The 107,192-nt window shown below is 64.7% G+C and carries 97 protein-coding genes and 1 pseudogene; 34 read left to right on the forward strand and 64 right to left on the reverse strand.

From position 1 onward, the window contains the following. The 7 genes from VNK82_10555 to VNK82_10585 form a co-directional block, all read right to left on the reverse strand. On the reverse strand, positions 1-1,814 hold a 1,814-nt coding region (locus VNK82_10555), incomplete at its 3' end, for a DUF6531 domain-containing protein (GenBank protein HXE91392.1). 370 nt (positions 1,815-2,184) lie between these two features. Next, positions 2,185-3,828: an NAD+ synthase gene (locus VNK82_10560; GenBank protein ID HXE91393.1), complete on the reverse strand. Its 1,644-nt coding sequence runs from the start codon at positions 3,826-3,828 to the stop codon at positions 2,185-2,187. A gap of 64 nt (positions 3,829-3,892) precedes the next feature. Next, positions 3,893-4,918, reverse strand: coding sequence for a hypothetical protein (locus VNK82_10565; GenBank protein HXE91394.1), 1,026 nt, complete (start codon positions 4,916-4,918; stop codon positions 3,893-3,895). Between the two features lie 51 nt (positions 4,919-4,969). Further along, the gene (locus VNK82_10570) at positions 4,970-5,929 is read right to left on the reverse strand and encodes a CPBP family intramembrane glutamic endopeptidase (GenBank protein ID HXE91395.1); all 960 of its coding nucleotides are present in this window, start codon (positions 5,927-5,929) and stop codon (positions 4,970-4,972) included. A 5-nt stretch (positions 5,930-5,934) separates the two neighbouring features. Beyond that, positions 5,935-6,948 (reverse strand): hypothetical protein, encoded by a 1,014-nt coding sequence (locus tag VNK82_10575; protein HXE91396.1) that lies wholly within the window; start codon positions 6,946-6,948, stop codon positions 5,935-5,937. A gap of 148 nt (positions 6,949-7,096) precedes the next feature. Then, positions 7,097-7,657, reverse strand: a complete 561-nt coding sequence (locus tag VNK82_10580; GenBank protein HXE91397.1) for an NADH-quinone oxidoreductase subunit B family protein — start codon at positions 7,655-7,657, stop codon at positions 7,097-7,099. A 455-nt stretch (positions 7,658-8,112) separates the two neighbouring features. Next, complete coding sequence (locus tag VNK82_10585) at positions 8,113-9,144, reverse strand: zinc-binding dehydrogenase (GenBank protein ID HXE91398.1); 1,032 nt, start codon at positions 9,142-9,144, stop codon at positions 8,113-8,115. Positions 9,145-9,373: 229 nt separating this feature from the next. Between VNK82_10585 and VNK82_10590 the strand changes: the two genes are divergently transcribed. The 3 genes from VNK82_10590 (at position 9,374) to VNK82_10600 (ending at position 11,684) form a co-directional block, all read left to right on the forward strand. Further along, positions 9,374-10,240: an XdhC/CoxI family protein gene (locus VNK82_10590; protein HXE91399.1), complete on the forward strand. Its 867-nt coding sequence runs from the start codon at positions 9,374-9,376 to the stop codon at positions 10,238-10,240. A gap of 97 nt (positions 10,241-10,337) precedes the next feature. After that, complete coding sequence (locus VNK82_10595; GenBank protein HXE91400.1) at positions 10,338-10,940, forward strand: nucleotidyltransferase family protein; 603 nt, start codon at positions 10,338-10,340, stop codon at positions 10,938-10,940. Between the two features lie 45 nt (positions 10,941-10,985). Further along, the gene (locus VNK82_10600; protein HXE91401.1) at positions 10,986-11,684 is read left to right on the forward strand and encodes an HAD-IB family phosphatase; all 699 of its coding nucleotides are present in this window, start codon (positions 10,986-10,988) and stop codon (positions 11,682-11,684) included. Here the strand turns inward: VNK82_10600 and VNK82_10605 are convergent. Then, on the reverse strand, positions 11,678-12,037 hold the full coding sequence (locus VNK82_10605; protein ID HXE91402.1) for an iron-sulfur cluster assembly scaffold protein: 360 nt from the start codon (positions 12,035-12,037) through the stop codon (positions 11,678-11,680). The two genes, VNK82_10600 and VNK82_10605, sit on opposite strands and share 7 nt — an antisense overlap. A gap of 148 nt (positions 12,038-12,185) precedes the next feature. Between VNK82_10605 and VNK82_10610 the strand changes: the two genes are divergently transcribed. The 4 genes from VNK82_10610 to VNK82_10625 all read left to right on the forward strand — a co-directional run bounded on the left by VNK82_10610 (position 12,186) and on the right by VNK82_10625 (position 15,153). Continuing rightward, on the forward strand, positions 12,186-13,352 hold the full coding sequence (locus VNK82_10610; protein ID HXE91403.1) for a radical SAM protein: 1,167 nt from the start codon (positions 12,186-12,188) through the stop codon (positions 13,350-13,352). Positions 13,353-13,382: 30 nt separating this feature from the next. Then, positions 13,383-14,198: an ABC transporter substrate-binding protein gene (locus tag VNK82_10615; protein ID HXE91404.1), complete on the forward strand. Its 816-nt coding sequence runs from the start codon at positions 13,383-13,385 to the stop codon at positions 14,196-14,198. Positions 14,199-14,272: 74 nt separating this feature from the next. Next, a complete protein-coding gene (locus VNK82_10620) occupies positions 14,273-14,752 on the forward strand; it encodes a GAF domain-containing protein (GenBank protein ID HXE91405.1) in 480 nt (159 codons plus the stop codon). After that, a complete protein-coding gene (locus tag VNK82_10625; GenBank protein HXE91406.1) occupies positions 14,749-15,153 on the forward strand; it encodes a (deoxy)nucleoside triphosphate pyrophosphohydrolase in 405 nt (134 codons plus the stop codon). Before VNK82_10620 ends, VNK82_10625 begins: the two co-directional genes overlap by 4 nt. 14 nt (positions 15,154-15,167) lie before the next feature. On the opposite strand, the gene VNK82_10630 is transcribed toward VNK82_10625, so the two are convergent. Together VNK82_10630 and VNK82_10635 are read right to left on the reverse strand one after the other, a co-directional pair. Further along, positions 15,168-16,406 carry an Nramp family divalent metal transporter gene (locus VNK82_10630; protein ID HXE91407.1) on the reverse strand — a complete coding sequence of 413 codons (1,239 nt, stop codon included), beginning with the start codon at positions 16,404-16,406 and terminating at the stop codon, positions 15,168-15,170. Positions 16,407-16,478: 72 nt separating this feature from the next. After that, a complete protein-coding gene (locus tag VNK82_10635) occupies positions 16,479-17,720 on the reverse strand; it encodes a CBS domain-containing protein (protein ID HXE91408.1) in 1,242 nt (413 codons plus the stop codon). Positions 17,721-17,983: 263 nt separating this feature from the next. Here VNK82_10635 and VNK82_10640 point away from each other — a divergent pair, with 263 nt between their 5' ends. The 3 genes from VNK82_10640 (at position 17,984) to VNK82_10650 (ending at position 19,425) form a co-directional block, all read left to right on the forward strand. After that, positions 17,984-18,397, forward strand: a complete 414-nt coding sequence (locus VNK82_10640) for an ATP-binding protein (protein ID HXE91409.1) — start codon at positions 17,984-17,986, stop codon at positions 18,395-18,397. 2 nt (positions 18,398-18,399) lie between these two features. Next, positions 18,400-18,741: an STAS domain-containing protein gene (locus tag VNK82_10645; GenBank protein HXE91410.1), complete on the forward strand. Its 342-nt coding sequence runs from the start codon at positions 18,400-18,402 to the stop codon at positions 18,739-18,741. Positions 18,742-18,891: 150 nt separating this feature from the next. Next, a complete protein-coding gene (locus VNK82_10650; GenBank protein ID HXE91411.1) occupies positions 18,892-19,425 on the forward strand; it encodes an OB-fold nucleic acid binding domain-containing protein in 534 nt (177 codons plus the stop codon). Positions 19,426-19,431: 6 nt separating this feature from the next. Here VNK82_10650 and VNK82_10655 read toward each other — a convergent pair whose 3' ends face one another. From VNK82_10655 to VNK82_10670, 4 genes are all read right to left on the reverse strand, one after another. Then, positions 19,432-20,592 (reverse strand): glycosyltransferase family 2 protein, encoded by a 1,161-nt coding sequence (locus VNK82_10655; protein HXE91412.1) that lies wholly within the window; start codon positions 20,590-20,592, stop codon positions 19,432-19,434. Next, on the reverse strand, positions 20,592-21,935 hold the full coding sequence (locus tag VNK82_10660) for an MFS transporter (GenBank protein HXE91413.1): 1,344 nt from the start codon (positions 21,933-21,935) through the stop codon (positions 20,592-20,594). Before VNK82_10660 ends, VNK82_10655 begins: the two co-directional genes overlap by 1 nt. 35 nt (positions 21,936-21,970) lie before the next feature. Beyond that, positions 21,971-22,372, reverse strand: coding sequence for a preQ(1) synthase (gene queF, locus VNK82_10665; protein HXE91414.1), 402 nt, complete (start codon positions 22,370-22,372; stop codon positions 21,971-21,973). A gap of 114 nt (positions 22,373-22,486) precedes the next feature. Further along, positions 22,487-23,488: a beta-propeller fold lactonase family protein gene (locus VNK82_10670; GenBank protein HXE91415.1), complete on the reverse strand. Its 1,002-nt coding sequence runs from the start codon at positions 23,486-23,488 to the stop codon at positions 22,487-22,489. A gap of 203 nt (positions 23,489-23,691) precedes the next feature. Between VNK82_10670 and VNK82_10675 the strand changes: the two genes are divergently transcribed. Beyond that, entirely contained in the window at positions 23,692-24,912 is a 1,221-nt protein-coding gene (locus tag VNK82_10675) for an efflux RND transporter periplasmic adaptor subunit (GenBank protein ID HXE91416.1), read from the forward strand. An 85-nt stretch (positions 24,913-24,997) separates the two neighbouring features. After that, positions 24,998-26,278 (forward strand): TolC family protein, encoded by a 1,281-nt coding sequence (locus VNK82_10680; protein HXE91417.1) that lies wholly within the window; start codon positions 24,998-25,000, stop codon positions 26,276-26,278. Positions 26,279-26,423: 145 nt separating this feature from the next. Here VNK82_10680 and hpnE read toward each other — a convergent pair whose 3' ends face one another. From hpnE to VNK82_10740, 12 genes are all read right to left on the reverse strand, one after another. Beyond that, positions 26,424-27,818, reverse strand: a complete 1,395-nt coding sequence (gene hpnE, locus VNK82_10685; GenBank protein HXE91418.1) for a hydroxysqualene dehydroxylase HpnE — start codon at positions 27,816-27,818, stop codon at positions 26,424-26,426. Beyond that, a complete protein-coding gene (locus VNK82_10690) occupies positions 27,815-28,714 on the reverse strand; it encodes a phytoene/squalene synthase family protein (protein ID HXE91419.1) in 900 nt (299 codons plus the stop codon). The genes hpnE and VNK82_10690 overlap by 4 nt, the downstream gene beginning before the upstream one ends. After that, positions 28,711-29,667 carry a squalene synthase HpnC gene (gene hpnC, locus VNK82_10695; GenBank protein HXE91420.1) on the reverse strand — a complete coding sequence of 319 codons (957 nt, stop codon included), beginning with the start codon at positions 29,665-29,667 and terminating at the stop codon, positions 28,711-28,713. Before hpnC ends, VNK82_10690 begins: the two co-directional genes overlap by 4 nt. Before the next feature lie 33 nt (positions 29,668-29,700). Next, on the reverse strand, positions 29,701-30,738 hold the full coding sequence (locus VNK82_10700; GenBank protein ID HXE91421.1) for a zinc-binding dehydrogenase: 1,038 nt from the start codon (positions 30,736-30,738) through the stop codon (positions 29,701-29,703). 8 nt (positions 30,739-30,746) lie between these two features. Next, positions 30,747-31,871 carry a zinc-dependent dehydrogenase gene (locus VNK82_10705; protein ID HXE91422.1) on the reverse strand — a complete coding sequence of 375 codons (1,125 nt, stop codon included), beginning with the start codon at positions 31,869-31,871 and terminating at the stop codon, positions 30,747-30,749. A 30-nt stretch (positions 31,872-31,901) separates the two neighbouring features. After that, on the reverse strand, positions 31,902-32,627 hold the full coding sequence (locus tag VNK82_10710; GenBank protein ID HXE91423.1) for a hypothetical protein: 726 nt from the start codon (positions 32,625-32,627) through the stop codon (positions 31,902-31,904). Then, on the reverse strand, positions 32,620-33,612 hold the full coding sequence (hpnA, locus tag VNK82_10715) for a hopanoid-associated sugar epimerase (protein HXE91424.1): 993 nt from the start codon (positions 33,610-33,612) through the stop codon (positions 32,620-32,622). The genes VNK82_10710 and hpnA overlap by 8 nt, the downstream gene beginning before the upstream one ends. A gap of 37 nt (positions 33,613-33,649) precedes the next feature. Beyond that, the gene (gene hpnH / locus VNK82_10720) at positions 33,650-34,654 is read right to left on the reverse strand and encodes an adenosyl-hopene transferase HpnH (protein ID HXE91425.1); all 1,005 of its coding nucleotides are present in this window, start codon (positions 34,652-34,654) and stop codon (positions 33,650-33,652) included. Positions 34,655-34,707: 53 nt separating this feature from the next. After that, positions 34,708-36,687 (reverse strand): squalene--hopene cyclase, encoded by a 1,980-nt coding sequence (gene shc / locus VNK82_10725; GenBank protein ID HXE91426.1) that lies wholly within the window; start codon positions 36,685-36,687, stop codon positions 34,708-34,710. Continuing rightward, the gene (gene ispH / locus VNK82_10730; protein ID HXE91427.1) at positions 36,684-37,664 is read right to left on the reverse strand and encodes a 4-hydroxy-3-methylbut-2-enyl diphosphate reductase; all 981 of its coding nucleotides are present in this window, start codon (positions 37,662-37,664) and stop codon (positions 36,684-36,686) included. The genes shc and ispH overlap by 4 nt, the downstream gene beginning before the upstream one ends. Positions 37,665-37,803: 139 nt before the next feature. Continuing rightward, positions 37,804-39,510 (reverse strand): DNA repair protein RecN, encoded by a 1,707-nt coding sequence (gene recN, locus VNK82_10735; protein ID HXE91428.1) that lies wholly within the window; start codon positions 39,508-39,510, stop codon positions 37,804-37,806. 62 nt (positions 39,511-39,572) lie between these two features. Beyond that, on the reverse strand, positions 39,573-40,082 hold the full coding sequence (locus VNK82_10740; protein HXE91429.1) for a heme-binding domain-containing protein: 510 nt from the start codon (positions 40,080-40,082) through the stop codon (positions 39,573-39,575). 178 nt (positions 40,083-40,260) lie between these two features. Here VNK82_10740 and tolQ point away from each other — a divergent pair, with 178 nt between their 5' ends. The 6 genes from tolQ (at position 40,261) to VNK82_10770 (ending at position 45,244) form a co-directional block, all read left to right on the forward strand. Further along, on the forward strand, positions 40,261-40,980 hold the full coding sequence (gene tolQ, locus VNK82_10745; GenBank protein HXE91430.1) for a protein TolQ: 720 nt from the start codon (positions 40,261-40,263) through the stop codon (positions 40,978-40,980). A gap of 3 nt (positions 40,981-40,983) precedes the next feature. Continuing rightward, a complete protein-coding gene (locus tag VNK82_10750) occupies positions 40,984-41,409 on the forward strand; it encodes a biopolymer transporter ExbD (GenBank protein ID HXE91431.1) in 426 nt (141 codons plus the stop codon). Between the two features lie 3 nt (positions 41,410-41,412). Continuing rightward, positions 41,413-42,174, forward strand: coding sequence for a TonB family protein (locus VNK82_10755; GenBank protein HXE91432.1), 762 nt, complete (start codon positions 41,413-41,415; stop codon positions 42,172-42,174). 52 nt (positions 42,175-42,226) lie between these two features. Then, entirely contained in the window at positions 42,227-43,555 is a 1,329-nt protein-coding gene (tolB, locus tag VNK82_10760) for a Tol-Pal system beta propeller repeat protein TolB (GenBank protein HXE91433.1), read from the forward strand. A 46-nt stretch (positions 43,556-43,601) separates the two neighbouring features. After that, on the forward strand, positions 43,602-44,330 hold the full coding sequence (gene pal, locus VNK82_10765) for a peptidoglycan-associated lipoprotein Pal (GenBank protein HXE91434.1): 729 nt from the start codon (positions 43,602-43,604) through the stop codon (positions 44,328-44,330). Positions 44,331-44,428: 98 nt separating this feature from the next. After that, positions 44,429-45,244: a tetratricopeptide repeat protein gene (locus VNK82_10770; protein ID HXE91435.1), complete on the forward strand. Its 816-nt coding sequence runs from the start codon at positions 44,429-44,431 to the stop codon at positions 45,242-45,244. A 22-nt stretch (positions 45,245-45,266) separates the two neighbouring features. Here VNK82_10770 and VNK82_10775 read toward each other — a convergent pair whose 3' ends face one another. From VNK82_10775 to VNK82_10785, 3 genes are all read right to left on the reverse strand, one after another. Continuing rightward, on the reverse strand, positions 45,267-46,382 hold the full coding sequence (locus VNK82_10775) for a hypothetical protein (protein HXE91436.1): 1,116 nt from the start codon (positions 46,380-46,382) through the stop codon (positions 45,267-45,269). A 131-nt stretch (positions 46,383-46,513) separates the two neighbouring features. Then, complete coding sequence (locus VNK82_10780; protein HXE91437.1) at positions 46,514-47,518, reverse strand: hypothetical protein; 1,005 nt, start codon at positions 47,516-47,518, stop codon at positions 46,514-46,516. A gap of 115 nt (positions 47,519-47,633) precedes the next feature. Further along, positions 47,634-47,957 carry a 2Fe-2S iron-sulfur cluster-binding protein gene (locus VNK82_10785; protein HXE91438.1) on the reverse strand — a complete coding sequence of 108 codons (324 nt, stop codon included), beginning with the start codon at positions 47,955-47,957 and terminating at the stop codon, positions 47,634-47,636. A gap of 266 nt (positions 47,958-48,223) precedes the next feature. Between VNK82_10785 and VNK82_10790 the strand changes: the two genes are divergently transcribed. Then, positions 48,224-48,478, forward strand: a complete 255-nt coding sequence (locus tag VNK82_10790; GenBank protein HXE91439.1) for a hypothetical protein — start codon at positions 48,224-48,226, stop codon at positions 48,476-48,478. Between the two features lie 13 nt (positions 48,479-48,491). Here the strand turns inward: VNK82_10790 and VNK82_10795 are convergent, their stop codons facing one another. The 5 genes from VNK82_10795 to VNK82_10815 form a co-directional block, all read right to left on the reverse strand. Beyond that, positions 48,492-49,535: a 2-oxoacid:ferredoxin oxidoreductase subunit beta gene (locus VNK82_10795; GenBank protein ID HXE91440.1), complete on the reverse strand. Its 1,044-nt coding sequence runs from the start codon at positions 49,533-49,535 to the stop codon at positions 48,492-48,494. Between the two features lie 2 nt (positions 49,536-49,537). Further along, a complete protein-coding gene (locus VNK82_10800) occupies positions 49,538-51,361 on the reverse strand; it encodes a 2-oxoacid:acceptor oxidoreductase subunit alpha (protein HXE91441.1) in 1,824 nt (607 codons plus the stop codon). 111 nt (positions 51,362-51,472) lie between these two features. Beyond that, complete coding sequence (locus VNK82_10805) at positions 51,473-52,426, reverse strand: acetyl-CoA carboxylase carboxyltransferase subunit alpha (protein HXE91442.1); 954 nt, start codon at positions 52,424-52,426, stop codon at positions 51,473-51,475. A 41-nt stretch (positions 52,427-52,467) separates the two neighbouring features. Further along, a complete protein-coding gene (gene dnaE / locus VNK82_10810) occupies positions 52,468-55,938 on the reverse strand; it encodes a DNA polymerase III subunit alpha (protein ID HXE91443.1) in 3,471 nt (1,156 codons plus the stop codon). 74 nt (positions 55,939-56,012) lie between these two features. Then, the gene (locus VNK82_10815; GenBank protein HXE91444.1) at positions 56,013-57,530 is read right to left on the reverse strand and encodes a hypothetical protein; all 1,518 of its coding nucleotides are present in this window, start codon (positions 57,528-57,530) and stop codon (positions 56,013-56,015) included. A gap of 260 nt (positions 57,531-57,790) precedes the next feature. On the opposite strand from VNK82_10815, the gene VNK82_10820 reads away from it, so the two are divergent. Further along, positions 57,791-58,276, forward strand: coding sequence for a hypothetical protein (locus tag VNK82_10820; GenBank protein HXE91445.1), 486 nt, complete (start codon positions 57,791-57,793; stop codon positions 58,274-58,276). Between the two features lie 118 nt (positions 58,277-58,394). Further along, positions 58,395-59,414 (forward strand): UDP-3-O-(3-hydroxymyristoyl)glucosamine N-acyltransferase, encoded by a 1,020-nt coding sequence (gene lpxD / locus VNK82_10825; protein ID HXE91446.1) that lies wholly within the window; start codon positions 58,395-58,397, stop codon positions 59,412-59,414. Between the two features lie 11 nt (positions 59,415-59,425). On the opposite strand, the gene VNK82_10830 is transcribed toward lpxD, so the two are convergent. From VNK82_10830 to VNK82_10875, 10 genes are all read right to left on the reverse strand, one after another. After that, a complete protein-coding gene (locus tag VNK82_10830) occupies positions 59,426-60,130 on the reverse strand; it encodes a lysophospholipid acyltransferase family protein (protein ID HXE91447.1) in 705 nt (234 codons plus the stop codon). A gap of 7 nt (positions 60,131-60,137) precedes the next feature. Then, positions 60,138-61,931 carry a PDZ domain-containing protein gene (locus VNK82_10835; protein ID HXE91448.1) on the reverse strand — a complete coding sequence of 598 codons (1,794 nt, stop codon included), beginning with the start codon at positions 61,929-61,931 and terminating at the stop codon, positions 60,138-60,140. Continuing rightward, positions 61,931-63,358 carry a UDP-N-acetylmuramate:L-alanyl-gamma-D-glutamyl-meso-diaminopimelate ligase gene (mpl, locus tag VNK82_10840; GenBank protein HXE91449.1) on the reverse strand — a complete coding sequence of 476 codons (1,428 nt, stop codon included), beginning with the start codon at positions 63,356-63,358 and terminating at the stop codon, positions 61,931-61,933. The genes VNK82_10835 and mpl overlap by 1 nt, the downstream gene beginning before the upstream one ends. Next, a complete protein-coding gene (locus VNK82_10845; protein ID HXE91450.1) occupies positions 63,355-64,332 on the reverse strand; it encodes an LD-carboxypeptidase in 978 nt (325 codons plus the stop codon). The genes mpl and VNK82_10845 overlap by 4 nt, the downstream gene beginning before the upstream one ends. Before the next feature lie 23 nt (positions 64,333-64,355). Then, positions 64,356-65,156, reverse strand: a complete 801-nt coding sequence (gene dapF, locus VNK82_10850; protein ID HXE91451.1) for a diaminopimelate epimerase — start codon at positions 65,154-65,156, stop codon at positions 64,356-64,358. Positions 65,157-65,186: 30 nt separating this feature from the next. Next, positions 65,187-66,791, reverse strand: a complete 1,605-nt coding sequence (locus VNK82_10855) for a hypothetical protein (protein HXE91452.1) — start codon at positions 66,789-66,791, stop codon at positions 65,187-65,189. A 64-nt stretch (positions 66,792-66,855) separates the two neighbouring features. Then, complete coding sequence (locus tag VNK82_10860; GenBank protein HXE91453.1) at positions 66,856-67,779, reverse strand: PfkB family carbohydrate kinase; 924 nt, start codon at positions 67,777-67,779, stop codon at positions 66,856-66,858. 2 nt (positions 67,780-67,781) lie between these two features. Next, positions 67,782-68,657, reverse strand: a complete 876-nt coding sequence (mtnP, locus tag VNK82_10865; GenBank protein ID HXE91454.1) for an S-methyl-5'-thioadenosine phosphorylase — start codon at positions 68,655-68,657, stop codon at positions 67,782-67,784. 58 nt (positions 68,658-68,715) lie between these two features. Continuing rightward, the gene (locus tag VNK82_10870; GenBank protein ID HXE91455.1) at positions 68,716-70,299 is read right to left on the reverse strand and encodes a hypothetical protein; all 1,584 of its coding nucleotides are present in this window, start codon (positions 70,297-70,299) and stop codon (positions 68,716-68,718) included. A gap of 259 nt (positions 70,300-70,558) precedes the next feature. Then, positions 70,559-71,971, reverse strand: coding sequence for an ImmA/IrrE family metallo-endopeptidase (locus tag VNK82_10875; GenBank protein HXE91456.1), 1,413 nt, complete (start codon positions 71,969-71,971; stop codon positions 70,559-70,561). 144 nt (positions 71,972-72,115) lie between these two features. On the opposite strand from VNK82_10875, the gene VNK82_10880 reads away from it, so the two are divergent. Then, positions 72,116-72,601 (forward strand): tetratricopeptide repeat protein, encoded by a 486-nt coding sequence (locus VNK82_10880; protein ID HXE91457.1) that lies wholly within the window; start codon positions 72,116-72,118, stop codon positions 72,599-72,601. Here the strand turns inward: VNK82_10880 and VNK82_10885 are convergent. Both VNK82_10885 and VNK82_10890 read right to left on the reverse strand, forming a co-directional pair. Beyond that, positions 72,598-73,719, reverse strand: coding sequence for a hypothetical protein (locus tag VNK82_10885; protein HXE91458.1), 1,122 nt, complete (start codon positions 73,717-73,719; stop codon positions 72,598-72,600). The genes VNK82_10880 and VNK82_10885 overlap by 4 nt on opposite strands. A 40-nt stretch (positions 73,720-73,759) precedes the next feature. Beyond that, complete coding sequence (locus tag VNK82_10890; GenBank protein HXE91459.1) at positions 73,760-74,851, reverse strand: 3-isopropylmalate dehydrogenase; 1,092 nt, start codon at positions 74,849-74,851, stop codon at positions 73,760-73,762. Positions 74,852-75,175: 324 nt separating this feature from the next. On the opposite strand from VNK82_10890, the gene VNK82_10895 reads away from it, so the two are divergent. The 5 genes from VNK82_10895 to VNK82_10915 all read left to right on the forward strand — a co-directional run bounded on the left by VNK82_10895 (position 75,176) and on the right by VNK82_10915 (position 79,976). After that, complete coding sequence (locus VNK82_10895; protein ID HXE91460.1) at positions 75,176-76,234, forward strand: glycine cleavage T C-terminal barrel domain-containing protein; 1,059 nt, start codon at positions 75,176-75,178, stop codon at positions 76,232-76,234. A 91-nt stretch (positions 76,235-76,325) separates the two neighbouring features. Beyond that, entirely contained in the window at positions 76,326-76,901 is a 576-nt protein-coding gene (locus VNK82_10900) for a DUF1844 domain-containing protein (GenBank protein ID HXE91461.1), read from the forward strand. Further along, positions 76,898-77,671, forward strand: coding sequence for an MBL fold metallo-hydrolase (locus VNK82_10905; protein ID HXE91462.1), 774 nt, complete (start codon positions 76,898-76,900; stop codon positions 77,669-77,671). Before VNK82_10900 ends, VNK82_10905 begins: the two co-directional genes overlap by 4 nt. A 62-nt stretch (positions 77,672-77,733) precedes the next feature. Further along, on the forward strand, positions 77,734-78,690 hold the full coding sequence (locus VNK82_10910; protein ID HXE91463.1) for a bifunctional riboflavin kinase/FAD synthetase: 957 nt from the start codon (positions 77,734-77,736) through the stop codon (positions 78,688-78,690). 35 nt (positions 78,691-78,725) lie between these two features. Further along, on the forward strand, positions 78,726-79,976 hold the full coding sequence (locus VNK82_10915; protein ID HXE91464.1) for an MFS transporter: 1,251 nt from the start codon (positions 78,726-78,728) through the stop codon (positions 79,974-79,976). 3 nt (positions 79,977-79,979) lie between these two features. Here the strand turns inward: VNK82_10915 and VNK82_10920 are convergent, their stop codons facing one another. From VNK82_10920 to VNK82_10945, 6 genes and pseudogenes are all read right to left on the reverse strand, one after another. Continuing rightward, positions 79,980-80,933, reverse strand: coding sequence for a DMT family transporter (locus VNK82_10920; protein ID HXE91465.1), 954 nt, complete (start codon positions 80,931-80,933; stop codon positions 79,980-79,982). A gap of 1 nt (position 80,934) precedes the next feature. Beyond that, positions 80,935-82,506 carry a hypothetical protein gene (locus VNK82_10925; protein HXE91466.1) on the reverse strand — a complete coding sequence of 524 codons (1,572 nt, stop codon included), beginning with the start codon at positions 82,504-82,506 and terminating at the stop codon, positions 80,935-80,937. Then, positions 82,503-83,357, reverse strand: a complete 855-nt coding sequence (locus tag VNK82_10930) for a PDZ domain-containing protein (protein HXE91467.1) — start codon at positions 83,355-83,357, stop codon at positions 82,503-82,505. The genes VNK82_10925 and VNK82_10930 overlap by 4 nt, the downstream gene beginning before the upstream one ends. A 66-nt stretch (positions 83,358-83,423) precedes the next feature. After that, positions 83,424-83,603 (reverse strand): annotated as a pseudogene (locus VNK82_10935) (glutaredoxin domain-containing protein). Between the two features lie 89 nt (positions 83,604-83,692). Beyond that, a complete protein-coding gene (locus VNK82_10940) occupies positions 83,693-84,097 on the reverse strand; it encodes an OsmC family protein (GenBank protein HXE91468.1) in 405 nt (134 codons plus the stop codon). Between the two features lie 50 nt (positions 84,098-84,147). Then, entirely contained in the window at positions 84,148-85,599 is a 1,452-nt protein-coding gene (locus VNK82_10945) for a cation diffusion facilitator family transporter (GenBank protein HXE91469.1), read from the reverse strand. 97 nt (positions 85,600-85,696) lie between these two features. Between VNK82_10945 and VNK82_10950 the strand changes: the two genes are divergently transcribed. Next, complete coding sequence (locus VNK82_10950; GenBank protein ID HXE91470.1) at positions 85,697-86,797, forward strand: NAD-dependent epimerase/dehydratase family protein; 1,101 nt, start codon at positions 85,697-85,699, stop codon at positions 86,795-86,797. Positions 86,798-86,799: 2 nt separating this feature from the next. Here the strand turns inward: VNK82_10950 and VNK82_10955 are convergent, their stop codons facing one another. Together VNK82_10955 and aroB are read right to left on the reverse strand one after the other, a co-directional pair. Beyond that, positions 86,800-87,555 carry a ubiquinone/menaquinone biosynthesis methyltransferase gene (locus tag VNK82_10955; protein HXE91471.1) on the reverse strand — a complete coding sequence of 252 codons (756 nt, stop codon included), beginning with the start codon at positions 87,553-87,555 and terminating at the stop codon, positions 86,800-86,802. Further along, positions 87,552-88,649 carry a 3-dehydroquinate synthase gene (aroB, locus tag VNK82_10960; protein HXE91472.1) on the reverse strand — a complete coding sequence of 366 codons (1,098 nt, stop codon included), beginning with the start codon at positions 88,647-88,649 and terminating at the stop codon, positions 87,552-87,554. Before aroB ends, VNK82_10955 begins: the two co-directional genes overlap by 4 nt. Before the next feature lie 69 nt (positions 88,650-88,718). Here aroB and nadB point away from each other — a divergent pair, with 69 nt between their 5' ends. Beyond that, positions 88,719-90,329, forward strand: a complete 1,611-nt coding sequence (gene nadB, locus VNK82_10965; GenBank protein HXE91473.1) for an L-aspartate oxidase — start codon at positions 88,719-88,721, stop codon at positions 90,327-90,329. An 8-nt stretch (positions 90,330-90,337) separates the two neighbouring features. Here the strand turns inward: nadB and VNK82_10970 are convergent, their stop codons facing one another. The 7 genes from VNK82_10970 to VNK82_11000 form a co-directional block, all read right to left on the reverse strand. Continuing rightward, the gene (locus tag VNK82_10970; GenBank protein ID HXE91474.1) at positions 90,338-91,300 is read right to left on the reverse strand and encodes a TerC family protein; all 963 of its coding nucleotides are present in this window, start codon (positions 91,298-91,300) and stop codon (positions 90,338-90,340) included. Between the two features lie 47 nt (positions 91,301-91,347). Continuing rightward, a complete protein-coding gene (locus VNK82_10975) occupies positions 91,348-93,147 on the reverse strand; it encodes a sodium:solute symporter family protein (GenBank protein ID HXE91475.1) in 1,800 nt (599 codons plus the stop codon). A 232-nt stretch (positions 93,148-93,379) separates the two neighbouring features. Continuing rightward, positions 93,380-94,846, reverse strand: coding sequence for a M20/M25/M40 family metallo-hydrolase (locus tag VNK82_10980; GenBank protein ID HXE91476.1), 1,467 nt, complete (start codon positions 94,844-94,846; stop codon positions 93,380-93,382). Positions 94,847-94,983: 137 nt separating this feature from the next. Further along, positions 94,984-95,592: a hypothetical protein gene (locus tag VNK82_10985; GenBank protein ID HXE91477.1), complete on the reverse strand. Its 609-nt coding sequence runs from the start codon at positions 95,590-95,592 to the stop codon at positions 94,984-94,986. A gap of 318 nt (positions 95,593-95,910) precedes the next feature. After that, positions 95,911-96,903: a M28 family peptidase gene (locus tag VNK82_10990; protein ID HXE91478.1), complete on the reverse strand. Its 993-nt coding sequence runs from the start codon at positions 96,901-96,903 to the stop codon at positions 95,911-95,913. Further along, positions 96,900-97,703 carry a twin-arginine translocase subunit TatC gene (tatC, locus tag VNK82_10995; protein ID HXE91479.1) on the reverse strand — a complete coding sequence of 268 codons (804 nt, stop codon included), beginning with the start codon at positions 97,701-97,703 and terminating at the stop codon, positions 96,900-96,902. The genes VNK82_10990 and tatC overlap by 4 nt, the downstream gene beginning before the upstream one ends. Continuing rightward, positions 97,696-98,034: a twin-arginine translocase TatA/TatE family subunit gene (locus VNK82_11000; protein ID HXE91480.1), complete on the reverse strand. Its 339-nt coding sequence runs from the start codon at positions 98,032-98,034 to the stop codon at positions 97,696-97,698. The genes tatC and VNK82_11000 overlap by 8 nt, the downstream gene beginning before the upstream one ends. Before the next feature lie 122 nt (positions 98,035-98,156). Here VNK82_11000 and VNK82_11005 point away from each other — a divergent pair, with 122 nt between their 5' ends. Together VNK82_11005 and VNK82_11010 are read left to right on the forward strand one after the other, a co-directional pair. Beyond that, entirely contained in the window at positions 98,157-99,152 is a 996-nt protein-coding gene (locus VNK82_11005; GenBank protein HXE91481.1) for an RHS repeat-associated core domain-containing protein, read from the forward strand. Between the two features lie 191 nt (positions 99,153-99,343). Then, positions 99,344-100,936, forward strand: a complete 1,593-nt coding sequence (locus VNK82_11010) for a S41 family peptidase (protein HXE91482.1) — start codon at positions 99,344-99,346, stop codon at positions 100,934-100,936. Between the two features lie 68 nt (positions 100,937-101,004). Here the strand turns inward: VNK82_11010 and VNK82_11015 are convergent, their stop codons facing one another. Then, on the reverse strand, positions 101,005-101,715 hold the full coding sequence (locus tag VNK82_11015) for a hypothetical protein (protein HXE91483.1): 711 nt from the start codon (positions 101,713-101,715) through the stop codon (positions 101,005-101,007). A gap of 168 nt (positions 101,716-101,883) precedes the next feature. Between VNK82_11015 and VNK82_11020 the strand changes: the two genes are divergently transcribed. Beyond that, a complete protein-coding gene (locus VNK82_11020; protein ID HXE91484.1) occupies positions 101,884-102,726 on the forward strand; it encodes a purine-nucleoside phosphorylase in 843 nt (280 codons plus the stop codon). Positions 102,727-102,768: 42 nt separating this feature from the next. Here VNK82_11020 and VNK82_11025 read toward each other — a convergent pair whose 3' ends face one another. Further along, positions 102,769-103,731: a radical SAM protein gene (locus VNK82_11025; GenBank protein HXE91485.1), complete on the reverse strand. Its 963-nt coding sequence runs from the start codon at positions 103,729-103,731 to the stop codon at positions 102,769-102,771. Between the two features lie 89 nt (positions 103,732-103,820). Here VNK82_11025 and VNK82_11030 point away from each other — a divergent pair, with 89 nt between their 5' ends. Continuing rightward, positions 103,821-104,534: an MOSC domain-containing protein gene (locus VNK82_11030; protein HXE91486.1), complete on the forward strand. Its 714-nt coding sequence runs from the start codon at positions 103,821-103,823 to the stop codon at positions 104,532-104,534. Between the two features lie 273 nt (positions 104,535-104,807). Beyond that, entirely contained in the window at positions 104,808-106,037 is a 1,230-nt protein-coding gene (locus VNK82_11035; GenBank protein HXE91487.1) for a hypothetical protein, read from the forward strand. An 89-nt stretch (positions 106,038-106,126) separates the two neighbouring features. Here VNK82_11035 and VNK82_11040 read toward each other — a convergent pair. Then, on the reverse strand, positions 106,127-107,192 hold a 1,066-nt coding region (locus VNK82_11040; GenBank protein ID HXE91488.1), incomplete at its 5' end, for a tetratricopeptide repeat protein.

The following is a 107,192-nucleotide window of genomic DNA, read 5'->3' on the forward strand; positions in this document are numbered from 1 at the left end:
CCGTAGCTGTACGTCAGACGCTGGCCCTCCGGCGTCACCACCACCGTCAGCCGGTTCAGCGCGTCGTACTCGAACCGGGCCACAGACGTGGCCGACCGGGCTTCGGTGAGATTGCCGTTCTTGTCGTATTGGAAGGTGTATTCGCCGCCGCTCGACAGGGTTTGCTTCACAATCTGGTAAGACCCGTCGAGCAAGAGCTTCTGCCCCGTCTGCGAGCCGTCCGCATTGAAGACCTTGATTTCGGTGAGGTTGCCCGCCGGGTCGTACCAATAGTCCACGCGCCCGCCGTTGCTGTACTCCTGCCTCCGCCTTAGCCCCAGGCTGTCGAACTCCATCCCCACGGTTGTCCCGTTCCCAAAGTTGATCTCCAGCGGCCGGCCCGTCGGGCTGTACCGGAACGTCGTCCGGTACCCCGGCTCATCCTCCGCTGCCGATACCAGCCCGTCTGCGGTGTATTCCAGCGCCAGGTAGCTTTCGCCTTGGTGAAACTCTGTCATCTCACCCGTCGTCGAGTACTGATACCCCCGCTGCCCTTCGCCATCCGAGGCGCTCGCCAGGTTCCCTCGTGCGTCGTACTCAAACGCAGCTTGAGAGCCGTCGCTCAGTGTGATGCGGCTCAAGTTGCCCATGGCGTCGTACTGATATTGGGCGGTTGTCTCTCCTCCGAGCAAGTTCCGTCGGAAGATCAGCCGATGCTCGCCGTCGTACTCAAGCTGATGCTGCAACTGGCCATTCTGGCGAATCTCCGTGACGTTGTGAGCGGCATCTAGGCCGATGGCCGTCTCTTCACCCAAGGCGTTAACGATTCTGGTCGTGATTCCCTCTGCATTCTGAAAGTAGCGGCTGGTCAGGCTCTTCCGGTCGACCACCGTCGTCGCCCGCGCGGCATCGTCGTAGGTATAGCTAATCCGGCCCGAAGGCAGGTCCACGGCCTGTACCCGTCGGTCGGACATATACCACACCTTGAAATTCTCCCGGCCCAGCGGATCAACTGCGCGATGCAGCAAGTCCTGGCCGGTGTATTGGTAGGTCCAGAGGTTGCCGCCCAAATCCGTCGCCTGCGTCAGCAATCCTTTGTCGTCATAGCCGTACAAAACCCGGCGATTCGCATCATCCCGAACCTCCACCACCCGCCCGGCAGCGTTGCGTACCAACTCCGCAAAATGCCCGGGATTCTCTATCCGTGACAGCAAACCACCGGCGTAGATCAGTCGCACCTCGTTTCCATTACGATCTGCTACCTTTGTCAGTCGGTACACATTTCCTATCAGCGAATACTCGCGGACCTGCCCGGTGCGCATCCGGCTCACCAGCGTTCCAGTCTCGCTCCTGGTCAGCCGAACATGGTCAGAGGGCAAGTCCGGTGAGAGCACGAATTCGTTGCCAGATTCGGCAAACCGGACTTCCACGCCCGTCTCGCTGAACAAAGTCGCGATTCCGTTTCTCATCTCGATGGTTTCCGCCGCTGACAAATGCCAGCCCGGCCCGAACTCTACGCTGCCCCGCCCGGCCGAGTCATGGACCCGTGCTATTACGAGTGGCATCCGGCCCACGGTCACGAGGTCGCGCCTGACAAACGTCAGGTTCCCGCGTCCTACGTTCACGAAGTTCACCTGCGCGCCATAGAAGATCGACTGCTCGTTGGGGAAGTAGATGTTCGCCCTCCGCCGCTGGCCGAACTCCGCCAGAAAGTGCAGGTACGGCTTCAGTTCCTCCAGGTTGCCGCCATACCCCTGCGCCGACACGGTTTCGGGAGGCGATGAAACCAGGACGTAGGAAACGAAAACTAGAATCAGCAGGGCCCCGATAGCCACTCGTGGCATGGCTCACCCTTTCGACGGCCGAAGATTGCGCGCCACCCTACTCCAATTTCTGACCCTTGCTACACCCACCCCGGTTTTTGTTCCGCTATCGGAACACAGCCCTTGCGCCGAACGAATTAGCACTTGACAGGTCGTTTTCTATGTGATTTAATGACCAAGTGTGAATATCACTATGAGAATCGAGGAGGAGAACCGGAACTGCTAACCCCTTTGTTTCAGAGACTTTGCCTCTAAGTCCTTTAGATCCCGGGACCCGCCGGGATCTCGGCCCGTAACCCGATGATTCCATTGGAGGCCTATAGGGGGGGAGGGGTAACCCAGCACGGATTAACTCCGACGTCAATCCCCCTTGTCGGACAGCTTACCGCTGCTCCGATTTCTGGGCGATGGGGAAGCGGCGGCCGAAGCCGAAGGCCTTGGGCGAGATCTTCAATCCGGGCGCGGCCTGCTGGCGCTTGTACTCGGCGCGGTCCACCATGGCCAGGACTTTGGCGATCAGCGCCGGGTCGAAACCGCGCTCGCGGGCGATCTGCTCGGCGCTGTGGTTGTCCTCGACGTAGTCTTCGAGGATGGCGTCCAGCACTTCGTAGGGCGGCAGGCTGTCGGTGTCTTTCTGGTCGGGGCGCAGCTCGGCCGAGGGTGGCTTGTCGATAGTGGCCTGCGGGATGAGCGGGCGGCGCGAGTTCACATAGCGGGCCAGACGGTAGACCTGGGTCTTGGGGACGTCGGAGAGCACGGCCAGGCCGCCCACCATGTCGCCGTAGAGGGTGCAGTAGCCCACGCCCAGCTCGCTCTTGTTGCCGGTGGAGAGCACGATGGAGCCGAACTTGTTCGAGAGCGCCATCAGCAGCGTGCCGCGGACGCGTGCCTGGATGTTTTCTTCCGTGATGTCTTCGGGGCGGCCGGCGAAGACGTCTTTCAGGCAGGCGCGGAAGGATTCGAAGATCGGCGTGATGGGCAGAACTTCGAAGCGGATGCCGAGATTCTTCGCCAACGCGCGCGCGTCTTCAATCGAGCCCTGGGAAGAATACGGCCCGGGCATGCCCACGCCCAGCACGTTTCGTGCGCCGACGGCCTCGACGGCGATGCAGGCGGTGAGCGCCGAGTCGATGCCGCCGCTCAGCCCGACCAGCGCGCTCTGGAAGCCGCACTTGCGCATGTAGTCGCGCGTGCCCAGGATGAGCGCAGACCAGGCGGCCGCGTCATCGCCCTCGATCTGGGCGCGCCTGTCGCCGGTCATGGTTTCGGTGTCGAACACGACAAGGTCTTCTTCGAATGATGCGGCCTGAGCAACCACCTGGCCGTCGCGGTCAAGCACGAAGCTGGAGCCGTCGAAGATGAGGCTGTCGTTGCCGCCCACCTGGTTCACCATCACCACCGGCGCCCGGTGCTGGGTAGCGATGGCCTGGAGCATGCGCCGGCGCAGCTCGCGCTTCCCCTCCCAGAAAGGAGAGGCGCTGATGTTGAGGATGAAGTTGCCGCCGGCGCGCATCAGCTCTTCGACCGGGTCGACGTTGTACAGGCGGCGGCGCCAGAAGTGCTTGTCGTTCCAGGCGTCCTCGCAGATGGTGAGCGCCATGCGGCGGCCGCAAAAGTCGAACAGGTCCTGGCGGCGGGCGGGCGCGAAGTTGCGCCATTCGTCGAAGACGTCGTAGGTGGGCAGCAGCATCTTGGACTGCTGGAAACGCACCGCGCCGTTCTCCAGCAGCAGGGCCGAGTTCATGACGGGTTTGCCGGTCTCGGCTTCGGCGGGCGTGACCGCGCCGCAAATCACGGCGATGCCGCGCGTTTCGGCGGCGATGCGCTCCACTGTCTCCTGGTTGCGGGCGACGAAAGCCGGCCGCTCGACCAGGTCACGCGGCGGATAGCCGCAGACGGAAAGTTCCGGGAAGAGGATCAGGCCGGCGCCGGCGGCTTGCGCGCGGCGTGAAAACTCGATGATCCTGGCGGCGTTACCCGCGAAGTCGCCGACCGTAGGGTTGATCTGGCCGAGGGCGATCTTCACCCATTCAGTGTACCCCGCGGCTGGGGCGCAACCAAGTTGCGAGGCAGTTTGCCGGAAGCCGGAGTTATTGCGGATTGGGGCCGGGCCCGGGCAGGCGGCCGGCGGGATCGTTCGGGCCGGGCTCGGGAAGGATGACGGGGCCCCCGCCGGTGTTGTCGGGCTGGTCGATGGGCGCCTCACCCGCGCGGCGCAGCGTGGGCTGCTTCTGCGGCTGGGCCGCGGGCTTGGGTTGGGCCTCGGGGTTCTGCGCGGCCACTTCCGTCGCTCCCTCCGGCCTCACGTCGACTTCTTTCTCCGTGCGGACGATCTTCTCGCCGGTCATCTTCATGGTCTTGACCTGCACCACTTCATCGCCCACGAAGCGGATGAACTCCACATCCTGCGGCGGCTGGCCGTAAATCCACTCTTCGTACTCGATGTCGGCTTCCTTCTCGCGGATCTTGCGCGGCGGCCGCCCCTTGGAGAAAGTGACCATTTCGCGGTTCATGCCCACCAGAACCTCGTGCTTGAGGATGGCCTCCTTGGCCTTGGGCGGAAGGGTATCTACATAAGCCTGCAACGGGCTGTGGGAGGAAAAGTCAAAAACCGGCTTCAGCAGTTCCTTGACCTGGTCCACGGTAAGGCTGGGCACGTAGCCCTTGAACTGCAGCACCACCATGGAACCGGGAGAGAAATCGGGCGGCGCCTGGGCGACCGGCGCCGAACCGGCTGCGCCCTGGAGCTGGATGCGCTGGTACCACTTCTTCTTCTTGACCGGACCGCCGTTGATCTCAAAGACGATGTTGTCGTCGCGGATCTCCATCTTGGTGATGCGGGCGCGGTCGCCGGGCTTGGCGGCGACGCCGTGCTTCATCAGCGCCTGGCCCAGTTCCCTCTCCGAGGGAGCCAGCGTCCCGTCGGGGCGGAGCACCAGTCCCTTCTGGCCCATGGGGAACGGCTTGCGCACGTAGACGAGTTCGGAACTGAGGCCGCGCAGCAAGTCGAAGCGCTGCTCTTTGGTCAGCCGTCCGGGCTTCTGATCGGCAGCGGCCGGGGCCACGAGGAGAGGAGCCAGCAGGCAGGCAACGAGGATATGGCGCGAGGAGGCCATGACGCCGCTTCCTCCCTAATGATTCGCCTGAGCAGGAAGTTTTTCAAGTGCCTACGGGCCTGGGGTGGGAGTGGCTGGCGCCAGCGACCCGGTTTGCAGGGACGAAACGGACGGTCTGGGAGGCGTCAGCCGCACAAGCACGAGCAGTCCCAGGGCAATGACCAGAGCGCCGGTGGCGCTGGCCTCGATGCCGTAGCCGCCGCCGGTGAGCCAGAGTGGTCCTTCGGCCGTGCCACGCACGACGACGGCGAACTGGGTGACGCCGCTCACCGGCAGTCCGAATACCAGGCCCAGAGCGGCATTCCAGCCGAAGTGGATGCCCCACGGCATCCACAAACCGCCGGTGCGCAGATAGGCGAGCGCCAATACGGCCCCGATGAAGATGGTATTCCATGTTCCCCAGCCCAGCAGCTTCGCATGGGGATTGCCGGCGTGGACCAGACCGAACAGCGCCGAAAAAAACACAATCGCCCCAACCGCGCCGATGGCTTCCACCAGACGCTGGAAGGGATAGCCGCGGAAGGCCACTTCTTCCAACATGGCCGCGGTGAGGAGCACCCACAGATCGACAATCACAAACCAAACCACGGCTGGTCCAGCAATGACCTCGAACCTGAGGTGGCCCAGTGCGGCGATGGCGCCGACGGCCAGCGCAATCATGCCGGCTCCGAGCGCAGTTCCAATCAGGCTCTCGCGCAGCCAAGGACGGTCCACACCCAGACCCATGGCAGCCAAAGGACTGCCCTCCACCTGATCGAGCAGGCGCAGCATGGCGCAGAAGGCCGCGAGCGAAAGGGCCAGAGCCAGCGGACGGTATACGGCCTCCGCCGCCCCGATCGAGGTCCAGCCCGCCGCGCGCGCGACGACGCTGGCGGCGATGCCGGCCAGGATGTTGGCCAGAACGAAAACGATGGCCGCGAGGACGAAGCGCCAACTGGGACGCAGGCGGCCATCGGGCGCACGGAAGAGTCCGCCGGGAGGAAAGCCGCCGTGAGCGGGAAGAATCTGCATTCTGCCTATCCTTTCGTGCGCACCTGGAGCCCGCGACGGGCGACCCGCGCCGGCAGCATGACTGCGCCGTGGTCGGCGAGAGCGGCGGCCACGCCGCGACGCGCGCCAGGCTCCATGAGGAACAGGACGCAGCCGCCGCCGCCGGCGCCGCACACCTTGGCGGCCCGAGCGCCATGGCGGCGAGCGACAGCAATCAGGCGCTCGATCAAGGGTGTGGTGATGGCGGGGGCATTGGTCTTGCGCAGCTTCCATTCCGCGGCCAACAGGCGCGCCACCGAGTCCCAGTCGCGCGCGGTCAGGGCGTCACGCATGGCGCGGGCGATGGCTGCAATCTCCTCGAAGTTGCGGAACACGCGCCGGTCGCCATCGAGGTGGGCCTTGAAGACCTCCCAGTTATTGACGCCGGACTGGCGCGGCGCGCCGGTGTAGGCCAGCAGGAAACGGGCGTCCAGCTCGGCGGCGGCCACGGGCAGCGCGTGGCGATGGACGCCGTCGGCGTCCAGATGGATGGCGTTCACGCCGCCATAGAGCGCCGGGTAGTAATCCTGGCAGCCGGTAGGGACGCCGATGAGCTGCGCTTCGACGTTTTGCGCGAGAACGCGCAGGGCTTCGCGCCCGAGGCTGCGTCCCGTGAATCGCGCCAGAGCTGCGGCAGTGGCAATCATCAGCGCGGAGGAACCGGAGATACCGGCGCCCGCGGGCGAAGCGGAGTCCGTTTCCAACCGGAATCCGCCGCGAGGACGGAAAAAGCGCACCAGATGTGCGGCCAGCGGATGCTGGGACGTGCGGGCGCGCAGGAGCGCGTCGAGCGAGGCGAAGCGCTGTTCCCTGCCCGTGTCGAGCGACCGCAGGTGGATTGTCTTCCCGGGCAACGCGGCGATCGTGCACCGAGTGAGCGTAGTAAGCGCAAAATTCACCGTCACCGCGCCGGCATGGAACAGGTAGAGCGGCCAGATGTCCATGGTGCCGCCGGCGAGATCGGCGCGGCAGGGCGCAGTGGCGGTGATGGCGCGGGGCACGGCTCAGAGTTGTACCACAGGGAGGGAATTCGGAAATTTGGTAAACGGCAAATTTGGTGATGTGGTCATTGGCAATGCCACTGCACGCGAAGGCCCGCCTCGGGCAAGAGATTACCCAACTACCAAATTACGAAATTACCAAATGCCGTCAGGCCAGGTTCAGCGCCCGCTTGAACGAGCCGCGCTCGTTCTGAATCTTCTGCTGCAGGAGGGTGATGGCGTAGATGAGTTGCTCCGGGCGCGGCGGGCAGCCGGGGACGTACACGTCCACGGGAATGACCTGGTTCACGCCCTGAACCAGGGCGTAGTTGTTGAACACGCCACCCGAGGTGGCGCAAGCGCCCATGGAGATGACCCACTTAGGCTCGGGCATCTGCTCCCAAAGCTGGCGGATGACCGGGGCCATCTTCTGCGAGACGCGGCCGGCGATGATCATCAGGTCGGCCTGCCGGGGCGAAGGGCGGAAGACCTCGGCGCCGAAACGGGCGATGTCGAAACGCGAAGCGCCCATGGACATCATCTCGATGGCGCAGCAGGCCAGGCCGAAGGTCATGGGCCACAGCGAATTCTTGCGCACCCAGTTCACGGCATTGTCGAGCTGGGTGAGGATGACGCCTTCGGGCTGGTCGGAACCCAGAGAAAGCTCAGGCAAGGGAGAGGGCGCGGTGGCTCCTCCGATGGGATGCCGGGCTCGATCGCGGTCGTCCATGTGTTCATTCTAGCGAGCACCCGTGGTCGCTGGCTAGGCGCAAGCTGGCAAAATGTCGACGGAGCAAGCATAGTCCAACTTGCCGGTGGGAGAGCCAGGCTTTTAGACATCCTCCACCGGGGTCTTGGCAGGAAACGGAGGAAAAACCAAGGTTCCGCGGGCCCGCTCGGTCCGCGTCGCTCCCTCGCGGGCCCTCGGGATGACAATTCATCTGGGACCCCTTGCGGCGCGGCTGAAGCCGCGCCCTTTCAAGACAGGATGTCAACAGAGCCGAATAACCTCTTGAAGCCTGGCTAGGGGCCCGTGTGCGCGGGTTAAAGCCCAGCTCTCCCACCGAGAAACCTTCGAACGCTGTCGACTGTAGCCGCGTTGTTACGCCGGGCCTATGCCCGAGGCTAGCGACCCTTGTACCCGGGCTAGAGCCCGGACCACCGAAAAGCCTGCGAATAACCTCCCTAGGGATTCAGCACGATTTTCCCGAAGTGCTCGCTCTTCTCCATGCGTTCGTGGGCGGCACGGACCTCGCGCAGCGGGAAGCTTTTGTCGACCACGGGCTTCAGTCGTCCTTTGAAGACGTGGCCGAGCACGGCGTGCAGCTCGCCCATGGTACCCATGTAGGAGCCCAGGAACTGCAACTGGCGCGAGTACATGAAGCGCAGGTCGAACTGGGCTTCGGGGCCGGTGGTGGCGCCGCAGGTGACGATGCGCCCGCCGGGCTTAAGCGACTTCATGCTCTCCAGCCAAGTGGCCTTGCCCACGTGCTCGAAGACCAAGTCCACGCCCGCCTTGGCGGTGATCTTCTTCACCTCTTCGGAGATGGTCTGCTGGTAGTGGTCAATGGTGTAGTCGGCGCCCAGGTCGCGGGCGCGTTCAAGCTTGGCCTCGCTGCCCGCAGTGGCGATGACGCGCGCGCGGAACAGCTTGCAGATCTGGATGGCCGCAGTGCCGATGCCGGAGCTTGCGCCCAGCACCAGCACCATCTCGCCCGGCTGGATGCGGGCCAGACCGACCAGCATGTGCCACGCCGTGAGGAACACCAGCGGAAGGCTCGCGAGTTCATCCCAGGTGAGCGTGACTGCCTCGGAGGGCACCGGGATAACGTTCACGGGGTTGACGGCCACCAGTTCGCAGTTGCCGCCATCGACACGGTTGCCCAGCACGGTGAACTGCGCACACAGGTTCTGGCGGCCACCTGCGCAGTAGGCGCACTGCCCGCAGTAGACCATGGGCGCGAGCACCACCCGCTGGCCCGCTTTGAGGCTGGAAACGTATTCGCCGACCTCGACAATCTCACCCGAGACGTCCGAGCCGTTGATGTGCGGCAGGTTCACGCCCGGCAGTCCTTTCCGCACCCAAAGGTCGAGGTGGTTCATCGCGCAGGCCTTCACCCGCACCAGCACCTGGTCCTTGCGCAGGACGGGATCGGGCACGTCCTCGTACTTCAGGACTTCCGGACCTCCGAACTGGTGGAAGCGGACGGCTTTCATGAGGGGCTCCTTCGTGTAAGCGCAACAGAAAAAATCTACCACGGAGACACGGAGGCACGGAGAAATGGGGGCTAGCAATTGGCAGTTGGCACTTGGCAATTAGGCACTGCGGTTCAGTTGCGACGTCCAAGGGCTAAATGCTAAGTGCCAATTGCTGAGTGCTGCCCGTCGCTTTGACTTGCCCGCTCCCTGCGCCCATAATCAAGCGGTAAACAGCAGGTCAGCAATCATGGACCTCTACGAAGAGATCGTGCGGCTGAGGCGCGAAGGGCGCAAAGGGGCACTGGCGACCATCGTGAACGTGCGCGGCTCCATTCCTTCGTTCCGCACCGCCAAGATGCTGGTGCGCGATGACGGGTCGATCGTGGGCACGATCGGCGGCGGCTGCGTGGAGGGCGAGGTGTGGCAGGCGGCGCGCGAGGTGATGGAGAGCGAGAAGCCGCGCACGCTGACTTTCAACCTGAACGCCGACCCCAAGTATGACTCCGGCCTGGTGTGCGGCGGGACGCTGGAAGTGTTCGTGGAGCCGGTGCTGCCACCGGCCACGCTCTACCTGTTCGGCGCCGGGCATGTGGGGCAGCACCTGGCGAAAGTGGCGCGCATCGCCGGTTTCGAAGTCGTGGTGACCGACGACCGCGAGGCCTACGCCAATCGGGAGCGCTTCCCCGAAGCCGACCAGATCCACGCCGAGGACTTCGAACAGGTGATGGCGCGTCTGGAGCCCAACGAATCTTCGTACATCGTCATCGTCACCCGCGGGCATCGGGACGACATGCGGGTGCTGCGCTGGGCGGTGGAGACGCGGGCGCGGTACGTGGGCATGATCGGCTCACGGCGCAAGATGATTGCTATCTGCCGCGAACTGGAACGGCAGGGCGTGGCCCGCGAGAAGCTGGAACGCGTGTACTCGCCTGTGGGCCTGGACATCGGGGCCATCGCGCCGGAAGAGATTGCGGTCGCGATTGTGGCCGAGCTGATCGCCGTCCGCCGCAAGGCAGAGATTCCGCTGCCCCACCTCCGCTGGTCAAAGCAGAAGAAATCTGCCGACGAAGCCACTCCGGCCGTCGAGCAGGATGTGGCGGAAGAAAGCTCCTAGCTTCTAGCTTTTCGTCCGGCGACTCGCAACTCGGTACTCGGTACTCTCAACTTACTCTTCCCTACACGATTCCCGGCACCTCTGTTAATGTTCTGGCATGGCGATAGCGCCCAGCTTCTGCGGCGTGGTACTGGCGGCGGGGGAGTCGCGCGATGGCCGCGACAAGGCTCTGCTGACCTACGGAGGCCGCACTTTCCTGGCGGGGGCGATCGAGGCGCTGCGCCCGCACACCGATATGGTCCTGGTGGTGGTGGGTCGCAATGCCGAGTTGCTCAGTCCCGTCGTCTATGCCGCCGGGGCCTTCCTGGTGGAAAACCCGGAGCCGGAGCGCGGGCAGTTCGGCTCGCTGCAGGCCGGGCTGCGCGAAGTCCTGAACCGCGGGCGGGACGCCGCCATCGTGATGCTAGTGGACCGCCCCCCGGTGGCGGAGGCGACCATCGCCCAACTGCGGCAGGCTTTCCTGCACGCCGCCGGCCGGGGACGCTGGGCCGTGGTGCCCGAGCACAACGGCAAGCACGGGCATCCGCTGGTCGTCGGGAGGGAGATGATCGAGGCGTTCCTGCAGGCCCCGGTCAACTCGACCGCGCGCGAGGTGGAGCATTCGTTGCTTGACCGCATCGAGTACGTAGCCGTGTCGGACCCAATGGTGACTTTCGATGTGGACAGCCCGGAAGATGACGCGCGACGGGCAGCTTCCTGACAGCTTCAACGCAGAGACCACCGAGATCGCAGAGAAAGACATCGATTGCAAGAAAACCGTTGCCTAGCCGCTCGCGACTTTATCGCATCCGTCCTAGCGCTGAATCCGGCAAACGCCGCGTTCGACTGCGATGGCACCTTGTGGTTGGGCGACGCCGGCGCGGACTTTTTCTACTGGGAACTCGACCGCGGCCTGCTTCCGCCCGAGGTCGCGGCCCGGGCGCGCAAGCGTTATTCCATCTACGAGGAAGGCCGCGTGGATGAGGCCGTGATGTGTGGCGAGATGGTCACGCTGCACAGGGGACTGGAGGAACGCATGGTGGCGCAGGCGGCGGAGGAGTTCTTCGCTGAGGTCGTCGAGCCACGAATTTTCTCCGAGATGCGGGAGCTGTTGGCAGGGCTGCGCGACACGGGTCGCGAAGTGTGGGCCGTGTCTTCCACTGCGGAGTGGGTAGTGCGAGCAGGCGCACGCCGCTTGGGCATTGCCGCCGATCGCGTGCTCGCGGCCAGTGCTGTGGTCGAAAACGGCCGGGTGACGGACCGGCTGATCCGCGTCCCCACCGGCGCAGCCAAGGCGCAGGCGTTACGCGAGGCCGGTGTAACCGCGCTCGATGCTGCCTTCGGCAACACTCTGCACGATCTGGCGATGTTGGAGATGGCGCGGCACGCGTTCGCAATCAATCCGCGACCGGAGCTGGAGAAGGTAGCTCGCGAGCGCGGTTGGACCATCTACCGGACTCACTGACGCAGGCTACTGAGGGCGGCGCGCAGAGCGTCCACCACCAGATGGCTGGCATGCAGGGATTCGTTCGGCAGCCCGCCGATGCCCTCCACGATCTGCTCGCGGCGCAGGGCGCGGGCTTCGGCCAGCGACTTGCCGCGCAGCCATTCCGTCAGGAGCGAACCGCACGCGATAGAGGGTACGCAGCCACGGGTGCGGTAGCGGACGTCCATGATGCGGCCGTCTACTACCTTGAGCGTCAGCAGCATGAGGTCGCCGCAGGCGGGGTTCTCGACTTCGGCGCGCGCATCGGCGTCGGCGATCTCGCCCACGTTGCGCGGGTGCTCGAAGTGGTCGAGAAGTTGCGGCGAATACATGACGTGATTCTAGCAATTGGCACTTGGCAGTTGGCATTTGGCCGTCAATCGGGAAACGACGTTCACTCGCAAATAGGGGAACTGACCAGGCCCTTGGCCGGCTAGGTGCCAAGTGCTAACTGCTCAGTGCCGCTTCTATAATGCGCAGGTGGGCGTGCGCTATTTGGAGTTCGCCAAAGGTGTGTTCCGGCCCCGGCGGCTGGAGTCCGTCTTCCTGTTCGTCACCTCCACCTGCAACTCGCTCTGCCGCACGTGCTTCTACTGGGACGAACTCAACCAGGGGCGCGACCTCACCTTCGAGCAGATCGAGCGCCTGAGCCGGACGGCTCCTCCCTTTCACAAGCTGTGGCTCTCGGGCGGCGAGCCCTTCCTGCGCAAGGAACTGGCGGAGATCATCGAGCTGTTCTATGGGAACAACGGCGTGAGGCACGTCAACCTGCCGACCAACGGCCTGCTGCCGGCGAAGCTCGAGCAGGTGATGGACCGGGTGCTGGAGCGCTGTCCCGAGCTGACCATCGACCTGAACTTCTCGCTCGACGGGCTGGCCAACACACACGACGCCATCCGCGGCGTCCCCAACAACTTCCACAAGACGCTGGCCACGATCGACCTGGCGGCGCGCAGGTGGAAGGGCGTGCGCCGCCTTCGGCGCAACGTGGTGAGTTGCGTGACCGCCGAAAACTACCAGGAACTTGTCGCGCTCGGCCTGAGGATGCTGGCCGAGACTGAAAGCGACGGGCATTACTTCGAGATCATCCGCGGCAATCCCATGGACCCGAAGCTGAAGCGCCTGGACCGCGACGAACTCCGACTTTTGCACCAGCGGTTGATGTGGATCCACGAGCGCTATGCGGAAAAGCTCTTCGCCCATCTTGCATGGCCGGCACGGCAGTTCGCCCGGCTTTACTACCTTGGCCACGTGCGCTTCCACTTCGAGCTTCACCAGCAGAATCACTACGGCAACCGCGCCTGGCCCATGCCCTGCACTGCCGGACAGACCACCCTGGTCATCGACCACGACGGACATTTCCGCTCCTGCGAGCTGCGAGCGAAACTGGGCCGCGTGCAGGACTTCGATTGCGATCTGGGCGCAGCGCTGGCCTCCGACGCCATGCAGCGCGACGTCCGGTCCATCCCCGGCGACCAATGCTGGTGCACGCATTCCTGCTGGATCCACTCCTCGGCCAAGTTCAGCCCGAAGGTGCAGTTGTTCCACATTCCGTGGGCGTACCTGAAGCACCGCTGGCAGCGGCTGCCCGAAACGGAGATTGCCGAACTGGAGCGCTTCCGGGTGGGCGATGCGCCCGCCGCCTGAAGCGCTCCGCCTGTCCTTATACTGGGAGCGATGCCGCAGGACCTCACACCCCGTCGCGTTGTCTGCCTGCAGCCCAGCGCCACGGTGACCATGGCCGGGCTGGGACTGCTGGACCGCGTGGTGGCGTGCACGAAGTGGTGCGTGGACGTATGCCCCGAAGCCGCCGGCAACGGGCGCATGGTTGTGCAGGACTCGTGGTCGGCGCAGGCCGAGGAGATCCGCGCCGCCCGCCCGGATCTGGTCGTTGCGTCGGTTCCCTACCGCGCGGAGGCGCTGGAGGAGATCCTGCGCGCCGGCGTTCCGTTCCTGGCGTTTGCGCCCCGGACGCTGCAAGACGTTTGCCGCGACATCGCCGCCCTTGCCGGCGTGATGGGCGCAGCCGAAAACGGCCGCCGGATGATTGACGACCTCGAGCGTGAGGTCGCCGCAGTCCGGGCAAAGACCGCAGGTCTCACTCGGCCGCACGTCTTCTGCGAGGAGTGGGGCAAGCCCATCATCCGCTCGCAGCGCTGGGTGGCGGAGCTGGTGGAGGCGGCCGGGGGCGAGTTCCTGGGAGAGCCGGGGGCAAAGACCGAGGCGGCGAGCGTCGCTGCCCAAGATCCCGAAGTGATCGTCGCCGCCTGGTGCGGGGCAGGCGACCGTGTGCCGCTCGAGAAGATCATCCGCGACCGTGGCTGGCAGCAGACCAGCGCCGCGCGCAACCGCCGCGTCTTCTGCATTCCTGACGAGTACCTGAATACGCCCGCCACGACTCTGCTGATGGGACTGCGAGCACTCGCCGCCATCCTCCACCCCGAAATTTTCCCGAAGTTGCCCGCCCGCGTGCGGCGCATGGAAGCGTCGTAAGTGTGCGGCCGGCCGCTTGCGTTCCACAGCAATCCACAGGCTGCCTTTTCCAGCGGTGTGGTTAAATAAACCATATGTCCGTGGCCACCCGGCACGAAGAGCTTCTGGCCGAACTGGAACGCCTGGGGACCGCTGCGAAATCGTCGCAGGAATTGATGCGCGCTGTGGTGGAGCGCCTGGCGCGCCTTCCCGCATACAACTGGGTGGGTTTCTACATGCTCGATCCCGCCGATCCCAAGACCCTGGTGCTGGGCCCGTTCGTCGGCGCCGACACACCGCACAAGCGTATCCCGCTGGACCAAGGCATCTGCGGGGCGGCAGCGGCCAGCGGGCAAACACTAGTCGTGGACGACGTGTACGCCGATCCCCGCTACCTGGCGTGCTCGCTGGAAACGCGCTCGGAGATCGTGGCTCCGGTGTTCGTCCACGGCCGGGTAGCGGGCGAAATCGATATCGACAGCCATACCCCCGCCGCGTTCGGCCCGGAAGACCGCGCCCTAGTCGAGAGAAGCGCGGCCATCATCGGGCACTACCTCGAGAAGAACGCCGCATGAAGCAAGTGGCTGCGGCGCTCATCGTTCGCAACGGCAAGCTGCTCATCTGCCAGCGCACGCAGTACCAGTCCATGCCGCTGAAGTGGGAGTTCCCGGGCGGCAAGATCGAGCGCGGCGAGCAGCCGCGCGACGGCCTGGTGCGCGAACTGGAGGAGGAGCTGGGCATCCAGGCGCGGGTGGGCGACGAGGTGGCGCGGCTGCGTCACACCTATGCGAGCGGCGCCGCCGTCGAGCTGCGCTTCTTCCTGGTGGAGCACTACGAGGGCGAGCCGGAGAACCGCATCTTCCGCGACGTGCAGTGGGTGGACCGCGCGGCCCTGCCTTCCTATGACTTCCTCGAAGCCGACCTGGAGCTGGTGAAGGACATCGCAGCAGGCAAGATCCTGCCCCAGCACGCCTAACGTGGTCCGCCGTTTCAGCTCATCCACACTAAAACCAACGTGAGCAGCGCAGTTCCACCGGCCGTGACCCAGGCGACCCCGTTATACAGGCGCGAGTTGACGTGATTCCCCATTAGGTCTTTCTTGTTCACCAGCTTGATCATGAAGAAGAGCACAAAGGGCAGCAGCACGCCGTTCACGACCTGCGAGAGAACCGTGATTTTCAGCAGGGGAAAGTCGGGCCAGAGGATCACACCCGCGCCGGCTACGATCAGGGCAGTGTAGAGCCAGTAGAAGGCGGGCGCTTCCGAGAACTTTTTGTCGATGCCGGATTCCAGACCCAGCCCCTCGCACACGGTATAGGCGGTGGAGAGCGGCAGGATCGAGGCCGCGAACAACGAGGCGTTGAACAAGCCGAAGGCGAACAGGATGGAGGCGTACTTGCCGGCCAGCGGGCGCAGGGCGTAGGCGGCGTCGGCGGCGTCGTGGATCTCGGTATGGCCCGCCTGATAGAGCGCCGCGCACGCGATCACAATGAACCCGGCGACGATCGGAGCCACGATGGCGCCGACAATCACGTCGATCCTGGCCAGTTTGTAGGTGCGCACAGTCACGCCTTTCTCCACGACCGAGGCTTGCAGGTAGAACATCTGCCAGGGAGCGATGGTGGCGCCGATCATGGCGGTGACCATGTAGAGATATCCGGCATCCGTGAAGGGCATGCGGGTGGGCCGGGGCACAGTGCTGACCAGCGCCTCCAGCCAATGCGGGCGCGAGAGGACGGCGGCTCCGATGTAAGCAACATAGAAGAAGACCGCAACTAGGAAGATCTTCTCCACACTCTTGTACGTGCCCTTGACGACCAGCAGCCATACCAAGAGGGCCGCGCCTGGAACTGAAATCCACTTCGGGACGTCGAAGAGCTCAAGGCTGGAGGCCACGCCGGCGAACTCGGCCACCACGTTGCCGAAATTGGTGACCACCAGGGCGAGCATCATCAGGAAGGTGAGGCGCAGCCCGAACTCCTCGCGAACCAAATCGCTCAGACCTTTGCCCGTGACCGCGCCCATACGGGCCGCCATCTCCTGAATGACCACCAGCGCGATGATCATGGGCACGATGGTCCACAGCAACTGGTAGCCGTAGCGCGCCCCGGCGAACGAGTAGGTGTAGATGCCGCCGGCATCGTTGTCCACGTTGGAGGTGATGAAGCCTGGTCCTACGACTGCAAAGAACAGCAGGATCCGGGTCTTCCAGAGTTTGAGCCATCGCATTGGAACTTCCGCTACTCAAGAGAAGTCACAGAATAAACGCGGCGGGGAGAACAGGCCAGAAGAAAGCGCCTTTCAAAGCTTGGCCCGCATCAGCGTGATGACGTCGTCCGCCGTGATGACGCCTGTGAGACTGCCGTTCTCATCCACCACCGGCAGGCTGAGCAGGTTGTACTTGTCGAAGAGGGCGAAAATCTCCTTTTCCTTGGCCCCCGCCGGACAGGCCACCGGCTCGACCATCAATTGGCCCAGTTCGGCGTTGGGCGGGGCCAGCACCAGGCGAGCCAGCGGGACCACCCCCAGCAGCTTCCGCGCCTGCCCGACCACGTAGATGGCGCTCAGGGTCTCGATGCCGCCTTCGAAGTGGCGCAGAAGTTCGATGGCGTCATACACGCGCGCCGTGCGCGGCATGGCGACGAACTCGGTCGTCATGTGGCCCGCAGCGGTATCTTCTTCGAACTGCAGAAGCTCGCTGACGTCCTGGCGCTCGTAGGGTGCCATTTCCTCCAGGATCACTTCGCTGGTTTCCTCGGGGAGGTCCTTCAGCAAGTTGGCGGCGGCATCCGGGTTCATCTCCTCGACGATGTCGGCGGCACGGTCCGAGTCCAGCGACTCGACGACCGAGATCTGCAGCTTGGGATCGAGTTCTTCCAGAGCCTCAGCGGCTACTTCTTCATCGAGCGTCTCGAAGACCGCTTCGCGCTCTGCGGGCGAGAGTTCCTCGACGATGTCGGCGATGTCGGCGGGATGCAGCCGGCCCAGGCGGTCGTGCGAGATCTTCAGCTTCACGCGGCGGGCCGGATCGGTTTCAATCAGGTCTACGAAGTCCCAGGGAATGACCCGCGGCGGGATGCGCGCCACCAGGCGTTCCACCAGCGGCGCCGGGACCACGCCGCGCAGCAGGCGACGCACGGCGCCGCGCGCACCCACATCCACTTCCGCAATGCGCAGCAGCAGCCCGCCGTTCGCCGGCTTTTGCTCCAGGTCCACGTCGTTCACGCGCACCACCTTGCGCCCGTGCACGTCGATGATCTGCTGGTCGAGCAGGTCGCGGTCCAGCAGCAGCATGCCTTCGCTTTCCGCGAACACCGGCCAATCGGCGGAAGGCAGAGCCGCGCGGACACGTCCCGGCCCGACCGCTGCGATGCCCTGCCGAGGCAGCAGCCGGTCGCCTTCGGAAGTGCGCACCACCAGGCCGTGGATGCGCGAGCGGTCCTCCTGCGGGCAGATGGCCACCTCGCGCACACGTCCGTGCAGCGTGCCGGCGGGTTCCTCCACCGGCACCCCGAGGATCTCGGAAAGCGCCAGAGGTGCCATCGGGCACGATGTTACATGAAATGTTACGAGCCGCGAGCGCCCTCTGCACCGGCGATACTACAAAGGCACGGTCCGGCGGCGGCATCCGCGGTGCCCCATCCATTCGTTGACAACTTCCCGTTCCCGAGGGCAAACTAACGGATTCCTGCGCAGGCCACGGGTACGGGTGAGCGGTAGCTGGAGCCCTATCGAGCGATTGCGGGCGCCGGAACAAGGCAGGTACGGTTATTCTGGAAAAAACCGACGAGCGCGTCACCTACACGCTGGACTCGACTCTCGACAGCGTGAACACGGCCGAAACGGCGGCCGCGCGCATCGCTGCCAAGGTCGGCTTTGACGGCGAGAGTTGTGACCGCATCGCTATGGCGGTGCGCGAAGCGACGGTCAACGCGGTGCTCCACGGCAACGCGTACGACCCTAAGAAGAAGGTCACGGTGTCTTATGAGAATACCGGCGGCCGCCTGACCATCCGGGTGGCCGACCAGGGCAAGGGGCTGGACCCCGGCAACATCCCCGACCCCCTGAAACCGGAGAACCTGCTGAAGACGTCGGGCCGGGGCATTTTCTTGATGCGCGCATTCATGGATGAAGTGAATTTCCGGGATCTGAGCCCGGGAACCGAGATTACGCTGGTCAAACAGGTCAGCCAGGCGGAAGGCAAGGAGGAATCCAAGTGAGCATGAAAGCCAGCACGCGGCAGTTGGACGGCATCACGGTGGTGGACTTCAGTGGTCGCATCACGCTGGGCGAAGGCAGCGTAGTGCTGCGCGACACCATCCGCGACCTGCTCAGCAAAGGCAGCAAGAAGATCCTGCTGAACCTGGGCGATGTCACCTACATCGACAGCTCGGGCATCGGGGAGCTGGTCAGCGCCTACACCACGGTGCGCAACGGCGGGGGCGAGCTCAAGCTGCTCAACCTCACCAAGAAGGTGCACGACCTGCTGCAGATCACCAAGCTCTACACCGTCTTCGATATCAAGGACGACGAGGCAACGGCCATCGCCTCCTTCTCGAAGTAGTAGGCGCGCCCGCAGCCGGCGGCCTATGCCGCCGGCTGAGCACTGGCCTGCCCGCTTTTTCGAGCACTCGCTCATCTTTCCCACATCTGCAGCCGGGAATTGAGCTACACTCCCTCCGGGCCCCGACTCCATCGCCTTTCAGGAGCCGCTGTGCGCTTTGCCCTCCAGTTGGCCTTCGCCGTCGCTCTTTTGACGGGCTCCGCCTCCGGCAAGTGCATCCCCGTCGAGCAGGCCCCGGACAAGATCGGGACCGAAACGTGCGTCGCGGGCACCGTGGTCCGGGTGACACAGGGCAAAAGCGGCACCTGGTTCGTGACCTTCTGCGAGGACTACACCAAGTGTCCCTTCGCCGTGGTCGTCTTCCCCCGCGACCTGCGCCGCATGGGCGATGTGCGGCAGCTTCAGGGCCGGACCATCGAGATCTTCGGCAAGATCAAGAGCTACAAAGGACAGGCGGAGATCATTCTCAAAGACTCGCGTCAGTTGCGCGGCGAAGCCGCCAAACTCCCCCCGCCGCCCTCGACCTATGACGCCTCGCGCAAGGGCCGGTACAGCGCCGGCCGCTTCCGCAGCTCACCGCCGAAGCAGACCACCGCCAAGTCTGAGCGCAGCAGTGCCGAACTCACTCCCGACAAGCCGGCTTCCGGCGAGGGCGATGCGCAATCCAACGAGCGCCCGGACTAGACCCGGCTACACCAGCCCGCGGCGCAACTCTTCGAGCGAGTATTTGGTGTCGCGCCAGATGACGCCCCCGTGTCGCCAGGCGTGCCCGGCCGAGCGCAGCAGGGTGTAGGCGAACAGCAGCCCGGCCACCGGGTGCAGCAGGAAGTAGAGCGGATTCACGCCCAGGGGCGGAGCCATGCGGACGTACAGCGTCGCGATGGCGGTGACCGCCACGGCGTAGCCCAGCCGGCTGCCGGCCGGAGCCAGCGGCACTCCAGCAAAGGGAGCGATGTTCAGCAGCAGCAGCAGGAAGGCGGCGCCCAGCGTCCGCGGCCAGCGGAACTCCATGAGGGCGAACATGTTTTTGGTCAGGTTGCGCACCACGCCCATGGCGCCGTGCGCCCAGCGCAGCGACACCAGGCCGTGACCGATGACGTTGCGCTGCGCGAATCCGCCCAGCTTGACCAGCTTGCCCAGTTTCATGTCATCGATCACTTCCAGCCGCAGCGTTTGGTGTGTCCCGATGGCTTCGTACGTCGTGCGCCGTACCAGATTGAAGGCGCCTACGCCCATATGGTCGCGCGTCTTCGGGTCCGCCACCTTCCACGGCCGGTGCCCGAAGATAAACAGGGACATGAAGAACGCCGTCATCATCCGCTCCCCCACGGTGTGCAGCTTCACCTCCGGGAAGAGGACCAGATGATCGGCCCTCTCTTCCAGTGCGTAGGCCAGGGCGCGGCGCAGAGCGTCCGGACGGAAGACTACGTCGGCATCGGTGAACAGGAGCCACTCGCCCGAGGCCGTCGCCGCCGCCTTCCACATGGCATGGTTCTTACCCAGCCAGCCGGAAGGCAGCTCGCTGACGTGCAGCACACGCAGCTTGCCGGCGGAGGCGGAGGCAAGCTGATTCAGGATCTTCCCGGTACGGTCGGTCGAGCGGTCGTTCACGGCGATGACCTCGTAGTTTTCATACTGCAACTCGAGCAGCGACCCGACCGCCGTCTCGACGTGATCCTGCTCGTTGCGTGCCGGCACGATGATGGTGACGCGCGGCTCCGGCTCCAGCCTTCTGTCCCATTCCGGCCGGGCGATGTCAGCCACCTGCCGCATGCCCAGGCCGATATCCAGCAGCCGGTGCAGCCACACCAGGGCCAAAAGCCAGCCCAGCACCAGGTGGAAGGTGGCCATCAGAAGGCGCCCTCCAGCCGCGCCCGCCGGGCTTCCGTCTCACTCACGAAGTGCAGCAGCACCAACCCCACCAGGAAAAAGAATATGAGAGAAAGAATGGCCAGCCGGGAAGAACCCAGCCCCTGTTTCACCACTGCGAACGCCAGCGGTCCCCAGATGGAGGAAAACTTGGAGAAAACCGTATAGAAGCCGAAAAATTCGGCGCTTGCCGTTTCGGGAACCATGGAGGCGTAGAACGAACGGCTGAGCGCCTGCGAGCCTCCCAGCACGATGCCCACAATCATCCCCAGCACGAAAAACTCGGTCGCGGTGGTGATGAAATAGGCGTAGACCACCACGCCCGTCCACATCACGAGCGTAGCCATGATGGTGTGACGCGTGCCGATCCGTCCCGCCAGCCGGCTGAAGACCAAGGCGCCCACGGTCGCGACGCCCTGAATGATGAGCAGCGTGAGCATCAGCTTCCACGCCGGGAGCTTCAGCTCGACCGTTCCGTAGGTCGTCGCCAGGTTGATCACCGTCTGGATGCCGTCGTTGTACAGCATGAACGCCACCAGGAACAGCACCAGATGCTTGAAGCGGCGCACCTTCAGCGTGGTCTTCCAGGTACGCGAAATGCCTACCGCGGGATAGGCCAGCAAGGCCGGCCAGGAGCGGAAGCGTTCCGGCAATTCCCCGGTCGCGGGCGCTTCCCGCAGCAGGCGGGCGGTGAAGGCCGTGAAGCCGGCCCACCACAATCCCGCCGTCACCAGGCCGATGCGCACCGCCGCCTCCTGCGAGAGGCCGAGCTTTTGGTGCCCCGCCACCAGCGCCAGCGCGATCCCGAACTGCAGGCCGCCGCCGACGTAGCCGAAGGCATAGCCCTTGCCCGAGACCCAATCCTGTTTCTCGTCGCTGGCGATTTGCGGCAGGAACGCGTCATAGACGACGTTGCCATTCACGAACCCGATCTGCGCGACAAAGAAGAAGAACATGGTGCGGGCGACATCGCCGGTGTGCGTGAAGTACAGCAGGACGGTGAACAGCGCGCCCAGGTAGGCGAAAAACAGCAGGAAGCGCTTCTTGGCGGCCGAAAAATCTGCGATCGAGCCCAGCACCGGCGCGCACAGGAAGGCCACGAAGTCGGTGGCGCCCACCAGCAATCCCCACAAGGCGTCGGCCTCGTAGCGCGTGCCGCGGAACGTCAGGCCGTCCGGCCCCACGATCACGCTGGCGAAATAGATCGGCAGCAGCCCGATGGCGGTGGTGATGTAGGCGCTGTTGGCCCAGTCGTACATGCACCATCCGAAGATGGTGCGGGGATCGTCCTTGCGCGGCGCGGCAGTCGCGGCTTCCGAAACCATGCGAAGTCAGTGACTATAGCACGCGCGTTCGGGCGTCAGCCGCGCGTGCGGCTGCGCGGCCAGCGCGCTTCCACCACCGTGCCGATGCCGCCACGCGGCCGGAACTCCCCGCGCACCACGGCCCACTTGGGGCGCGCGGCGCGCACCACATCCTCCAGCACGCGGTTCACGATGTTCTCCTGGAAGATGCCCAGATTGCGGTAGGAAAGCAGGTACTCTTTGAGCGACTTCAGCTCCAGGCAGCGTCGGTTGGGAACGTAGCGGATGGTGAGCACGCCGAAGTCCGGCAATCCGGTCTTGGGGCAGACCGAAGTGAACTCCGGGATGTCGATCACGATCTCGTAGCCGGGAAACTGGTTCGGCCAGGTCTCGATCTCGGGCATGCCGACCTCCAGGCCGGCCTTCGCGTGCTCGCTCGTGTAGTGGGGCTTGCGCATCAGAGCATTCTAGCAATCAGCAGTTAGCAAATGGCATTTGGCATTTGTCCGCCGAAGGCTTGACGCCCCGGTTAGACGGATCAGCCTGACCGTTCAGGGGCCAAATGCTAATTGCTACTTTCCCCACGCCATCCCGTCCGGCTCATTTCCGGTGGTGAAGGTCTGGAGCACTTTGCGCCCGGCTACGTCGATCACGGACACCAGGTTCGCGTTGGTGTTGGCGACGAAGGCGCGGCGGCCGTCGGGCGTAATGAGGATCCCGACCGGCACGGTGCCCACCAGCACCTCGCCGACGCGCGCCCGCGTCCGGGCGTCGAACACCGCGATGCGGTTCGAGCGCGCATTCGACACCCACACCTCCCGGCCATCGGGCGTAAATTTCACGCGGATGGGAAAATCCCCGCCGCTCGAAAAAGTGGCGACCACGCGGTCGGTGGCCACGTCGATCACCGAGATGCTGCCCGCGCCGCGATTGGTCACCCATACCTCGCGGCCGTCGGGCGAAACGTCGATGCCTTCGGCGCCGGCTGCGGTGGGCACAAAGGTCACCCTGTCGGACACGCGCTCGATGACGGTCACGCTGCCTGAGCCGATGTTGGCCACGTACAGCTTGCGCTCATCGGGCGTCGGCACCACCATGTGGCTCACCTGCTGGCTGGTCTTCCACGACTTAAGGATCTTCCCCGTCGCCGCCTCCAGTTCCAGCACCGCCTGCGCCCCTTCGCAGGTTACCCACAGGCGGGAGCCGTCACGGCTCACCCAGATTCCGTGCGGCTGGCGGTTCTCGCCCAGATCGTACGTGGCCTTCACTTTGCGCTCCGTCAGATCGAGCACGGTGATGGTGTTGCCCGGTTCATTACGCGGTGGCTCACCCTGGCGGAACACCCCGAAACTTCCGTAGTTGGAGACATAAGCGTACCGGCCGTCGGGCGAGGTGGCGGCCTCGTGCGGCCCCTTGCCCGTGGCCAGCTTGGCCACCACCGCGTAGCTGGCGGGATTCACCAGCGCGGCTTCATGGTCGCTCTTGTTCAACACCACCAGCACACTCTCCGCCGCCGCCAGCGGCGCCAGAAGCAGGAAAAGGGCGAGGGTCGTAACCGTCGTGCGAAGGGTCATCCGTCAGCTCCTTCCGAGGGAGTTCACAGCCTACCAGCTTCCCGCGCTCAGCTGCATCCCCCGGGTGGAGCATTGCCAGGGCGAACCCATCCTGCATCTAAACCCGCGAGCAGCACTGTCACAGACGCCGTGGCCTCGATTGGCTATACTGAATGCTGAGTTTACTTTCCATCGGGCATAGTGCCCGGGCTGGAGCGCTGCGATTGCACAGTAAACGGATCCAGGTGATGGCGGGTGCGGGCGTGGCCGTGGTGCTGCTCGCGGCCTTCATCTCACTGCGCCAGACGCGGGTACCCGTCCGCGCGCAGACGCCGGCGCGCAAGTCCATCACCAGCACCATTGCCACCAACGGCAAGATCGAGCCGGTGGAGTACTTCGAGGCGCACGCCCCGGCGGCCACCACCGTCCGGCGGCTGCTGGTCCACGAAGGCGATGCCGTCCGCCGCGGGAGCCTGCTGCTGCAGCTGGACGATGCCGCGGCCCGCGCCGAAGTCGCCCGTACGCTGGCGCAACTGCGCTCCGCCGAAGCCGACCTGGCCGCCGTCCGCAAGGGAGGCACCCGCGAGGAGGTGCTGACCAACGAATCGGAGCTGGTCAAAGCGCGTGCGGAACTCGATGACGCGCAGCGCAACCTCGATGCCATGCGCAAGCTGCTGGAGCGCCAGGCCGCGTCGCCGGCGGAGGTGGAGGCGGCGGAGAACCGCGCCAGGCGCGCTCAGGCCCAGGTGACGCTCCTCGAACAGAAACTGGGCAGCCGCTACTCTCAGCCCGAAGTCGTCCGTGCCCAGGCGCGCGCCCATGAGGCCCGCGCCGCCTACCAGGCGGCCCTGAACGTGTTGCGCCAGGCGAATGTCGTGGCGCCGCGCGACGGTACCGTCTACTACCTGCCGGTGCGGCCGGGCCAGTACGTCGAGTCCGGAGACCTGCTCATCCAGGTGGGCGACCTGCGCAAGGTGCAGGTGCGGGCCTTCGTGGACGAGCCCGAGATCGGCCGCCTCGCCCGCGGCCAGAAAGTCGAGCTCACCTGGGACGCGCTCCCCGGCCGCACCTGGGAAGGCGAGGTCACCCGCGTGCCTTCCACCGTCGTGGTCCGCGGCACACGCACCGTGGGCGAGGTGGTATGCCAGGTCGACAACCAGGACCTCACGCTCCTGCCCAATGTGAACGTCAACGTCACTGTCATCACGGCGCAGCGCAGCGGCGCGCTCACCGTGCCGCGTGAGGCCGTCCACGTGGAAGACGGCAAGCACTTCGTGTTCGAGGTTGTGGGCGGCCACCTGAAACGGCGCGAAGTCGAAGTCGGCGTCTCCAGCCTGACCGACTCCGAGATCGTGCGCGGCCTCGACGAAAAGACCCTAGTGGCACTGGGCGCTGCCGATTCCGCCATGCTGCGCGACGGCCTGGCTGTGCGCGTCGAGCCCTAGCCGAACTTTCCCCCGCACTCCCTCGTTTACAATCCATTCCTGTCGTTTGAATTCCTGCACATTCTCAAGGTGACCTATGCGAGCGATGAAGCGAGTGGGCCTGATCCTCTCTGTGGCGGTGGTGTGCTCGATATCCGGCCTGGCGGAGCCGGTTCCCTTCCGCAGAGCGCTGGAGCTGGCGGTGCGCAACAGCGGAACCATGGCCATCGCCAACGCCGATAAGGTCCGCGCTGAGAGCGAATACCTGGCTTCGCGCAACCTCTACCTGCCGCAGGTGGTCGTGGGCTCGGGTTTGGCCGCCACCTCGGGCTTCCCGCTGAGCATCGAAGGCTCGGCGCCGTCCCTCATCCGTGTGGTGTCCTCGCAGTTCCTCTACAACGCGGCCCATCGGGAATTCGTGCGCGCCGCTAAGAGCGAGTGGTCCGCGGCCAGCCGCAAGAACGACGACCGCCGCAATGAAGTGTTGCTCGAGACCGCCCTCGCCTACCTGGAACTCGACAAGCTGGCGAGCGAGTTGGCCACGCTGCGCGAGCAGGAGAAATCGGCGGAGCGTATCGAACAGATCACCGGCGAGCGCGTGGCCGTGGGCGTGGATAGCGAGGTGGAGCGCACCCGCGCCAGGCTCGCCACGGCGCGCGTTCGCATGCGCCTGGCCGAAGTGCAGGGCGCCATCGACGTGCTGCGCTTGCGCCTGGGCCAGCTCACCGGGCTGCCGGCCGATAGCTTTGAAACCGACAGCGAATCCGTCCCCAGGCTTCCCGAGGTCCATCAGGAGGAAAACCTTGCCGCGCGCGCGGTCGAGAACAATCCGCTGGTGAAAATCGCGGACGACGAGGCCGCGGCGCAACAGTTCCGGGCCAAGGGGGAGCGCCGGGCCATGTATCCCAGCTTCAACCTGATCGCCCAGTACGCTATGCTGGCGCGTTTCAACAATTTCGACGACTTCTTCAACAAGTTTCAGCGGCACAATGGGACGTTCGGCGTCTCCATCCGCTTCCCTTTTCTGGATTTCGCGCAGCGGGCGCGGGCCGAAGCGGCGGATTCGGAATCGGTGATGGCACAAAAGCGCGCTGAGGGCGTCCGCCAACAAGTGTCGAGCGAGACGCTGCGCCTGCAGCGCGCCGTGCGCGAAGCCGCTGCGGCGCAGGAAGTAGCGCGGCTCGAGTACCAATTGGCACGCTCCGAAGTGGATGCCGTGCAGGGACGCATCGAGGTCGGCACCGCTTCCCTGCGCGACGAGCAGAACGCCCGGCTCACCGAAGCCGAGCGTTACCGGGCGTTTCTGGATGCCAGCTTCGCGCTGGAAAAGGCGCAACTGGAACTGCTCCGCACTACAGGCGAACTGGAGGCCTGGGCGACTAAGTGAGCAGTCACAAGTTCTCGGCGCTCGCACTGTTGCTCGGCACAGCTTCTGACGCCTTGCAAGCTGACGAGGGCTCCCGGCCAGCTTTATCGCGACCCGCTTTCGGCGGGCAAACGAATGTGCAACCCACGGCGTAAGTGGGTGGGCCTCAGTCGAACAGCCGCATCAGCCCCGAGGGCTCAAAGTCTGGAACCAGGAAGCTCTCCGTCTGCCCTGCCGCGCGCGCCACTTCTTCCGCGGCCCGGTAGCCGCTGCGCACAGCACCCTCCATGGTGGCGGGCCAGCCGGTTGCGGTCCAGTCGCCGGCCAGGAAGACGCGCGGCCACACCGTGGCGGTGCCGGGACGATATTCGTCCGAACCGGGCAGCGCCGAGTATGTCGCGTGCACTTCCTTGATGACGGTTGACTTCATGAGGCGCGCCTCCGCGGCTTTGGGGAAGAACTCTTTGAACTCGGCGAGCGCCAGCTCCAAAATCTCGTTGCGCGGCTTTTCAACCAGGGATTTGGACGAGCTGACCACGAGTTCCAGGTAACTGCCGTTCCCTTCCCCGGCGCGGCGTTCAAGGATGCGCGACTTGTGGAACATCCACTGGATGGTGCGGTCGAGGAGCACCGCGTGGTCGAGCTCGGTGACTTCGCGATCGAACCAGAGGTGGATGCCGGTGATGGGCGAGGTCGCAAAGCGCCCGAGCTGCGCGCGCAGCGGCTCGGCCTCGGGCTGCACCGGCAGCAAGCGCGCCGCCGCGTCGAAAGGCACCGCCAGCACGGCGAAATCGGCGCGCAAGTCACCCGCCGACGCTCGCAGCAGGACGCCATCGGCCTGCGGCTCGAATGACTCTGCCGTGGAGCGCAGGCGCACCTGTCCGCCCCGCGCCTCAAGGTATGCGATTCCGGCTGCGTAGAGTTCAGTCAGCGGCACGGTGGGCACACCCATGCGGCCCGCCGCGGCCGACTTCAAAAACGACTCGCGGAAAACCTGCGCCGCGTAGTGCACGGACATGCGGTCCAGGTCTTCGTTGAGCGCGCTGACCAGCACGACTTTCCAGAAACGGTTGATGGCGCGCTCGGTCTGTCCATGGCGCCGCAGCCAGCCGAGAAAGGGCTCGCCGAAATCAGCGGGAACCGACGACAGGAAACGCAACATGGCGCGGCTGATGGCCAGCTTGTCCGCGAAGCCGAGCGACGAAGCCGCCAGGAACGACGGAACGGCATGCAGTGGCGCAGGCAGCCACGAAGGCGCGAGCACCGTCTGCCGCCCGCCGGGCTCGAGAAACGTGAGCCGGTCGTACCAGCGGATCTTCTGCTCGACGCCGGTGCGCCGGTAGAAGTCGAGGAGGTTGGTGCAGCAGGCGAGCACCACGTGCTGGCAGTTATCCACCACTTCCCCGGTGCCGGGATGCTGGTAGGAAGAGGCGCGGCCACCAAGGTAGGGACGGCGCTCGAGGAGAGTCACGCGAAACCCGGCTTCGGCCAGGGCGCAGGCGGCGGAGAGACCCGCCAGACCGCCCCCGACTACGGCTACAGTCCTGGCGGAAGGGGTCATCCGGTCAGGCGGCGCAGGAAGCCTCGCCCGAGCACGCCCAGTTTTTCGGCGAAGGAAAGACGCACGCGCGGGCCGAAGACGTCGAAGTTGCGCTGGGCCATCTTCTCCAGCAGGCGGCGATAGATGCTGACCAGCACCCACAGCGCGGGCTGGCTGTCCTCATCGACCAGCGGCAGCAGTTCGTCCGCGGCGCGATAGAATTCGCGGGCTCGCGCCGCTTCGAACTCGAGCACCGGCTTGAGGCGTGCTGGATCGAAGCCGTTGTTCAGTCCGCTCGCCAGCTCCTCGGGCGAGCAGCCGAAGCGTGCCAGGTCTTCGGCTGGCAGGTAAATGCGTCCCAGCGCGGCGTCCTCGCGCACGTCGCGCAGGATGTTGGTGAGCTGGAAAGCCATGCCGGTGCGCACGGCCAGCGGCTCGGCCGCGCGATCGCGGTAGCCGAAGATGCGGATGGTGACCAGGCCGACGACCGAGGCCACCTGATAGCAGTAGCGGGAAAGGTCGTCGAAGGTCTGGTAACGGATGGCGGGGGCGCCGGCCCTAGGCGCCTCGGCGATATCCATCTCCGTGCCGGCGATGAGCTGGTCGAGCAGCTCGACCGGAATCTGGAAGCGCAAGCGCGCATCGCCCAGCGCGAACAGCACCGGGTCGTCGGTCGAGTGGCCCTCGGCGACGTGGTGCATGTGCTCGCGCCATTCCGCCAGACGCCGGCGCTTTTCAGCCGGCGAGAGCGCGGGGTGGTCGGCGATATCGTCGGCGTGGCGCATGAAGGCGTAGACAGCGGAGAGCGCATCGCGCTTTTCGCGCGGCAGGACGAGAAACGCGAAGTAGAAGTTGCGGGCCGCCGATCGGGCAATGCCACGGCAGACCGCATAGGCATGGGCCACTTGGCTGCTCATCGCAACTTTCTCAGCGCCGCCTGCACCAACAGCCTGAGCTTGCGCGAGCGGGAGATCACGGGCCGCGCGCGCAGCACGTCGAAGCCCTGGCGTTCGATGGCGTCCAGGATCTCCTGTCCGCCGCGGGTGAAAAGTTCGATGTCGAGCGCCAGGTCCCGCTCGACCATGCCGGCAAGCGGCAGGCCGCGCGCGAACCACTCCCGCGCGCGTTCCACCTGGAATCGCATCAGGTCCAGGAACGCGGGCGTGGGCCGGTGCAGTGAGAGATCCTCCTCGCTGACGCCGAAGCGGGCCATGTCTTCGCGCGGCAGGTAGATGCGGCCTTTGGCCAGATCCACGGTGACGTCCTGCCAGAAGTTGGCGAGTTGCAAGGCGGTGCAGGTGATGTCGGAAAGCTGCTGGCGCTCCGCATCGCGGTAGCCGCACACGTAAAGCACGATGCGTCCCACCGGATTCGCCGAATACCGGCAGTATCCCAGCAGGTCATCGAAGGTGGCGTAGCGGGAAACGGTCTGGTCCTGGCGGAAGGCCTGGAGCAGGTCGGCAAAGGGCTGGCGAGGAACGTCGCAGGCGCGCACCGTTTCGGCCAGGGCTACGAACACGGGATGTCGCGGCGCACCGGCATAGCAGGCGTCGAGTTCGGCCTCCCACTCGTCGAGGAGCGCGAGCGCGGCCTGCGGGTCGCCGACCTCGTCGCCCAGATCGTCGGCGATGCGGCAGTAAGCGTACACGCTGTAAAAGTGCGGCCGCAGGCGCTCGGGCAGGAACCAGGTAGCGACGTGGAAGTTCTCGTAATGCGAGCGGGCCAGCCGACAGCAGTAGGCGCGCGCTTCCTCGAGCGAGGGGGCCTGCTGCGGAATGGCGTATTCCGCGGGCAGGCGCGCCCATCCGCGTACGGAGGCTCCGAGCGCCCCCGTGACCTGGCTGGGACCGGACGTGACGGTGGAGGACATCGGGTTGTCTCCGCAAGCTCCCGGCGGCTCGGGCTAATGGCCGGGGATGATTGCGGTCTTGATGTCACCGTTGCGGTTGAGCATGTGCCGCAGCACCTGCTGCAGGCGCGAGAGCGGCGCTTCGCCGGTGACGTAATCGCTGCTCTTGATTTTCTTCTCGGTGATGAGCGCGAAGGCACGGCGCACGGCTTCCGGCGTGTGGTGAAACGTAGCCTTGAGCGTAATCTCCGCGTAATGCAGGCGGTTGGTGTCGAGCTGCACCTTGGTGCCGCTAGCACATCCGCCGAAAAAGTTCACCGTGCCGCCCTTGCGAACCATGTCCACGGCCCACTCCCAGGCCTGCGGGCGGCCGACGGCCTCGATGACCACATCGGCGCCGCGACGGTCGGGGCTGATGGCGCGCACGGCCTCGACCGGATCGGCCACGGAAGTGACCTGGATGATCTCATCGGCGCCGAAGCGCTTGGCGGCCTGCACTTGGGAATCGCGCTTGACCACGGCGATCACATTGCACCCGGTGAGCTTGGCCACCTGCACGAACATCAAGCCGATAGGCCCGCCACCGATGACGGCCACGGTATCTCCGATTTCGACTCCGGTTTCATGCAGTCCGCGCAGTACGCAGGCCAGGGGCTCGACCATGGCCGCCTCGACGAAGCTGACATTGGGCGGGATGGTAAGCGTGTTGGATTCCACGATGCGGCGCGGGATCTTGATGTACTCCGCGTAGGCGCCGTTGTTGAACAGCAGGTTCTCGCAGAGATTCTCCTGGTGCTTGGAACAATAGAAGCACATCTGGCAGGGGGCGGAGTTGAGCGCCACGACACGCATCCCCTTGCAGAAATGCTTCACGCCCGAACCCACTTCTTCGACGACGCCTGCCAGTTCGTGCCCGAACAGGGCCGGAGGCACAATCATGCGGGCGTGGTAGCCGCGCTGGTACACCTTCAGGTCGGTACCGCAGGTGAGCGCCACCTGCACCTTGATGAGAAGCTCGCCCTCCTCGACATGGGGGATGGGCACACGTTCGATTTTCACGTCCTCTTTGCCGTAGAGGACGGCTGCTGTCATCTTTCCGCTCAAAGTTTTCGTCCTTCCGAGGGCTGCCCGGGCTGAATGACCACCTTCATAGAATCCGGTCCGGGATGGGCAGCGAGTTCAAGCGCCGCGACCGCTTGCGGGAGGGGGAAGCGGTGGGTAATGAGCCGCTCCAGATCCATCTCCCGGCTGAATACAAAGCGCACCGATTCCTCCTGCAGGTCGACCGAGGCGCTGTAGGAACCCAACAACGATTTTTCGTCAACGCACACAGATGAAGGGTCGAACGCGGCCTGCGCGCGCACGGTCTGCGCGAACAGCAGCACGCGTCCGCCCGGCCTCGCGGCGTCCAAGGCAGGCTGAATCAGCCCGTTACCCGCAGCCGCGACAATCACGGCGTCGGCGCCGCGGCCTTCGGTGCACTGGCGGACTTCCGCGGCCGGGTCGGCCTTGGATGCGTCCACCGTCCGTTGTATCCCGAAGCCTGAGGCTATTGTAAGCCTTCGGGCGTACAAATCGGAAGTTATAACTTCGGCGCCCGCGCGGCGGGCCAGAACGGCCAGAATGATGCCGATGGGCCCCTGCCCCAGGATGAGGACGGTTTCGCCCGGGACCAGCCGCAAGCTCTCGATGCCCTTCATGCAGGTGTTTACCGGCTCCACGAACGTGGCCTGTTCGAACGACACGTCGTCGGGGATGCGCACCAGGCCTCTGCGGACGATCCAGTCCATCACGCGGACGTACTCGGCAAAACCGCCGCCCGCGGGTTCGAAGCCGGCCGTGGTGCCCACCTTCTTGTACACCGGGCACTGCGCGAAGACCTTGTGCAGGCAGTAGAAACACTCGCCGCACGGGATGTGATGGAACGCCATGACGCGATCGCCGACCTTGAAGCCGGTAACACCGGCGCCCACGGCCGCCACCACGCCCGAAGTTTCGTGGCCGAAGATGCGCGGCGCAGAATGTGAGCCGGTTGAGATTTTCTTCAAGTCGGTGCCGCAGATGCCGCAGGTATGGACCCGCAAAAGCAGCTCGCCCGGCCCGATTTCCGGCACCGCCACGGTCTCGACGCGGACGTCGTTCACGCCACGATACACGGCGGCCTGCATGGTGGCGGGAAGGGCGCCGCGTTGGGGTTTTGGCTCGGTCTGAGCTGCGACGGTCATGCTCTCATCCCTATTGTCTCTCCAAAATGGTCACGCCGACCGCGCTCTTTCCTGAATGAAACTTTCAAATCCTTCCTCGGTAAACAGCACTTCCAATTGTCGGCAGAGAGCCTGTGCGGCCCGTTCGGAGTCTCGTGCCAGGCGTCGAAGCGTCGGCCAAAGGTAGGGGCGCAAAACCACGTGCACAAGGAAGGGCGCCGTCCGGAACTTCCCCACCGGATTCACGAAGCGGCCGAAAGGCGGCAAGCTGGAGTCCATCTCGTCGGAGATGGCCTTCAAGGCAAGGAACCCCACGCGACGCTGCTGCGCCAGTGCGGCCAGGGCGGCGGCTTCCATGTCCACCGCTTCCGCGGCGAAGCGCACACCGAGTTCGCGCTTCTGCTCGGGTTGTAAGACGCGATTGCTGCTCACGAGGGTGCCGCGGCCAGCCAGCGTGTCGAATCGCATGCCGGTTTCGGCGCTTACCACCGCCGCAGGACAAACCACATCCCCAACCTTCTCCTCCGGGCCCAGGGCCCCGGCGAAACCAGCAGACACCAGGACCTCGGCGCCAGTGCAGGAGAGCGCAGCGTCGGCAGTCATGCAGGCGGCGTCCCGGCCGATGCCGCCGCAGGCCACCAACTTCCCGCTCTTTTCGAAGAACACGGCGGTACTTCTCCAGTCGTCCCGAACCAGTGCAACTTTCTTGCTGGGCCACTCTTTCACCAAGGGCCGGACCTCACGCTCCAGGGCAGCGACGATGGCGACCTTAGGCACGAACGTATCCGTGGGCATGGAACCAGTCGACGGCGCGGCGCAGCGCATCATCCGGCGGAACGATCTCCCAGCCCAGCTCGCGTTCCGCGCGCCGCGAGCTGACGAACATTCTCTTGCGGCCCATGCGCACGGCCTCAAGCGGCGCGCGTGGCTCGCGGCCGAACAGCATGCCGGTGAACAGCGTGTCCAGAGCGCCGAAAGCGCAGGCCACAGCGTAGGGCAGACGCACGCCCGGAGAGCGCAGCCCAGTGAGCGCCGCCAGCTTGTCCAGCAACTGCTTGAGCGTGAGGTTTACCCCGCCCAAAATGTAGCGGCGGCCGGGCTGCGCCTTTTCGGCAGCCAGCACATGCCCACGCGCGACTTCCGCCACATCCACCAGATTCAGTCCCGTATCCAGGTACGCCGGAAAGCGACGGTTCAGGAAATCCACGATGATCTTCCCTGTAGGCGTGGGCTTGATGTCACCCTCGCCGACGGGGGTAGTGGGATTGACGACGACCACATCCTGTCCGGCGCGCGCCGCTTCTATCGCTACCTGTTCCGCCATGAACTTGGAACGCTTGTAATGGCCGATCATGTCGGCTAACGAGACCGGCGACTCTTCGTCGCCGGGAGTACCGTCCGCCGGAAAGCCCATGGTCGCGACGCTTGAGGTATAGATCACGCGGCGGACACCCGCAGTCCGGGCCGCCATGAGCAACGACCGGGTCCCTTCGACGTTCGACTGATACAGTTCCTCCGGCCGCCGCACCCACAGCCGGTAGTCGGCCGCGACGTGGAACGCCAGCTCACAACCCTCGAGGCCACGGCGCAACGACTCCGGGTCGCGCAGGTCGCCGACGATCCGCTCGGCGGCCAGATCGTCGATGTTCCCCGTCGGGCTACCTGACCGAACCAACAGGCGCAACTCAGCCCCCGAGCGGGCCAGCACGTGCGCGACATGGCTACCGACAAACCCGGTCGAGCCTGTTACAAAAGCCTTCACCGTGGATCCGCACAAGCCGAAAGGCTTGCCCCGCACATCAGCCGAAGAATGACCAGGCGAACATCTTCCAGGTGTCGCCGAAGCGGGCGTCCTTGCCGGTGGCGGCACTGGCCTCGTAGCCGCAGTGCACCAGGCAGTTCTCGCAGCGGGGATCGCGGCCGTAGCCGTATTTTTCCCAGGGCGTCTTGTGGATCAGGTCCGCGAAAGTGGCGTGGTGCGCGTCCGTCATCAGGTAGCAGGGCCCTTTCCACCCCTTGGTGTTGTAGGTGGGATTGCCCCAGGCCGTGCACATGAGGTCGCGGTCGCCAGCAAGGAACTCCGCGTACACCGGCGAAGTGTTCAGCGGGAAGCGTCGGGCGAGCCGTTTGATCTCCTTGAACTTGTCGCGGATCCGGGCCCGATCGAGAAAAATCTCCTTGGTCTGGACGGCACTATAGGAGTAGCCGGGTGAGATCATGTGGCCGTCGACGCCCAGCCCTTCCAGGTACTCGAACAGCGCCTCGATCTCGTTCATGTCGGTTTCCATGTAGACGGTGGTATTGGTGCAGACCTGGAAACCGTGCTCCTTGGCGCAGCGGATGCCGTCGACGGCGGCGTCGAACACTCCCTCGCGCTCCACGGCGATATCGTGCGAGCGGCGCATGCCGTCGAGGTGCACGTTGAAGAAGAAGCGCTTCGAGGGCTTGAACTCGTGGATGCGCTTGCGGATGAACATGCCGTTGGTGCACAGGTAGATATGCTTCCTGCGCGCCAACAGGCCTTCCACCAAGCGGCCAATCTCTTTGTAAATCATGGGCTCGCCGCCGCAGATGGAGACAATCGGCGCGCCGCACTCATCGGCCGCGGCCAGGCATTGTTCCACCGGAACTACTTCGCGAATGGTGCTCTCGTACTCGCGGATGCGGCCGCAGCCGGTGCAGGTCAGGTTGCAGGCGTGGAGCGGCTCCAGCATCATGACCAGCGGGAAGCGCTCCACTCCCTTCAGCTTCTTGCCAATGATGTACTTCGTCAGGTCGTACTGCAGCGCCAACGGAAAACGCATTCAGCCTCTCTTGAACCCTGTTGCTGCCTCTCGATGCCCTGTTGCGAGAACCTCTAGCTCGAACTCTTCCTCTGTGATGCGATCTCCTGCGCGTAGGTGGTCAGCGCCAGCAAGGGGAAATACTGCCGGTACAGGTGATACGCGAGATAGAACACGCGCGGGAAACCCGTGCCGGTGTACTCTTTCTCGTCCCAGGAACCGTCCTTCCTCTGGGTGCGCAGCAGGTAGGCGATGCCGCGATGCACAGCGTCGCTGGAGTAATCGCCGGCGGCCATCAGGCCGAGAAGGGCCCAGGCGCTCTGCGAAGGCGTACTGGGACCGAGGCCGCGGGTGGCGGGATCGTCGTAGGAGCCACACGTCTCGCCCCAGCCCCCGTCGGGGTTCTGCACGCTGCGCAGCCAGACCGCGGCGCGCTGGATCCAGGGCTGCGACATGTCCTCGCCGATGGCTTCCAGCCCGCGCAGCACCTGCATGGTGCCATAGATGTAATTCACGCCCCAGCGGCCGAACCAGGAGCCGTCCGGCTCCTGCTCGCGGCGGATGAAGGCGATGGCCCGCTGAACCTGACGGTCATGACGAGGCACACCGTAGGCGGCCAGCGCCTCCAGTACCCGCCCGGTGATATCCACCGTAGCCGGGTCGAGCATGGCGTTGTGGTCGGCGAAGGGCACGTACTGGAAGACCATGCGATCGTTGTCCTTATCGAACGACGCCCAGCCGCCGTTGCGGCACTGCATAGCGCGCACCCAGGCCAGGGCGCGCTCGAGCGATTCGTGCTGGTAGCGGCCGTGAGGATGGTTCACATGGCCCAACGCCAGAGCCACCATGGCGGTGTCGTCCACATCGGGATAGAACTCGTTGTTGAACTCGAAATACCAGCCGCCAGGCTGGGCCTTGGGACACTTCACCGCCCAGTCGCCGCGGTGCGTGACCTGCTTCTTGAGCATCCAGTCGGCGGCGGCCACCAGGCGCGGGTCGTCGGGCGAGACGCCGCTTTCCCCCAGCGCGAACACCGCGTAGGCTGTGTCCCATACCGGGGACTTGCAGGGCTGCATGCGCAGCGTATCTTCCTCCTCGATGTGGAGCGCCTCGAACTCGTCCAATGCACGGATCATCTGGGGGTCATCCAGCGAGTAGCCCAGGCAGCGCAGCGCGATGATGGAGTTCACGATGCCCGGAAAGATGGCGCCCAGGCCGTCGCTCTTCTCCAGACGCTCGAGCATCCACTTCTCCGCCCGACGGATGGCGAGCGAACGCAGCGGGCGCACATGGACACGCTCGAACCAGTGCGTCATGCGGTCGAGGAACAGGAAGAAATTGCGCCAGCTCAGGATCTTCGGCGCCCAGCGCAGATGCAGATTGGCATGCTCGCGCCCGCCGACAAAGAGCTCCTCAACGCCCATCTCCTTCGGAATCTTTTTGAAGGGCTTCTTGGCATAAGCGATGGAGAGCGGCACCAGGATGGCGCGCGACCAGGAGGATATCTCGTACAGGTTGAACCAGAACCAGCGTGGGAAGAGCACGATCTCCGGCGGAATGGCGGGTACGGCGAAGTAATCGTACTGGCCGAAGAAGCACAGGTAGATTTTGGTAAAGGTGTTGACCTCGGTGACGCCGCCGAGCTCGAGAATTTTCCGGCGAGCGCGCTCGAGCGCGGGGTGGCTGGCGGTGTAGCCGGCGAGCTTCAAGCCGAAGTAGGCCTTGACCGACGCACTGACGTTCGAGGGACCGCCATGGTAGATGCTCCAGCCGCCGTCGGCGTTCTGGTGCTGGAGGATGTAGCGCGCCGCCTTGGCGATGCGCACGGGATCGCCGGTTCCCAGCAAGGTGTGCAGCAGGATGTAGTCGGACTCGAGCGTGGTATCGGCCTCGAGTTCGCCGCACCAGTAGCCGTCCTCATGCTGGAGGGAGAAGAGGAACTTGCGCGCCGCGTCGCGGGCCGCGGCCACGCGGCTGAGGATGTCATCCAGCTTGGCCGGCGCACCGGAGGCCAGGGGGCGCCCGGCCGACGGCAGGTTTTGCATGCTGCTCATTCCGCAGCCGCGGCAGTGGGGGCGGCCGCGATCGCCTGAACAATCTCCGGAGGAAGTCCGAAGCGCACGTTCTCCGGCATGACCTCCACTTCCTGCACGTTCGTGAAACCGGCGCTGGCCAGGAAGGTCACAACTTCTTCCACCAGGCACTCGGGGGCCGAGGCGCCGGCGGTGAGGGCCACGGTCTTCACTGCCTCAAGCCATTCCGGCTGAATGGCGCGATAGTTCTCGATGAGGTGGGCACGGGCGCCCAGCAACCCGGCCACTTCGACCAAGCGGTTCGAGTTCGAGCTGTTGTCCGAGCCTACAACCAGGACCAGGTCGGCATCGGCGGCGACGTGCTTCACCGCAAGCTGCCGGTTTTCCGTGGCGTAACAGATATCCTGCGCGGCCGGGCCTTTGATCTTGGGAAACTTGCGCTCCAGGGCCTCGATAATGCCGCGGGTCTCGTCCAGGCTGAGCGTGGTCTGGGTGATGTAGGCGACGCGGTTGGGGTCGGGCACAGTGAGCGCCTCGACTTCCTCCGGCGTACTCACCACTTCGGTGACCAGCGGTGCTTCGCCGAGCGTGCCGATAACTTCATCGTGGTCGCGGTGGCCAATGAGAATGATGGTGTAGCCCTCGTTGGCGTACTTGACCGCCTCCACGTGCACCTTGGTGACCAGCGGGCAGGTGGCGTCGATTACCCGCAGACGGCGGCGCTGGCTGGCCTCACGCACTTCGGGCGACACGCCGTGCGCGCTGTAGATGACGCGCTCGCCGTCGGGAACTTCTTCGACGCTATCCACGAAGATAGCACCCTTGGCGGCCAGGTCCTCTACCACATAGCGGTTGTGGACGATCTCCTTGCGCACATAGATGGGCGGGCCGAAGGTATCCAGGGCGATACGGACGATGTCAATCGCGCGTACGACGCCCGCGCAGAAACCTCGGGGTTTCAGCAGGAGCAGCGTTTTTTCAACCGTGGCAACCGTCATCAGGCTCCCATCCAGTATAAGCGGGCCGCAGGGATTCCGGAAGCCAGAGGATAACTCGGCAGAGACCGGTATCCCCACTGTAAACCACACGAGCAGCAGGAATTAGCATCCGATGGGATGTCCGGCAGGGCGAATGGATTCAGGCGTTGGTCTTGAGCAACTGCCGGGCATGGCGGCGGGAGGTTTCCGTCAGCCGGGCGCCGCTCAACATGCGGGCCAGCTCTTCGGTGCGCTCGGCTTCGGAGAGACGCCGGATGCTGGTGCGAGTGCGCCCGCCGGCCTCCAGCTTCTCCACCAAGTAGTGGTGGTCGGCGAAGGCGGCGATCTGCGGCAAGTGCGTAATGCACAGCACCTGATGGCCGCGGGCCAGCGCCTTCAGCTTGCGGCCGACGGCTTCCGCCGCGCGACCGCCGATGCCGGCGTCGATCTCATCGAAGATGAGGGTGCGGGAAGGAGTTCTCAGTTCCCGGTTCTCAGTTCTCAGTTTGGCAAGTGTCGCACCGGCTTCGACAGTAGCCTTGAGGGCCAACATCACGCGGGAAAGTTCCCCGCCCGAGGCGATTTTTTCTACCGGTCCCAAGGGCTCGCCGGGATTGGCCGCGAACAGGTAGGCGACCTGGTCGTACCCGCAGGCCGTCCAGCCGGCTTCGTCGGTGGCAGCTTCCACTTGAACGCGGAAGCGGGCCTTCATGGCCAGATCGGTGAGCTCGGCTTCGACCTGCTTTTCGAGCTGACGCGCGGCTGCTGTGCGCTGTTTCGAGGCGCTCCGGGCGGCGGCAACGTAGTCCTGGGCGGCGCCAGCAAGGTCCTGACGCAGGCGGCGCAGGACGTCGTCACGGTTCTCGACTTCCTCCAGCCTGCGGGCGGCGTCGGCGCCGAAGGCCATGACAGCGTCGAGGGTGCCGCCGTACTTGCGCTTCAAACGGTCGAGCAGGGCGAGGCGGTCTTCCACCTCGGCGAGCCGCGCCGGAGAAGCCTGGATGCGTTCGGCGAAATCACGCAACTTGGCGCCGGAGTCCTCGGCAGCGATACGCGCGGTGTTAAGCGCGACCAGGTCGTCGCGGAAGGCCTTTTCGTCGTACGCGGAAAGCTCCTCGACGCGCCGTGCCGCTGCCCGCAACGACGACGCTGCCGAGCCTTCGCCCTCGTAGAGAAGCTCATAGGCCTGCCATGCCGCAGCGCGCACTTTTTCCGCGTCTGCCAGCAGGCGCTTCTCGGCCTCCAGGCGCTGGTCCTCCTCCGGCTCGAGCCTGGCGGATTCAATCTCCTTCTTCTGAAAGCTCCAGAGGTCCACCATGCGCAGGCGGTCCTGCTCGTCCCGATCCAGTTCGGCGATGCGGTCGCGCAGGGACTTCCAGCGCCCGAAGGCTTCCGATAGCGGCGACACGTCGAGGCGCGCGAAGGCGTCGAGCAGGCGAAGGCGCTCGCTGGCATCGAACGCCAGGATAGATTCGTTCTGCGCGTGCACCCTGGCCAGGTGCACAGCAAGCTGGCGAAGGACGCCGACGGCGGCCGGCTGGTTGTTCACGAAGGCGCGCCCTTTGCCAGACGCAGCCACCTCCCGGCGCACGATGACCTCGCCGGGAATAGCGTCGAGGCCGTTGCCTTCGAGAACGGCGGCGACCGCCGCCTCCTCCACTTCGAAGACCGCACTGACCACGGACCGTCCGGCGCCGTGGCGGACGGCGTCGCTCGAGGCCTTCTCCCCCAACAACAGTGCCAGGGCATCAATGAGGATGGACTTGCCGGCGCCGGTCTCGCCGGTGAGGAGGTTGAGTCCGGGGCCGAACTCGACTTCCACGTCCTCGATCAGAGCGTAGTTTTGGACGCGCAGTTCGGCCAGCACCGGGGTGGACCCTGAATCTGCGCGCAGGATAGCACGGAAGGCCGCGGCGAAATTCCACAGCCCTAGTCGGCCGTCGGAGGAGTTTCCCCCTTCGCGGGAGGTTGCGCCACGGATTCGGCGAGCCGCTGGCGCTGCTTGCGGCTCCAATCGCAGAGCAGGCGCACGTCGGCCTGGGAGAGCCGCGCTTCGGGGTGCATCCAGCGATAGGAGCGCAGCGGCATGCCGCCATCGGAGATCTCCTCGCAGATCTCATCGAGGATCTCGTCGGCCTCCGTGTGGCCGTAGGAGGCCCACTCGGAGAGATTCACATGCCTGCGGCCGTGATTGACGTCGTCAACCACCAGCCAGGAGACCGGCGCCACATGGCTGTACCAGGGCCACCGCGTCTGGTTGGAATGGCAGTCGCGGCAGGCGCGCTCGAATACTGCCGAGACCTCCGCAGGCACGGCGAGGCGCGCATGGACCGCGCGCGCGGGATCGCTGGCGGGATTGGTCCTCTCCGGACGGATCAACTGCGCCACCACGAACAGGAATCCCAGAACCATCAAGGCGCGGGGCAGCAGTTTCTTCATTTAGAAGCGCCGGCTCCGATGCGACGGCCATGCGGCCGCGCGGCAGAAAATCCGTGCGGACGTAACCCAAGTGTAAAGCCCGGGCGGGGGCAGTGTCGACGGCCTGCCGCAGCGCGCGGTTCCTTGTGCGCGTCCGAGTTCCGTTGACCCTGTCGAAACCCTATGCTACGGTGCGAGCGTGGGACATTTTCTAACGTACTCATCGGTTTTTTCCTTTCCGGCTGCGGCGGTGGGCGGTGAGATCATCAATCTGGTCGCGCAGAGCGGCCCGGTCGCCAAGGCAGTACTGGTCATCCTGCTCATCTTCAGCGTCATCTCCTGGGCCATCATGATCTCCAAGTGGAGCACGTTCAGCCGGGCGCGAGTGCAGAGCGCCCGCTTTGTGAAGGCCTTCCGCAAGGTAGGGCGGCTTTCGGAGATGGCGGCGGTGGCCGAGCAGTTCCGGCCCAGCCCGCTGGTGGCGGTGTTCGAGAGCGGCTACCACGAGTATCACCGGCAGGCGGGGAATCCCTCGGGCGCGGTACGGAACCTGGCCGCCATCCAACGCGCTACGCAGATCGCGGCATCGGAAGAATTGACGCGGCTGGAGCGCCGCCTGCCGTGGCTGGCGACCACGGGTGCGGTGACGCCCTTCATCGGCCTGTTCGGTACGGTGTGGGGCATCATCGACGCCTTCCACTCGCTGGGAACCTCGGGAGCGGCTACGCTGCGTGCGGTGGCGCCGGGTATCTCGGAAGCGCTGATCGCCACCGCTGCCGGGCTGTTCGCCGCGATTCCGGCGGTGATCGGCTACAACCAGTTGACGCATTCCATCCGCGAGTTCGGCGCGCGCATGGACGATTTCGCGCTGGAATTCCTGAACGCGGCCGAGCGCCCGACGGCCGAACCGCGAGGCTGAGCGATGGCATTTACCAACGCCCGGGGACGCACCGAGAGTTCGCTTTCCGACATCAACGTCACGCCGTTCGTGGATGTGGTGCTGGTGCTGCTGATCATCTTCATGATCACGGCGCCGGTGCTGCAATCGGGGGTAGAGGTCGCGGTGCCCAAGACGCGCACAGTGAAGGAGATCACCGAGGAGCGCCTGGTCATCTCCATCGACCGCAAGCAGCGAGTGTACTTCGGCAACGATCCCATCAATATCAACCAGGTGGGCGCGCGGTTGCGGGAGCGCGTGCGTGATCCCGAGCGCCAGTCCATCTATCTGCGGGCGGACGAGAACGTGCCCTTCGGCGCCTTCGCCACCGTGATGGACGCCGTGAAGCAGGCCGGGATCACCAACGTCAGCATCGTCACCGAGCCGCTGAAAGAATCGGCGAGCAAGTAGCGCATGGCCCTGAGCGCCGACATCTATGTGGAACGAGATCCGTTGGAGCGGCCGCTGGCCTTGTCCGTGGCGCTGCATGGATTCCTCTTCGGCGGCATGCTGCTCTACGCCGGGCTGTTCGGAGGATTCCACGGGGAGAGCTGGGGCGGCGCGGGCGGCGGTGGTGCGCTCAGCGCCACGCTGGTGAGCAACGTACCCATCCCGCGGCCGCCGGCGGAGACAGAAAACGTGCTGGCGAACGAATCCGCCGGCCTTTCGGAGTCGCTGCCGCGCGAAAAGGAACAAGAACCGGAGGCGGTTCCCATCCCGGAGCCGGACGCGCGCGCCAAGCCCGAAAAACTGAAGCCGGTCGCGCCGCCCAAGTCCAACGTGATTCCGTTCGGCCAGGGCGGGCCGGTCAGCGGTCCCTATGGGGTTTTCGAGGCACGCGGCGCCAAGGGCGGCTTCGGCTTCACCGGCACGGGCGGCGACTTCGGCTCGCGTTACGCCTGGTACGTGGACGTGGTGCGGCGCAAGGTATCAGAGAACTGGCTGAAGTATGAGGTGGACCCGTCGATCGGGTCAGCGCGCCGTGTGTACATCACCTTCGACATCCTGCGCAACGGCCAGCCGGTCAGCATCGAGGTTTCCCAGTCCAGCGGCGTGCCCTCGCTCGATCAGTCGGCCCTGCGGGCCCTGAAACGCATCGACACCTTCGGGCCCTTGCCGCCGGATTACTCGGGCTCCAAGGTCTCGGTGGAGTTCTGGTTCGATTACAGGAGATAGCAGCCGGCTGCGATTCACGATGAAGCATGATCCTCAAACCCGTGCATGCATGATGAAACGACCTCTTCTGATTCTTCTTCTGATCCCGGCGCTGGCTGCGCCAGCGCGCCCCTACCAGGATTGGATCCGCACCGGGACCGGCCTGGGGGTGGAGCGTGTGCGCCTGGCCGTGCCGGACTTCCAGCCCGGACCGGGCGGCACGAGCGGCGACGCACTGCGCAAGGTATTCAACGACACGCTGTGGAACGACCTTTCGAATGCGGGAATCTTTGACGTCGTCTCCAAGAGCTTCTACCCGCTGGCAGTGCCGGGCAGCCCGGCACAGATGCGGCCGGAAGCGTGGAGCAACCCGCCGCCCAGCGCGGGCATGGTCGCTTTCGGAAACTTCGGCATCGCGGGCGAAGACGCGGTCATGCAGGGCTGGCTATACGACGTGAAGAATCCGACGTCACCGCTGGTGCTGGGCAAGCAGTACCGTGAGAAAGCTACGGAGGAGAACGCCCGGCGCATTGCCCATCGCTTCGCCAACGAGATCATCCTGCGGCTGGGTGGCGGCGTACCGGGCGTGTCGGAAAGCCGCATCGTCTTTATCAGCAATCGCACCGGCCACAAGGAAGTGTGGATCATGGACTACGACGGAGCCGGCCAGCAGCAGCTCAGCAAGCTGGGCTCGATCGCACTCTCGCCCAAGATCTCGCCCGATGGGTCGCGGGTCGTGTTCACCTCCTACGCGCGGGGTGCGGTGGACCTGGCCATGTATTCGCTCGAACTCGGCCGCATGGTCAGCTTCCCGCGGTTCGCAGGCACGAACATTTCTCCGGCGTGGTCGCCGGATGGGAGCAAGATCGCGTTCTCCTCTTCGATGCGCGGCGATCCGGAGGTCTTCCTCGTGGACGCGAACGGGGCGAATCCCAAGCGCCTGACCGCTTTCCAGGGCCCCGACCTATCGCCCGCGTGGAACCCGAAAACAGGCGCCCAGATCGCCTTCGTGAGCGGGCGCACCGGGCTGCCGCAGATCTACATCATGGACGCCGACGGCACCAACGTGCAGCGCATCACCGATCAGGGTTACGCCGTTTCCCCGTCCTGGTCGCCGAACGGGCAGCTGCTGGCCTTTTCCTGGAATCGCAGATACGGGCCCGGCGCGCCCGGCGGACAGGACATCTATATAATGGACATCGCCAGCCGTCAGTGGGTGCAACTCACGCATGGCGCCGGCAATAACGACTTCCCGTCCTGGTCGCCCGACGGGCGGCAGATCGTGTTTCAGTCCACACGCTCAGGACGGACGCAGATTTGGAGCATGCTGGCGGACGGCACCCTGCCCCGGCAACTGACTACGGCGGGCGAGAACTCACAACCCAACTGGAGCTTCAAGTAACGCATCCAAGTGCATGCAAGCAGTTCTTTTCCAAAAGGAGGCTACGTTGAGACGGAACACGAGGCAAGCCTGGATCATCGCGTCCCTGGCGGTGCTGCTGGCGCTGGGCGGATGCAAGAAGCGAACCGAAGCCCCGCCGCCGACCCCCGCACCTCCACCGCCGGCGGCTGCTCCCACGGCTTCCATCTCGGCCAGCCCGACCACCATCCAGCGGGGCCAGGCGGCAACCCTCACGTGGCATACCAGCAATGCCGACAGCGCGGTCATCTCCGGGATCGGGTCGGTAGCGGCCAGCGGCTCACAGGCGGTGACGCCGGAAGCTTCAACCACCTATAGCCTGACGGCCAAAGGTCCCGGCGGCGAGGCCAGCGACTCCGTGCGCATCACGGTGGCCGAGCCGACGGCGGCCGTCCCTTCGGCCACGGAGGCGGAACTGTTCGCGCGTAACGTGCAGGACGTCTTTTTCGACTACGACCGCTCCGACATCCGGCCGGACGCACAGCGCACACTGGAGGCCAATGCCCGATTCCTGAACGAGCACGCGAGTATTCCCTTCGTGGTGGAAGGACACTGCGATGAGCGCGGCTCCACCGAGTACAACCTGGCCCTGGGCGACCGGCGCGCCAACGCCGTGCGCGAGGCCCTGATTCGCCTGGGCGTGAATGCCAGCCGGATCCGAACGATCAGCTTCGGGAAGGAGAAGCCGTTCTGCATGCAATCCAACGAAGATTGCTGGCAGCAGAACCGGCGCGGCCATTTCGTGTACCAGAAGTAACTCATCGGCGGCCGGGAGCGCACGCTCACGCCGCCCTGCTTCTTAAGCCGGCCCGGCGGGAGAACTGCCGGGCCGGACGCAATCATTCGAGTGCGGCTATGACGAAACGCAGTCCCCGATTCCTGATCGCCCTGCTGGCGCTGGCCCTGGCCACACCGGCACTTGCCCAGAGCACTAAGGACCGCCTGATCCGCCTGCAGACCCAGGTGGAAGCCCTACAACAGCAGATGACGGCCATGCAGCAGCGGTTCGACGAACGCATGGGCGTGATGCGCACGCTGACGGAGCAGAGCACGGACAGCGTCGCCAAAATGTCGGCGGCGGTCAGCCGGCTGGAAAAGACGCTGACTGAACAGACGGCGCAGCAGAGCGAGCGCACCGAGCAAGTGTCGCAGCAGGTGCAGGCCTTGCACGATTCCCTCGACGAGCTGAAGGCGCGGGTGGGCAAAGTGGCGGAGCAACTGGCCGCCATGGAGCAGGCGCGGGCCAGCATCGGGGTGGAGCCGGCCACGCCGCCGGCCGATGCGCCGCCGCCCGACGTGCTCTACAATAACGCGCTGCGCGACTACACCGCCGGCCGCCTGGACCTGGCTACCCAGCAGTTCACCGACTATCTGCGCTTCTATCCCACCGCGGAGCTGGCCGGCAACTCGCAGTTCTACCTGGCCGACATCGATTACCGCCAGGGCAACTTCCAACGCGCCATCGAAGGCTACGATGTGGTCCTGGAAAAGTATCCGGAGGGCAACAAGACGCGGGCCGCCATGCTGAAGAAAGGCTACGCTCTGATCGAGCTGGGGCAGAAAGACGCGGGTGTGGCTGCCTTGCGCAAGCTCATTCAGCGCTTCCCGCGCTCGGTCGAGGCCACCTCAGCGCGCGACCGCCTGCGCAAGCTGGGCGTCGCAGCACGCTAGCCCGCCCCGGCACGGTGCTACGTTACGGCGCCGGTGTGAAGCCGGTGAGCGGGTTCCCGTAATAACCCCACGTTTTCCACGCCAGCTTGTCCCACACTCCGTCCGGGGCGCCAATGAACGTGACCGGCACAATGATCTTGTCGCTGCCCAGCTTGTTGGCGGTGGCGATGCCGTTGTCCACGATCTTGCCATCATCCCCGACGGTGAACTTCAGCGACCGGGCCAGCCGCCCCTTGGTCAGAATCTTGAGCTCGTACTCGCCCGGGTTGTCACTCAGCACGTGAATTCGTCCGGTTTTTCCGGGGCGGGGACTCCTATCTTCTCCGGTCTTGTCCCAGCCAGCCACGCTGTAGAAGGTGCATGTCACGCGCGTCCACTTGGCCGCCTGGGGAACGTTGTCGGCTACACTCCGCGTGGTCTCGATGGTTTCGCCGCTGCAACTGGGCGAGCCCACCTGCAGGTCTTGCAAGAAGATGAGGCCCACCTCCTTCCCCTTATAGAGCAGGTGAGGCTCGGCGGTAGAGAAGGGTTGCGGTGGCTCGCCCGGCCCGCTCGAGCGAACACCGCGGACCCAAAAGTCTGCCTTCAACAAGGGGAGGTTCCAACCGTGGGTTTCAGGGGAGAGGTAGATGTAGCCGGCGGGAAGGGTCCAGTCGTGATCCACGTAGTAAACGAATTTGTTGAGGGCCTTGGGACCGTGCTCGTTGGAGCGGGATTTCATCACCTTGGCCTTGCCGGTGAAGAGAGTCTTCACTCCGCCTTCGCTCAGCGGGTTGCGCAATTTGATGGCGAAGCTGACCGGCCCGACGTAGGTGGCGCTCTTCTCCTCGGGAATTCCGTCCCGGCCTCCGCACTTGGTTTTCATGGAGCGCCCTTGCGGAGTTTCTTCGGTCTCGCAGTCGAATTTCACCCACACTCCACGCCCCGGCAGCGTGACTTCCACAAAGAGCTGATCCCCGCTCTCGATGGGCCCGTTCACGCGAAACTCGGCCTTCGGGAGCCAGCTCCACATGTCGTAGTTCCCGCGATACTCGGCGAGGGTGTAGGCCGTGAAGAGCAGCGAGTCTTTCTGAATGGCCGGCCCTTCCTGGGCCAGGGCCCGGGGCGCTACGCTGCCAAGGAACAGCACGACCAACATTGGGAATGAGAGAGCTGCCGACGACCTGCGCTTCTGCATCATCGCATCCTCACGAATACTCAAAAGAGATTGGAAATCGGTACTTACAACCGCGTTCGCAGTCCGCGAGCGGCCTGCCGCCGCTGCGCGAACTACGGCGGCGCCGTGAATCCGGTTAAGGGATTGGCGTAGAAGGCGCCTGTCTTCCATGCCAGCCGGTCCCACACGCCGTCCTGGTTCCCTATCACCTTGACGGGCACGACGGTGACATCGTCACCCAGCTTATTGGCGGAGGCGATGCCGTTGTCAAAGCTGCCGTCGGCAGCCACGGTGAACTTGATCGATCGGGCCAGCTCTCCCTTATAGACCATCTTGATTTCGTATTCGCCCGGGTTCGAACTCAGCTCATGTAACGGTGCGTCCTGGCTGATGTGCTGCGGATCCGGCTTCTTGCCGTACACATAGCGAAAGTCGCACGTGACGACGGACCAGTTAAACTTCGTCCTCGTGTCGGCTCCGTAGGTATCGGCGCTGCAGTCCTTTTCCTTCGCCACCTCCTTGCCCTGATAGAACAGGTGGAACGCATTGGGATTCGGATTCGTGCCGCGAAGCCAAATTTCTGCAAAGAAACGCGGCGGAAAGAAGTCAGGGACACCCTTTCCTTGCGCCAGGTAGATCAAGCCGATGGGGATGTGCCAATCGTAGTCCGTGTAATACAGGAAACTCCCGGGCGCGCTTGAGAACGGCGGGGCTACCTTGCCTACCTTGGCCTTGCCGGTGAACAGGGTGATGTCTGTACCCAGGACCTCATTGCGCATGCGGATCTTGAACTCGATCAAACCGGTGTAAAAGACGCCCTTGTCCTGCGCAATATTGGCGCCACCGCACTCTTTCACCGCCCACCAATAACCCGCCTGGGTTGTGCCGGTCGTGCAATCGAACGTTTTCCAGGGCTTTTTGAGGCCCGGGGGAAAAACTTCCACATACAGTTGGCTTCCTGCAGCGATGGGCCCGTTGACCCGGAACGAAATCTGAGGCCACCACCGAAGGACGTAGTCAGGGCAACTGCTGCAGGTGCTGGTGAAAGGCATGAACCGAACGGAATCCTTGACGATGGTGGGCTCGTCCTGGGCGAGGGCGGGCTGGATGGCCATCATCCCGGCGAGCAGGTGGGGCCCTGCGATTCGGCAGAACCTGAAGCCAAGCTTCATGGGGCACCTCGGGAGGGAACGAATGATACCGCAGGTAGCTTGACTCGGGTGCGAAAATCCGCTATTTCGTCCCTTCCCCCAGGTCGAGTGTGCGCAGGCAGTACTTGATTTCCTGGGCCAAGTCGGTGACGCGCATGCCGCCCTTGACCATGAGCTTGCAGGAGAGGGCGACGTGGCTGGGGGTGCCTTCGCCGTGGTCATAGGTGACGCGGCAGTACTGGCAGTCCTCGTTCCAGCAGAATCGGCCGTAGGGGATGGTCTCGGGCGCAAGGAATTGGAACACGCGCAGCAGCATGTTGCCGTCGGGCACGATGAACTCCTTGCCCTTGATCTGGATTTTGACCATCCGCTCATAGGGGCGGAACAGCGGACCGGGCGTGCTCATAAAAGTGGGCGGAGGGATTCTAAACGTAGAGCGCCGACCGCGCAAAAACCGGCCGTGGCCGCAAACACGAAGGGCAGCCATTCCGCGTCCAGACGGTCGGGAGGCTGCCCTTCCGGACCTCGTCGGCCGGCGCCGGGGCACGATGTATTGGCGACGCGGCCGTGAAGTCCAACCGTTTTCTCTAGGTGGAACCCGCGTCCCCGGGTAAAGTTGCGCCGCACCCCCTGGAGGAGCACAATGCCTGCAGGGCGTGGGCGGAGCGAGCGATGAAAAGGAAAGAGCGCAGGACAAGTCAGCGCAATGCCAGGCGGAAAAACCGTAGGGACAGCGACCTGGTGAAAGGTGCAACCGAAGCGGAGCGTCCGGGCGAGCGGTTGCCCGTGTCCTTCACCGGGCAACTCGGCCACCGCGGCGTGGACGACCTCACCAAAGAGTTCGACACCGACTTTCCCGAACCGGGCCTGAGTCCGGAGCACTCCGGACAGGCAATCGCCGGCAAGGAAAAGAAGCGCCCGGCGTGAGGCCTGCTGCTACTTACCGCAGCTCTTCCATTACTTCGTCGAGCGCCTCGCGGGGTGGGCGGACCACCGACTCCGGCAGCGTCGCCAGGGGAGCGTCGGTGATGTGCAGGAGGTCCAGGAAGTTGGGCTTGTCGGGAGCGACGTAGAAGACGCCGGTCAGGACCTCGCCCCGGTCATGCGCTTCCAGCAGCGTGCGAATGGCCTCCACCTTGTTGGTCGGGTCGTAGTCCTCGTGCAGCTTGCGGAGGCGCAGGTGCGACCCGTCGTGCATGGTGACGTCGACTGTGGTCCCGGGATCGTATTCGACGTCGATTTCCTCGAAGTACGGGACGAAACTCACGTCGTGCACGGGCTCATCGTGCTCCTTCACGTACTTGTAGGACTTGGTGGAGCCTTCATGATCGTTGAACGTGACGCACGGTGAGATGACGTCCAACATGACCGTGCCATTGTGGGCGAGCGCCGCTTTCAGCATGGCGAGGAGTTGGCGCTTGTCGCCGGAGAAGGAGCGGCCCACGAAAGTCGCACCCAGCTCGATGGCCATGGCGCAGGTGTCGATCGCGGGCAGGTCGTTGACCACGCCGGTCTTGAGCTTGGAACCTAGGTCGGCGGTGGCGGAAAACTGACCCTTGGTCAGGCCGTATACGCCGTTGTCCTCGATGATGTAGATCATGGGCAAATTCCGGCGCATGAGGTGGACGAACTGCCCCATGCCGATGGAAGCGGTGTCGCCGTCGCCGCTCACGCCGATGCCGCGCAGCGTTCGGTTGGCCAGCAGGGCCCCGGTGGCGATGGCCGGCATGCGTCCATGCACCGCGTTGAAAGAGTGCGAGCGACTCAGGAAGTAGGCCGGGCTCTTGGAGGAACAGCCGATGCCGGAGAACTTGGCCACGCTCTCCGGCTTGATGCCCATTTCATACAGGGCGTCGATGATGCGCTCGGAGATGGCGTTGTGGCCGCAGCCGGCGCACAGCGTGGTCTTGCCGCCCTTGTAATCAATCACGGTCAGGCCGATGCGGTTGGTCTTCTCCGCGGCCGGGGCGGGTGTGGTGGCCATAGCTACTTGCCCTCCTGGGAAACGATCTCGTCGGTGACAGAGCGGGCGTCAATGGGCAGCCCGTTGTAATGGCGCACGCTGCGCAGCCGCGGCGCCAGGGTGGGATCCAGGTCCACGCGCAGCAGGTCACGCATCTGGGCGTCGCGGTTCTGCTCCACCACGTAGACGCGCTCGTGCCGGCGGACGAAGTCCTCCACCTCAGCGGTGAAGGGATAGGCGCGCAGGCGCAGGTAATCGGTTTCCAGGTTGTACTCTCCCCGGAGCTGGTCGCGGCTCTCGACAATGGCCCAGTGGGTCGTGCCAAAAGCGATGATGCCGACCTTGGCCTTGCCGTCGCCGCTGACCTCCGGCTTGGGCACGTGGCGCTTGGCGACCTCGAACTTCTTGCGCAGGCGGTCCATGTTGTTCTGGTAGTCGTCGGGCCGTTCGCTGTACTGCGCCTTCTCGTTGTGACCGCTGCCGCGCGTGAAGTAGCTGGCCTTGGGGTGGTCGGTGCCGGGCAGAGTGCGCCAGCCGATGGCGTCGCCATCCACGTCCTTGTACCGTGCGAAACCGCCCAGGCGGTCCAGATCCTCCTTGCCGAGAACTTTGCCGCGCTTGATGGGCGTCTCGGGATAGGGGAATGGATCGGCCATCCAGTTGTTCATGCCCAGGTCCAGATCGGTCATCACGAAGACCGGGGTCTGGAAGTGCTCGGCCAGCTCGAAGGCATCCCCCATCATCGTGAAGCACTCCTCCACGGAAGCGGGAATGACCATGATGTGGCGTGTGTCTCCGTGAGAGAGCGTGGCACAGAAACCGATGTCGCCCTGCATGGTGCGCGTGGGCAGGCCGGTCGAAGGACCGACGCGCTGCACATCCACGATCACGCCCGGGACCTCAGCGTAGTAGCCAAGCCCTGAGATCTCGGCCATCAGCGAGATGCCAGGGCCGGAGGTCGAGGTCATGGCGCGCGCGCCCGCCCAGCCCGCGCCCATCACCATGCCCACGGCGGCCAGTTCGTCCTCAGCCTGCACGATGGCGAAGGTGGCTTTGCCGTTGGAGTCGACGCGGTAGCGTTTCATGTAGTCGATCAACGACTCACACAGGGAGGACGAAGGCGTGATGGGATACCAGGTGACCACGGTAACGCCGGCGAACATCGCACCCAGCGCGCAGGCAGCATTGCCTTCGATGATGATCTTGCCCCGGGTCTTGTCCATGGGCGCGACGTGGTAAGGATCCGCCTTGGTGAAGGTCGCCTTGGCGTAGTCGTAACCTGCCTGCACGGCGCCCCAGTTAAGGTCGGCAGCCTTGACCTTCTTCTTGAATTGTTTGCGCAGCGCCTTCTCAATCTGCGCCATGTCGATGTCGAGCAAGCAGGCGGCCGAGCCCACGTACAGCATGTTCTTCACCAGCTTGCGCAACTTGGCTTCCGGGCAAACGGGAACAACCAGCTTGTCAAACGGGGCGGCGTAGAAGGTGAGATCGCTGCGCAGGCGGGCGAGGTTCAGGGGCTCGTCATAGAGCACGGCCGCACCCGGCGAGAGCGACATCACATCCTCCTGCGCCGTCTCCGGATTCATGGCGATGAGGAAGTCGATTTCCTTCTTGCGCGCGATGTAGCCATCCTTGTTGGCGCGAATCGTGAACCAGGTGGGCAGGCCGGCGATGTTGGAGGGAAACAGGTTCTTGCCGGAGACCGGCACGCCCATCTGGAAGATGGAGCGCAGCAGCACCATGTTGGCGGTCTGCGAGCCGGACCCGTTCACGGTCGCGACCTGCAGGCTGAAATCGTTGACAATGCGCTTCTCGCCGGAGCGGCTGGGAGCTTCCTGGACTGCCACATCCCCTATGGCCATGCCTTCCTATCCCTTTCAGAATCAACAGGGTGAATTTTTATTATACGGCAGAGTGAGGGAAGCGCCGCACTCACGCACAGCGTGCTGTGACGCAGCCTAGCTCTCGGTGAAAAACTGCGCCATGCGGCGGAACTTCTGGTAGCGGCTCTCGAGCAGCTCAGCCGGCGGCAGTTCCAGCACGCTCTTGAAGTGACGCCAGAGGGCCGTATCCAGGAGCACGGCGGCATCTTCGTGGTTGGTGTGCGCGCCTCCCTCCGGCTCGGGGACGACTTCATCGACACACTGCAGTTCCATCAGGTCGCGCGCCGTAATGCGCAGGGCCTGCGCCGCCAGGTCCTTCTTCGAAGCGTCGCGCCACATGATCGACGCGCAGCCCTCGGGCGAGATCACCGAATAGATGGCGTTTTCCAGCATCAGCACGCGATCGGCGACGGCGATGGCGAGCGCGCCCCCGGAACCTCCTTCGCCCGTGATGACCGTCAGGATGGGCGCCTGGATGCGCGCCATCTCGCGCAGGTTGCGGGCGATGGCTTCGGCCTGGCCCCGCTCTTCCGCGCCCAAGCCGGGATAGGCGCCGGGCGTGTCGACCAGCGTGATGATGGGCCGGCCGAACTTTTCCGCCAGCTTCATCAAGCGCAGCGCCTTGCGATAGCCTTCCGGGTTCGCCTGGCCGAAATTGCGATAGAGGCGCTGCTTGGTATCGCGTCCCTTCTGGTGCCCGATCACCATGACCTCGTTGCCGTGATAACGGGCCATGCCGCACACCAGAGCCGGGTCGTCGCCGAATACACGGTCGCCGTGCAGCTCGCACCAGTCGGTGAAGATGCGCTCCACGTAATCGAGCGTGTAGGGACGCTGCGGATGGCGGGCCAGTTCAGTCTTCTGCCAGGCCAGGTGCGTGTAGAACTGCTCGCGCAGCGCGGACACCTGTTCGTGCAGATCCTCGAGCTGGCGGCGGGCTTCCTCGTTCGAACCCGCCATGGCGCGCAGGCGCTCGATCTGCTTCTCGATGTCCTCCAGCTCGCGCTGCGCTTTGGTGGTTGGCTCCATAGGGGCCGTGGTCGGGCCAGTGGTCAGGATCGCTCTGCCGGTCAGTCGATCACGCGGACGCTGCCACGGCCGCAGAGTTCCTCGACGCGGGCGATGAAGGTCCGGTCGGGGAGGACATTATAGCCTTCCGCCTCCATCACCACCATGAAATCCCCTTCGCGTTCCACGTCGAACAACACGCGGGCGTCGCCGCGACGCTCGCGGCAGATGTTGTGCAAGGCATCGATCGTCTCTTCCGTGGCCACATCGAGCGGAATGCGGATGCGCAGCGACCGCGGCAGCTTGGGCTGGGCTTCTTCCAGCGGCGTGATCTCGCTGATGAGCAGGCGGGGAGCCGCGCCTTCCTCCACGCGCACTGCCCCTCGCACGAGCACCGGGACATCCAGCTTCAGGCGGTCCTGCAGGCGGCGATAAGCTTCCGGGAACACCAGGACGTCAACCGAGCCCGCCATATCCTCCAATGTGCCCTGCGCGTAGAGTTCGCCCTTGCGCGAGCGCTGCACGCGGATGTTGGCCAGCACTCCGCCCGCGTGGATCTCATCTCGCCCCGTGCTCTGCTTGAGCGCGGCGATGGCGTCGCTATCGAGGGCGCGGAAGTCCGCCAGCTTGCTGCGGTACTTCTCCAGCGGGTGCCCGGTAAGGAAGAAGCCGACCACCTCTTTTTCTCCCGCCAGGCGCTGATGCTCGTCCCAGTCCGGCACGTCCGGCAGGCGGTCGGAGGAACGCTCGCCGGGCTCATCGAAGACGCCGAACAGCCCGTGCTGGCCGGCTTCCGCGTCGCGCTGCGTCTTTTGCCCGCGCTCGATGGCGCGATCCACCGCTTCCATGAGCTGCGCGCGGCGGCCCAGCGAATCCAGGGCTCCGCTCTTGATCAGCGATTCCAGGACGCGCTTGTTCATCAGCCGCAAGTCCACGTTTTCGCAGAACTCGAACAGGGAGTGGAAGCGTCCCAGCCGGGCGCGCGCCGCCAGGATGGAATCGATGGCGCTGTGACCGACGTTCTTCACCGCCGCCAACCCGAAGCGGATGGCGCTGCCGTGCGGCGTGAAGTTGGCCTCACTCACATTGATGTCCGGCGGCTCCACCGAAATGCCCATCTCGCGGCACTCGTTGATGTACTTCACCACCTTGTCCGTGCTCCCGGTTTCCGAAGTCAGCAGAGCCGCCATAAACTCCACCGGGTAGTGGGTCTTCAGATAAGCGGTCTGGTAGGCGAGCAGCGCGTAGGCGGCCGAATGCGATTTGTTGAAGCCGTAGCCGGCGAACTGCTCCATAAGATCGAAAATCTTCGCCACCTTGCGCTCCGGGAAGCCGCGCTGCACGGCGCCGGTGATGAACTTGTCGCGTTGGGCGGCCATTTCTTCGGGCTTCTTCTTGCCCATGGCCCGGCGCAGCAGGTCGGCTTCGCCCAGTGAGTAGCCGGCCAGACGATTGGCGATCTGCATCACCTGCTCCTGGTACACGATCACGCCCAGCGTCTCTTTCAAGATCTCTTCCAGCTCAGGCAGCTCGTAGTGGATGGCCCGACGGCCGTGCTTGCGTTCGATGAAGTCGTCGATCATCCCGCCCTGAATGGGTCCGGGCCGGTAGAGCGCGTTGAGTGCCGTGAGGTCTTCGATGGAGGTCGGCTGGTAACGTCGCAATACGTCGCGCATGCCTTGCGACTCGAACTGGAACACGCCCGAGGTCAGCCCGCGATGGAAGACCTTCTCGTAGGTCTCACGATCGTCGAGCGGTTCGGCGTCGAGGTCGAGCGGACGTCCGCGGGTCTGCGCGATCAGGCGCAACGCGTCGTCGATGATGGTGAGCGTGGTGAGCCCGAGAAAATCCATTTTCAGCAGGCCCATCTTCTCGACTGCATTCATGTCGAAGGCGGTGACGATCTCATCGTTCTTGGTGCGGTGCAGCGGTACCAGCTCGATGAGCGGCTGCGGCGAAATCACCACGCCCGCGGCGTGCACACCGGCATTGCGCACCATGCCCTCCAGCTTGCGCGCGGTATCGATCAGCTCGCGCACGCGCGGGTCGTCCTGGTACACAGCCTGGAGCCGGGGTGAGTCGCGCAGCGCCTGTTCCAGGGTGATGTTGATCTGCGCCGGAACCAGCTTGGCGATGCGATCGACCTCCGGATAGGGCATGTCCATGGCGCGTCCCACGTCCTTGATGGCTGCCTTGGCGGCCAGCGTGCCGAAGGTGATGATCTGGGCCACGTTCTCGCGGCCGTACTTGCGTGTCACGTACTCGATGACCTCGCCGCGGCGGTTCATGCAGAAGTCGATGTCGATGTCCGGCATCGAGACTCGCTCCGGGTTCAGAAAGCGTTCGAACAGCAGCCCGTTCTGCAGCGGATCGATATCGGTGATGCCCAGCGCATAGGACACCAGCGAGCCCGCCGCCGAACCTCGTCCGGGTCCCACCGGAATGCGGTTCTCGCGGGCGTAGCGCACAAAGTCCCAGACGATGAGGAAATAGCCGGAGAAGCGCATCTGCCGGATGATGTCGATCTCGTGCGACAGCCGCTGCTCGTATTCGGTGAGCGGACGCCGCAGCCGACCCTGCCGGTCGAGCTCCCGCAAGGCCTCCATGCGCCGCGCGAACCCCTGCCGCGCGACGTGCTCGAAGTAACTGTCAAGCGTGAACCCGTCCGGCACTTCGAAGTGGGGGAACGGATTGGCCACCTTGTCCAGCTTCACGTGACAGCGCTCCGCGATGGCCAGTGTGCGGGAGAGCGTCTGCGGCGCTTCCTGAAAGAGGCGCAGCATCTCGTCATAGCTCTTCACGTAGAACTGCCTGGTCGCGAAGCGCAAACGGTTAGGGTCCTGGATGGACTTGCCGGTTTGGATGCAAATCAGCACATCCTGCGCGTGCGCGTCGTCCTCGCAGAGATAGTGGCTGTCGTTGGTGGCGACCAGCGGAGCTCCGGTCTCTTTTTCCAGACGGAACAGATCGGCGTGAATCTGCTGCTCCGCGGGCAGCCCCTGGTGGTCCTGGATTTCGAGGAAGAAGTTCTCCTTGCCGAAGACGTCGCGGTAGAAACCGACGGCCTCGCGAGCGGCGTCGTATTTCCCTGCCAGCAACAGCTCCGGAATCTCTCCCTTCAGGCAGCCGGAAAGGCAGATGAGGCCGCGACTGTGCTCGGCCAGGAACTTCTTGCTCACGCGTGGCTTGTAATAGAAGCCGTGGAGGGACGCCTCCGAGGTGATCCGGACCAGGTTGCGGTAACCCTCGTCGTTCTCCGCCAGCACCAGCAGGTGGTTGTAGCTGCTGTCGCCTTCCGAGGCGCGATGGTCTTCCTTCTTGGAGATGTACAGCTCACAGCCCAGGATGGGACGGATTCCCTGCGCGCGCGCCGCATTGTAGAAATGCACCGCGGCGAAGATGTTGCCGTGGTCGGTCACGGCCACGGCCGGCATGCCGTGCCCCTTCACGGTCGAGACCAGCTTCTCCACTTCGCAGGCGCCGTCGAGCAGCGAGTAGTCAGTGTGCAGATGAAGATGGACGAACTGGGACATGCTGAGCTTGGTTTCCATTGTAGCCAGAACACACTGCGCCGAACATGCCGCAGATTGGTGCAGTTGCGGCGCGGCTAGCGCTTCTTCTTTTTCCTCGCAGGTTTCTGCTTGGCGGCCTTCTGGCGGGCGGGTTTGTGCACTGCTTTATTGGTCTTTGTCTTTTTCGCGGCCGGCTGCGAGTGAACGGGCTGTTTGCCCTTTTCCTTCTCCCCTGGCTTCTTGGCGGCGGGCGGTGCGGCCTTTGCGGGAGCCGGCTTCGCCGGTACCGGCTCGCCCTTCTTGCGCTTCTTCGTCGGAGGCGGTGGAGGGGGTGGCGGAGGGGGCGCGTACGGCTTCAGGAAGCGCACGATCTCTCCGTGCGAACGCAAGCGGCCGTCCAGCAGGAGATGGAAGGCTTCCTCAGTCAGTTGTGCGTACTGCGGAAGCGCAGGCGTGATATGCATTTCCGCCATTTCCGGGAACGGCAGCCGTTGCTTGAGCTGGCGCCACTTGCCGAAGAAGTTGCGGATTTTCTGCCGCACCGACTGCGCCCGCGCCGTGACCTCGAGGAACAGGATGGTCTCCGGAGGTGCTTCGCTCAGCAACTTCCAGGTCTTCGAGGGAGTGGCGGCTTCCTTGCCGCTCAGTCGCGCCGCCAGCTCTTTCGCATCCTCCTCCAGGTGGTTCCACTTCTCCACCAGAGTGCGCCGTGGAATCAGCTTCTGCATGGCGCTGATCTCGCGGCTTTCCAAACGTCGAGTGAGGAAGTAGATGGTGGCGGCCGAAGCATCCGGGGCGTAGCCGTGCTGCGCCATCAGCTCGCGCGTCTTTTGCATCTGCGCCAGCGAGTCGGCGTCCGCCTTGCCCACCGTCCAGTGCGGACTCAACACCTTGAGCCAGCCCTCTTTTTCCAGAGCCCGCAGGATGACCAGAGGGTTCTCCTCGTAGGCAAGCTGTTCGATCTCCTGGCCGATGGCGCGCGGCAGGATGTTCTCGATGTACTGGTTCTCCTTGGCGGCGTCGTAGCGGGCCTGCGTGCGCTCCTCCAGGGTCCAGTGGAAGCGAGCGGCAAAACGCGTGGCGCGGATCAACCGCGAAGGCTCTTCCAGAAAAGAGTAGTTGTGCAAAATGCGCAGCAGTTTGGCTTCGATGTCGGCCACGCCGTTGGCGGGATCGAGCAGCAGGCCCCGCGAGCCTTCGTTCAGCGACAGCGCAATGGCGTTCACGGTGAAGTCGCGGCGGCGCAGGTCCTCAACGATGGTGGCCGCGGCGACCTCCGGAGGCTTGCCGGGCTTCTCGTATTTTTCCGAGCGCGCCATGGCGATCTCGGCGCGCACATTGCCCGGCAGCAACACCAGCAGTGAGCGCAACTCCTCATCGGCGCGTTCAATGACTGCTCCCGCTTTCTCCAGGTCGCGCTGCAGGCGCAGCGCGTTCCCCTGTACCGTGAAGTCGAGGTCGCGAATCGTGAAGCCGCTGATCAGGTCGCGGACCGCGCCGCCGGTGAGATACACGTTCATCTCATGCGCGCGCGCCGCCTGCTGCACCAGGCCCGCCGCGCGCTGCTGATCCGGCGTAAGCCGTGTTTCCATGGTGTAGATGTAATCGGCCATCGGGCTTGAGCCTGGTCTCCCGAAACAGCAAAAAGGGCCGCCCCAAAGGCGGGGCCGGGCCCCTCAAAATCGACTGTAAGTGCTTTCGCGCAAAAGACTTAGCTGTGTTCCGCCGGAAAGCGCAAGCACCTCAGCATAGCACAAGGTTAACCGTTTGGCTACTCAGGGCTCACGAAGCGAACAACTCGGCCGGGCGAAGGTGCGACAATGGGCAGGGGCTGCCGCAGACGAGACCCTTCCTGTGGCGTGCCATTCGAGCCATGCCGTCCACCCACAAGAAAGTCGTGGTCTGCAAGCTGGATCGCGATTCCGTTCAGGGTTACGTGAATCCCACGGCTTTCGTCTCCGGAGGCAGGCTGGAGATGCTGAACACCGCCGGACAGGTGGTGACGCTCGACCTGGCCGACGTCAAGGGCGTGTACTTCGTGCGCGAGTTCGCCGACCCCGGTTCGGTGGCCGCGCGCAAGACCTTTGCCACCCGCCCACGCGCCGAAGGCCTGTGGGTGCGCATGCGCTTCCGCGATAACGAGGTTATGGAGGGCCTCATGCCTAATGACCTCATGCAGGTCAGCGCCGAAGGCTACCTGGTGACGCCGCCGGACACGCGCTCCAACACACAGCGCATCTTCGTACCCCGTACGGCGCTGCTGGAAATGTCGGTGCTGGCCGTTATCGGCGGCCGCGCCGCAGCTCGCCGTCGGACAGCCGCGGCCGATGCGCGCCAGGTGCCGATGTTCTCCGAATAAGACACCGCATTGCGTTAACCGCCCATACCTTGCCGTCTGCCCTGGAAGCCTGCATCTCGTGCCGGACGGTACAATCACGACGGAATGACTGCGCCAGCCGGGCGCGCGGACAAGTGCCATGAAACTTTCTGAGATTGCCAGCAGATTAGGAATACCGCTGACGGATTCCGGAGCGGCCCAGATCGAGATCACCGGCCTCGCCGGCATTGAGGAAGCCGGGCACGGTCAACTCACCTTCGTGGCCAACCCGAAGTACGCCGCTGCTGCCCGAACCACCCGGGCCTCTGCGGTCATTGTGGCGGAGGACTTCCCCACCCTCGACAAGCCGACCTTGCGGACCAAGAATCCGTATCTCGCCTTCGCGCGCGCCCTTGAGCTTTTCTATCAGCCGCCGCGCTACGCTCCCGGCGTGCATCCCACGGCCGTGGTGCATCCTTCCGCGCGCATCGGCAAGAACGCCTCCGTCGGTCCCTACGTCGTCATTGACCAGGATGTGGAGATCGGCGACGACGCCGTCCTGCTCGCGCACGTGGTCATCTATCAGGGTGCGCGCATCGGCCACAATTTCTTCGCCCATGCACACGCGGTTGTGCGCGAGCACTGCCGCCTGGGAGACAACGTGATTCTGCAGAATGGCGCGGTCATAGGCGGGGACGGGTTTGGCTTTGCCAAGGACGACGCCGGACTCTGGCAGAAGATCGTCCAATCAGGTCCGGCCGTCCTGGAAGGTGACGTGGAGGTGCAGGCGAATGCTTGCGTCGACCGTGCCAGCGTCGGCGAGACCCGTGTCAGGCGCGGCGCAAAAATCGACAACCTGGTGCAGGTGGGCCACGGCTCCCGCGTCGGTGAGGACACGCTGCTCTGCGCACAGGTCGGCCTCGCCGGCTCCACGGACGTAGGCAAGAACGTCATCCTCGCCGGACAAGTGGGTGTTGCCGGACACTGCCGCATCGGCGACGGCGTGGTGGCGACCGCCCAAAGCGGCATCCCCAACGACGTGGAAGACGGCAAGACCATCAGCGGTTATCCGGCCATCGAAAACAAGCAGTGGCTGCGTTCGGTCGCGGTATTCAACCGTCTGCCCGAACTGGCGAAGACCGTGCGCGAACTGGAGCAGAAGCTGGCCGCGAAGGGCTGAGCGCCCTTACTTCAGCGCCGCTCCGGCGGCAACGGCTCGGCTATCTTCTCCCGGACCGCTTCCATCAGGGCTTCGCGGCTCGGGAAGTCCTTCGGGTCGACGGGGTCATGGAAGATCAGAGTTGCTGTGCCTTTCCGAATTACCAGGCTTCCCTTCGCCATGATCTCGAACGTTCCCAGGATGGTCATGGGCACAATGGGCACGCCCGTATCCATAGCCAGATAGAACGGTCCCTTCTTCAGGGGTAGCAGCTTCCCGTCCCTGGAGCGTGTGCCCTCGGGAAAAATCGTCATATGGATGCCTTGGCGCAGGACGTCGGCCGCCGCCTCCAGGCTGGCGATTGCGGCTTCGCGATTGGAGCGGTCCACCGGCACAAGTGAGCCCAGGCGCATTGCTCGCGACAGCAGCGGGATGCGGAATAGCTCCTTCTTGACCAGCACCGACGTCCTCCCCGGGATCAGCGGCACCACGATGGGCGGATCCACGTTGGATACGTGATTGCACATGAAGATGTAGGCGCGGTTCTGGTCCAGCCGCTCCCGGCCCAAGATCTCAACCCGGATTCCCGCCAGCCTTATCCCCAGGAAAGCGGCGCGTGTGCCCATCCAGTAGAGAAGATCGATCTTGCCGGTAAGGAGCGTCCACGGGAAGCCGATCAGGGCAATGAGCGGAGCAACCAGGGTGTAGAAGCCGAAGGCTACCAGGCTGCGCAGCATGGCGAGCCTAGGGCGCGGTCGCGGCTTCGTCCGGCTGGCTGGCCAGCCAGGCGGCGCGCCGCCGGCGCTGTTGTGGCGTGGCCGAGGGCAGCGCGACGAGGGCGAACGATTCCTCGTCGCGACCGCCCAGCTTGATCTTCAGCTCGCGCGAGCCCTTGCGTCCGGTCACCCGCAAGCGGAGCGTCTCGCCGACTTTCATCCCCGCCAGCCGGTCTTCGAACTCGCCGCTGAATGGCTTGCCGTTGACGGTCAGGATGGTGTCGCCCGGACTCAAGCCCGCACGCTCGGCTTCGCTCCCCGCTTCGACGGAAACCACGACCGACGGCTGGTCGAAGTTGCGCACCGTCAGGAATCCCGGGTCCACCACCGTGGTCTTGCTGCGCTCCAGCTTCAGGCCCACGGTATCGAACAGTTCGTTGTAGGGCAATTCCTGGGCCGCCGCCACGTAATCGCGGAAGAACTCCGAAAAGTCCGCGCCGGTCACCGCCTCGGCTGCCTGCTGCACGCCCGCCGAGTCCGGATAGGATCGGGCCTGGTTGGCATAGTTCCGATTCATCCACTGCAACACGTCGCGCAGCGATTTCTTCCCGCCCGAGCGCTCGCGCACCGCCAAATCGAGCAGCACACCCAGGATGCGCCCCTTATTGTAGTAATTGACGCTGCGTTCCGGCGTGCGATACTGCGGATACTTGTCAAACCAGGTGTCGAGACTGGCCTCCTCCACCGACTGCACCAGGTGCGCAGGCCTTAGCTCCAGGGTGCGGATCTCCTTGGTCAGCTCGTTGAGGTACTGGGCTTCGCTCATCAGGCCGGCACGGAGCAGAATGAGGTCCGCCACGGTCGTCGTGACCCCTTCGGCGAACCACAGCGACACCGTGTAGTTCTCCCGCGTGTAATCAATCGGCTCGAGCGACTGCGGCCGCAGCCGCTTCACGTTCCACAGGTGGAAGAACTCGTGGGCGGTCGCGGCCGTGAACTCCAGCGGGTTCTCACGCAGGTACTCGGCGCTTACGTCGATGGCCGTGGAGTACGCGTGCTCCATGCCGCCCCCGCCGTGTCCGCGTGGAAAGTGATAGAGAAACAGATACTCAGTGAACGGCCGATCGTCCATCCACCACACCCCGGCGGTGACGATCTGTCGCACCCAGCGTTTGATCTGATCGACGTCGTAGTCCGCCGGATCGGCGTCAATCACGATGCGATAGCTGGCGCCACCCTCTTCGAACGACGTCTCGCGGAAGCTGCCGATCTCGACCGGGCCATCCACCAAACGGTCATAGTTGCGGCCGGTGTAGACGCCGGGGCGCAGCATGGGTAGCGCCGTGGCGATGCGCCATCCTGCGGGTATGTCGACGAAGGTCACGGTCATGGGCGCGTCGCGCGAGTCCACCGGATACATCAGCACCATGGCCAGGTTCAGGAACACGTGCGTGCCGTTGGCGTGGCTGCCGAAAGGACCCGGGAGCTCGGCCAGGATCTCGTACTCGATATCGGCGCCGCTCTCCGCCCGGCTCACGCGCCAGGTTGTCTTGTCGACCTTGCGCACCGGCAGCGGCTGCCCGGCGGCATTCTTCGCCGTCACCCGCCGTACGTACTGGGCGAAGTCGCGCACCTGGTAGAGCGCATTCCACACCGGCAGTTGCAAGTCGCGCTCCGCCGAGGTGCCGGCCACGTGGACGCGCACTTGCAGAAGATGTTCGCGCGCCCGCGCCAGCGAGACCGTGTAGTCGACGGGCGGCGCAGCGACAGCCGTCGCCACCGCGACCCACACCCAAAGGATGAGAGAGACGACGCGTCGCATCAGGCGCTGGAGGGAACTTCCGAAAGGGTCTTGAACCGCTGGGGCAGCTTCTCGTAGATGCCGCCGAAACCGCCGTTGGAAAGAATGGCCACCACGTCACCCGGACGCAGCTCCGGCGCCACTGCGGTCACGATGGCGTCGGCGTCAGCCAGATTTCGCGCACCGGTTCCGTGACGCCCGAGCTCCGCCACCACCCGCGTGAGGTCCAGCCGCTCTTCTTCGGGAATGGCCTCGGGACGGAACACGTCTGCAATCACTACCTGGTCGGCCAGCCCCAGGCTCTCCACCAGGCGCTCGGCGAACACGTTGCGGCGCAGCGTGTTGGAGCGCGGCTCGAACAGCGCCCAAAGACGTCTTCCCGGATAGCGTGTCCGCAGGGCGCGCAGTGTGCCGGCAATGGCGGTGGGGTGATGAGCGAAATCCTCCACGAAGGTCACACCGTTCACTTCCCCGCACACTTCCAGGCGTCGCTTGACGCCCTTGAAGTCATGCAGGGCGCCGGCGATGGTCGCTGCCGGAATACCGTATCCTGCCGCCACCGCAGCGGCAGCCGTCGCGTTCAACACGTTGTACTCGCCCGCCAGCGGAAGCTCGAACTGCGCCCAGGGCGAGCCTCCACGGAGCACCGACCAGCGTGTGCCCGCGGATTCATAGCGCACCTCGGTCGCCCGCCAGTGCGATCCTTCGCCAAACCCGTAGCGCTCCACCGTGCACAGCGCCCGTCCCACGCATTCCTCTACGTTCGCGTCGCCCTCGAAGGCAACGATCCTTCCCCGCCGCGGCACCAGGTTCACCAGCCGCCGGAAGGCGGTCTTCACCGCTTCCAGGTCGGCATAGATGTCGGCGTGGTCGAACTCCACCGAGGTCAGCACCGCAACATCGGGAAAGTAGTGCAGGAATTTCGGGCCCTTGTCGAAGAACGCCGTGTCGTACTCGTCTCCCTCCAGGATGAAATGCTTCCCGGGCTTGAACGCAAAGCTGGAACCGAAGTTCTCCGCCACGCCGCCTATCAGGAACGACGGGTTCTGGCCGGCTGTGTGGAAGATCCAGGCCAGCATGGCGGTGGTCGTGGTCTTTCCGTGCGTGCCGGCCACCACCACCGACTCCCGGCCCCGCAGAAAATACTCGTACAGGATTTGCGGCATGGAGCGCATCGGGATGCGCTGGTCCAGCACGTATTCCAGTTCCGGATTGCCGCGGGAGATGGCATTGCCCACCACCACCAGGTCCGGCCGCGGCTTCAGATTGCTCTCCGCGTACGGCTGCTGGACGGGAATGGAGAGCGCGGCCAGCATGTCGGACATCGGCGGATACACGGCGGCATCGGAGCCCGTCACCCGCACGCCGCGCTGCTTCAGCAGACCGGCCAGCGAAGCCATGGCTGTGCCACAGATCCCGATCAGATGGATGTGCTGCTGCTCGGTCATGGTTTGGCGGCCGGCGCCGCCACCGGAGCCGGGGTCGTGGCCGCCTCCAGAACGGTGAGCCGGACTTCCTGCTTCACCTCCAGCCGGGCACGCACCCCGAAAGGCAGGGTGATGTTGCTGTGCGTCACGTGGCCGGAGCGCAGCCCGAACGCCACCGGAATCCCCAGATCGCCCACCACGCGCTTCACCACCTCGGTCAGACTGTAGGCTTGTTCGGGATGCTGCAGGCAATCCATCATCTCGCCGAACACGATGCCTCTTACGCCCGCCAGTTTGCCGGCATGTTTCAATTGCATGAGCATGCGGTCGATCTGGAAAGGCTTCACCGCCACGTCCTCCAGGAACAGAATGGTGTCCGTGGTGCGGATCTCATACGGCGTGCGCAGCGAAGCCACCAGAATCGAGAGGCAGCCGCCGTACAGCACACCCTCCGCCGTGCCTTCCACCAGGGGCGCTACCCCCGAGCCCGGCACGGCGGCCAGTTCCCAGTTGTTCTTGGCTCCCATCGCCGCCTTCCACGAAGCCAGATGCACGCCGTCGGAAGTGGCGAAGTCCTTGGTCACCATGGGTCCGTGGAAGGTCACCAGGTTGGCGCGGTCGGCGATCCGCGTCAGCAACGCGGTGATGTCGCTGTAGCCCACCAGGATCTTGGGATGGGCCGCGATCTTGTCGTAGTCGAGCGCGTCCAGAAGGTAGTTCGAGCCGTAGCCTCCGCGCGCGCACAGCACCGCCCGCACCTCGTCGCGCACGAACATCTCCTCCAGTTCGCGCGCGCGCCGCTCCACCGAGCCCGCAAAATACAGGTCCTGATCGAAGATGGAATCCAGGTAGAAGGGCTTGTAGCCCATGCGCCACAGCGACACGCAGCCCGCGTCCAGGTAATTGCGCTGGATGGGGCTGGCGGGCGCCACGATACCGACGGTATCCCCGGGCTGCAGGGCGGGCGGCTTCAAGCGGGGTTTCGGCGGCGCCATGAGGGAATCAGTCGGGTCTCATCTTATACGAAAAACTCGCCGCGACAGAGCAGTTGCGCCGATCCAACCAGCACCACGTTTCCTTCCCAGCGAACCGTCTGCTCGCCTCCCGGTGCGCTCACACGCACTGGGGAACGCGCCCGCCCCGTGGATATCGCCGCCACCGCCGCGGCACACGAGCCCGTGCCCGACGAGCGTGTCTCACCCACCCCTCGCTCAAAGAATCGGACCTCGATTTCCGCTTTGTTTACAGAACGAACCAGCTCAACGTTGATTCCATACTTGAAGTCATGATGGCGGCCGATCTCCGCCGCCTCCGCCTGCCATCCCGGCGCGAATTGTTCCACGAACACCACGAAGTGCGGGTTGCCCATGGAAACGGGAATGCCGCTCACGGTGCGGAATGCCAGCTGGATTTGAAACTCGTCCCCTACCTGAGGTTCGCCCATGTCGGTTTCGAACTCGAACGTCGGGCCCGAGCGCCGCACCACACGACACGTCTTCAGTCCTGCTCCGGTGCGTACCACCACGCGTTCGAGGCCACGCTCCTCGGCCAGAAGTGCCGCCACACAGCGCGTGCCGTTGCCTGAGATCTCCGCTTCTGAACCATCCGCATTGAACAGGCGCGCGCGGATGTCGGCATCCTCGGCGGGCAGCAGCCATTCCACCCCGTCCGCGCCCACGCCCTGGTGGCGGTCGCAGATGCGGCGGCTGAACTCCGCCAGGTCTGCGGGAATATGGACGCCGTCGATGAGCAGGAAGTCGTTGCCGCAGGCACTCGCCTTAACGAATGGAATGCCGGAGAACGCGCGCTTCGTGGCCATCAGAAAAAGTGTTGGGATTCTACACTGCGCTCAGGGGCGGCGCCGTGTCCGGAAGATCACCGCCCGCGGCTGCCCGGGAGTTTCCACCGTGGCCACCGCCTCCACGTCCCCGGCATGTTTCGCGGCTGATTCCTCCACCGCATCCCCTTCGACGGCGACCAGAAAGTCCGCCCAAGCTGCGGGATCGTTCAGGGCCACCCTCCAGTCCGGGTAGTTGCCTTCGTGAATCACCCGGCGCAGCGGGATGCTCGCCCGCTGCAGTGCTCCGCCATGACTGCCCACATGCATCATCAGGACAGCATCTCCGTTCAGTCGTTCCAGTTCCGCCGCCAGCTTGCGCTCGAATGCAATGCGCGCATGCGAGTTGGCGCGCGCTTCGCGCAGGCAGATGGGAACCGCACGCCAGGCGGAAATCGAACTCATCCCCACCAGCAGAGCTGCGGCCAGCACAGCCAACCAGCGGCGTCGCGGTCGCCGTTCCAGCACGAAGCTGGTCGCCACAGCCAGAAAAACAGCCACCGCCGGCAGCAACTGCAGCCCGTAGCGCACGTTGTAAAACGAGAACGGCCACCACACCGGCAGGAAGATGGGCACGCTCGCGTAGGCGACCGAGAGCACGTAGAACGGCAGTGGCAACCATAACAGCAGGGCCGACCGCCCACGTCCGCGAAACAGGGCCGCCAAGAACCCCAACACTGCTACCGCCAGCATGGCATCACCCCAGCGGTCGTCGCCCAGATTCAGCTTCGCCGCCTTGAGGAAATATGCGGCCGCCACGCCCGGCGCATGATATCCGGGATGCGGCGGAGAGCCTTCGGGCGTTGTGCGCTCGGCAATGGCCCGTGCCGAGTACGGTCCGGTCAAGAAGTCCAGCGGATTGCCAAACACGCCCCAGTTGTAGGCCATCCATAGCAGAGGTGCCGCCGCAGTGATCAGCACAAAGTTGCGCAGGCTGCGGCGCAATTCCGGATCGGGTGAGCCGGCGTACATGCGCCGTCGGGATGCATAGGACCAGAGCGCGACGGGAACGAAGAAGGCGGAAGCGAACCACGCATCGTAGCGGGTCAGCATGGCAGCCGCCAGCAACAGGCCGCACCGCTCGAGCGAGCGGCGCGCCTGGGAGCGGGGACGAGGATGGTCGTTTCGAGCCGTCGCCGCGAACTCCGCCACATGCACGGTCGCCCAGACGAACAACGCCAGGTACAACGGTTCGGTCATGGCCGTGGCCTGCATGTAAAGCAAATTGGGATTGGCTGCGAAGACCAGCGCGCCCACCCAGGTCGCGGCGCGCGAACCGAATCCGCGCGCCAGGCGGAACACGCCCAGCGTCCCGGCGACATAGGACGCCATGGAGACCAGCGCTCCCGCGAATCCTGTGCGCCACGCCCAGTCGGACATGACGCCCGGCAGCATGAGCAGGTGCGGCAGCGGCAGCCACACCGACCCCAACTGAAACGGCCCGGGCGTGCGCGAATCCACCACTCGCCGCGCGATGTTCAGATGCGCCACCGCATCGCCGTACAGCAGCAACGCATCCTGCCGCCAGTAGAACAGGAACGCCGCCACCGAGCCGAGACCCGCCAGCAGCGCCAGGAATAGGGGATCGTGCGGATTGTTCCGGGTGGGGAGTTCCATGCGAACGAATCGCCGTGCAGATTATCAGGACTCGGCGTTCGTCGCTGGAAACCGGGAACTGGCTTCACTCCAGGTGTGACAGTTCACGGAACACCTGAAAGCGCGCCTGAATCTCCTCGCGCTCGAGGTTGCGCAGCCGCTCCGTCCCGAAGCGCTCCACGGCGAACGATCCCATCACTCCACCGTAGAACATGGCGCGTTTCAGCACTTCGCGGTTGATCTCGCCCTGCGCTGCAAGGTATCCCAGGAAGCCGCCGGCAAAGGAGTCGCCCGCGCCGGTCGGGTCCACGACTTCTTCCATGGGCAGCGCCGGCGCGCGGAACGGATGCCGCCCGATCCCGAACGCTCCCTCGCGGAAGAAGATAGTCGCGCCGTATTCGCCGTGTTTGATCACCAGAGCCTTGGGGCCGCGCGCCAGGATGCGGTGGGCCGCCCGGGGCAGGCTGCGTTCCCCGGCCAGCATGCGCGCCTCGCCGTCGTTGATCATCAGCACATCGATGCCGCGCAGCGTCTCGCCCAGCTCCGCCGGCTTGCCCTGGATCCAGAAGTTCATGGTGTCGCCGCCTACCAGCCGCGCGTTCTTCAGGCTCCGCCGCACGTTCCCCTGCAGCACCGGATCGATGTTGCCCAGGAACAGGAACTCGGAATCGAGGAACCCCTGCGGGACCTGCGGCTGGAAATCGGCGAAGACGTTCAGTTCCGTGGCGTGGGTGATGGCTTCGTTCAGGTTCTCCCCGTACTCGCCCGACCAGTGGAACGTGCGCCCTGGCGCGCGCTGGATGCCTTCGGTCCGCACTCCGCGCCGCCGCAGCACTTCCTCGTGCGCGCCGGTGAAGTCCTCGCCCACCACGCCCACCACCCGCACCTCGGTGAAGTAGCTGGCGGCCAGGGAGAAATACACCGCGGAGCCGCCCAGTTCCCGCTCCACGCGTCCTGCGGGCGTGCGAATGGTATCGAAGGCGATGGACCCCACGGCCAGGATCGCCATGCCTACTTCCTCGCCTTGCCTAAATATTTGTCCAGCAGGAAACTCAGCCTCTTGCGCGTGGCAGGCGGGATCTTGGCGGGTTCGGTCAGCAGCGCGTGCTTCAGCGCAGAGCCGCAGCCACAGGTGCGCTCCTTGGGCAGCGCCCGCACCGTCTCGCGCACTACTCTCTGCGCGTTCTCTGCATTTTTCAGCAGGCAGGAAATAATCTGGTCCACGGTGACCGAGTCATGCGTCGGATGCCAGCAGTCGTAGTCGGTCACCATGGCGATGGTGGCATAGCACATCTCCGCTTCCCGGGCCAGTTTGGCCTCGGGCGCGTTGGTCATGCCGATCACGTCCATCCCCCATGAGCGATGCAGGTTGGACTCCGCTTTGGTGGAGAACTGCGGCCCCTCCATGTTGATGTACGTGCCGCCCAATTTCCCCGTGACTCCCGCCTTGCGGCACGCCGCCTCGATCACCCGCGCCGTTTCCATGCACACCGGGTCGCCGAAGGCCACGTGTCCCACACAGCCTTCTCCGAAAAACGTCGACAGGCGGCGGTGCGTGCGGTCCACGAACTGGTCGGGCAGGACGAAGTCCAGCGGCTTGTGTTCTTCCTTGAGCGAGCCCACGGCGGAAATGGAAAGCACGCGCTCCACGCCCAGCGCCTTGAAGCCGTAGATGTTGGCGCGATAGTTGATCTCCGAAGGCAGGATGCGATGGCCGCGACCGTGCCGCGCCAGGAACGCGACTTTTCGCCCTTCGAGCGTCCCCAGCACATACGCGTCCGACGGTTTGCCGAAGGGCGTCTTGAGTTGCTTCTCCTTGACGTTCTTCAGACCCGGGAATGCGTACAGCCCGCTTCCTCCGATGATGCCTATCTCCACCTGTGCCACAGTGCTCTCCTCTGCGCGCCGGACTTCGGGCCAAGCCGCCGATTATACAGAAGGGGAATTAGTGCCGGACGCTGCTGCCAGCAGGCTTTCGCGTGGCTGGCGGTATGGTCGGTAAGAGCGCTGCCAAAAGGGCGCGGCGCAGGCGTGCTGCGGTCCGCTCGTCGAAGCCCTCCATCACCACGACCAGGTCGCCATGTTTCTCGATCCACACCGGGCCTTCTTCCGTCAGCCATTCGGTCGGGCGGCTCGCCTCTTCCACTGCGCCTTTTTTCTTCACACCGGAAAGCACGGGAGCGGCGCGCTGGTATCGTTCCTCCACTCCCGCTCCATAGAATCCGGCGAAGCGGTCAGCCGCCGCGGCACTCGCCCAGCGCGACACGTACACCATGGCCACGGCCGGGGTGGTCGGCACGCACGTCACCGCCTTCAGAATGACTCCTGACTTCGACGCGGGCGGTTGGCACGGACCGTCCTTCTTGCGCGCTGCGTAATACAGTCCTGCGCGCCACTGGCGCGCCAGCGCTTCCGCTTCGTCCGCCTCCTGGCCGTATTCGCGGAGCAGCAGGGCCACGTCGATGGCGCCCACCGAACCAGAATCGTACGGCTCGTACGTCGGCGCGATCAACTCCCGCAGCTTCGGGACCCTGAGCGGCGCGAACGTCTCGCCCTTCAGATAGCTCTGCGGATTCATCACCTGGTAGCTGTTCTTGGGCGGATCGCGCAGCACGCCGGCGAACGCCCGCTCGCGTCCAGCTCGCGTGTCCACCTCCTGCGTGAAGCGCAGGCCCCAGGTGTACGGGAACGCCAGCGACTCCCGCAAGAACATGGGCGCCTGCTCCAGCACCGCGGTGGGCGCGTTGCTGTTCAACAGCCCGGCGATCTCCGGCGCGGAAAACGGATCGCCCTGGTTGTTGTTGGCCGCCATCCACTTGCGCGCCGCATCCATCGCGTATTCGATCAGCGACACCATGCCCTGCCCTTCCACCACCGCCGAGCGCGCCACGCTCTCCTCGTCTGCTTCCGCATCGAGGTCGTCGGGATTCACCAGCCCCGGTTTCGGCGGCCGCGATCCCTGCACCCATTTCTCCAGCGGCACCATCTGGTCCTGCAGCGCGTGCGTCAGTTCGTGCGCCAGCACCGGTTTTTGCACGGCCGGTTCCACCCAGTCCAGCAGGTATACAGTCTGCGTCTTCATGTCGTAGAAACCCGCTACCTGCTCCTCGAGCAGGTCCAGCAGGAATCCCCCCAGATCGAACTCGCGCGGCAGCAGCCCGAACTTCTTCAGCACCACCTCGGAGCGCAGCAGGCGCTCCGCGTCCTGGTCCTCCGCCATCCGCCCGCGGATGTGCTCCCGCACCTGCTCCCGGCTGGCCAGCGCCCGCTTCACCGGATGGCGAACCGGCAAGCCCGTCTGCTCACTCACCAGCGCCATCACTTCGTCGACCGACTTGAGAAGCTGCTCGGCCTGCTCCGGCGAGAGGCGCGCATCTTTCGAGGGAGCCGCAGCCGGAGCCGCCGCCGACACCGGCGCATTCGTGGAAGCCGGAGGCGCCGCGGTCTGCGCTACTGCCGGTGACGCCAGCAGCACTACCAGCAGCCACGTCGCCGCGACCACACCCCACGCGAACCTTTTGCGTTTCACGATCCGCACTCTCCCCGACGGAAACCCTCCCGTCTTCTCGATTAGAGCACGAAGTCTTACGGAAGGATGGACAAGGTGGACTCGTTTTTGTCATTCCGAGTGCGGCAAGGAATCCCTACCCGAGAGCACCTGCCTGGGACAGGAATGCCTCGCCTCGTCGACATGACGAATCGGGTCAGGGATATTGGTGATGCGGCTTCGTAGAGACGCAGCTTGCTGCGTCTCCGGTGGAAGAGCGGGCTTCAGCCCGGTGCCCAGGCTACTTCTCAGCCGATAGATGCAGTTCGGGGAAGAACGCTTCACGCAACCGCCCGGCAGTGTTTTCGTCGAAGCCCTCCAGAACCAACACGCTCTTCTCCGCCACTTCGATCGATACTGGTCCCTCTTCGGTGTCCCAGCGGTTCATTCCCGCACCCGTCGCTCGCTTGTAGCGCTTGCGGACCGCAGTCGAATACGCTGCCGCGAATCGTTCCGCGTCTTCCTCGCGCTCCCAGCGCGACAGGTACGCCAGGCCCAGCGACTCAGGCGCCGCTTCTCCGCTGCCGCTCGGCGCCGCCGTGTAGTAGAACCCGCCCCGCCACCGCTTCCACATCTTTCCCGCCAGGCGGTCGCCCGCGAACTGTTTCAGGAAGGCGTGCACCTCGAGCGCGCCCATGGCGCCCACGTCGAAGTCCTGCCAGGCCGGCCCCAACGCGCGGTCGATGTCCGGCACGCGTAGCGGCTCGAAGCGCTCGCCCGCGAGATACCGCCGCGGCTCCATGATCTCGAACGTGCTGCGCGGTGGTTCAGCCAGCGCCCGCGCAAAGGCCAGTTCGCCTCCTCCGTGGAATTGCAGCTCGGCGAGGAAGCGCAACCCGTACTCAGACGGAAACGACAGCAGTTCGCGTACGTACAGCGGCGCCTGCCGCAGGGCCGCACGCCGCGGCCGGTCGTGGAAAATAGCGGTGAACTCCGGCGAGTACTCAACGGCGCGTCTGCTGGCCGCCGAGGCCGCATTCCACACCTGCGCTGAAGCCACTGCGTATTCCGCCGCCACCCGCATCGCCTGCGCTTCGATCAGCGCCGCGCGCGCCGCGGCCTGCTCCTGCGCTTCGACTTCGGCTTGTGCGTCGTCCCCCTCCCGCGCTCGCAGCCACTCTTCCAGTCCCACTGCCTGGTCTTGCAGCGCGTGAGTCAGCTCGTGCGCCAGCACCGGACGCTGCGCTGCCGGCCGCACCCAGTCCAGCAGAAAGACCGTCCGCCGGCGGGCATCGTAGAAGCCCGCCAGATCTTCGCCCGCCGCTTCCACCAGGAACCGTTCCAGATCGAAGTCGCGCGGCAGCAACCCCAGCCTTTTCAAAACCACCTGCTTCCGTCGGAAGCGCTGTCCGTTCTCTTCCAGGCGCAGCTTCAGGTGGCGTTGTGCCTCGGCCCGATCCGCCAGTTCTCGTCCGACACGGTGCTCGATGGGCAGGCGCGTGCGCTGGCTCACCAGGCCCAGCACCTCATCGACGGAACGGAAGAGTTCCTCGGACTGGCGCAGCGGGATGCGGCTCGCCTCCGGCGTCGACGGTCCCAGCGTCTCCGTCTCCGCCGGTGCGACCAACGACTGCTGTGCCCCCGCGCCCGTGGCTACAACCAGCTCCAGGGCCAGCACGATCCCCACGACACACGCGGCTCTGCCTGCCGCCATGTCTTCCCCCTCGACCTCGGAAGGGCCTGCGCGCGTGTCCCTTCAGAACACACTCGCTCAGGCTGCGGCAAATTTCGGTAAGATACAGTGGAAGTGGGCGCCTCCCACCCCCATTGAGCCGGGGCTTATAGCACAGGTTCGCTTATGTCGGAAGCGGATTCTCGCCGGCAAGCCGCGGAATTTTTCCAGCAGGCTTACGAAAAGCAGGCCGCGGGCGAGTTCGACGAAGCCATCGAGCTGTACACCCGCTCCATTGAAGCTTTCCCCACCGCTGAGGCCTACACCTTCCGCGGCTGGACCTACTCCTTCAAAGGCGAGGTGGACCGCGCCATAGAAGATTGTCTGGAAGCCATCAAAGTGGACCCCGAGTTCGGCAACCCCTACAACGACATCGGCGCCTACCTGATCGAGAAGGGCCGGCTGGAGGAAGCCATCCCCTGGTTTGAGAAGGCCATCGTCGCGCCCCGCTACCAGGCCCGTTGCTATCCCCACTTCAACCTGGGACGCGTCTACGAGCGCCGCCGCAACTGGAAGAAAGCCGCTGAGTGCTACCACCGCGCCTGGGAGGAAAACCACCAGTACGCCGCCGCCTTGAGCGCCTTCCGGCGATTGCAAGCCATGTGGAACTAGTGAGGATGCGAGTTGCTGGGCGCCAAGGAGCCTTCGCCGGCAGTCGGGTAGATTTCCAGCCAACCGTCCCTTAGCAGTGCCAAGCGGGAGCCATCAGGCGAAAGCGCAACTCGAGCCCGTTGCTTTGGAAACGGCTTGAGAACTAGGTCCCACGCCTTACGTGCATGAGCAAGGTCGTATACGAGAAGCCTTTGCCGGGAAGCGCGCGCCATCCCCAGCTCCTGAAGAAACCCAGTCTTCATCTTGGTAAGTACAAGGGCGAGGTAGTTTCCGTTGCGGGAGACAGCAGCGTCCAGTTCGTTCTCAAAATGCTCGTATTTGTCCAGAGGCTCTCGATGCCGAATCGTGCCATCCACGTCCATGATCAGGAACTCAAAGCATCCGAACCAAACCAAGGGCTGGTTTACAACGAGAACTGAATCGCTTGCAAAGAATGGCTTCGGTTCGCACCACTGTTCTTGGGGTACGTAGATTGTCTGCGGCTCCTGCCGAAAGCGGTGAATCTGTAGGAACCATTGGTCGTGCCCCTCTTCATGCAAAACTGCAACAGCAGAATCGGAGACGGTGGAATAGATGGTGCAGGGAGCAACCCACGTCGCAACTTCTTTCAAGCTTATGGCTTGTAGAACAGTGCTCTCGCAGGAACGCGAACTGAGGCCGCGGTCAGAGACAAGCAGGGTTCTTCCACTGGGTGAGACCGCTACTGCAGCTTCTCCGATATCTCGTCTTCGAAGTGGCTCCAGGCCGCTGGAATACAGCGTCAACTCGTCGCCCGAATCTATGAGGAACTTGTCGTCAGGCCCCTGCATGAGCTTGAAGCTGGAGCTCACCTGCCAGTCCAATTTTCGAATTAGTTTTCCATCCTCGGCTCGCAATAGCGCCAGTGTTGCTGGTCTTTGTCCAATCCTGCGCACAAATTCCGAAAACGCCACGACGATTGTGTCTGAATCGAGAAAGGCAACGTATCCTGTCTCATTCCAGATTAGGTCTGGAGGACGGTTGGCCGGATCAAGGTAACCGAATTGCTTCAGATCGATTCTGCTTATTGGCCTTGGCGCCGTTTGCTGGGCGCCGAGCTGTACGACTGCAACCACAGTCAGAAGGAGGACGACTGTCATCCGCCACCCGCCTAGGACAAACTTTGAATCGTCCGCCACGTTAGCTACTCGCGTGCATCGAACTCGCGATCCACTCCCCACATTCTCGTGTACCAAGGCTCCCGCCCACGTCTTCGGTCGTTTTCTTCTGTCTCACCGCCTCGAGCACCGCGGCTTCGATGGCATCGGCCTCGCGCGCCATCCCCAAATGTCGCAGCATCATGGCCGCGGTCAGGATCGCCCCCATCGGATTGGCCACGTTTTTCCCCGCCAACGGCGGTGCCGAGCCGTGCACCGGCTCGAACATGGACGTCCTCCCCGGATGGATGTTTCCGCTCGCGGCCATCCCCAGCCCGCCGGCCAGAGCCGCGCCCAGGTCGGTCAGGATGTCGCCGAACATGTTGTTGGTCACGATCACATCCAGTTGCTCGGGATTCTTCACCATCACCATGGCCAGCGCGTCGGCCAGCATGTGCTGCGCCTCGATGTCGGCGTATTCCTTCGCCACTTCCTTGAAGGTCCGTTGCCACAGCCCGTGCGCGAAAGTCAGTACGTTCGACTTATCCGCCATCAGCACGCGCTTGCGCCCGTGGGCCCGCGCGTATTCGAAGGCATAGCGGATCACCCGCTCCACGCCCTTGCGCGTGTTCACGTCTTCGTTGATGGCGACCTCATCCGGCGTCCCCTGCTTGAACACCCCGCCCATGTCCACGTACAGGCCCTCGGTGTTCTCACGGATCACGACGAAATCGATATCCGCCGGCTTGCGGTCCCTCAGCGGAGAGAGCGATTCGTCTAACAACTTCACCGGACGCACATTGGCGTAGAGGTCCAGCCGGAAGCGCATGCCCAGCAGGATTTCCCGGGCGTGCACGTTCGAAGGCACCCGTGGATCGCCGAACGCGCCCACGAAGATGGCGTCGAAATCGCGCGCCAGCATCTCGTAGCCGCCCGGCGGGACGGTGGTGCCGTCCTTCAGGTAGCGTTCCGCACCCCAGTCGAGCTCGGTGAACTCCATCGCTGCGCCCGCGGCGCGCATGACCTTCAGCGCCTCGGCCACCACTTCCCTGCCGATCCCGTCACCGGCCAGCACCGCGATCTTCTTGTTTGCAGCCACGGCGCTGAAGATACCAGCTTCACCGTCCTTCGTCACACGTCAATTGGAGAAGCCGTCATCCTGAAGTTGGAGGACTCCCGCGCGCCCTCGCCCGCACGGGAAACCTCCGCGAACGATCGGGGGGGTCGGTCGGTTCGCCTTGCAACTTTCGCTTGACATCTCGCATCAGTTTGTTATAGACTGTCAACGATGGTTATCGGATTGTGATAACTGCTTTGTTTTCAAAGACCGGGGACCTAACCCGTTTGTCCTCAAAGATCTGGCCGGACCTCGGTCCGTAACTCGCTGATTTTCAAAGACCAGGGTATAGGGGGGCCTACCCCCTCTTCCCCGCTCCTTGGCTATAATCAAGAGTTGGCCATGCCGCGCACGCCCTACCTGTACGACAAATTGGCTGCCGCCGGCGCTCGTTTCGGTGAGTACCGTGGTTACGAAACCGCAGCCTCATTCGGCTCGCCGGCCGCGGAGTACGCCGCCTTGCGCACGAGCTGCGGCCTTTTCGACCTTGCCTGGCGCGCCGGCTTCACGGTGCGCGGCGAAGACCGCATTCGCTGGCTCAACGGCATGGTCACCAACAACGTCCGCGACCTCGCCCCGAACCATGGCGTCTACAGTTTCCTGCTCAACCCACAGGGCCACATCCTGGGCGACATGCTGGTGTTTCACCGCGGCGACCATCTGCTCATTGAGACCGATGCCGAGCAGGCCCCCAAACTGCGCGAACTGCTCGACAAGTACATCATCATGGACGACGTCGAACTCGGCGACGCCGAGCCCGTCTGCCGTCTCGGCCTGGAGGGCCCTAAGGCGGGAGAAATCCTGCGCCGCGTCGGCGTGAACCCCGAGGGTCTTCAGTCGCTCGAAATGCGGAACACAGAAGAAAGCCCCTTCCGTTGCACGCTGGTTCGGTCCGCCCCCCCCTCGGGTTACGAAATCTGGCTGGCCCCGGAGAACGCGGCCGCGGCCTTCGATGCGCTGATTTGTGCCGGTGCCGCTCCGGTCGGATTCGAGGCGCTGGAGATCTGGCGCGTTGCGCAGGGCATCCCGCGCTACGGCCTCGATATCCGTGAGCGCGACCTGCCCCAGGAAACCGAGCAGCATCAGGCGCTGAATTTCGCTAAGGGCTGCTACGTCGGCCAGGAGATTGTGGAGCGCATCCGCTCCCGCGGCCAGGTGCACCGCAAGTTCACCGGCTTCGTCATCAGCGGCCCTGCGCCCGCACCCGGAACCAAGGTCTCCGCCGCGGGTAAGGAGATCGGCGAAATCACTAGCGTCGCCCGCATACCGGCGTCGAACGGCAGTTCACGCACGTTGGCTCTCGGCTATATCCGCCGCGAGGCGGCCAAGTCGGGCGCGACGCTGCAGGTGGACGGCGCCGAGGCAACAATAAGCGATCTGCCGTTCCAGGAGGCCCCATAGCTCGAATTGGTGATTTTTGTAATTTGGTAATTTCGCTTCGGACGTGAGCAAATTACCCGATTACCAAATTTCCCAATTACTCAATTCACCTATGTCCGAAAAAAGGAAACAACCCGAGTTTGTGGTCACCGACCGGCGCAAGTTCACCACCGACGGCGAGCGCCGCGAGCCGGATGCTGCGCCGGAAGCCGCTCCTGTAGTGCCGGCTCCTCCGCCGGAGGAATCCAAGCCTGCCGCCCCGCGCAGCGCCGCCGCGCCGCCTGCGTCCGCTCCGGAGACGCCGCCCCCGCCCACCGCCGCCGAGCAGGCCTCCAGCCGCGATGCCTACCAGGCCTCCGGCCGCCGGCTTGATCCCTACATGGACTTGCGCGGCCGTCGCCCCGAAGACTTCCAGATGACCTTCGAGAAGCTCGTGGCGTCGCTCTACATGACCGCGCTCATGCAGCTCGGCCTGATGCATGAGGAAGGACGCCGTCCCGTCGCCGATCTGGTCGGCGCCCGCCAGACCATCGACACGCTCGGCGTGCTCGAGGAGAAGACACGCGGGAATCTCAGCCCCGAGGAAAAGAACCTGCTCGAGCATTCGCTCTACGAGCTCCGCATGGCCTTCGTCGAGGTCACCCGCCATTTCACGCAGGCGCCGCCCGGAGGCGAAGCCGCCTCGTGAAGGCAGTGCTCACGGTGCTGGGCAGCGGCACGTCCATGGGCGTGCCCACCATCGGGTGCCGCTGCCGCGTATGCACCTCGTCCGACCCGCGCGACCGCCGCACGCGTCCTTCGGTGCTGGTGGAATTCAACCAGCATGTCGTCCTCATCGATACCACGCCCGACTTCCGCGAGCAGGCCATCCGCGAAGGCATCGACCGCATCGACGCCGTGCTCTACACCCACGGCCATGCCGACCATATCCTCGGCCTTGACGACCTGCGCCCGCTCAGTTTTCGCAGTGCCGGACGTATTCCGCTCTACGCCCATCCCTCGACCGCCGAGCGCTTGCAATCCGTCTTCCGCTACATCTTCGACGACGACTACAAGTACGGCAGCCTGGCTCAGGTGGAGCTGCAGTCCATCGGCAGCGAAGTGGAATTGTTCGGCGCACGCTTCGAGCCGGTCACGGTGTTGCACGGCGATGCCGAGATCTACGGCTACCGCTTCGGCTCCGCCGCCTATCTCACCGACTTCAGCGAGATCCCGGAAGAGTCCCTGGAGAAGCTTGCGGGGCTGGACATCCTTTTCCTCGACGCCCTGCGCCACAAGCCGCACCCCACGCATTCGACGGTGGAGAACTCGCTGCGCCTGGTGGAACGGCTCCAGCCGCGCCGCGCCTTCTTCACCCACATCTCCCACGATCTGCCGCACGAAGAAACCAACCGTACCCTGCCGCCACAGGCCCGGTTGGCACATGACGGCCTCAAGCTGGAATTTGAAATCTGGTGAAAGGAGAATCGATTCGACGGTCCATCCGTGTTCATTCGTGCTAATCCGTGGCTGATTCCTTGATGAAGATCTTCCACACCCTCGACGACGTTCCCTCCGGCTTCGGCCCGACGGTGGTCTCGGTGGGGAATTTCGATGGCGTCCATCGCGCGCACCAGGAGGTGCTCCGCTGTGTCGTCGAGCGCGCCCGTGCGCGCGCGGCGCGCTCGCTGGCCGTTACGTTCGAGCCGCACCCGGTGCGCATCCTGCGCCCGGATATGGCCCCGAAACTGCTTACACCCACCAGCGTGAAGCTGCGCCTGCTGGCCCAGGCCGGCCTCGACGCGACGCTGGTGCTTCCCTTCACCCGCGACCTCTCGCTCACGCCGCCGCAGGACTTCGCCGAGCACATCCTGGCCCACCGCCTGCGCGCCGTCGAAGTGCACGAAGGCGCCAATTTCCATTTCGGCCATCGCGCCCAGGGCAACGTCGAACGCCTGGCCGAGTTCGGGCGCAAGTTCGGCTTCGAGGTGGTCGTCTATCCCGAAATGCGGGTGCGCGGCGAGCCCGTCTCCAGCAGCCGTATCCGTGAGCTGATTGGCGGCGGCGAGGTGTCCCGCGCCCGTCGGCTTCTGGGCCGCATCTTCAGCATCACCTCCACCGCCGGACGCGGCCGCGGCTACGGCCACAAGTTCACCGTGCCCACCATCAACCTCAGCCGCTACGACGAGCTGGTTCCGGGCGACGGCGTCTACATCACCCGCACGCGCGTGGGCGAAGTCACCTTCGATTCCGTCTCCAACGTGGGCACGCGGCCCACCTTCGGCGGCGACTCCTTCGCCGTCGAAAGCCACCTGCTGCATTTCGAGGAGATGGAGGTCTCCGCCGAAACCGAGGTCGAGGTCTCGTTCCTCTTCCGTCTGCGCCCGGAGATCAAGTTCCCTTCGGTCGAAGCGCTGCGCGAGCAGATCGGGCGCGACATCCGCCGTTCGCAGCGTTACTTCGCCCTGCTGGAGCGCCACGCCCCCACCGCCCCCTGAACGTGTCCAAGGCCCCTGCTACAATCTCGCCGTCCATGACCCCGCCCGCTCCGGGTTTTCGCGAGATCACGACGGCTCAGCTTCACACCCTGGTTGCTGCCGGCTTGGGCTGGATGCTCGACGCCTTCGACGTCATGCTCTACTCGCTGGTGCTGGCTTCGGTCATGGTCGACCTGGGCATGACCAAGGCCCAGTCCGGCTTCCTCAACACGCTGACGCTGGTGGCCTCGGGCATTGGGGGCGTTCTGTTCGGCTTCATCGCCGACCGCATCGGGCGCAAGAAAGCCCTGATGCTCAGCATCCTGACTTATTCCTTGTGCTCGCTGGGCTCCGGTTTCTCGACATCGGTGGCGATGCTCGCCGCCTTTCGCTTCGTCCTCGGCCTGGGCATGGGCGGAGAATGGAACACCGGCGCCACGCTCGTCGCGGAAACCTGGCCTGCCCACCTGCGCGCCAAGGCCATCGCCATCGTGCAAAGTTCCTGGGCCATCGGCTTTGCCCTGGCCGCTCTCGTCGTCTGGATCGTCACCCAGTTCTACGACTGGCGCACCGTGTTCTTTGTGGGCGTTTTGCCGGCGCTGGTCATCCTGTGGATCCGCCGCGATGTCCCCGAGTCCGAGATGTGGGGGCAACGCCACGCGCACGCTTCGTCGGCTGCTGAACCTCCGCCTCCGGCTCCCCTGGCGGAGATCTTCTCCCGACCGTTCGTCGGCAAGACCTTCGCGCTCCTGTTCCTGAATTTTTTCGGGATGTTCGCGTGGTGGGGACTGCTCACCTGGGTGCCCGCTTACCTCGCGCTGCCCGTGGCGCAGGGCGGGCGCGGCTTCAGCGAATCGGAGAAAACTCTGCTGCTGGTGATCCTGAACCTCACCGGCCTGCTGCCCGGTAATGCCAGCTTCGGATGGGTCGCGGATCTGCTCGGCCGCCGCCGCGCGTTCATGCTGTACACCTTTCTCGCCGCGGTGCTGGTGCCGCTCTACGCGATGGCCGAGAGCTTCTGGACGCTTCTGCTGCTAGGCACACCGGTGGCTTTCTTCGGCACTGGATTCTTTTCCGGCTCCGGCATCATCGGCAGCGAGATCTTCCCTACCCGCGTGCGGGCACGCGCCCTGGGATTCACCTACAACGGCGCCCGCACGCTCAGTTCAGTTTCGCCGTTCGTCATCGGCTGGGCGGCCGAGACGCGCGGTCTGGGCGGCGCGTTCATGCTCTGTGCTGCTTCCTTCCTGTTGGCTTCGCTGGTGGCGACGCGCTTGCCTGAGACCCGAGGCAAGGAACTGGACTAGCGGTCAGGGCGCATGTTCGGCCGGGACCCGCGCGGCCCGCTCGGGCTTCTGCACCAGGATGGTCGCAGCCAGCACGATGAGCATGCCGACGCCCTGCAGCCATCCGAATGATTCGCCCAGGAACACCATGGCCAGCAGGATGGCAAACACCGGCTCCAGACAACTGGTGACCACCGCGCGCGTCGCATCCAGGTGATGCAGTCCAGAAAAGTACAGCGAATACGGGATCAGCATGGAGACGAGCGCGAACACACCCAGAAACGCCCATTGCGCGCCGGTGTAGCCGGCCGCGACCACCTTCCACGGTGGATTCACCACCAGCCAGAATAAGGAGCAGCCGAGCAGGGTGTACGTGACAACCTTCCAGCGTTCCTGGCGTTCGAGCAGGAAGCGTCCTCCCACGTTATAGAGCGCGAAGGAAAACGCCGCGCCCAGCGCGGCGGCCACGCCCAGCAGGTCGGCACGGAACTCGGAACGACCGAACAAGCCGATAGCCAGCGCGCTGCCGGCTACGGCCATGGCAACTCCGCCGATGCGCGCCGGCGTGGGCCGGTCGATACGCCGCGCCAGCACGTAGAGCAGCACCCAGACCGGAGCCGTGTATTGCAGGATGATGGCCGTGGCCACTGTGGTGCGCTCGATGGCGTAGTAATAGAAAAAGTTCGAGCCGGCGACGCCGGTCGCGCCCAGGAGCATGCACCGCAAGGCATCTCGACGAGCCATGGCGAATGCGGCGCGCCCGCCGAGCGCGAACAGCACCAGCGCCAGCACCACCACCGAGAGCGTGGTGCGTGCCTGCGAGAGGATCAGCGGGTCCAGCTTCCCGATCCCTTCTCCGCCCAGCAGGCGTCCGGTGAACACCGCCTTGCCGAGAGTCGCGGAGAGCCCCCAACAGAACGTCGCCGCCGCGACGTAGAGGTATCCGCGGAAAGGATGGATTCTTGGGGAAGTGGTCAAGTCACTGCGCCGTGGAATGATCCTTCGCCGCGGGCATCGCTTTCCTGCTGCTGATACCCTCTGCAACGCTCACAAGCAAGTGCGCGCGCAGCAACTCATTTCGAATCTGCCTGACGTAATTCACCGTGTAGTCAGTGTCATATTTGCCGCCAACCTGTACCAACTTCGTTAGTTCGTCGAACCCATCCACGTTGTAGGCGAGCTTTCCAGGATGCGCTGCGAGGTCCTCGTTGAAAATCTCTTCCCCAAGATCCAGCCCTTGTTCCAACGATTCTTGCAGAACCTTCCTGTCGCCGACTTGACCTCCCGCGTCGCATAGGACGCTCAGTACGCGCAGGACATCGAGCTGATCCTTAAGACCCGCCGCCACTTCTCGCGCCTTGTTAATCAACGCAAGAGCGCGATCACGGTCTTTGGAGGCAACCGCGGCTGCAATGTCCGCCCAGGCTTGCGCTCTGAATGCAGGGAGCGTGAGGGTCGAAGCAACAGTTAATGCTTCGTCGGGCCTTTCGGCAGCCAACTCGTGGATAGTGTATAAGCGGCCCTCTTCGATTCCTGCTTGCTCACTCGCTGAGACGTTCTCACCACTGGCAATTCCAAAGGTAGTGGTTGAAGCACTGTGTTCAACCGGGCCAGCCGGGCCCGCGGTCTGAGAAAGCGCCGGGCGTCGCTGCACGAGGCGGTTGGCCCAGTCGGAATCAACCTCGCGAATCAACGGCAGAATCTCGAAGAGCATCTGGTCCGCCGGGTCTCGGAACTCGATCGCGCCACCCTTGGTGAAAACCTGTCCGCGATAGCTTTGTTTGGAATCTGCTGGAGGCTTCTGCTCAAGCAGACGATTGGCTACGACCTCCAAAGCCTCGCGCAACTGGGTCGGTCGTGCTTGCACTCTCAACTCTTGCAAAAATCGAATGAAGACACGGTTCTCGTCGAGAAACATAGAGCCGCGCCGGTAATATGTGAGTGCTTGTGCAAAGAGCTCCTCCGCTTTGGTCGAATCACTCTCCGCAAGGCGCTTAATAATCGGTACCATAGCAGCGTAGGGGTATTCACCAGAGTCAGCTAAGAGTGTTGCGACTCTCTCGATCTGAGGCAACCCTTTTCGACCCTTGTAGATCCAGAATCGCTGAAACACGATCCGCGCCGCGTCCGACCGAACGTCCTCAGGTAAGGAACCGTTAGCCATAGGGATGGGGCCGTCCATCACGCGGAAGAGTTGGATCGCCCGGCTCGGGTCGATTTCGGAGAGCGTAGCAACAGCATTCTTCTGAAGCGCAACCTTGTTCCACGAAGGCGGCAGCTTCAGTGCGAGCTTGAACAGTTCGTCTGACCAGGACCGTGAGTCAGGAGGGCTAAGGCGAACGGCTGCTTTACTTAGGCGAAGCAGAAGCCACGCCCGTTGTTCCTCCTGGAAGTTCCTGCTGTTCTGATAGCTCTCGTGGAGTAACTCCAGCGACGAAGGCACTGAAGAGTCGGTCTTTCGCTCTGCGGCGGAGCAACAGAGGGCGCTCGCCAGAACCGCGCTGGCGAGCACACTGAGCTTGAGAACCTCGGCTGAACCCGAACCGTTCACGGCAGGACAGAAGCGGTTTCCTGCAGAACCGGCTGAGTGGCACGTGTTCCCAACGTAGTCAGGAACTCTGAGATCCCAATGGATTTCAGCGGGATTCTTCTTGCGCTCTTATTTCTTACGATCTCAACATCTAATGTTCTCCGCCGACTCGAAGCATCGCGCAAGAGGGCCGCCATCGCAGCAGAGGTGGCGTTGCGGTCTACGGACTTGATGATGTCTCCTAACGTCAATCCCACACGGTCAGCTGGCGAGCCCTCAAGGATATCGATAACGACCAAGGTACCGTTATGGAGTTCCTCCCATCGAACACCGGTCACATAGCTTCCGTACATAGTTTCACGGACCGCGGTCGGCGTCTTGAGCGACACCGCCCTTGTTTCGGCCCCGCTTGACGCCCACGCATCGTCGAGGAACTTCCGTAGCGGAATTAGGGCGACCTTTGTAGACCAGACGGCGTGACCTCGCTTGAGCGTTACCGTTGCCACTGACCGCCCCGGCTCTTGCCACGTCTTGCAGCGGAGCGCTGCCTCAACCGGGCTACTCCCGTTGATCTCAACAATTTCATCCCCGACGCGGATGCCGGCGCGGAGAGCGGGCGACTGGTCGAAAACAGCCGAGACTAACAAACTTCCGTCTTGCTCATCGGCAGTCAGACCTGGGTTTAGCGTATCCAGGTATGCAATCTTTTGAGGTGCTCCACAGCAATTGCAAGCGACCGTGCAATCGACTGAGTTACACCGGCCATGACAACCTCTGTCGGCATCGGAACCACAACTGACACATTGAGCTGTTGCCGTGCTGCACACCACCGTTGCAAAGAGAAGACCGGAAAGAACCAACGATCCACGCATGTCGACCTCCTTGTGGATAGGGAGTTGGGCCGAGCCGCAATGCTGCATTATACCCTCGCTTGGAGCCTAGAGGAGCTGGTCAAGACGTTCGCGATCGAAGCCGATGATCACCGTTTCGCCGATGACGATGGTAGGCGTGCAGCGGCTGTGGTACGTGCTCACCAGCTCGCGCACCGCTTCAGGGTCGCGGCTGACGTCACGGTCGCTGTACTCAATGCCTCTCTCCGAGAGGTAGGCCTTCAGCGCGTGGCACGGCGGTCAGCCGGGTTGGGTGTAGGTCACGACTCGCTGGTCGGTCATGCGGCTCCCAAGACTAGCAGAGGTCTCCCACGGGCTCAATCCGCATATTCGATCTCGCTGGTGATCTTTGCCGTCTTCTGCAGCATGGCAGAGACCGAGCAATACTTTTCTTTCGAGAGGCGCACAGCGTCTTCCACCGCCTTCTTCGCCACCTTGCCGCTCACGGTGTAGACGAGGTGAATGGTCTCGTAGACGGTCGGCGGCTCTTTGGCGCGCTCCGCCTGGGCCCGCACTCGCAGCGCGGCGAAGGGCTCGCGCTTCTTGCGCAGGATGCTGACCACATCGGTGGCGGTGCACGCGCACAAGCCGATCAGCACCAGCTCCATCGGTCCGGGCGCAGTGTTGCGCTGGCGATCGGAGTCGATTACGAGTGCGTGTCCGCTCGAGGCCTGACCCACGAACCGCTCACCGTCAGTCCATTGAATGCTGGCTTCAACCATGATTCACCTTTTGGATGATGGCTCGATAGCCCGGGGACCCGATGAGCCGGTCATCTCCTGTTGTCTGTACTAGGTTCAGGATGAATGAGGACCTTGAAAAGTTGCGGCGCTTCCTGCTTGAAACGGATTTCAAGCGCGGTGATGACCTCGTGCATGCGGTCGAGCGGCAGCTCGTCGGGCATGGTGCAGTGGCAGGTGACGTGCATCTTGCCGCGCACGTTCTTTACCACCATCTCGTGCATGTCCAGGATCTCGGGGAATTCGCGGGCGATGCGGCGCAACCGAGCTTCCAACTCCGGATAGCTAGTTTCGTCGCCGGGTTCGATGGTGGCAGGCTCGCTCTCGATGTGAGTGAGGATGGACGAGATCTCCGGCACCTCGTCCCGCACTTCGGCTTCAAGCTGAGTGACGAGGTCGTGCGCCTGCCGCAGCGTCAGCTTCTCATCCAGTTCCAGGTGGAGCTCGACGTGCAGCCGTCCGCGCAGGTCCTCCACGCTGACGTCGTGCACGTACAGGTTGCGGCGCGCGGCTACAGCGCGTACCCGGTCAAAAATATTCTCGCTGCCTGCGGGCCGCGCGATGGAACGCACCACGACGTCGGCCTCCGGCAGCACGCGCTCGACCGCCGCTGTGACCTCGTCCGCGACCTGCTCCGAACGCTGGAAGGTGACGTTACGCGCCATGCCCACGGAGAGGTCGGCGAAATAGCGGTTGCCGGAGCGCCGGATGCGCACGCGGTCCACCTCGAGCACGCCCGGGACCCGCGCCACTTCATCCAGGATGCGGCTGCGTGCGCCCGGAGGAGCGGCGTCGAGCAGAGCGTCGAGCGTCCGGCGCGCCAGCCGTCCGCTGACGAAAAGGATGAGTCCGGCCACCACCAGCGCCGCGATGGGATCGGCCTTGCGCAGCCAGGGCACACCCAGGCGGTCAGCCACCCCCACCAGCGCCAGTCCCACGATGACCACGCCGACCTGCCAGATATCGGTGTGGAAGTGCAGCGCGTCGGCTTCCAGCGCCTCGCTGTTGTACTTGCGCGCCACGCGCAGCAGCGCCCGGGAGCGCCACCAGTCGATCGCCATGCTCACGAACAGCACAGCGAATGCGGCCGCCGAGGGCTCCACGTGGACCTCGCGCAGGAAGAGACGCTGGATGGCTTCCCACACGATCCAGGCGCACGCCACCAGCAGAAACGCCGTCTCGATGAACGCGGAAAGGTTCTCGAACTTGCCGTGGCCGTACTGGTGGTCGGCGTCGGCGGGCTTATCCGAAACGCGCACCGAGAGCAGGGTCATCACGGTCATCACCAGGTCAAAACCGGAACTGGCGGCTTCGGAGAGGATGCCGAGGCTGCCGGAGGTGAGGCCGACCACCAGCTTTCCAATGGTGATGGCCAGCGCCGCCAAGACCGAAGCGCGCGCCACGGCGTATTTTTCGCGGCGCATGGCTTCCACATCGACCGCGGCCGAGAGCGCTGGCGAGGGGCCTGGTTCGGATTGGAGCATCACAGCCACGCGGAACCATTATCCGCCGGCGACTCACCCAGGGCCAGCGCTGCAGCCATGTGTCACGAAGGCTTGTGCTACGATTGCGCCCTTCCCGATGCCCCCGGGCCCCGCACCCACTGTCCTGATCACCGGAGTGGCCGGCAACCTTGGCCGGCGGCTGGCGCCGCAGCTTTCCGACTTCCGCATCGTGGGCGTGGACATGTTCGCAGCGCCGCCGGAGATGCCGCTGGCGCGTTTCGAAATCATCGACCTAGGCGACGAGGCCTCCTGCCCGCACCTGGTCGCCCTGCTGCGTGAAACCAACCCGTCGGCCGTCGTGCATCTCGCCTTCGTCATCGACCCGGTACGCAGCGGCGTGCTGGAACTCGACCCCATGTGGCGGATCAACGTGGCGGGAACGGCGCGAGTGATGGAGGCCATCGCCGAGCACAACCGCACCGGCGGCGCAGTACGGCGCTTCCTGTATCCCAGCAGCGTCTCCGCCTACGGCTCCGACCTTCCCGGCATGGTGACGGAAGACTACCCGCTCGGCGGCCATACGCTCCCCTACGCGGTGCACAAACGCGAAGCCGACGAAGTGGTGCGCCAGCGCGCCTTCTGGCTGGGCGCGTGCAGCACCTGGGTACTGCGCCCGCCCATCTTTGCCGGAGCGAGCGTCGAGAACTACCTGGTGGGAGGATTCCGCGGGACGCCCAGCGGCACCGGCCGCCTGGCAGCCTGGATGCGCAAGCGCGGCTGGCGCCTTCCCTTCCCCGTGCCCTTCGGCGAGCGGTACCTGAAGATACGCTTCCAGTTCGTGCACGTGGATGATGTAGCGCGGCTCCTCGCGTGGATTCTCCGGCGCACCGATCCCGGCCCGCCGGTCACGGTGCTTAACGTCGCCGGACGCGGCGAGCCGCTGACGCTCGAGCGCTGCCTCGAAATCGGCAACAACCGCATGGTCCGCGTGCCTGGCCGCTGGGGCGTGCGCCGGACGCTGGCGCTGATGTGGAAACTGGGCATCTCGGCTGTGCCCCCGGAGGCCATGCCCTACATCACCAGTTCCTACCTGATGGACCTCAGCCGGCTGCGCGAACTGCTGGGCGCGGATTTCGAGAACGTCATCCGTTACACGGTCGAGGAGGCGCTGGTGGACACCTTCCGCCCCGCGGGGCAGCCGGAACCGGTCGAGCGGGTGATTGCGGAATCGGCGTGACCCTACTTTTTTGCGCGATACAGTCCCGCGATGCCGAACGTGTAGGGTGTCCATGAGACGTCGCGGAAGCCATGAGCGCGCATGCGCTGAATCATCTCCTCGGGATCAGGGAACCGCTCCACCGAAGCGGGCAGGTACTGGTAGGGACCCCGCACGCCCGAGATGACCGTGCCCACGCGCGGCAGCACGTGGCGGAAATACACGCGGTAGATCGTGCCGAGCAATCCCTTGGGCTCGCCGAAGTCGAGGATGCCGATTTCTCCTCCGGGCCCGAGCACGCGATGGATCTCCTGCAATCCGGCGTCGTAGTCGGCCAGGTTGCGGAATCCGAAAGAACTCACAACCAGGTCGAAGACGCAAGCAGCAAACGGAAGCTTGAGGGCATCCGCCTCGAGCGGTGTGATGTTCTTCCCAGTGCACTTGCGAGCAGCGAGTTGCAGCATGGCATGGGAAAAGTCTGCACCGACGATGGAAGGACGAGTCCTGCCTGCGGCACGATGCAAGGCCAGGGCCATGTCGCAGGTGCCGCAGCAGAGGTCGAGGACGCGGGCCTGCGGCCGAGCCAGGATATGGGAGAACGTGCGCGCCGCGCGCCGCCACCAGATCCGGTCCACGTTGAACGACAGCAGATGGTTCAGCAGGTCGTAGCGCGGCGCGATGGAGGTGAACATCGCGCGCACCGCCGCGGCGGCCGCTTCCCGGTCGCTCGTGCCAGCCGGCTGTGTGCCCACGATCGCAGGCTTTTGCTCGACGGTCACGGCCGCAACCCCTGGCGCAGCCGCTCAACGGCACGCGCCACCACGCGGGCGGGAACATCGGGCACGATTTCGACCTGGCCGATGCGCCGCGCCAGGACAAAATGGGTCGCGCCGTCGACCGTCTTCTTATCCGCCGCCAGCCGCCGCAGGACTTCTTCTGCGGAAACGTGCAGGCGCGGCAGCGGGCCGTACGCAGCCACGGCTCGCGCGATGCGGCCGGCAGCGGCGGCGCTGGTGCGGCCCATGGCATGTCCGATTTCCGCCGCCGCGATCATGCCCCAGCCGACAGCTTCGCCGTGTCGCAGGCGGCGGTATCCGGTGGCCGCTTCGAGAGCGTGGCCCACGGTGTGGCCAAAGTTGAGGATGCGGCGCAACCCGCGCTCGCGTTCGTCAGCCGCCACCACCGCCGCCTTCACGCGCACACAGGAGGCGATGAGCCAGGCCAATGCCTTGGGGTCGCGCTGCAGCAGCCGTTCGCGCTCGCGTTCCATGAAGTCGAAGATGCGGGCGTCTCGAATGACGCCGCACTTGAGCGCTTCGAACAGTCCGGCACGAAAGTCGCGCTCCGGCAGGGTAGCCAGAACCTCAGGGTCGGTCAGCACCAGCCGCGGCTGATGAAAACTGCCCAGGAGGTTCTTCCCGGCTGCAAGGTTCACGCCCGTCTTGCCGCCGATGGCTGCATCCACCTGCGCCAGTAAGGTGGTCGGGACCTGAACGTGGTCGATGCCGCGCATGTAGATGGAAGCCAGGAAGCCGGTGACGTCGCCGGTCACGCCGCCGCCCACGCCCACCAAGACGGACTTGCGGTCCGCTCCGGCCCGCACCAGGCGCTCCGCCAGCGACTCGACCGCGCTGAGCGCCTTGGCGCGCTCGCCGTCCGCCATGGCCAGCACGGCATGCTCGATCTTCGCGCGGCGAAGCGAGCCGCTCACCACCCGTGCCCATCGCCGCGCCGGAGGCACGGTAACGACAAAGCAGCGCGGCGGCGTGCGCCCGAACACGCGGCGCAGTTCGCGGCCGGCGTTGCGCAACAATCCTCGGGCGATGCGCACGCGGTACGGCCGGGGCTCGACGCGAATCAGGATTTCCTGCACGGCGTCTCATCATAGCCCAGCGCGACGCGTCGGGGCGTCGTCGCGTGTGCGTGGTACCATTTTGCGTTTATGAAGTCGGTCCCATCGGAAACCGATTTCGTGGTCGTGGGCGCCGGGATCGCCGGGGTGCGCGCCGCCATCGAGCTGGCCGCGGCGGGCCGCGTGCTGGTGCTGGCCAAGCAGGAGCTCACCGAATCGGCCACGCAGTACGCGCAGGGCGGAATCGCCGTGGCGCTCAGCGACGAGGACGAAATCAGCCTGCACCTGCAGGACACGCTCGACGCCGGCGACGGCTTGTGCAACCCGGCCGCCGCCCGCGTTCTGGTGGAGGAAGGCCCCGACCGCATCCAGGAATTGCTTGCCTGGGGCACGGAGTTCGACCGCAACGGCACCAGGCTCACCTTCACGCGCGAAGCAGCCCACAGCCGCTCCCGCGTCCTGCACGCCCACGGCGATTCCACTGGGCGCGAGATCGGCCGGGCCTTGCACGCCAAGGCGCGCACGTTGCGCAACATTTCATTCTGCGAATTCGAGTTCAGCATGGACCTGTGTCTGGAGGACGGGCGGGTCGCAGGCGTCTCCCTGCTCGGCGCCAGGGGCGAGGTTCATGCCGTGCGCGCTCGCGCTGTGCTGCTGGCCACGGGAGGACTGGGACAGGTCTATCGCGAAACCACCAATCCCGGAGTCGCCACCGGCGACGGCGTGGCCATGGCTTTCCGCGCGGGCGCGGAAATCACCGACATGGAGTTCGTGCAGTTCCACCCCACGGCGCTCTATCTGAAGAAGGCGCCCCGATTCCTGCTCTCGGAAGCCCTGCGCGGCGAGGGCGCGTACCTGCGCAACGCCGAAACCCTTCGCTTCATGCCCAAGTATCACGAGATGGCGGAGCTGGCGCCGCGCGACGTGGTCGCCCGCGCCATCGCCCACGAACTCGAGGTCTGCCGGCTCCCCGACCCCGTCGTCTACCTGGACCTGACGCACCTGGACGCGGCGCACGTGCAGGCCCGCTTCCCGCGCATCTACGCCACCTGCATGAAGTACAACGTGGATATCACCACCGACCTGATCCCGGTTCGCCCAGCCGCGCACTATGCCATGGGCGGTGTGCGCACCGATCTGGACGGACGCACCAGCCTGCCCGGCCTGTACGCCGCCGGCGAAGCGGCCTGTACCGGCGTCCACGGCGCCAATCGCCTGGCCAGCAACTCGCTGCTGGAGGGGCTGGTCTACGGCGCGCGGGCCGGACTCGCCATGCGCGAGGAACAAGGCAAGGCGACAAGCACGAAGGCCCGGAAACCGGCCGCTTCCGCGAAATCAGCAGCGGCAAAGGCCGTCGCCAGGGTCGCCTCCAACCCCGGCCACGATCCTGCCGAAGCTGAAGGCCTCATCCACAGCGTTCAACTGCTGATGTGGAAGAACGTGGGCATCGTCCGCGACGGCCGCAAACTGCGCGAGGCGGTCAGCGAGCTGGAGGAGTGGCGGGACCGCCTGCCTCCGCGTACCTCACGCCGGGCGTGCGAAGCCGTGAATCTCTACCAGGTGGCAGAGCTGATCGCCCGTTCCGCCCTGGCCCGCGAGGAAAGCCGCGGCGCCCACTACCGCACCGACTTCCCCCTCCACAACGACGCCCGGTTCAGGAAGCACTCCGTGCTCTCGAAAAGCGGCATCCGCTTCGAATAGGCTGCCGACTACTCTTCCGAGGGTTCGATCCGCGGGAACTCGGCTTTCTTGTGCGGCTTGAGCACCGAGGCCACGATGGAAATCCCCAGCACGATGGCCACTACGGCCAGCGCCACTCCGGTGGGGATCTTGTAGAAGCCGGAGATGATCATCTTCGCCCCGATGAACACCAGGATGGCGCTCAGTCCGTAGTGCAGGTAGTGGAAGATTTGCATCACGCCCGCCAGCGCGAAGTAGATGGAGCGCAGCCCCAGGATGGCGAACACATTCGAGGTGTACACGATGAACGGGTCGTGCGAGATGGCCAGCACCGCCGGAATGGAGTCCACGGCGAACAGAACGTCGGTGCTTTCCACCACCAGCAGCACCAGGAACATGGGCGTGGCAATCCATGCGCCCCGCTTGCGGATGAAGAAATGGCCGTTGTAGTAACGCTTCGTCACCGGATAGAACCGGCGGAACCAGCGCAGGAGCGGATTCTTCTCCGGGTGGATCTCCGCTTCCTCCTGGTGGAAGAGCTTGATGCCGCTGTATATCAGCAGCGCGCCGAAGATGTAGATGATCCAGTGGAACTTCTTGATCAGCGCCACGCCCAGCAGGATGAACGTGATGCGCATCACCAGCGCCCCGACAATCCCCCAGAACAGCACCTTGTGCTGGTAGAGCCGCGGCACCTTGAAATAGGAAAAGATCAGCAGGAACACGAACAGGTTATCGACGCTGAGCGACTCCTCGATCAGGTAGCCGGTGACGAACTCCAGCATCTTCGTCTTGCGCAGCTCCGGTTCCGGCCACCACAGATAGATACCGATGGCGAACAGCACCGCCAGGCTGATCCAGAAGGCGCTCCACGCCAGCGCCTCCTTGAACTCAATGACGTGCGACTTGCGGTGGAAGACCTTCAGGTCCAGGAACAGCATCAGGACCACGAAGGCGTTGAAGGCGATCCAGAAGGTGGTGGGTTCGGTCATCCGCGGCCGAGTCGGCTTCCCTCGTCATTGTAGCGGAAGGCCGCAGCCTACCCGCTGAGGGCTTCCCAGCCGCGGCGCCGCAGGTCCCAGAAGATGAACGCTCCTGCGACCGCACCCGTGAGCAGCAGCGCCGCGCCGCCCATCCGGTCGCCGAACAGCAGGCGTCCGACACCGAACAGCGCACCATACACCAGCGCGCAGCCGGCGATCCAGTCCGCCGCCGACCACCACAGGCTCTGCCGGGAAGCTTCCCCTTCCAGCCGGGCGATGGGCCTCCATCCGGCGCTCGCCGGCCGCACCCGTCGGTAGAACGCGCGCAGATGACCTTCGGGCTCGGGCGGCGTCAGAAACGTCACCGTCACCCATGCCAAGGTCGTGAAGCCCACGGTCAACACCATCAGCCAGGCGAATCCATGGGGATGGTTCGGGTCGAGCGGTCCCACGGGCAACTGCGGATCCCAGTCCCGAAGCTGCGCCGTCAGCGGCGTGGCCAGCCGCGACTGCAACACCAGCGACCAAACCGCCGCCGCTGACATCGCCGCCACCTCCGACCAGGCGTTGATGCGCCACCAGAACCAGCGCAGCATGAACACCGGGCCCGCCCCCGCACCCAGCGCGATGAGGAACTTCCACGCGCCTTCAAGCGACGTCATGAAGTACGTGGCCACACCCGCTGCCAGCGCTACCAGTACCGAGGCCGCGCGCGACGCCAGTACGTAATGCCGCTCGTCCGCGCCACGCCGCAGGAAACGCCGGTAGAAGTCGTTGACCAGGTAGCTGGCGCCCAAGTTGATGTGCGTGCTCACCGTCGACATGTAGGCCGCGGCGAAGCCCGCCAGCATCAGCCCGCGCAGGCTGGCCGGCAAATGGTCCACCATCACCCGCACATAAGCGGCCTCCGGGTCTTTCGCCTGCGGATACAGCACCACCGCTGCCAGCGCCGTGAGGATCCACGGCCACGGCCGCAATGCATAATGCGCCAGGTTGAACCATAGCGTCGCCGCGAGCGAATGCTTCTCGTCCTTCGCGGAAAAGATGCGCTGCGCCACGTAGCCGCCGCCGCCCGGCTCAGCACCGGGATACCAGCTCGCCCACCAGTTGACGCTGAGATAGACCACGAACATGGCGAACCACGCCGACTCCGGTCCCGGCAGGAAGCCGAGTGAATCGGCGCCGCGCGCCGCATCCATTTCCGCCACTCGCGCGGCGAGCGCTTCCACCCCGCCCACGGCTCGCACCGCCGCCACCGCCAGCGCGATCACCACGAACATGGCCAGGGCGAACTGCACCAGGTCCGTCCACAGCACAGCCCACAGCCCGCTGACCGTGGTGTAAATCATGGTCAGCGCCAGGCAGAACATCACCGCATGCAGGCGCTCGACGCCCAGCGTGATCTCCAAGATCTTGGCCATGGCCAGGTTCACCCAGCCGAGGATGATGGTGTTCACCGGCAGCGCGAAGTACAGCGCGCGGAAGCCGCGCAGGAACGCGGCCGGACGCCCGGCGTAGCGCAACTCGGCGAACTCCATGTCGGTGAGGACGCCGGCCCGCCGCCACAGCCGCGCAAAGAAGAACACGGTCAGCATCCCGCTCAGCGCCTGCCCCCACCACAGCCAGTTGCCCGCGATCCCGTAGCGGAACACCAGCCCGGTCACCACCAGCGGCGTGTCCGCAGCAAAGGTGGTCGCTACCAGCGACGTTCCCGCCAACCACCACGGCGCACGCCGTCCGCTGACGAAGTAGTCGGCCGTGCTGCCGCTGGCCCGCCGGTACCACCACAGCCCCACGCCCAGGTTGAGCGCGAAGTAGCCGACGATCACCGCCCAATCGAGCGCCGAGAGCTGCATGCAGCGAGACTAGAGGTTATTGCCACCTGCGGGAAGACACTTTCCGGATTCGTCGGTCTCCGCGGCAGCCCGCTCGATGGAAAAAGGAGGCACGGGATTCGCTTCGTGCCAGCCCGCTGACGGGGGGCGACGCCTTGTAGCCCAGCGCTTCAGCGCTGGGTCAGACGAGAAAAGACCTGCGCGCGACCGATGCCGGAGCGAAGCGATGGCGGAGCGAGCACGCAAAGCGAAATCATTGCCGCCCGCGCCGCTTCGCTTCCCAGTCCGCCCACAGGCCGAAGGTCTTCATCTGCTGCTCCAGGCCGCTCTCGCGCAGCAACTGCTCCACCTCGGCGCGTGACTGCCGGGGACCTACGCGCTCTTCGGCGTCCGCGATCGCAAAGGTCACTCCGGCCGCGATGGCCACGTGCTTCTTCAGCCGATCGAGGTCCACCTTGTCGAAAGTGTCCGAGCTGGCGTGGTAGTTGACCAGGTAGTTGGCTTCCTTTTGATTGGCCACCAGCGTCGGCACGCCTTCCAGCAGGAAATCGAAATTGTCCGTGCCCACGAAGGCGTCCGTGGTCAGCGTGGCGGCGTCCCATTCGCGGAACGGCGCGACCATGCGCTCGGCGGCGGCGACCACGTCTTTCCGCCCGCCCAGCGAGAAGCCGGTCACCTCGCCGATGCCGGTATCGAAAATCACAGCGGCCACTGCGTTATCCAGCTCGGCGCGATGCGCTGCCGCATAGGCCTTCGAACCCAGCAAGCCCTGCTCCTCGCCGGAAAACAAGATGAACCGGATGGAGCGCCGCGGCCTGACCCCGGACGCCTTGATGGCGCGCAGCACGTCCACGACCAGCGCCGCGTTGCAACCGTTGTCCAGCGCCCCCGTGCCCAGGTCCCACGAGTCCAGATGCGCCCCCAGCACCACGAACTCCTGGGGCTGCTCGCGCCCGCGGATCTCGGCCACCACGTTCGCAGTCGTGAACCCCGGCCCCACGCGATTGGGCAGGGAGAACTCAACTTCCACCTTTTTCCCCGCTTCCAGCAGGCGCGCGATGCGCAATCCGTCCTCGCGCGCCAGTTGCACCATGGGCAGGCGGTCGACGTTGCCGTCGCTGATATTGATGTGCCGATAGAGCAGATCGTGCTCGCGCGTGGAGATGTACGCAATGCCTGCCGCCCCGCCTCGTACCGCCGTCTCCACGATGGCCGGTGCGCGCAGATACTCGCCGAACAGGTCGGCCCACGTGCGCATCGGCTCGCTGCGCACCAGCAGCAACGCGCCACGGACATCCGTCGCCTTCGCAAGTTCCGCCGGACTGCCCTGCCCAACATCGACGACCCGTGCCCGGACCACACCCCGCGTCGGCGGCGACCACGCCATCGACACCGCCCGCACGCGGAAGCGCACCGGCGCTACGACTTCCACCTGTGTCGCGCCCTCCGACCACGCCACCGGCATGCTGAAATCTTCGCGATGCACGCTATCAGCACCGGTGGCCCGGAACGCATCCACGGCCCACTGGATCGCCTGGTCCATCGCCGGCGTCCCGGGCACCCGCCCGCCGATCTCGTCGGTCAGCCGCCGCAGGTTCTCGCCCAACGCCGAGGGCTTCAGCGCCTCATCGCGCACGCGCTCGACGTCACTCTGCGCCTGCGCTGCCGTCACCAGTGCAGCACACAGCAACACCCCAGTCACTGCCGTTCGTTTGAACATGGCGACGAATTAGAAACCAAGCAGGCGGAAAAATGAAGAGGAAGGAGGGACCAAGCTTCGCCCGGCACAGCCACTCACGCTCAGTGGCTAAATGCCAAGTGCCAATGGCTAACTGCTTATTGCTTATCGTTTATCGCTTATCGCTTTTTCACCGGAATCACCAGCTTCTCCGCCGTGTGCGTCGGGGAGAAGCTGGCCACCTTCACGTCCACGAGCCCCGCCGCCTTGCCGGCCGCGATGACGTCCATATCTTTGATCTCCGGCGTCCCCTTCGGACGGATCACCCAGATGGCGCCCGCCGGTTGCAGATATCTCTGGAGTGCGGCAAGCTTTTTCAACTCCGCGCGCCGCGTGGCGCTATAGAAGATGATGTCCAGCCCCTTCACCAGCCGCCGCGAGACCGGCTTCCGCAGCCGTTCTCTGAGCGTCGGCGCAAAGTCCGGGTCGCTCACGCCCAGAACGGCAACACACATCCCCGGCTTCACGCCCAGCTTGTCCATGAGGCTGGGCGGATTCTTGATCTTCGCCGCCCACTTCTCCGCCTGCGGCCCCAGCTCGAAGACGGCCGTTCCCTCGGCACACTTCACCAACAGGCGCCCGTCGCGGGCGGCTATGGACTTCATGCCCGCAAACGGGATACGCAGACCAAAATCGCCGCGGAACGCCAATTCATGGCTCTCCAGCCGCGCCTTGCCGAGCGACCAACGCCCGCCGAACTGCGCTTTACAGATGGCTTCCTGTCCCATTTTCACTCCCTCCGAAATACGATCGGCGTCGAATCCGGTTCCAGAACTCTTGAACCAGTGTTCTCCTCTGCTCTCTGGGCCGTTGCCGGGCCGCATGTTCCGGCACCGTCGTCGCCCGCCTTGTGCGGGCGGAACACAGTAGCCCAGGGCGGCGAGCGCGCGGAAGCGCAGCTTCCGCGCCGAGCAGGCCCTCGGTAAACTCGCCTCCTGATCGGCGTCCGGCGGACGAAGCCTGCCCTGCGCAGAAGCCGAAGGGAGCGTCAGCGAGGAGGCAATAGGAGGGCGCCCCTGAAAACGCTCCTTACGAGGAATGCGCTCCTACCGCTCGTCCAGCAACCGCACCGTCTCCAGCATCACTTCGCCGACAACCTGCAAACTCTTCGCGCTCAACTTGTCCCACGTGTCTTCCGGCGTATGGTGGAACACGTTGCCGTAGCCGTACTCGAAATCGATCAGATCGGCCACCGGCACGCCGGCATTGCGGAACGGCAGGTGGTCGTCCTCCACTGTGACCGCCCGTTGGAAGAAATACGACTGATACCCCAGGTTGGCCGCCGCCTGCTGCACCACATCCAGCAGCCAGGGCGTCGAGTTCAGATCGCGATCGATGTGCAGTTCCCGATCGCCCACCAGGTCGGCCAGCAGAAAGGCCTTGATCATCTTTACGGTTCCGTCTTTCGTCCAGCGCTCAGCCAGGCGGCGGCTGCCATACAGGCTGTCTGCAGCCGACCACTCCCGCACCGCCTCTTCCCCGTCCAGGAACGCCAGCCACACGCTGTAGCCCTTGCGCTTCTTGCCGCGCAGATGGTGGGCCAGCTCCAGCAGCAGGCCCGTGCTCGACCCGCCGTCGTTCGCGCCGACGTAATTCTTGAGCGGGTAGTTGGTCTCGTAATGCGTGGCCAGCACGATGATCCCGTCCTTCTCGCCCGGGAACTTGGCCACGAAGTTCCGCATGGGCAGAGGACCCGCAGGCGTCTGCGCCGTCCAGGCGTCTTCTTCCAGGTTGTCGCTCTTGAGTTGCCGGCGCAGGTAGGCTTCCACCTTGCGATGTCCTTCGCTGCCCGGAGGCCGCGGCCCGAACGCCACGATCTGGCGCACGTAACTCAGCGCGCGCTCGCCCTGGACGCGCGGCCGCACCACCGTCGTGGCCGGACGCTGTGTCGCTCCGAGGCCCGGACCCGGCTCAGACGCCGCCGGTTGCGCCGTAACAGTCTTGCTCGAGGATTCCCGGCGCTCCGGCTCCGCCTTGGTGCAGGCGGCGAGGCTCCCCAGGCACACCATCACTCCGAGCAAGCGCGCGCAGCTTCTCATGCCGCGGCTCGTGCCCGGCGGCGCGGGTTGACCGCCCACGCGATCCCGATACTCAGCACATACAACACGATCAGCGGCGCGGCGAAGATGGTCATGTTCACCACGTCAGTGGTCGGCGTCAGGATGGCGGCCACCGTGAACGCGCCCAGGATCGCATAGCGGAAGTTCCGCCACAGAAAACCGGCGTCCACCACGCCCATCAGCGCCAGGAAGAAGATCACCACCGGCAGCTCGAACACCAACCCCAGCCCGAGGATCACCGTGAGGAACAGGTCGGTGTATTCGCCGATCGTGACCATCGGGCGGAACTGTTCCCCGTACCCGATCAGGAAATCGAGCGCCGCCGGATAAACAATCTTGTAGCCGAACAAACCGCCCGCCAGGAACAAGCCCACCGTGCATCCGAGGAAGGGCAGCACGTACTTCTTTTCGTGCCGGTACAAGCCGGGGGCGACGAACGCCCACACCTGGTAGAGCACGAAGGGAGCGGAGATGAACACGCCCGCCAGCAACCCAACCTTCAAGTAAATGTTGAAGGGCTCGGTGGGACTCAGGTAGACCAGCTTGTCTTCCAGCTTGTGCGCCCGCAGCGCCTCGATGATGGGCTGCTGCATCAGTCCGAAGATGCGGTCGGCATACGACCACGCCGCCAGGAACCCCACCGCGATACCGATGATGGAATAGATGATCCGCCGGCGCAGCTCTTCCAGGTGCTCCAGGAAGCTCATGGCGGCGATTGGCTCAGCCGCCTCCGCCTGCGCGCCTTCACGTCCGGCCGCGTCCATGGCCGCTTCAGGCATTGGTCCTGGTCTCGGTTTCGGCGCCGGGCCCGCTTCCCGCGCTCGGTTCGCTGCCGCCTTCCGCGCCAGTCCCCGCGCCGATCTGCGACGATTCCGCCTCCGACCGCGCCGCCACCGTCCCTTCCGGCGCACGGATCTGTTTCTTCCGCTCCTCTTCGATCTCCAGTTGCCGCACCTCGTCCTCGAGCTGGTGCTTGAAGTCGTTGGAGGCGCGCTTGAACTCCGCCAGCCCCCGCCCGATCTGCCGCCCGATCTCCGGCAACTTCTTCGGCCCGAAGATCAACAGGGCCAGCAGGATGAGAAACATCATCTCCGGAAAGCCCAGGTTCATAGGGAGATGATAGCAGCGGTGGACACCCAGGTGGCGTGGAGGTGCGGGACGGATGGTCCACGTCTGCTAGTTCCTCATCCTCGAAGGTGCCCCACGTTCGCGCCATGCTCTTCGGCGCAAACGTGGGTTTACACTCCTTGCGGGTGAAGACCTCGAGCGGCAAGCTCTACTGGCGGGGCATGGGCGTGGACACGCTGGCCGAATCCAACCTCAGCGGCAGCATGACCGACGAGTTCGTCTACTTCGCCGGCCGCAAGGTAGCGCGGCGGCTTTCCACGGGCGACGTGCACTACTATTTCGCCGACCACCTGGGCTCGACCCGGGTGCTGACCTCGACCGGCAGCTACGTCGAGGACCTGGACTTCTACCCCTTTGGCGGCCTGCGCAGCTATTACTCGAGCGGCAGCAAGTACAAGTTCACCGGCTACGAGCGCGACTCAGAATCGAACCTGGACTACGCCATCTTCCGCCACTACGGCTCGACCCTGGGCCGCTTCTACCAGCCCGACCCGCTGGCCGGCAGCGTGGCCAATCCCCAGTCGCTCAATCGCTATGCCTATGTGTTGAATGACCCCAGCAACTTGGTTGATCCACTGGGCTTGGAATGGACATGCACAGACGTGACCATCGACGGGACGCCCACGGGGCAGAAGAACTGCGTTTGGCACGACGACATCCCCACGGATGGTCCAATAGCCGAGGGCGTAGAGAACGATGCAATCGGCAATGGCCCAGGCTCAGCCTGGTGCCCGGTCGGCATTGGCCTTGGGATGTTTTTGGTTCCCTGCGGCGGCCGTCCAGCACCTCAGCAGCCCAGAGAACCTGAAAAGCCCAAGAAGCCGGTCCCCTATGACAAAGCTTGTCCCGGTTCCAGTGCCGTCGCGAGTTTCAGTCTTGGGGGTAATATTCTTGCCGGTGCCAATGTCAACATAACTCTAGGGATAAACTCGACAGGCCTGACGCTCTCGACACGGGCCGCTGTTCTAGGGAATGGAATCTCGAACGGAAATCGCCGATGGGTGAATCCGGTCCGTTTTACATTTTGGGCAAGCACTTCGGAATGCGGGGCCCTCGTAGCCACAGCTACATTGAATGTAGAAGTCACGCCGCACAACTAGCCCTGTCCCACTTTACTTCCTCTCCCCTGCACCCCTCCCGCCTTTCCCTGCGTCTAAATAGCTGTAACGTCCCGGGTACCAAAACGTTCCGGGCCCTGCGCGGCCCCGCTTGAACGCCGTGCTATACTCGGATCAAATGACGGTGTGGCGCGCCCCCGAGGAGTTTGCGCGCCCCGGAGGTCGCTGTCACGATGGCTGGTCGTTCCCGCCGCTCTGCTCTGCTCGTTCTTCTGGTCATCCTCGCCTGCGGTTCCCTGGGCGTGTTGTTCGGCCAGCGCATCAGCCCCACTCCCGCTTCCGGCTCGGAGATCGAGGATCAGGTCCGCGTCTTCGCCGACGTCTATCGCGTGGTCGAAGATAACTACGCCGACCCGGTCAACGCCGACAAGGCCATCTACAACGGCGCCATCCCCGGCATGCTGCGCGTGCTCGATCCGCATTCCAACTTCTTCGATCCCAAGTCCTACTCCCTGCTGCGCGAAGATCAGCGCGGCAAGTATTACGGCGTAGGCATGCAGGTGGGACCGCGCAACAACAAGGTCATCGTGATCGCCCCCTTCGTGGGCACGCCCGCCTACCGCGCCGGCATCCGCCCCGGGGATATCATCGCCGCCGTGGACGGCAAGCCCACCGACAACCTCTCCACCGGCGAAGTCGCCGATTTGCTCAAGGGCCCCAAGGGCACCCCGGTGCGCATCACCATCCTGCGCGAGGGCACCGACGGTCCGCTTGAGTTCACCGTGGTGCGCGACGAGATCCCGCGCGACTCCGTGGACGTCCACTTCGAGCTCTCGCCCGGCGTCGGCTACCTGCACATCTCCAGCTTCAATGAGACCACCGAGCAGGAAGTCGCCGAAGCCCTGGAGCAGTTCGGCGAGCTGAAGGGACTGGTCCTCGATCTGCGCCAGAACCCCGGCGGCCTGTTGAGTGAAGCCGTCGCCGTGGCCGATAACTTCCTGCGCAAGGGCGCCATCATCGTGCGCCACTCCGGCCGCGCTTCGCAGGAGAAGGTCTATCGCGCCCGCGAGGGCAACAACGGCCGCGAGTATCCCCTGGTCGTGCTGGTCAACCGGGGCACCGCCTCCGCCGCCGAGATTCTGGCGGGCGCCATCCAGGACCACGACCGCGGCCTGGTCGTCGGCGAAACCACCTTCGGCAAGGGCCTGGTCCAGACCGTCTACCCGCTTTCGGAAAACACCGGCCTCGCCCTGACCACGGCCAAGTACTTCACGCCCAGCGGCCGCCTCATCCAGCGCGAATACGCCGGCGTTAGCCTTTATGACTACTATACTAATAACGGAAATGGTAACAATGGCGGGCAGCGCGAAGTGCGCATGACCGACAGCGGCCGGCCGGTGTACGGCGGCGGCGGCATCAGCCCGGACGTCAAGCTGGAATCTGCGCGCACCAACCGCTTCCAGGATTCGCTGTTGCAACGCTACGCCTTCTTCAACTTCGCCAAGCGCTACCTGCTGCATCGCCACGTGGACCGCAGCTTCAAGGTGGATGACGTCGTGCTGATCGAGTTCCGCAAGTTTCTCGACGACGAGAAGATCCCCTACACCGAAGCGGAACTGCTGGAAGTGGACGATTGGCTGCGCTCCAACATCAAGGCAGAGATCTTCATTGCGGAGTTCGGCCAGCAGGAAGGCCTGCGGGTGCGAGCGGAGACCGATCCCCAGGTGCGCAAAGCGGTGGAGCTACTGCCCCAGGCCAGGGAACTGGCGGAGAATGCACGCAAGATCCTCGCCGAACGCAACCAGTCGCAAACCATCCCGCGCTAGGGCGGCTTACGACCCCGCAAAAGGCCCGCAGCCGGCGGTCTTTTTTCATGGGAGGAGAGGAGACGCGTCTACGGGCACGGCCGCCCGGTGGCCGGGCGGTTGTAGTTGAGCTGGGCCTCGCGCTGGTTCGTGTATCTTCCCGGATGCAGGTTGCCGTAGTCCCGATCATCCTTGCAGTAATAGAGGCCGGATTTCATGTGCACCCAGACCTGCGCGTTGGGGTTGCCGGCAGTGAGCTGCCGTTGCAGCAGGTCGGGTTCTTTCTTGAAGTACCAACTGGCCAGGATCAAGGCCAGGGCAACGCCCAAAACCACGGCGCCGATCTGCGAAGCGAGATTCGCGCGCGAATTGTACTGCTTCTTGATTTCTTTCTCTTTCTCCTGCTGGTCCTTCATGTAGGCTTCGATCTGTTCGCGCCAGTCGCCGGCGATCTTGGCGGCGGCTTCCTCGGCCTGGCTGTCGCTCAGTTGCTGGCACTGCTCGAGCTGGGCGGCCACGCCGGTCTGATTGCCGCTGGCTTCCACGCGCACCACCTTCCCGGAGAACAGCAGGCGGCGCACACTGTCGGTGCTGAGCTCGGCCGGACGTTCCAGGATGAATTCGATAAAGGCTTCGGCGGGCACTTCGGAGCCGGTCAGGAAGTAGACGCCTTTCTCGTTGATGTCGCGGATCATGCCGGCGGCCGTGCCGCTCTGCTCGCCGCTGCTCCAGCGAACCTTGATCGGCAGGTTGAGCTGATACCGGTGCAGCCTCCGACTTTCTGCCTGAGTACTCATCATCCTGCCTACATCGTAGGAGGTCTCCGCGCCCGAGGGAACATCCCGATTGTAACCCCGGCCGGGTTACCGTAATCGCGACGGCTATTACTTTGGTGCGTCCCGCCCACGCAGCGGTTGTATACTGCGCGCCGCCAGCGCCAGATTTTCTGATCGCCCTCGGACCTACCGATGCCCAGCGAGCTCTCCCGCGCCCGCCGTGCCGCGCGCTTTCTGCTGCGCCGCGTGCGGATGCGGCCGCGAATCGCGGTCATTCTGGGCTCGGGGCTGGGAGCGTTCGCCGGCCGGCTGCAAGACCGGGTTCGCATCCCGTTCGACCAGATCCCCGGATTCCCGCGTCCCACCGCGCCCGGTCACGCCGGAGTCGCGAGCTTCGGTGTGCTGCGCTCAGGCAGGATGCGCACGATTCCCGTGGCCGTGCTCGAAGGACGTCCTCATCTCTACGAGGGTTACAGCGCCGGCGAGGTCGTCCTCCCGGTGCGCGTCCTGGCGCAGATGGGCGTGCGCACGCTGATTTTGTCGAACGCGGCCGGCGGGCTCAGCCGCCGCTTCCCTGCCGGCCGCCTGGCGGTGGTGCGTGATCACATCAATCTGCAGGGTACCAATCCGCTGCGCGGGCAGCGCGAAGAGTTCGGCCCGCACTTCCTCGACATGACGGCAGCCTACTCCCCGGCACTGCGCCGCCTGGCCCGCGCGCAGGCTCGCCATCTGGACATTCCCCTTGGGGAAGGCGTCTATGCGGGCGTGCTCGGGCCGGTGTATGAGACGCCAGCGGAGATCGCCTTCCTGCGGCGCATCGGCGCCGATCTGGTGGGCATGTCCACGGTGCAGGAGACGATCGCCGCGCGCCAGATGGGCATGGAGGTGCTCGCCATCTCCGTGGTCACCAACCTGGCGGCGGGGCTGAGCAAGAGAAAGCTGACGCACGAGGAGGTGCTGGCGAAAGCGGCGGATGCGAGTGAGAAGCTGGGGCGGCTGTTGGAAAGCGTCATCGTCCGGATCGCGGACTCGTGATTCAAAAATCCTTGGCCGCGGATTGACGCGGATGAACGCGGATTAGCGCAGGACGCGCAGCGCGGAACGTCCATCCAGGCGCGGCAGGCCGGCCTCACCGGCCGCGGCGAGCGCGGCGCCGAACTCCTCGCGGGTGATGGCGCGGTTGATCTCGGCATGCTCGCTGTCCGTGACCTTGCCGGCGGGATAGTACTGCGCCATCACGTTGACGTAGGTCTCCGGGCCCAGTTCCTGGGCGATCCATTGCATGATCTGACGCGTGCCGGCGACGTCGCCAGGCATCACCAGGTGGCGCAGCAGCACGCCGCGCAGGGCGAGGCCATTTTCATCGAGGACCAGCGGCCCGACCTGGCGGTGCATCTCCTGGATGGCGCGGCGGGCGGCCTCGGGATAGTTGGGTGCGCGCACGTAGCGGCGCGCCATCTCGCCCTCCCAGAACTTGAAGTCGGGCATGTAGATGTCGATGATGCCGTCCATCAATTCGAGCGAATCGAGCGAGTCGTAGGCGCTGGTGTTATAGACCAGCGGCAGGCGCAGCCCGCCTTCGACCGCCGGCAGCAGCCCTTCCAAGATCTGCGGCACCACGTGCTCGGGAGTGACGAAGTTGATGTTGTGGCAGCCGCGGGCCTGGAGTTCCAGCATCATCTCCGCCAGGCGCGCAGGCGTGGCCACTTCGCCTTCGAGTCTCCAACTGATGTCGAAGTTCTGGCAGAAGACGCAGCGCAGGTTGCAGCCGCTGAAGAAGATGGTGCCGGAGCCGCGCGTGCCCCGCAGGCAGTCCTCCTCCCCGAAGTGCGGGAAGTGGCTGGCGACGTGCGCGTAACGCCCCACGCGGCAAACGGCGAACTTGTCTGCCAGGCGATTGACGTGGCAATCGCGCGGGCAGAGCACGCAGTCTTCCAGTTTGGCCAGAGCGCGCTCCACGCGCCGCGCCAGCTCCCCCGAACGCCATAGCGCGAGATAGGCGGGCTGGAAGGTGGCGCGGGTTTGGAGGGCGGTGGACACGGCCTCTACCGCAGATTTTAGGCGCAGCACAGGGGCTGTTCAATCTCAGGCCCTGTGAGCAATATGAGAGAATCCCCAGGAGGTTTGCGATGCAAACGGTGGGTGTGATTCGCCAGCTGGCGCGCTATCCCGTCAAGTCGATGCAGGGTGAGGCGCTGCCGTCGCTGCGGCTGACCCTGCAAGGCTTCGAGGAGGACCGGCGCTATGCTTTCGTGCGATCCGACTCCCGCAGTGCCTTTCCCTGGCTCACCGGACGTGAACTTCCGGAGCTTCTGCGCTACCAGACTTCGGTCGAGAAGGCAGGTACGCCCGATGTCTCCGTGAAGGTCACCATCGCGAGCGGTGAGCGCTGGCGGGTGGAGAGCGACGAGCTTCGGCAGGCGCTCGAGGCGCGCTACGGCAAATCCGTGTTCCTGCTGCGCGACCATCGCGGCTCCTATGACATCGCTCCCGTATCGCTCATCAGCCGGCAAACGGTCGCGCGCATCGCGGAGGAAACCGGCACCAGGGAGGATCCCTGGCGGTTCCGTCCCAACCTGCTGGTCGATCTGGCAAACGACGAAGCATTCGCTGAATTGCAATGGGTCGGCAAGACGCTCCGCATCGGCAACCAGGCGCGCATCGCCGTCACCGAGGTGGATGAGCGCTGCGTGATGATCACCCTCGATCCCGCCACCGGCAAATCGACGCCCGAAATTCTGAAGTGCGTCGTGCAGCAGCACAACCAGTGCGCCGGAATCTACGCGACGGTGCTTACCCCGGGCGAAGTCCGTGCCGGGGATGTCATTAGCCTCGAGTCGTAACAAGGTCGTTGCCCCGGAAGCTTTGAGCGCTACCGCGAGGCTTGGCACCTGCTCCGCAGGTGACCTTCCATCAAGCGAACGGAAGGGGTGTGGCCGCGAATTGTGAACTGCGAACCATGATCTGTGAACGGAAGGGCGGAACTCGATTGGTCTTTCAAGTTTCGAGATGCGCTACGCGCTCTCCGCCTTTGAACGGAAAGCGGAGAGCGTATGGCGGACAGCGCCTTTCTGCACTACAATCCCCGCGGCGGGCGTGCATGAAGGAGACCTCTGATGCGGACCACCGCCCTGCCCTGCCTGCTCGCCCTTCTGCTCACCTTCCCTTCGGCGGCTGAGGATTTCCACGGGGTCACGTTCTCGCCGCCCGCGGGCTGGGCCACCGCCGAACAGGGCGGAAAACTGGTCCTGGCTCCCGCCGACGCCGACGAAGAAACCATGGTCGTGGTGGTACTCGACGGCGCGGCCAAACTGGGCAGCGTCACCTTGGCCAAATGGCTCGAGCAGCAGATGGCGGCCAACCTCAACCCGCAGGCCAAGGTGCTCCAAACCGGCGAGGTGACCACCCAAAAGATCGGCGGCCTCGACACGCTGACCACGGCGCGTACGGTGCAGGACGCCGAAGGCAACGTCCGCCTGCAAATGTTCCACGCAGTGTCCGACGGAAAGCAGGCGACGCTGGCCATGGGTGTGGCAACCAGCGAAGCTGCATTCCACCGCTACCTGGCACCGCTACAGGGATTGTTCGAGAGCCTGCGTGTCGGCTCGGCGGCGGCAACGGCGACCGGACCGGCGCGATCGCCTGCGGCAACACCTGCGCCGTCTTCCCCGCAAAGCGCCGCGCCGGCCCCGGCTGCCCGCGGCGGCGAACCTTTACCCGAAGCCGGCGTGGTCAACGGACGTCCGCAGGGACTGTTCGTCGGTGTCAGCGTGCTGAGCGGCAACCCGGTGTTCCTGCTCTTCCTTCCGGGCGGGCGCGTGTATCACAACCTGCCGCGCGGCGGCCTGAATCGCATCGACTGGAACGCGCTCCAAGCGGAGAACCCGGACGCCTGCGGGCGCTGGGACATGGCGGGCACGACGCTGCGCATCCAATGGGCCGACGGCAACGTGTGGCAGGGGCCACTCCAGCTCACCGACACCGGCATCTTCTTTCAGGGCAAACGCTACGGCCGTGCGTACGCGGTCCGTCCGGCGGAAATGGCGGGCTCCTGGGAGGGCACGCACAGCACCGCGTGGCTCAACCTGGGCTCCGGTCCGGCGACCACGCAGGTGAACGAGCTGACTGTGGACGCGGCCGGCAACTACCTCTTCGGCTCGGCCATGGGCTCGAGCGTCGAGGGTGCGGCCAGCTACGGGGAATCCTCGACGCGCGGCCAGCTGACGGTGGAGGGCTATGACGCCGTCTTCCACGGGGCCGATGGCCGCGTGCAGCGCATGAGCCTCATCCGCCTGCGCGACGGCGGCGGCGTTATTCTGGATGGGACGTTCTTTCAGCGGCGGTAGTGGCTCTTCTGTATCAGGGCACGCCTTCAGGCGTGCCCCGAAATCAAATCAAGCATTCTCGGCGTGCTCGGCGGTAAAAGGCTTTTCTTTCAGTCCGCAGGCGGGCTTGGCGGGTAGAGCTTGTCGAACTCAGGTTCGTCGTGGAGCAGGGCGAGGTCGGGATCGCGGCGCGCCCAGCTCGCATCCTTGTAGCCGGCGTGCCACGCCTTGCGCAGCGCCTCCATGGCCTCCGGCTTTTTCTTCATCAGGCAAAAGATGCAGGCGGCATTGTAGAGCAGCAGCGCGTCATCGGGGCGCAGGGCCACGGCCAGATTGATCTCGCGGATAGCGTCTTCAGGACGTCCAGTCGTGGCGTAGGAGATGGCCAGATGCGAGCGGGCACGGGCGTCCTCCGGCACCTGCTTCAGATGCTGCTCCAGCGCCTGGATGCGTTGCAGCCGGAAGTTGCGCAGGGCCTCCTCCTTGCCCAGCGCGCCCAGAGCGTTCTGGATGGGAACGTAGATGTTGTAGTCGTCGCCGGAGGCTTCGATGGCCGCCTCGGCGATGCCGGCAGCCTCCTGGTAACGGCCCGCGGAAAACAGCGCGCGGCCGAGGATGTAGTAGGCGCCTTCGCTGTCGCGCTTGCGCTCGATGGCCTGCTGCGCGCTGCCGATGGCGTCGTCAAACTTCTGCTCGGCGTAGTGCAGCCAGGCCTGCGCCACCATCACCTCCGGCAGTTGCGGTTGCAGGGCGGCGGCCCGCTGGCAGGCGCTCTTGGCACGTTCGATCCAGGCCGCCTCGCGCTGGAAGTGGAGATGGTACTGGGCGCAGGCGTTGGCCACCGCCGCATGGGCGAGCGCAAAGTTGGGATCCAGGCTGACGGCGCTCTCGAACATCTGCAGGGCGAACTCCAGGTCCTGGCGGGTGCGCCGCCGGGCGAAGCTCTTGCCGCGCAGATAGAGGTCGTAGGCCTGCAGGTTCTGAGTGGGCTTGACGCCAATGCCTTCCTTCTCCTGCGGCGAGAGCGTGATGCGCAGCGCCTCGGCGATCTTGCGCGCGATCTCGTCCTGCACCTCGAACACGTCCTTCATCTCGCGGTCGTAGCGCTCCGACCACAGCGGAAAGTCGGTCTGCGTGTCCACCAGTTGCCCGCTGATGCGCAGGCGGTTGCCGGAG

This window comes from Terriglobales bacterium (assembly GCA_035573675.1).
In the GTDB taxonomy this organism is placed as follows: domain Bacteria; phylum Acidobacteriota; class Terriglobia; order Terriglobales; family Acidobacteriaceae; genus DATMAB01.

Bases quoted from the DNA above. Each gene is read 5' to 3' on its own strand.
- VNK82_10565 (HXE91394.1), bottom strand. From the start codon at position 4,918: ATGGCCTCCTCGCGCCATATCCTCGTTGCCTGCCTGCTGGCTCCTCTC.
- VNK82_10570 (HXE91395.1), bottom strand. From the start codon at position 5,929: ATGCAGATTCTTCCCGCTCACGGCGGCTTTCCTCCCGGCGGACTCTTC.
- VNK82_10580 (HXE91397.1), bottom strand. From the start codon at position 7,657: ATGGACGACCGCGATCGAGCCCGGCATCCCATCGGAGGAGCCACCGCG.
- VNK82_10585 (HXE91398.1), bottom strand. From the start codon at position 9,144: ATGAAAGCCGTCCGCTTCCACCAGTTCGGAGGTCCGGAAGTCCTGAAG.
- VNK82_10590 (HXE91399.1), top strand. From the start codon at position 9,374: ATGGACCTCTACGAAGAGATCGTGCGGCTGAGGCGCGAAGGGCGCAAA.
- VNK82_10595 (HXE91400.1), top strand. From the start codon at position 10,338: ATGGCGATAGCGCCCAGCTTCTGCGGCGTGGTACTGGCGGCGGGGGAG.
- VNK82_10605 (HXE91402.1), bottom strand. From the start codon at position 12,037: ATGTATTCGCCGCAACTTCTCGACCACTTCGAGCACCCGCGCAACGTG.
- VNK82_10615 (HXE91404.1), top strand. From the start codon at position 13,383: ATGCCGCAGGACCTCACACCCCGTCGCGTTGTCTGCCTGCAGCCCAGC.
- VNK82_10620 (HXE91405.1), top strand. From the start codon at position 14,273: ATGTCCGTGGCCACCCGGCACGAAGAGCTTCTGGCCGAACTGGAACGC.
- VNK82_10625 (HXE91406.1), top strand. From the start codon at position 14,749: ATGAAGCAAGTGGCTGCGGCGCTCATCGTTCGCAACGGCAAGCTGCTC.
- VNK82_10630 (HXE91407.1), bottom strand. From the start codon at position 16,406: ATGCGATGGCTCAAACTCTGGAAGACCCGGATCCTGCTGTTCTTTGCA.
- VNK82_10635 (HXE91408.1), bottom strand. From the start codon at position 17,720: ATGGCACCTCTGGCGCTTTCCGAGATCCTCGGGGTGCCGGTGGAGGAA.
- VNK82_10645 (HXE91410.1), top strand. From the start codon at position 18,400: ATGAAAGCCAGCACGCGGCAGTTGGACGGCATCACGGTGGTGGACTTC.
- VNK82_10655 (HXE91412.1), bottom strand. From the start codon at position 20,592: ATGGCCACCTTCCACCTGGTGCTGGGCTGGCTTTTGGCCCTGGTGTGG.
- VNK82_10660 (HXE91413.1), bottom strand. From the start codon at position 21,935: ATGGTTTCGGAAGCCGCGACTGCCGCGCCGCGCAAGGACGATCCCCGC.
- queF (HXE91414.1), bottom strand. From the start codon at position 22,372: ATGCGCAAGCCCCACTACACGAGCGAGCACGCGAAGGCCGGCCTGGAG.
- VNK82_10670 (HXE91415.1), bottom strand. From the start codon at position 23,488: ATGACCCTTCGCACGACGGTTACGACCCTCGCCCTTTTCCTGCTTCTG.
- VNK82_10680 (HXE91417.1), top strand. From the start codon at position 24,998: ATGAAGCGAGTGGGCCTGATCCTCTCTGTGGCGGTGGTGTGCTCGATA.
- hpnE (HXE91418.1), bottom strand. From the start codon at position 27,818: ATGACCCCTTCCGCCAGGACTGTAGCCGTAGTCGGGGGCGGTCTGGCG.
- VNK82_10690 (HXE91419.1), bottom strand. From the start codon at position 28,714: ATGAGCAGCCAAGTGGCCCATGCCTATGCGGTCTGCCGTGGCATTGCC.
- hpnC (HXE91420.1), bottom strand. From the start codon at position 29,667: ATGTCCTCCACCGTCACGTCCGGTCCCAGCCAGGTCACGGGGGCGCTC.
- VNK82_10700 (HXE91421.1), bottom strand. From the start codon at position 30,738: ATGACAGCAGCCGTCCTCTACGGCAAAGAGGACGTGAAAATCGAACGT.
- VNK82_10705 (HXE91422.1), bottom strand. From the start codon at position 31,871: ATGACCGTCGCAGCTCAGACCGAGCCAAAACCCCAACGCGGCGCCCTT.
- hpnH (HXE91425.1), bottom strand. From the start codon at position 34,654: ATGCGTTTTCCGTTGGCGCTGCAGTACGACCTGACGAAGTACATCATT.
- shc (HXE91426.1), bottom strand. From the start codon at position 36,687: ATGAGCAGCATGCAAAACCTGCCGTCGGCCGGGCGCCCCCTGGCCTCC.
- ispH (HXE91427.1), bottom strand. From the start codon at position 37,664: ATGACGGTTGCCACGGTTGAAAAAACGCTGCTCCTGCTGAAACCCCGA.
- VNK82_10740 (HXE91429.1), bottom strand. From the start codon at position 40,082: ATGAAGAAACTGCTGCCCCGCGCCTTGATGGTTCTGGGATTCCTGTTC.
- VNK82_10750 (HXE91431.1), top strand. From the start codon at position 40,984: ATGGCATTTACCAACGCCCGGGGACGCACCGAGAGTTCGCTTTCCGAC.
- VNK82_10755 (HXE91432.1), top strand. From the start codon at position 41,413: ATGGCCCTGAGCGCCGACATCTATGTGGAACGAGATCCGTTGGAGCGG.
- tolB (HXE91433.1), top strand. From the start codon at position 42,227: ATGAAACGACCTCTTCTGATTCTTCTTCTGATCCCGGCGCTGGCTGCG.
- VNK82_10770 (HXE91435.1), top strand. From the start codon at position 44,429: ATGACGAAACGCAGTCCCCGATTCCTGATCGCCCTGCTGGCGCTGGCC.
- VNK82_10775 (HXE91436.1), bottom strand. From the start codon at position 46,382: ATGTTGGTCGTGCTGTTCCTTGGCAGCGTAGCGCCCCGGGCCCTGGCC.
- VNK82_10780 (HXE91437.1), bottom strand. From the start codon at position 47,518: ATGATGGCCATCCAGCCCGCCCTCGCCCAGGACGAGCCCACCATCGTC.
- VNK82_10785 (HXE91438.1), bottom strand. From the start codon at position 47,957: ATGAGCACGCCCGGTCCGCTGTTCCGCCCCTATGAGCGGATGGTCAAA.
- VNK82_10790 (HXE91439.1), top strand. From the start codon at position 48,224: ATGAAAAGGAAAGAGCGCAGGACAAGTCAGCGCAATGCCAGGCGGAAA.
- VNK82_10795 (HXE91440.1), bottom strand. From the start codon at position 49,535: ATGGCCACCACACCCGCCCCGGCCGCGGAGAAGACCAACCGCATCGGC.
- VNK82_10805 (HXE91442.1), bottom strand. From the start codon at position 52,426: ATGGAGCCAACCACCAAAGCGCAGCGCGAGCTGGAGGACATCGAGAAG.
- dnaE (HXE91443.1), bottom strand. From the start codon at position 55,938: ATGTCCCAGTTCGTCCATCTTCATCTGCACACTGACTACTCGCTGCTC.
- VNK82_10815 (HXE91444.1), bottom strand. From the start codon at position 57,530: ATGGCCGATTACATCTACACCATGGAAACACGGCTTACGCCGGATCAG.
- VNK82_10820 (HXE91445.1), top strand. From the start codon at position 57,791: ATGCCGTCCACCCACAAGAAAGTCGTGGTCTGCAAGCTGGATCGCGAT.
- lpxD (HXE91446.1), top strand. From the start codon at position 58,395: ATGAAACTTTCTGAGATTGCCAGCAGATTAGGAATACCGCTGACGGAT.
- VNK82_10830 (HXE91447.1), bottom strand. From the start codon at position 60,130: ATGCTGCGCAGCCTGGTAGCCTTCGGCTTCTACACCCTGGTTGCTCCG.
- VNK82_10835 (HXE91448.1), bottom strand. From the start codon at position 61,931: ATGCGACGCGTCGTCTCTCTCATCCTTTGGGTGTGGGTCGCGGTGGCG.
- mpl (HXE91449.1), bottom strand. From the start codon at position 63,358: ATGACCGAGCAGCAGCACATCCATCTGATCGGGATCTGTGGCACAGCC.
- VNK82_10845 (HXE91450.1), bottom strand. From the start codon at position 64,332: ATGGCGCCGCCGAAACCCCGCTTGAAGCCGCCCGCCCTGCAGCCCGGG.
- dapF (HXE91451.1), bottom strand. From the start codon at position 65,156: ATGGCCACGAAGCGCGCGTTCTCCGGCATTCCATTCGTTAAGGCGAGT.
- VNK82_10855 (HXE91452.1), bottom strand. From the start codon at position 66,791: ATGGAACTCCCCACCCGGAACAATCCGCACGATCCCCTATTCCTGGCG.
- VNK82_10860 (HXE91453.1), bottom strand. From the start codon at position 67,779: ATGGCGATCCTGGCCGTGGGGTCCATCGCCTTCGATACCATTCGCACG.
- VNK82_10875 (HXE91456.1), bottom strand. From the start codon at position 71,971: ATGGCGGCAGGCAGAGCCGCGTGTGTCGTGGGGATCGTGCTGGCCCTG.
- VNK82_10880 (HXE91457.1), top strand. From the start codon at position 72,116: ATGTCGGAAGCGGATTCTCGCCGGCAAGCCGCGGAATTTTTCCAGCAG.
- VNK82_10885 (HXE91458.1), bottom strand. From the start codon at position 73,719: ATGACAGTCGTCCTCCTTCTGACTGTGGTTGCAGTCGTACAGCTCGGC.
- VNK82_10895 (HXE91460.1), top strand. From the start codon at position 75,176: ATGCCGCGCACGCCCTACCTGTACGACAAATTGGCTGCCGCCGGCGCT.
- VNK82_10900 (HXE91461.1), top strand. From the start codon at position 76,326: ATGTCCGAAAAAAGGAAACAACCCGAGTTTGTGGTCACCGACCGGCGC.
- VNK82_10910 (HXE91463.1), top strand. From the start codon at position 77,734: ATGAAGATCTTCCACACCCTCGACGACGTTCCCTCCGGCTTCGGCCCG.
- VNK82_10915 (HXE91464.1), top strand. From the start codon at position 78,726: ATGACCCCGCCCGCTCCGGGTTTTCGCGAGATCACGACGGCTCAGCTT.
- VNK82_10930 (HXE91467.1), bottom strand. From the start codon at position 83,357: ATGCGTGGATCGTTGGTTCTTTCCGGTCTTCTCTTTGCAACGGTGGTG.
- VNK82_10940 (HXE91468.1), bottom strand. From the start codon at position 84,097: ATGGTTGAAGCCAGCATTCAATGGACTGACGGTGAGCGGTTCGTGGGT.
- VNK82_10945 (HXE91469.1), bottom strand. From the start codon at position 85,599: ATGCTCCAATCCGAACCAGGCCCCTCGCCAGCGCTCTCGGCCGCGGTC.
- VNK82_10950 (HXE91470.1), top strand. From the start codon at position 85,697: ATGCCCCCGGGCCCCGCACCCACTGTCCTGATCACCGGAGTGGCCGGC.
- nadB (HXE91473.1), top strand. From the start codon at position 88,719: ATGAAGTCGGTCCCATCGGAAACCGATTTCGTGGTCGTGGGCGCCGGG.
- VNK82_10970 (HXE91474.1), bottom strand. From the start codon at position 91,300: ATGACCGAACCCACCACCTTCTGGATCGCCTTCAACGCCTTCGTGGTC.
- VNK82_10975 (HXE91475.1), bottom strand. From the start codon at position 93,147: ATGCAGCTCTCGGCGCTCGATTGGGCGGTGATCGTCGGCTACTTCGCG.
- VNK82_10980 (HXE91476.1), bottom strand. From the start codon at position 94,846: ATGTTCAAACGAACGGCAGTGACTGGGGTGTTGCTGTGTGCTGCACTG.
- VNK82_10985 (HXE91477.1), bottom strand. From the start codon at position 95,592: ATGGGACAGGAAGCCATCTGTAAAGCGCAGTTCGGCGGGCGTTGGTCG.
- VNK82_10990 (HXE91478.1), bottom strand. From the start codon at position 96,903: ATGAGAAGCTGCGCGCGCTTGCTCGGAGTGATGGTGTGCCTGGGGAGC.
- tatC (HXE91479.1), bottom strand. From the start codon at position 97,703: ATGCCTGAAGCGGCCATGGACGCGGCCGGACGTGAAGGCGCGCAGGCG.
- VNK82_11000 (HXE91480.1), bottom strand. From the start codon at position 98,034: ATGAACCTGGGCTTTCCGGAGATGATGTTTCTCATCCTGCTGGCCCTG.
- VNK82_11010 (HXE91482.1), top strand. From the start codon at position 99,344: ATGGCTGGTCGTTCCCGCCGCTCTGCTCTGCTCGTTCTTCTGGTCATC.
- VNK82_11015 (HXE91483.1), bottom strand. From the start codon at position 101,715: ATGATGAGTACTCAGGCAGAAAGTCGGAGGCTGCACCGGTATCAGCTC.
- VNK82_11020 (HXE91484.1), top strand. From the start codon at position 101,884: ATGCCCAGCGAGCTCTCCCGCGCCCGCCGTGCCGCGCGCTTTCTGCTG.
- VNK82_11030 (HXE91486.1), top strand. From the start codon at position 103,821: ATGCAAACGGTGGGTGTGATTCGCCAGCTGGCGCGCTATCCCGTCAAG.
- VNK82_11035 (HXE91487.1), top strand. From the start codon at position 104,808: ATGCGGACCACCGCCCTGCCCTGCCTGCTCGCCCTTCTGCTCACCTTC.